Below are 82,412 nucleotides of genomic sequence, written 5' to 3' on the forward strand. Positions count from 1 at the left end.
TCCGCCAAATTTCTCGGCCAAAATGGTGGTCAGCGCTGCGGTCAGCGTGGTCTTACCATGGTCAACGTGACCAATGGTGCCAACGTTTACGTGCGGCTTGCTACGTTCGAATTTTTCCTTAGCCATGAGCTAATTCCTTTTCATATAAAAGATCGATTAAAAGAACAAAAGGCCACCTGAAAATCTTCAATCCAAACCTGAAATATTTTTCAGGTAGCCCATAAAGACTGCCCGTTTTAACGGACAGCCGAGGTGTAAAGTTAGCCTTTGCGGTCTGCTACTACTTTTTCTGCCACATGAGCCGGAGCTTCTGCGTATTTCTTGAACTCCATGGTGTAGGTGGCGCGGCCTTGAGTGGCGGAACGCAGGTCGGTTGAGTAACCGAACATCTCGGCCAGCGGCACTTCGGCGCGAACTTTCTTACCGCCGATGCCGTCGTCATCCATACCCAGCACGATGCCGCGGCGGCGGTTCAGGTCGCCCATCACGTCGCCCATGTACTCTTCCGGCGTTTCCACTTCTACAGCCATAATCGGCTCGAGCAGAACCGGAGAGGCCTTACGCATACCGTCTTTGAAAGCCATGGAAGCGGCCAATTCAAACGCGATTTGCGAAGAGTCCACATCGTGGTAAGAACCGAAGGTCAGGCGTACGCGCACATCCACCACCGGATAACCGGCCACGATACCGTTTTGCAGCGTATCGCGGATACCTTTATCCACAGACGGGATGAATTCGCGCGGAATCACGCCGCCTTTGATTTCGTCGATAAACTCGTAACCCGCACCGCCCGGCTCCATCGGCTCCATTTTGATCACAACGTGACCGTACTGGCCTTTACCGCCGGACTGTTTAACGTGCTTGGCTTCGGACTCGACTTCTTTGCGGATAGTTTCGCGGTAGGCCACCTGCGGCGCACCCACGTTGGCTTCCACGCCGAATTCGCGTTTCATGCGGTCCACGATAATTTCCAAGTGCAACTCGCCCATACCGGAAATAATGGTTTGGCCGGATTCTTCGTCGGTACGCACGCGGAAAGAGGGGTCTTCCTTAGCCAAACGGTTCAGGGCGATACCCATTTTCTCTTGGTCGGCCTTGGTTTTCGGCTCAACGGCAATGTGGATTACCGGCTCAGGGAATTCCATACGCTCCAAGATAATCGGGGCGTTTTCGGCACACAGGGTTTCACCGGTGGTTACGTCTTTCAAACCGATGGCGGCGGCGATGTCGCCAGCGCGCACCTCTTCGATTTCGGTACGGTCGGCGGCAGTCATCTGCACCAAACGGCCGATACGCTCACGAGTGCCTTTTACAGAGTTCAATACGGTATCACCGGATTTCACCACGCCGGAATAAACACGGATGAAGGTCAGCTGGCCAACGTATTTGTCGTTCAACATTTTGAACGCCAAAGCGGAGAATTTCTCGTCATCGCTGGCTTGGCGGCTGTCGGCCTCTTCGGTATCGGGATTCACGCCCTGCACCGGAGGAATATCGGTGGGCGCAGGCAGCAATTCCACCACCGCGTCCAGCATACGCTGAACACCTTTGTTTTTGAACGCAGAGCCGCACAGCATCGGCTGGATTTCGCCGGCCAAAGTACGCTGGCGCAAAGCACCGACGATTTCTTGTTCGGTCAGCTCTTCGCCGCCCAAGTATTTGTCCATCAGCTCTTCGTTAGCTTCGGCAGCAGCTTCAATCATGTTCTGACGCCACTCTTCGGCAGTAGCTACCAAATCGGCCGGAACATCGCCATATTCGAAAGTCACGCCTTTATCGGCTTCGTTCCAAATAATGGACTTCATCTTCAGCAGATCGACCACGCCTTCGAATTTATCCTCGGCACCCACCGGAATCACGATCGGCACAGGATTGGCGCGCAAGCGGTTTTTCATCTGCTCAACCACGCGGAAGAAGTTGGCGCCCTGGCGGTCCATTTTATTCACAAACGCCAAACGCGGCACTTGGTATTTGTTGGCCTGGCGCCATACGGTTTCAGACTGAGGCTGAACGCCGCCTACCGCGCAGTAAACCATTACCGCGCCGTCCAACACACGCATAGAACGCTCTACCTCTACGGTAAAGTCCACGTGTCCGGGGGTGTCAATGATGTTGAAGCGATGCTCGGGGAACTGCTTCGCCATACCGGACCAATAGGAAGTCACGGCAGCGGAGGTAATGGTAATACCGCGCTCCTGCTCTTGCTCCATGTAGTCGGTAGTGGCCGCACCATCATGCACCTCGCCCAGCTTGTGAGTCAGGCCGGTGTAGAACAGAATACGTTCGGTAGTGGTGGTTTTGCCCGCATCAATGTGGGCGGAAATACCGATATTACGGTACAGATTAATCGGGGTTTTACGAGCCATGTTGGTCGCCTTTCAAAATTAGAAGCGGAAATGAGAGAAGGCTTTGTTGGCTTCGGCCATGCGGTGAACTTCTTCACGTTTCTTCAACGCACCGCCGCGGCCTTCGGCTGCATCCATCAACTCACCGGCCAAACGCAAATCCATGGATTTTTCGCCACGTTTGCGGGCCGCATCGCGCACCCAGCGCATCGCCAGCGCCAAACGGCGGGAAGGACGAACCTCAACAGGAACCTGGTAGTTGGCACCACCAACACGGCGGCTTTTCACTTCCACGATCGGTTTGGCATTATCGATGGCTTCGTTGAACACTTCGATGGCTTCTTTGCCCTGTACTTTCTTGGCAATCTGCTCCAGCGCGCCGTATACGATGCGCTCGGCAACGGATTTCTTACCGTCCACCATCAGAACGTTCATGAATTTGGTCAGTTCAACGCTGCCGAACTTCGGATCCGGCAATACGTCGCGCTTGGGGACTTCTCTACGTCTTGGCATTTCAATTTCCTTTAATCTATTCAGCTGGGATTCATTCCCGCGAATGCCCATAGCAAGCATTCACTTACTCGGCCGTTATATCAACAAGAGCGGCCGACGTGCCTGTATTAAAAAATTATTTCGGGCGTTTGGCACCGTATTTGGAGCGAGCCTGTTTACGGTCTTTCACGCCGGCGGTATCCAGAGAACCGCGAACGGTGTGGTAGCGCACACCCGGCAAGTCTTTCACACGACCGCCGCGAATCAGCACCACGCTGTGCTCTTGCAGGTTGTGGCCTTCGCCGCCGATGTATGAAATCACCTCAAAGCCGTTGGTGAGGCGCACTTTGCATACTTTACGCAAAGCGGAATTCGGTTTTTTCGGAGTGGTGGTGTACACACGGGTGCATACGCCGCGTTTCTGCGGGCAGGCTTCCAGTGCGGGCACCTTGTTTACGTACTCGGGCTTTTTGCGGCCCTTGCGTACTAACTGGTTAATAGTTGGCATATTTTCTCGTCCTGTTGAGTTAAATATTTGCCGACACCATGCCGGCAAGAGCGGAATTATAGTTCTTTTGCAAGCGGTGGGTCAATGGTGGTGGCGGAATATACCTTAGCTTTTCGTGGTTTACGGGCGGCTCTGTTGTTTTCCGCACAACGCCGCGCTGCTTAGCGGGCATGGCGCACATGGCGTGCGGCAGGGCAACACAGCCTGCCGTATCCCGTATTCGCACGCGCTTGAGGCTACCTGAAAATATAGCGCGTTGCTGCGGAGTGGAATTTTTCAGGTAGCCTCTTGCAAACCATGAAGCGTGGCAACAAAGAGCAACAAAAGGAAAAGGCTACCTGAAATTGCCGGGCACGGTTTTTCAGGTAGCCTCTTGCAGCTATATATAAAGCATCGCTTTCAGGTAGCCGCTATTTGATTGCGTTGCGGATCACGCCCATGATGCTGCGGGTGATGGTGCGCGTGATTTGCTTGTTTACCTGGCTGCCGAGCGAATCGGCCAGGTCGTAGCCGAGGCCCTGGTTGGCGCGTTTGCGGCTGCCAAACAGGCCGCCGAGGAAGCCGTCCACCACGCCGCCCTGGCTGCGTTCAGCTTTTTGCGCGCTCGCGGCGGCGCTGCTTTGGGCTTTGGCTTCGGCGGCCGCTTGGGCGGCTGCGGCCTGCTCCTGCTCCAACTGTTGCAGGGCTTCATAGGCGGAGAAGTTGTCCACCGCGTCTTTGTAGTGGCGGTAGAGGATGTCGTTTTGGAAGCGGCTGTCGCGCTCGGCGGCGGCAAGCGGGGCGAGCTGGGATTGCGGCGGCAACACGAAGGCGCGTTCCACCACGCCGGGCATGCCTTTTTCATCAAGGAAAGACACCAGCGCTTCGCCCACGCCCAATTCGGTAATCACTTGCGCCACGTCGAGCGTGGGGTTGCTGCGGAAGGTTTCGGCAGCGGCGCGCACGGCTTTTTGGTCGCGCGGAGTGAAGGCGCGCAGGGCGTGCTGCACGCGGTTGCCAAGCTGGCCGAGCACGGTATCGGGCAGGTCGAGCGGGTTTTGGGTGACAAAATACACGCCCACGCCTTTGGAGCGGATGAGGCGCACCACTTGCTCAACTTGTTTGAGTAGGCTGTCGGCGGCGCTGTCGAACAGCAGGTGGGCTTCGTCGAAAAACATAACGAATTTGGGCTTATCCAAATCGCCGACTTCGGGCAGGGTTTCAAACAGTTCGGCCAGGAACCACAGCAAAAAGGCGCTGTAGAGGCGGGGCGATCGCATGAGCTTTTCGGCGTTGAGGATGTTGATCACGCCTTGGCCGCCTTCGGTTTGCAGCCAGTCTTGCAAGTTGAGCTCGGGCTCGCCGAAAAACACGTCGCCGCCTTCGCTTTCCAGCTGCAGCAGCTGGCGCTGGATGGCGCCGACGCTGGCGGCGGAAACGTTGCCGTATTGGGTGCGGTATTCTTTGGCGTGTTCGGCCACGTATTGCAGCATGCCGCGCAGGTCTTTCAAATCGATCAGGTGCCAGCCTTGGTCGTCGGCGGCTTTGAATACGAGGTTAAGCAGGCCTTCCTGGGTGTCGTTCAGGTTCATCAAGCGGGAGAGCAGCATGGGGCCCATTTCGGAAATGGTAACGCGCACGGGGATGCCGGTTTCGCCGTACACGTCCCAAAAGCGCACGGGAAAACCTTTCAGGTAGCCTTCCGCATCCAGCCCGAATTGGGCGATGCGCTCGCCCACTTTGCCTTGGCCGTCGCCGGGATTGGCGATGCCGGAGAGGTCGCCTTTCACGTCGCTCATGAATACGGGGATGCCGGCGGCGCTGAAGCTTTCGGCCATTTTGCGCAGGGTGACGGTTTTGCCCGTGCCGGTGGCGCCGGCAATCAGGCCGTGGCGGTTGGCCATTTGGCCGAGCAGGAATAACTCGCGGCTGTCGGCGATGCTGTGGGCGATGTGGAATTGCGCCATCGTGCTTCTCCAAGGGGATTGATAACGGGCGATATTGTAGCGGAATCGCGGGGTTTGACGGCAAATTTGTTGGGAGCAGCGCGCCGGGATGGTTTTCAGGTAGCCTTATCCTCGATGGTTGAAAGGCTACCTGAAAACCGTTGGCCTGATTGCAGGCTGCCTGCCTGGTAGCTCCAGCCAAAAGGCTACCTGAAAAACAGAAGCCGAGCCCCGCCAGCATTTTTCAGGTAGCCTCCACACCCCAAACAGCGCATAATACGCCCGTTTGCACCCGCCCGGAGACCACCATGCCCAACCCGCTTTACGGCCAGCACATCATTTCCATCCCCGACCTGAGCAACGAGCAGCTCGAATGCCTGCTGGATACCGCCCTGCGCCTGAAGCAGGCGCCGCGGCACGACTTGCTCGAAGGCCGCCTCATCGGCTCCTGCTTCTTCGAGCCCTCCACCCGCACCCGCCTCTCTTTTGAAACCGCCGTGCAGCGCCTCGGCGGCAAAGTAATCGGCTTTTCCGACGGCGCCAACACCAGCGCCAAAAAAGGCGAAACCCTGGCCGACACCGCCCGCATCATCTCCAGCTACACCGACGCTATCATCATCCGCCACCCCAAAGACGGCGCCGCCCGCGTGCTGGCCGAATTCTCCGCCGTGCCCGTAATCAACGCTGGCGACGGCACCAACCAGCACCCCAGCCAAACCCTGCTCGACCTCGTTACTATCCAAGAAACCCAAGGCAGCCTCGCCAACCTCACCATCGCCATGGTCGGCGACCTCAAATACGGCCGCACCGTCCACTCCCTCGCCCAAGCCATGAAACGCTGGAACGCCGAATTCATTTTCGTATCCCCGCCCAGCCTCGCCATGCCCGACTACATCACCGAAGAGCTCGATGCCGCCGGCTGCCGCTACCAAACCCTGCCCAGCCTCGAAGCCGCCATCGAGCGCGCCGACATCCTCTACATGACCCGCGTGCAACGCGAACGCTTCGACGAGCAAGAATTCGCCAAAATCCAAGGCAAATTCAACCTCGAAGCCGCCATGCTCCAGCATGCCAAACCCAACCTACGCGTGCTGCACCCCCTGCCCCGCGTAGACGAAATCCACCCCAACGTGGATGACACGGTTTATGCTTACTACTTCGAACAAGCCAAAAACGGCGTGTTCGCACGTATGGCCATGCTCTCATTGGTGCTCAACGAAACCGTATAAATATCCGGCACTTCAGGCTACCTGAAAAACACCCGGCCAAGCCAAAGCCGGGCTTCGGCAACGTAAACAATCCAGCCGAAACCCACAGCCTCATGCATGCACACGTCATTGGTTTATATCTATAAAACATATTGTTTAACAAAGGGATCAAACAATGCATGCAAAAACCATTTTGATGCTGATGTGCCTGGGCGCGCTGGCCGGCTGCGGCGGCAGCAGTAAAAACGGCGAAGGCCAAAACATCACTTCCATCAAATTCGGCAGCGGTAGCAATTATAGGCAATCTTCGACCATGTCCGTCCGTATGCGTGAACAGCCACAATCGCAGCCGCAAACCGACAACAATACGCCAAACCCCAATCCGTCGCCCAACCCCAACCCGACACCGAATCCGACCCCCACACTGGATCCGACTCCGGACCCCAATCCCGATCCAACCCCCAACCCGCCGCCCACGCCGGAGCCGCCTAAACCCACTCCGACCAACGGTTGCGAAAAAGCCACCGACGAATCCGGCCAGTGGAAAAGCTTGCGATGCTTTGAGTTTAAAGAATCTACCGTGCCGCAAGACTGGGAAGTCAAAAATATTCCCAACCACTTGGGCGGCCACCTCTCCTACCTCAGGGGCAATGTGGAGTTTGTGGAAAACGACTATGTGAAGATCACTACCCGCCGCCATTGTGTGCGGCAGCAGGGCGATTCCCTCACCACCACCAATGCCACTACCGGTCCATGTGCAGCAAACCAAGTTGCACAATACGCCAGCGGCCGTTTCGAATCCAAACCCATCGTGGATGCCAGCAAACCCTTCCGTGCGGAAATCCGCGCCCGTATCAACTGGAACGGATCCCAAGGCATGCGCACCGCCCTTTGGATGCGCAACAGCGAAAACCTGCAAAACTGCGCCCGTAACCCCGCCGCCAACGACCCCTACGGCGAGCTGGATATCGTTGAATGGTATTCCTCCGCCCGCGAGTATGCCTGGTCGTCCTCCCATGCCCTCTGCTATTACAGCCCTCAGAAAAATCTTGGGCCACCCGCCTCTTTGTGCACCGTTTGGAATACCGCCTCAACAAACAAGCCACCCCGATCGACGGCGCTTGGCATGTATGGGCTGTTGAATTTGACGGCCAGAAAGTACGCTACTTCCTGGACGGCAAGCTGATTCCCGTGGCCACCTACCGGGCGAACGACAACACCCGCGTCAGTGTGATCAATGAGCACGATACCGATGCAGACGGCGGCTATCCCTCTACCATGCCGGATGAAGACTATACGAAACTCAACATCACCAAAGAGATGCTGAGGCAGACATTCGTAGAGAAAGGCCCTTGGTATTTCATTATCAACGACTATGCCGAATGGGAAGAGCAGCTGAAGCCACCCAAACCCACCGACCCCTTCCCCATCCAAACCACCCTGATCGACTACGTGCGGCTGTATCAGAAAAACTAACCCCGCTCTTGCAGGCTACCTGAAATTTCAGGTAGCCTTTACTCCGTCTGAACCACCCGAAATCCGGAAACCCAAATGGACAACAAAAAACTCAGCGTCGAAGCCATCGAACACGGCACCGTTATCGACCACATCCCCGCCGGCCTCGGCCTCGCCATCCTGCGCCAGTTCAAACTGCTGCACCACGGCCACGCCGTTACCGTCGGCTTCAACCTCCCCAGCAAACGCCACGGCCGCAAAGACATCATCAAAATCACCGGCATTCAGCTCGACGAAGCCGCCGCCAACCGCCTCGCCCTCTTCGCCCCTGAAGCCACCGTCAACATCATCGCCAATTTCCGCGTCGAGCAGAAAATGCCCCTGAAGCTGCCCGACACCATTAGCGAAGTATTCCGCTGCCCCAACCCCAACTGCGCCAGCCACGGCGAGCCCGTGGCCAGCCGCTTCTACGTGCGCCGCCGCGGCAGCCAAACCCGCCTCAAATGCCACTACTGCGAAAAAACCTACGACCGCGACCTCGTGGCCGAAGCCTAACCCCATTATCCGCAGGCAAACAGGCTACCTGAAAACCGGAACACTCGTTTTCAGGTAGCCTTTACCCCATCCCACCACCACCCAAACCGCCATGCCCTACCAATACCGCCAAACCCTGCCCCGCACCCCCTTAGACATCATCGGCGACATCCACGGCGAATTCGCTGCCTTCCAAGCCCTGCTGCACCACCTCGGCTACCGCGACAACGGCCACCACCCGCAAGGCCGGCGGCTCGTCTTCGTTGGCGACCTGTGCGACCGCGGCCCCGACAGCCCCGCCATGCTCGACTGGTTCCAACAAGCCCACAGCCAAGGCTTCGCCCAAATGGTGCTGGGCAACCACGAACTCAACCTGCTCGCCAACGACCCCAAAGACGGCGCCGGCTGGTTTTTCCACTCCCGCGCCCAACAAGACGCCGCCAACTACGCCCCCTGGCAACACCAAGCCGAACACCGCAAAGCCGCCCTCACCGCCTGGCTATCCGAACAACCCCTGCTGCTCGAACGCCCCGACCTGCGCATCGTCCACGCCGCCTGGCTGCCCCAACACATCGAACGCCTCGAAGCCGCTAAAGGCGAAAGCCTGGTGGCGCAATACCACCGCTTCGATGCCGAACAAGACCACCGCATCCAAAGCGCCCCCTGGTATGCCGACTATTGCTACGAACAAGAACATTACGCCGCATTGGCTCACAACCCCCACCAAGTCCCGCCGCCCATGCCCGCCACCGCCCAATACGACCTCGAACGCAGCCGGCTCAACCCCATCCGCGCCCTCATCAGCGGCGTTGAACGCCTCGCCGACGCACCCTTTTTTGCCGGCGGGCGCTGGCGCGGCACCACCCGCTGCCCCTGGTGGGACGACTATCATGCCGACACCCCCGTTATCATCGGCCACTACTGGCGCAGCTGGCAGCCCTCCCCCGCCGCCCTTCCCGCCGAACACGGCCTGCTGCCGCCCCAATCCGACGCCTGGCACGGCGCGCGGCACAACGTATTCTGCGTCGACTTCTCCATCGGCGGCAGCTGGCGTGCCAGAAAATTCCCGCAGCAATATCAGCCGGAACAATTCCGCCTCACCGCCCTGCGCTGGCCGGAAAAAGAACTGGTCTTCAACAACGGCGAGCGCGCACCCACCCGCTAGCTGAACAAAAAAGGCTACCTGAAAATTTCAGCAAACTTTTTTTCAGCTAGCCTCCATCTATGCAAGAGGCTAGCTGAAAAGAAAATCTCCACACCGCAAAAAAGCAAGCACCCAAGCCCAGACGGTAATCAAGCCAAACAATCACCCAACAAAAAGGCTACCTGAACTTTTTCAGGTAGCCTTCATCAATCCGGCAGCTTATTCTTCGCTCATAAAGCCGCGCAGCTTTTGGATGGCTTTGGCTTCAATCTGGCGGATGCGCTCGGCGGATACGCCGTATTCGGCAGCCAGCTCGTGCAGGGTAAGCCCGCCGTCGTCTTGCAGCCAGCGGCTTTCCACAATGCGGCGGCTGCGGTCGTCGAGCTGCGCCAGTGCGTTTTGCAGGCCTTCGGTCTGCATGGCATAGCGGGCTTTCTGGGCGATTTGCTGGGTGGGCTCGTTGTGCGTATCGGCCAGCCAGTCGATGGGGGCGTAGCTGTCGTCTTCGCCGTCGCTGTTGTCGGCGAGGAGAGCGACGTCTTTGCCGGTCATGCGCTGTTCCATTTCCAGCACTTCGTCCATCTTCACGCCCAAGTCGTCGGCGATGCTCTGTGCTTCTTCGGGCGAGAGGGCGTTCATGCTTTTGCGCATGCTGCGCAGGTTGAAAAACAGTTTGCGCTGCGGCTTGGTGGTGGCCACGCGCACCATGCGCCAGTTGCGCAGGATGAATTCGTGAATTTCGGCCTTAATCCAGTGTACGGCAAAGGAAAACAGGCGGGCGCCGCGGTTGGGCTCGTAGCGCTTTACGGCTTTCATCAGGCCGATATTGCCTTCTTGGATGAGGTCGGCTTGGTTGAGGCCATAGCCGTCGTAGCCGCGGGCGATAGACACCACCACGCGCAGGTGCGACAAAATCAGTTTTTTAGCGGCTTCCAAGTCGCCTTGCAGCTGGCGCACGGCCAGATTGTGTTCTTCCTCGGGCGTGAGCAGCGGGATGCTGTTCACGGTGTGAATATATTGCTCCAAACTGCCGTGGCCGCTGGGAATGGGTAAGGCAAAAGCGGTATTCATTATTTCTTATTTCCTTTTTTAATTTGTTCTTTTTCTGCCGCCATCGGGCGGATTCTTTTTGCTCTATCTTTTCTCTGAAGATGCCATTAAACACCTTTTTGTGTGAGTTTGTTTTATCGATAGGTAAATTTTTGTATTTTCCTAAATTTGATTTATTTTCTATATTGCAGCATCTGGCAACAAGTTCGCACAAGCTCGCCTATTCTCCATCATCTGCCTGCTCAACTGCTTCGCCAGACGCTGCATTTTCTTCTGCCGTCACGGGCGCACGATGGGTTTGCGCCGCCGAAAAATAGCCGGCCAGCAGCATAATCACGGCCACGCACAGCAAACCGTATATCAGCGGCAGCGAGCCGCCCATCTTCATATACGGGGTTTCGCCGCGATAGCCTTCGATGCTGCCTTCAAGCACGGTGCGGGTGTCGGCCGGGGCAAGTTTCACGATTTGGCCTTGCGGGTTGATGATGGCGGTGGCGCCGGTGTTGGTGGCGCGCACCATGTAGCGGCCGAGCTCCAGCGCACGGGTTTGCGACTGCTGCAAGTGCTGATACATGGCGGTGGAGCGGCCATACCAGGCCATATTGCTCACATTAGCCAGCAGGCTGGCGCGTTTGGCTGAGGCAATCAGCTCGTCGCCGAAGCCATCTTCGTAGCACACGTTGAAGGCAACACGCTGGTTGGCGAGCAAGAGTGGGGCTTGAGCGCTGCCGCCTTGGCTGAAGCCGGCCAGCGGCATGTTCATCATGCGGTAGAGCGGCTCAGTGAGGGCGGGCAGTGGCTTGTATTCGCCGAAGGGGACGAGGTGGTTTTTGGCGTAAAACGGGATGTCGTCGGGCCAGTCGGGATGGAAGTTGCTCAGGTTGATGACGGCGTTCAGGTAGCCTGTGCCCTGCTGGTTGTATTGGGCGATGCCCATGGCCAGGGCGCTGCCGTTGCGCTGGGCTTCGTAGGCGAATTGGTCGAGGACGCCGGGGTGGTATTCCTGCAAATCCTGCCGCATGATGGGGAGGGAGGTTTCGGGCAGGATGGTGATGTCGGCCTGGCTGTTGGCCACCTGCTCGTAGTAATTTTGCATGATGGCGCCCAGCTGCTCGGGCTCCCATTTCAGGCTTTGTGCCACGTTGCCCTGCGCCAGCGCCACGGTGGCGCTGCTGCCGTCGGGCTCGGTGAAACGCGCTTGGCGCAGCTGCCAGCCACCGGCCAGCACACCTATCAACAGCAACACGGGCAGCACGCACCGCCGCCAGCCTTGATTGTGTACGGCCAGCACCAGCCATGCGCCGCAACAGGCACACAAGAGCGTGAGCAGGTGCAGCCCGCCCACCGGCGCATAACCGGCCAGCGGGGAATAGCCGGCCACCTGGCTGTAGCCCAGTGCGCCCCAGCCGAAGCCAGTAATCGCCCGCTCGCGCGCAAACTCGGTGAGCGTCCACAACACGGGCAGCAGCAGGCCGATACGCCAGCCGCGCGGCAGGCGTGCTTTTTCCAGCAGCCAGAAGCAGGCGGCGGGATAGAGCGCCAGATAGGCAGGAAGCAGCAGGGTGAGCGGCAGGGCGTAGAGATTGGGCAGGCCGGATACGTCGTGCAGCGCGGTGTGTATCCAATAAAACTGCGCGGTGTAGCCTGCCAGCCCGAAGCAGTAGGCGCTGGGCACGCCGTTTTGCGGGCGCAGCTCGGTGAGCCGGATCAGCGCGCCAAACAGCAGCGGCATCAGCCAGAAGTGGTAATACGGGGCAAACGCCAGCGGCGTGGCGGCGGCCAACAACAGCAGCGCGGGCCAATACACATAGCGCCGGCGGAAGAAAGCCTCAAATTTTGCAACCCAATTCATGTTTTCAGGTAGCCTCATAAAGACGCGGTATTATAGTGGATTCGGACGGCGGGATGAGAGAAAAATACGATGGGCACGATTGCTTCGGCGGCACGACCGGCGAAGCAATGCCGCGTTTGGCTGCTGGTTATTTTTCAGGTAGCCTCAAGCTGTCCAAAGGCTACCTGAAAAATATTTGGGCAAAGCAAGCCGGATTGCATGCAAAAATGTGCCGCCAAGCCGCCGGCACCTTGCACCGCCGCTGCCAACAGGGTACCCTTCGCCCGCTTCCGTTTCTCCCGCCGGCCAGCCGGCATTTCCCGATAGGACACACCATGCACCGCCCCCACCGCCGCGCCGTATACGCCGGCAGCTTCGACCCGCCCACCAACGGCCACCTGTGGATGATTCGCCGCGCACAGGCCATGTTCGACGAACTCGTCGTCGCTCTCGGCACCAACCCCGACAAACAGGCCACCTACACCCTGGAAGAGCGCACCGCCATGTTGCGCGCCATCACCGCCGAGTTCCCCAACGTGCGCGTTACCCATTTCCACAACCGCTTCCTGGTCGATTTCGCCGACAGCATCCAGGCCGACTTCGTGATACGCGGCATCCGCAGCGGCACCGACTACGAATACGAACGTGCCATGCGCTATATCAACGCCGATTTGCAGCCCAGCATCACCACCGTGATCCTGATGCCGCCGCGCGAATTTGCCGAAGTCTCATCCACCATGGTCAAAGGCATGGTCGGCCCGCAAAACTGGCAGAAAACCATCCGCCGCTACGTGCCCGAAGCCGTGTACCGCAAAATCCTCGCCGACCACGGCTGCGAGCCGGAAGATAATTAAACTTCCCCTGCCCGCCTAGGCTAGGCTACCTGAAAATATTGCCGAAGCAGCCCCTGTTTTTTCAGGTAGCCTTTTCAGGTAGCCCCAATCGAACTGGTTAATAAAACAATAAAGCACGATAAACTCGTGCTTTATTCGTTTGCTGCTTGGGCGGCGCTTAGTGTTTCTTATGCAAGCGCAGATAATCGAGCGTTTTCAGTTCGGCAATCGCCACTGCCAACGCAGCTTGGGCTTTAGCCAAGGCTTCATCGTCTTTGGCTTGAGCCACGCTGGCTTCGGCCGTTTTCCGCGCCTCTTCCGCCCGCGCCTGATCCAACTCGGCACTGCGCACGGCCACGTCGGCCAAAATCATGATCTTATCCGGCTGCACTTCCAAAATACCGCCGGAAATAGCCACCAGCACCTCGTCTTCCTGATCCGGCACCTGCAAACGCAGCGTGCCGGGACGCACCAAGCTCATAATCGGCTCGTGGCGCGGCAGAATACCGAGCTCGCCGTTCAGCGTCGGCACCACGGCAAACTTCACCTGGCCGGAATAAATATTCTGCTCGTTGCTGACCACATCAATCTGCATGACATCCATGCTGCGTTCCTCAATTCAAGGTTTTGGCTTTTTCCACGGCCTCTTCGATACCGCCCACCATGTAGAAAGCCTGTTCCGGCAGGTGGTCGTATTCGCCGCTCAAAATCGCCTTGAAGCCGGCCACGGTGTCGCGCAGCGGAACGTATTTGCCGGGCGAGCCGGTAAACACTTCGGCCACGTGGAAGGGCTGCGACAGGAAGCGCTGGATCTTACGGGCGCGCATTACGGTCATCTTGTCTTCATCAGACAATTCGTCCATACCCAAAATAGCAATGATGTCGCGCAACTCTTTGTATTTCTGCAAAGTGGATTGCACGCCGCGAGCCACGTCGTAATGCTCCTGACCCAACACCATCGGATCGAGCTGGCGGGAAGTGGAGTCCAGCGGATCCACGGCGGGGTAAATACCCAGCGAGGCAATATCGCGGCTCAATACCACGGTCGCATCCAAGTGGGCGAAGGTGGTGGCGGGAGACGGGTCGGTCAAGTCGTCCGCCGGCACATATACGGCTTGGATCGAGGTAATAGAACCGGTTTGAGTGGAAGTAATGCGCTCTTGCAGACGGCCCATTTCTTCGGCCAGCGTCGGCTGATAACCTACGGCAGACGGCATACGGCCGAGCAGTGCGGATACTTCAGTACCGGCCAAGGTATAACGGTAGATGTTGTCCACGAAGAACAATACGTCACGACCTTTGCCGGTTTCGTCTTTTTCATCACGGAAATATTCGGCCATAGACAAACCGGTCAGGGCTACGCGCAAACGGTTGCCGGGCGGCTCGTTCATTTGACCATACACCATCGCCACTTTATCCAACACGTTGGAATCTTTCATTTCGTGGTAGAAGTCGTTACCCTCACGGGTACGCTCACCCACGCCGGCAAACACGGACAAACCGCTGTGTGCCTTGGCAATGTTGTTGATCAGCTCCATCATGTTCACGGTTTTGCCAACACCGGCACCGCCGAACAAGCCCACTTTACCGCCTTTGGCAAAGGGGCAGAGCAAATCGATCACTTTAATACCGGTTTCCAACAACTCGGTCATACTAGACAGTTCGTCAAATTTAGGTGCGAATTGGTGGATGGCACGCGTTTGATCAGAACCGATCGGGCCTTGCTCGTCTACCGGATTGCCAAGCACATCCATGATGCGACCCAAAGTGGCCTTGCCCACAGGTACGGTAATCGGTGCGCCGGTATTGTTTACCGCCAACCCTCGCTTCAGGCCGTCGGTGCTGCCCATCGCAATAGTACGAACAACGCCATCGCCGAGCTGCTGCTGCACTTCCAGCGTTAAATCGGTATCGACCAGCTTCAATGCGTCATAAATGCGCGGGATAGCGGCACGGGGAAATTCCACGTCGACGACCGCACCAATGATTTGTACGATTTTGCCTTGATCCATTTATCTATATCCTAATTTTTCAAATCTGCCTGCTTACCTAAACAGCGGCTGCACCGGCTACAATCTCTGACAATTCCGTAGTAATTGCAGCCTGACGAGATTTGTTATAAATCAAGCGCAATTCTTTAATCGCATTACTTGCATTATCCGTAGCGGCCTTCATCGCCACCATACGGGCAGACTGCTCTGAAGCCATGTTTTCGCACAAAGCCTGATAAACCACCGATTCCAAATAACGACGCACCAAATATTCCAGCACAGCAATCGGAGAAGGCTCATATTTGTATTCGCGACCGTATTCTTCGTCTTCCGAGATTTCGTTCAGCACATTATGGCCAATCGGCAGCAACATCTCGACATTCGGTTCTTGGCGCATAGTGTTGATAAATCTTGAGTACACCAAATGCACCACATCCAAACCGCCATCAGCATAGCGCTGGAAAACCTCGGTAAGTGAGCCGAGCAGCACTTCCATCTTCGGAGTATCACCCAAATTTACCGCACTGGCCACTACATTGAGCCCCGCACGGTTACAGGTAGCCAACCCCTTGCTGCCAAAGCAGACCACTTCAACTTCAATGCCCTGCTGTTGGTATTCCTGAACCTTCAATAGGAATTTTTTCAGCAAATTGGCATTCAATCCACCGCATAAGCCCTTATCGGTTGTAATCAGAATAAACCCGGCTCGCCGGATATTCTCACGACTTTCCAAAATTGGCAGCTGCTTATGTTCGGTTTCAACCTGTGCCAAATGGCTCATCACTACCCGTACTTTTTCTGCATAAGGGCGTGCTAAACGCATTCTGTCCTGCGTTTTCCGCATTTTGGAAGTCGATACCATCTGCATGGCTTTGGTAATCTTCTGTGTGTTTTGCACACTACGGATTTTAGTGAGGATTTCTTTCCCTACTGCCATTTCAGATTTTCCCCTTACGAACTTTAGGCCGAATAATTACGAGATGCTTTGAACGTGTTAATTGCATCGGTCAAAACTTGCTCGTTTTCTTCACTCATCACGCCACTCTGGTTAATTTGATCCAGCACGTCGGCATGTTGGGTACGCACATAGCCCAAGAAATCAGCTTCAAACGCCAATGCCTTAGACACAGGAATATCTTCGTACGAGCCTTTATTGATTGCCCACAAAGTCAAAGCCATCTCAGCAATGCTCATAGTGCTGAATTGTTTTTGCTTCATCAATTCAGTAACCACTTCACCATGCTGCAGCTGCTTGCGGGTTGCCTCATCCAAGTCAGAGGCAAATTGGGAGAACGCTGCCAATTCGCGGTATTGAGCCAAAGCCAAACGGATACCACCACCCAGTTTCTTGATGACCTTAGTTTGAGCCGAACCACCTACGCGTGATACCGAAATACCGGCGTTAATCGCAGGGCGGATACCGGAGTTGAACAAGTCAGTTTCCAAGAAAATCTGGCCGTCAGTAATAGAAATCACGTTAGTCGGAACGAAGGCAGATACGTCACCTGCCTGAGTCTCAATAATCGGCAACGCAGTTAGTGAACCGGTTTTGCCTTTCACTTCACCATTAGTGAGTTTTTCCACCTCAGCCACATTGATGCGAGCCGCACGTTCCAGCAAACGGCTATGTAAATAGAACACGTCGCCAGGGTAGGCTTCACGACCAGGAGGACGGCGCAGCAACAAAGAAATTTGACGATATGCCACAGCCTGTTTAGATAAATCATCATACACAATCAGGGCGTCTTCACCACGATCGCGGAAGTATTCACCCATGGTGCAACCAGAGTACGGAGCAATAAATTGCAGTGCAGCAGCTTCTGAAGCTGTAGCAGCCACCACAATGGTATGCTCCATTGCACCGTGCTCTTCCAATTTACGCACTACGTTGGCGATAGAAGAAGCTTTTTGGCCTACGGCCACATAGATGCAGATAACGCCGGTACCTTTTTGATTGACGATCGCATCCAATGCTACAGCCGTCTTACCGGTTTGACGGTCGCCGATAATCAACTCACGCTGACCACGGCCAATCGGCACCATGGAATCCACAGACTTTAAGCCAGTCTGCATAGGCTGATCCACAGACTGGCGAGCAATCACGCCAGGAGCAATTTTCTCAATCGGTGCAGTTTCTTTTGCATTGATTGGTCCTTTACCGTCAATCGGCTGCCCTAACGCATTTACTACACGACCAACCAGTTCGCGACCAACCGGCACCTCAAGAATACGACCCGTACATTTGACTTGATCGCCTTCTTTGATGTGCTCATACTCACCCAGCACAATCGCGCCGACTGAATCTCGCTCCAAGTTCATGGCCAAGCCAAACGTATTACCAGGAAACTCCAGCATCTCCCCCTGCATCACATCTGACAGCCCATGCACACGCACAATACCGTCAGTCACAGAAATCACGCCACCATAAGTGTTCGCTTCCTGTTTTGTATTCAGGTTCTCAATTTTGGATTTCAACAACTCACTGATTTCAGCAGGATTAAGCTGCATGAAACTCTCCTAATTTATCATTGCCGCATACAGGCTTTTCAATTTCCCCTGCACGGACAAGTCTAAGACTTTATCTCCAACTTCGATCTTGATACCACCAATCAGCTCAGGAACAATTTCCAGCGTAGCATCTAGCTTATGGCCAAATTTCTGCTGGCAATCACTTACCACCTTAGCAAACTGACCTTCGCTCATTGGAAAAGCGCTATAAACAATAGCTTTTTGGATATGATCTTTCGACAGCAGAAACTCTTGATATTGGGCATAAATATCTGGCAAAACCATCAACCGCCCAGCTTCCGCCAACACATACAGAAAATTCTTAAATTCTGCATATTGCGGCGCATGAATGCCATCCAACAAACCAACCAGGGTATCCGCCTTAACCGAAGCAGCGACCCCTGCATCCTCAATAAACGTAGCAAGTTTAGGTTGGCTAACAGCCCAAGCCAGCTCTTTCAGCTTTTCCAGCCAAGCTTCAGCATAACCCTTTTCAATAGCCAATTCGAACAATGCTTTCGCATACGGCCTGGCAATAGTGGCAAGTTCAGCCATAGTCTCACAGCTCCTGCTTCAGCATACCCAAAAGCTGGGCATGTTTATCGGCATTAATCTCACTGCATAGAATCTGTTCGGCACCTTTAACAGCCAGCACGGCCACTTGCTCACGCAAAACCTCACGAGCCCGATTAAACTCCTGCTCCACATCAGCCTTAGACTGCGCAGCAATACGAGCAGCCTCAACGGCAGCCTGTTTTTTTGCCTCTTCAACAATTTGAGAAGCACGCTTTTCGGCATTGGCAATAATTTCTGCCACCTGCCCGCGGCCTTCAGACATAATTTCGGCTACTTTTTTCTCAGCCTGCTCGAAATCATGTTTTCCACGTTCAGCAGCAGCCAAGCCTTCAGCTATCTTGCTGGCTCGCTCATCCAAAGCCTTAGCGATGGGTGGCCACACAAATTTTACTGTGAACCACACCAGCAGGCAGAAGACAATAATCTGTATGATTAAAGCTGAATTAATATTCACTTTACTCAACCTTCACAGTTAGGGTTAAAACAAACGTAAAAAGTTTGTGTAATCTTAACCTGCAACTGCCGGAGCAAACGGATTCACGAACGCGAACAACAGGGCAACAGCCACACCGATCAGGAACGCCGCGTCAATCAAACCGGCAATCAGGAACAACTTGGTCTGCAACGGCTCGATCAGCTCAGGCTGACGAGAAGAAGCCTCCAGATATTTTGAACCTACGAATGCAATACTGGCCGCAGCAGCCACAGCACCAAAGGCAACAATCAGGCCGCAAGTGATGGCCAATACACTATTCAAATCCATTTGAAACTCCTTACAAGTGAAAGTTAAAAATACAACTACAAAAAACTACAAACTAGTGGGAACTATGCGCCTGCCCGATATACACAAAAGCCAACGCAACAAAAATAAACGCCTGCAACACAATAACCAGAATATGGAACACCGCCCATACGAACCCAGCCAAAATATGGAAGAACGCCAATACAGGATCCACCCAAGTAACCGCTTCGCCAGGCATTGCCCAAGCACCACCGAGCATCGCAATCAGCAAGAACACAAGCTCACCGGCGTACATATTACCGAAGAGTCGCATGCCGTGGGAAATGGTTTTAGAAGAAAACTCAACCAGATTCAAGACGAAGTTGAACGGAGCCAACCAGATGCCGAACGGCGCAGCAAACAGCTCATGAATCCAGCCACCCAAGCCTTTGAGCTTGATATTGAACATGAAACAGGTAAGCAACACGCCGATAGACATACCCAAAGTAATATTCAAATCAGCAGTCGGCACCACACGCAGCAGCGCATGATGATTGCCTGTAATATGCTGCCAAATCCACGGCAGCAAATCCACCGGCAGCAAGTCCATGGTATTCATCAGCACAATCCACACAAACAGCGCCAAACCCAGCGGCGCCACTGTCTTGCGAGATTGCTCGTTATGAATCATACCCTTGCAAAGATTATCGATAAACTCAAACAGAATTTCGATTGCAGCCTGAAAGCGCCCCGGCACACCAGGCGTTACCTTGCGGGCACCATACCACATCACCAGCGAGCCGATAACAGCCAAAACCGTTGCAATAAAAAGGGAATCTAAATTGACATAGGAAAAGTCGGCAATATTTTGCAGACCCTGCCCTTTGCTCACATCCGACAAACTGGTCAAGCTTTGCAAGTGGTGCTTGATGTAGTCGGCTGCACTCATGCTTTCACTGGCCATACTTTCTAGCTTTCCAAAATATCAGTAACACCGCATGACTCACCGCAATCAACCCGACAATAAACGGAACAAATACGATTCGTTGGCGATAAAAAACAAACACCAGCGTCATCAGAACGACCGCCAGTACTATTTTTAAGCCTTCTCCAATCCAAAACGCGCCATCCCGCCACTTGGGGAAGCGCCGAAGAAACCTTAAAACCAGTACCGCCAGCATGGTCGGCAGCAGATAGCTCAAGCAGCCCAACGCCGCAGACTTAGCCGCAGCCGCGCCGGAAAACGCCCAAAAAACAGCAGCCAACACCACCGTTACCGCCAATTGGAGATAAATTGCCGCTGCCATATGACCATCTTTATCAGCTAAACAATAGCCGCGCAAATATAAGCAAAAACAGGCTTAGTGTCAAGAAAAGTGTTAATCTTTGTCAAATGAGTTCAATTTAAACACACAGCCTGCCTGCCATACCTGCGCCAACGGCTTTTCGGCTTCAGGCTACCTGAAAGCGTGAGCTTCAACGAAGTGGACCGATGTCTTGGCGCAGCCAAGACTGAGTTTCTGCGAAGCTAAAACGTCAGCTTCCATGAAGCTAAAAATGATGCCTTATCAAGGCTTGCCGCAGAGCCAAACCAGCCTGCCCGCTCCCCCGTTTATTCAGGCAAATCCACATCCAGCTGCCGCATCAGGCGGGCGAAGGTTTCCGGGCTGTCAAAATGCAACACCACTTTGCCGCGCTTGCCGTTGCCGGTTTGCACTTCCGCGCGCACGCCCAGCTTTTCCGTGAGCGCTTCATTGAGATGAAGGATGTCGGGGCTGACGGTTTTCGGCTTTTTCTCCTGCTGCGCCTGTTGCGCCAGCTGGCTGCGCCGCTCCACTTCGCGCACCGACCAGCCGTTTTTCACCGCCTTTTGCGCCAGCGCCAGCTGCTCCATCACCGGCAACGGCAGTAGCGCGCGCGCGTGCCCCATTTCCAGCTGGCGCAGAAACAGCATTTCCTGCACCGGCTCGGGCAGAGCCAACAGGCGCAGGCTGTTCGATACCGCGCTGCGGCTGCGCCCCACGGCCTGAGCCACGGTTTCGTGCGTGAGGCCGAACTCGTCCACCAGCCGCCGCAAGCCCTGTGCCTCTTCAATCGGGTTGAGGTTTTCGCGCTGGATGTTTTCAATCAAGCCCATGGCCAGCGCGGCTTCGTCACCGATGCTTTTGATCACCACGGGGATTTCGGCCAAACCGGCCAGCTGGCTGGCACGCCAGCGGCGTTCGCCGGCAATCAGCTCGTATTGCGAGAGGCCGTGTTCGCGCACAATCACGGGCTGGATCACGCCCTGCGCCTTAATCGAATCGGCCAGCTCTTGCAGGCTTTCGTCGTCCATTTGCGAGCGCGGCTGGTAGCGGCCGGGCTTGATGTCGCGCACCGGCACGCTGGTGAGCCGGTCGCCGCTGCTGTCACCGATGGCGCCGGCCAGCAGTGAATCCAAGCCCCGACCGCCGAGGCCGCTTTTGGGTTTTGCCATATTGTTGTTTCCTAATCCGTTTTATTTTTCAGGTAGCCTCAAGCCAGGGGGAGGCTACCTGAAAACGTGCGCTTCAACGAAGCCAAAACAGCGTATTCAAATCGCGCCTATTCTAACACAGCGCCGCGCCGGCCCCCCGCCGCTAAAAATCGCCCCACAGCGCCTGCATTGCCGCCAGCGCCGCCAGCGCCGCCGTTTCCGTGCGCAACACGCGCGCGCCGAGCCGCACCGGCTGAAAGCCGTGCGAACGCGCCAGCGCTTCCTCCTCCGCAGTCAAACCGCCTTCCGGCCCAATCAGCAGCACCGCGTTTTGCACTTTCGGCAGGCTGCGCAGCGGCACGCCGTCGTGCGGGCTCAGCAGCAAGCGCGCGCCCGCTTCCACCGGCAAAGCCGCCAGCGCCTGCGCCAAATCGGCAATCGGCGCCACTTGCGGCACTTGGTTGCGCCCGCATTGTTCGCAGGCCGAAATGGCGATATCCTGCCAGCGCCGCACTTTTTTCTCCGCCCGCTCGCCCGGCAGGCGCACATTGGAACGCGCAGACAACACCGGCACAATCCGCCCCACGCCCAATTCCGTGCTCTTCTGCACGGCAAAATCCATCTTTTCCGAAGCCGACACCGCCTGCATCAGCACCACCTGAAGCGGCGATTCGCGCGATTCCGCCAGCAGCTTATCCACCCGCGCCAGCGCCTGCCTGCGCCCGATTTCCAGCAACACCGCCTGCACCGCCCCGCCCCGCCCGTCGAACAGCACCAACGGCGCGCCCGCCTGCAAACGCAGCACCTGGATATGCCGGCAGACATTTTCAGGTAGCCTCAGCACCCCGCCCTCGGCAAAAGTTTGCGCAACATAAAAACGCGGCATTTGTTGTTTACCCCGAAAAATGGTTAATATCCCGTTTCTATTTCTATCAGAAAACCCATTGGGAAGGAAAGATTTTGCTAACCCGTTTGACGGAACTGGTGCGCGAAGTAGCGCAAACCGCCGTGATGCCGCGCTTTCTCAACGCCGCCGTCAGCACCAAAAGCGACGGCAGCCGCCTCACCGAGGCCGACCTGCACGCCCAAGCCCTGTTTGCCGAACGCCTGCCGCAGCTCATCGCCTGCCCGATGCTCGGCGAAGAAATGAGCGCCGACGAGCAGCTCGCCATGTGGCGGCGGCATGCCCAGAGCGGGCTGTGGGTGGTCGACCCCATCGACGGCACCAACAATTTCATCAACGGCCTGCCGCATTTCGCCCTCTCCGTGGCCTATGTTCGGCACGGCCGCAGCCGGCTGGGCGCAATATTCCACCCCATGATGCGGGAAATGTTTGCCGCCGAACACGGGCGCGGCGCCAGCCTCAACGGCCAAAACCTGCCGCTGCGCCACGCGCCCAAGCGGCTGAAAGAAGCCATCGCCGGCGTAGAAGTGAAATACCTGCGCTCCGGCAAACTCGCCAGCCGCATGCAAACCCTCCACCCCTTCGGCTCGCAGCGCAGCATGGGCGCCAGCACGCTCGACTGGTGCTACCTGGCCGCCGGCCGCTACGACCTTTATCTCCACGGCGGGCAGAAACTGTGGGACTACGCCGCCGGCGCCCTGATTTACGAAGAAGCCGGCGGCCGACTCGCCACGCTGGAAGGCGACAGCTTCTGGAGCGGCGAGCACGTGTTCAAACGCTCCGTGATTGCCGGATTGCAGCCCGACCTGTTCGAGCGCTGGCTGGCTTGGATTCGCGCCAACCAGTAAGCATGGAGGCTACCTGGAAATAAAGGCTACCTGAAAAACCCGCCCATTTTTAGCTTCGCTGGCGCCGACACTTTAGCTTCGCAGAAATTCAGCCTTGGCTGCGCCAAGACATCGGCCCACTTCGTTGAAACTCACGCTTTCAGGTAGCCTCATCCGCCATCACGGCTGCTGCGCCGCATTCATCAGCTCCTGCCAGCGCATCATCATCTGCTCCATCTGCGCCGTGTCCACCACCCCCAGCGTCACAAACAACACCCACAGCAGCCCCGCCACCACAAACAGCACGCAGAAACTCAGCACATAGCCCAGCAACACCTGCCACACCCGCACCCCGCCCAGCCGAGCAAAGCCGATTATCGTGGCCACCGTGCCCCACATCGACCAAATATTGCCCAGCAGCGCCAAATGCGGCACATACACCACCAGCAGCAGCGGCACCGCCAGCACCTCCGACACCAGCACAAAGCCCCACAGCCACACCCGACGGCCCGACATCGCGCCCAACAGCTTGTCCATCACCGTGCTGAACACCGGCCACTTCACCAGCTGCAGGCAAAACATCAGCGCCATCAAGCCGTATTGCCCGCTCACCAGCGGCGTCATCATCGCCGTGTTCACTGCCGCCACCACCACCAGCGCGCCCAGCATATCGTGCAGCGGATACACATATTCATCGGCGGGGCGCAATTGCAGCCGCATCAGGTTGGCGGCGTCGGAAATCAATCGGTACATGACAGGCGGCTCGGAGCAACAAAAGGCCGCATTATAGCCAAAGCCCCGTGTTCTTCCTACGGCGCAGGCAGCGACCGGAGGCTACCTGAAATTTGGCAAGCTGCCGGAAATTCCGTGCCGGATAAGCAGGCAGCCCATCATCCCCATTTCCATCCGCGCACACTTTTTCAGGTAGCCTGTCCGCCGAGGCTACCTGAAAACCCCAGCGCCTCCCAAACAGCCAAACATTTTTATAGTAAACCAACTTTAACTTTCGCTACGGCGTTAGCTCGCCTTGCCGTAATCCTGTACTGCCTGCGGCTCGCTGCCTGGTATCGAAAGCCAATTTGGTTCGCTATAGCTTCGCAGAAACTCAGCCTTGGCTGCGCCAAGACATCGGTCTACTTCGTTGAAGCTCGCGCTTTCAGGTAGCCTCATCCGCCCCGCGCGAAAGCCCCGTTTGAGCAAGACGCAAGCCAAACAAGCATTCCCCCCGCCCCGCCCTTGCGGTAAACTGGCGCCCGTTTTATCCACAGGTATAGAAAAGCATGAACCTTCTCGGAGCCCTGGCCAGAATCGGCAGCATGACCATGCTCTCGCGCGTGCTCGGCTTTGTGCGCGATGCAGTGTTGGCGCGGATTTTCGGCGCGGGCATCGCCATGGACGCCTTCGTGGTGGCCTTCCGCCTGCCCAACCTGCTACGCCGCATTTTTGCCGAGGGCGCGTTTTCGCAGGCTTTCGTACCGATTTTGGCGGAATACCGGCAGAAGAAATCGCCCGCGGAAACGCAGCGTTTTGTGCAACACGTGGCCGGGATGCTGATGTTTGCGCTGCTCATCGTTACCGCCATTGGCGTGCTGGCAGCGCCAGCGGTGATTTGGGCCACGGCCAGCGGCTGGGGCGGCAAGCCGGAAAAGTTTGTGCTGGCTTCGCAGCTTCTGCGGATTATTTTCCCGTATATCCTGCTGATTTCGCTGTCGTCTTTGGTGGGCAGCATTTTGAACACCTACGGCAAGTTTTCCGTGCCGGCCTTCACGCCGGTGCTGCTCAATGTGTCGCTAATTGGCTTTGCGCTCTTGGGGGCGCCGCATTTCGAAGAGCCGGTGATGGCGCTGGGCTGGGGCGTGTTTTGCGGCGGGGTGCTGCAATTGGTGTTCCAGCTGCCGTGGCTGTTTAAGCTGGGCTTTTTCCAGCTGCCGAAGCTGCATTTCGGCGACCCGGCGGTAAACCGCGTGATCAGGCAGATGGCGCCGGCAATTTTGGGCACCTCGGTGGCGCAGGTGTCGTTGGTGATCAACACCAATATCGCGTCTTACCTGCAAAGCGGCAGCGTGTCGTGGATGTATTTTGCCGACCGGCTGATGGAGCTGCCCACGGGCGTGCTGGGTGTGGCGCTGGGCACGATCCTGCTACCGGGGCTTTCCAAACACGCGGCCACGGGCGATCAACGCGAGTTTTCGGCGCTGCTGGATTGGGGCCTGCGCTTGTGCCTGCTGCTCACGGCGCCGGCGGCGGTGGGCATGGCGGTACTGGCCTTCCCGCTGGTGGCCACGCTGTTTATGTATAACAAAATCGGCGTGCACGATGCGCTGATGACGCAGCAGGCGCTGATTGCTTATGCGGTGGGGCTCTTGGGGATGATTTTGATCAAGGTGCTGGCGCCGGGGTTCTACGCGCAGAAAAACATCAAAACGCCGGTGAAGGTGGCGATTGTGACCTTGATTTGCACGCAGCTGATGAACCTGATGTTTGTGTGGAAGCTGCATCATGCGGGGCTGGCGCTCTCCATCAGCCTGGGGGCGTGCATCAATGCGGCGTTTTTGTATACACTGCTGCGGGTGAAGGAGATGTATCAGCCCAAGGCGGGCTGGCGCAAGTTTTTGCTGAAGCTGGCGGTGGCGCTAGCGGTGATGGGCGGCGGGCTGCTGGCGGCGCAGCATTATGCGGCGCTGGAATGGGTGCAGGTGGGCGGACTGCGGCGCACGGTGCAGCTGTTTGCGCTAATCGGCTTCGGCATGGTGCTGTATTTTTCCACGTTGGGGCTGCTGGGCTTCCGGCCGCGCGATTTTAAGCGGCGGGAGGTGTAGCGCTTTGGTTTTCAGGTAGCCTCTTTAGCCTGGCAGCAGGCTACCTGAAAAATATCCACGATAAAAAAACCATCAGCCGGCAAGCCCGTTTGCTTGCCGGCTGATGGTTTGGCCTGAAGAATGCTTAATCTTCCTCGTCTTCTGCCAAGGCGGGCTGCGCTTCCTGGTTGCGGCCGATCAGCCACAACACGCCGCCCACCACCACAAAGGCAATCTTAATGCCCCAGGCGATGCCGTCGCCCCAATTAATGGTTGATGAAGCTGCGGGATTTTACACAAAGCATACATTTTTTCAAGCAATCGGCGGAAATGGTATGATTACGCCTTCCCGCAAACCCATCCCAAAGGAAACCCCATGCCCCTACTCGACAGCTTCACCGTAGACCACACCAAAATGCACGCCCCCGCCGTGCGCGTGGCCAAAAACATGCGCACCCCCAAAGGCGACGACATCACCGTGTTCGACCTGCGCTTCTGCGTGCCCAACCAAGAAATCCTGCCAGAAAAAGGCATCCACACGCTGGAACACCTATTTGCCGGCTTCATGCGCAATCATCTGAACGGCGCAAATGTGGAAATCATCGACATCTCCCCCATGGGCTGCCGCACCGGCTTCTACATGAGCGTGATCGGCACCCCCAGCGAAGAAGCCGTGGCCGCCGCCTGGCAGGCCGCCATGCAGGATATTTTAAACGTGCAAAGCCAGAGCCAAATCCCCGAGCTGAACGAATACCAATGCGGCACCTACCGCATGCACTCCCTCGAAGAAGCCCAAGACATCGCCCGCCATATCCTCTCCCGCAAAATCGGCATCAACAAAAACGCCGAGCTTGCCCTGAGCGAAGACATCCTCGGCAAACTCTAAGCCCCAAACCAAAAGGCTACCTGAAAACCATTTTTCAGGTAGCCTCTATCGCCCGCCACACCAAATATTTGACACGAGCTATGCAAACTTTCTCCCTCAACGGCCACGAACACATCGCCCTGTGCGACCTGCTCAAACTCACCGGCCTGGCCGATAGCGGCGGCCAAGCCAAAGCCTGGATCGCCGAAGGCCGCATCCGCCGCAACGGCACGCCCGAAACCCGCAAAACCGCCAAAATCCGCGCCGGCGAAATCATCGAGCTGGACGATGGCAGCGCGATTGAAGTACAGGAATAAAACCGCCGGATACCGCAGCAAATGAAAAGGCTACCTGAAATTCAGGTAGCCTTTATCGCAGGCAATCCGCTAATCAATCAAACGATTCCTGAGGATTGCAAGCCAATCATTCCCGCGAAGCCTCGTCTGCTGCCGGAGAATCCTCCGCATCCTCCGTTTCCGCCTCTTCCTGCGCGGCCTCTTCGGCTTCGATCAGCACGGAGGGCGGCGGGGTAGCAGCCGCTGCGGCGGCTTCGCGCGCCTGTTTGTAGGCCAGGGCGGCTTCGCGGTCGCGTTTGTTCACACGGCGCATCATCAGATAGTTGCCCACAATCACCAGCGTGCCGATGATGGCGATCAGCAGGGTGGCGAGCACGTTCATCTGCGGGTTCACGCCGCGTTTCACTTTGGCGAAAATCAGCTGCGGCAGGGTGGTGTATTCGGGGCCGCTGAGGAAGGAGGTGATCACCAAATCGTCCATGGAAAGGGTCATGGCCAGCAGGAAGCCGGAGGCGATGGCGGGGGCGATCAGCGGCAGGGTGATCACCCAGAAAACCTTCCACGGCTTGGCGCCCAAATCCTGCGCGGCTTCTTCCAGCGATTGGTCGAGCTCGTTTAAGCGGGTGCGGATCACCACGGTTACATAGGCCATGCACAGCGTGGCGTGGCCGAGCCAGATGGTGAACCAGCCGCGCTCGAATTGCAGCCAGCTGAAGCTGGAGCCGCGCAGCAGCGCCTGCACCTGCAAAATCAGCATCACCAGCGAAATACCGGTGATGATGTCGGGCATCACCATCGGGGCAGACACCATGCCGGTGAAGAGCGTGCTGCCGCGAAAGCGCTTGATGCGCGCCAGCGCGTAGGCGGCCATGGTGCCGAGCACCACGGCGGCGGCGGCGGAAATCAGGGCGATGCGGATGGAAAGCCAGGTGGCTTCCAGGATTTCGCTGTTGTTCAGCAGCGCGCCGTACCATTTGGTGGAGAAGCCACCCCACACGGTAACCAGCTCAGAGCGGTTGAAGGAGTACACCACCAACACCACGAGCGGAATATAGAGGAAGCCCAGGCCCAGCAGCAGGCAGCCGCGCAAAAACCAGGCAGACCATGAAGATTTTCTAGCCACGGCGTGCTCCTTCCAGTTGTTTGGTTTCGTGGCGGTGGAACAGGCCGATGGGCACCACCAAAAGCAACACCATCACCACGGCCATGGCCGAAGCCAGCGGCCAGTCGTTTTGCGTGAAGAAGGCCTGCCACAGGGCTTTGCCGATCATCAAATGCTCGGGCCCGCCCACCAAATCGGGAATCACGAATTCGCCCACCGCCGGAATAAACACCAGCATCGAGCCGGCGATGATGCCGCTTTTGGAGAGCGGCAGAGTGATGGAGAAAAACGATTTTACCGGCCCCGCGCCCAAATCGGCCGAGGCTTCGAGCAGGCGGCCGTCCAGCTTCAAGAGCTGGGTGTAGAGCGGCAGCACCATGAAGGGCAGGTAGGTATAGACCATCACGATATTGAGCGAAAAGCTGTTGTAAAACATATCCAGAGGCTCGTTAATCCAGCCCCAGCGCAGGAGCAGGTTGTTGATGATGCCGTTTTGCGACAGCAGCCCCATCCAGGCATACACGCGCAAGAGCAGCGAAGTCCAAAACGGCAGCATGATGGCCAAGAGCAGCGGGTTGCGCCATTTTTCACGGCTGCGCGAGATGGCGTAGGCGATGGGGTAGCCGGCCAAGAGACAGATCAGCGTGGTGGTGAGCGCGGTTTTGATGGAGAGCAGGTAGATGTGCACATACAGGTTGCTGCCGGATTTATCGGCAAAGGGGTTGAGCCCGAGCCACAGCGACGACCAGAAATTGTCGAAAATGCCGGTGTAGTTCAGGTAGCTCAGGGAAATGTTCACACGGCCGGCCGCCTCGTCCACGGTGTAGAGCGGGGTGTAGGGCGGAATCGACGTGGCCTGCTCGGCCAGGCTGATTTTCAGCACGAAGAAGAAGGGGATCAGAAACAAAACCAGCAGCCACAGGTAGGGAACGGCAATCACCCATCCCTGCCCCGGCCGCAGCCTGTCTTTCAACGCCTGCCATTTCATTTTTCAGGTAGCCTCTTTCATATTCGGCTGCCGGCAAATTTGCCTGCTGCAGCCATGCTTGTATTTTTCAGGTAGCCTTTAGCGGGTGAGCGGCACGGGCTGGTTGGCCGGCCAGCTCAGATACACGGTTTCGTCCCATGTGGGCGGCTCGAGGTTGGCCAGATACCAGTAAGACGACAACACTTGGCTTTTCACCATGCGCCCGCTGGGCAGCTGCACATGATAGATGCCGAAGCTGCCCAAATAGGCGATTTCCTTCACTGTACCGATGGTCCAGTTGTGCTCGCCCAGGTTGGCGGGCTTTTCTTTGTGCATATTGATGTCTTCGGGGCGGATGCTCACCCACATGGTTTGCTCTTCCGGCCCGGCCACGCTGTGGTCGATGAGGATATTCTGCGCCAGCTCAGGGCAGTCGATTTCGGCGTGGTCGGCTTCGTCGGCCACCAGCTGGCCTTCGAAAATGTTGGTTTCGCCGATAAATTCGGCGGTGAAGCGGCTGTTGGGGAAGTCGTACACTTCGCGCGGGGTGCCCACCTGTTGCAGATGCCCTTCCGACATGATGGCGATGCGGGTGGCCATGGTCATGGCTTCTTCCTGGTCGTGCGTTACCATGATGCAGGTTACGCCCACTTTCTCTAGCGTATTCACCAATTCGAGCTGGGTTTGCTGGCGCAGGTTTTTATCCAGCGCGCCCAAGGGCTCGTCTAGGAGCAGGAGTTTGGGCTGCTTGGCCAGGGCGCGCGCCAAAGCGATGCGCTGCTGCTGGCCGCCGGAGAGCTGGTGCGGCTTGCGCTTGGCGTATTTGCTCATCTGCACCAGGCGCAGCATTTCTTCCACGCGCTCGGCAATCTGGTCTTTGGGCATTTTGTCCTGCTTCAGGCCGAAGGCGATATTTTGCTCTACGGTCATGTGCGGAAACAGGGCGTAGCTTTGAAACATCATATTGATGGGGCGGTCGTACGGCGGCAGGCGGGTGATGTCTTGGCCGTCCAAAATAATCTTGCCCTGATCGGGGGTTTCCATGCCGGCGAGCATGCGCAGCAGGGTGGATTTGCCCGAGCCGGAGCTGCCCAAGAGGGCGAAGATTTCGTGGCGGTCGATATCCAAATCGATATGGTCCACCGCATAGTTTTCGCCGTAGGTTTTCACCACGTCTTTAATTTGCAGGTAGGGCTTGGTTTGGGGGGGCGTGTATTTTTCAGACATGGGCGAAAAGCTCCGCATCGGTGCCTGCCGTTTGGTGTGGCGGCGGGCAGGGTTCAAGTTTAAAGCCGGTTGGATTCAAACACGCGGCGCGGCGGCGACGCCATGCCTTTTCAATCAACCGGCTATACGACAATATTTTGTGAGGCGTGATTGTAGGATAGCAGGCAGGCGGGGGCAACGAAAAAAAACGTCAGGCCGCATTTTTACCTAGCATGAGACCTTGGCAAAACCTCAGATTTGAGCGCAGTTCAAAGCGATAGCATCGCGGAATGCACAGACATAACATATAGTTAGGCAAGCATTCGAGAAGCGCATCGCGAAGAAATGCGCCAAAGATGAGGATTTTGCCAATGTCTCAACTTAACAGATAAGTGTTGCCCGCAGGCAATTTTCTTGCCAGCACAAGAGGCTACCTGAAAACAGTTTGCCAGATTTTAGCTTTGCTGAAGCCGATGCTTTTCAGGTAGCCTCACACATAGCGCATCACATATTTCAACCAGCGTATCAGCGCCGCCACCAGCAGGCCGATCAGTGCACCGACCAAAGCCTGCCGCCAGCCGAAGCCGATCAACAGCGCGCACACCAGGCCGCCCACCGCGCCACAAAGGTATTGATCACGCCGCTTGAAACCGAAGACGGGCTCCGGGTCGGCCAAATCTTCTTCGATAAACCAAAGCGCCAGCAGCGTGCCGATGCCCAGACCGACGCCGATCACGGACGGCCAGGGCGCAGCGGTGCGGCCGAGCAGCTTGTCTAAAATCAAGCCGCCGGCATACAGCAACCCGCACAGCGCGGCAAACGCCAACACAAACACACGGCCGGCCGCCTCGCTGCCGCCGAACCAATCCCAAAAGCGGTGGCTGAATTTACCGAAGAATTTCATGCTGCTGCCCTCTGTTTGGATGCGGTGAAAGGCTACCTGAAAGCGTGAGCTTCAACGAAGTGGACCGATGTCTTGGCGCAGCCAAGGCTGAGTTTCTACAAAGTAAAACCGATACCTTGCGGAGCCAGGCGGAATTTTTGCGAAGCTAAAAACGAGGCGGGCTGCTTTTGGCCGGCTTCATCCGCCCGATATTTTTCAGGTAGCCTGCAACCGGCTTCGAGGCTACCTGAAAAATTTACCGCCATTCGGCCAATGCGGGCGGGCGTATCAACGCAGTTTCTGCAAAAACGGATTAAACGCGATTTCCCACAAAAAGCCGTCGGGGTCGGCGAGATAGCCGCTGTATCCGCCCCAAAACACTTTCTGTGGGGCTTTGATAATGTTCGCATTTTTGGCGGCAAACCCGGCAAACAGCGCGTCCACTTCGGCTTCGCTGGCCACATTGTGCGCCAAGGCAAAACGCGGGAAGCCGCTGCCCTGCGCCGGCACCTGCGCGTCTTGCGCCAAGGCTTCCCGGCCGAACAGGGCGAGCAGCAGCGCGCCGCCTGTTTGGAAAAACGCGATGTTTTCGTTGCTCTGTTCCGTTTCCTGCCAGCCGAACACGTCGCGGTAGAAGCGGCGCGATTCGGCCAGGTCGGCCACGCCGAGCGTGATGTAGTTGATGTGTTGCTGCATATCCATTTCCTTTAATTTGGAGGCTTTGAGGCTACCTGCAAACCTAAGCCGCAACAAAGGTATTTTGCCAACCTACAAAATGCAGGCTGCTTTTATATTTTCAGACGGCCTTTGGCGGCAGGTATTTCCCCGCTTCGCGCAGGCTCAGTTTGGCCATTTCGTGCCCGTGGCGGCCGATAAAGCCTTGCACCCATGCAGGGTTGGTTTTGCTGTAATCGCGCAATGCCCAGCCGATGGCTTTGTTGATGAAAAATTCTTTCTGCCCCAGATTGTTGCAGATGCTTTTTTCCAGCAGCGCGGTGTCGGTGTGTTGTTTGCGGAGCAGTTGGTGGTCGATGGCGACGCGGCGCAGCCAGATGTTGTCGTCCGTGCTCCATGCCAACAGAACGGCATTGACTTCGGGGTGGTGCAGGGCAATGCCGCCGACAATGCGGTCGAGTACGTCCGAGCTGTCCCACCATGATTTTTCGGTAATCAGCGTCTGCAAACGCGGGATGTCCTGCGGGGTCAGGTATTGCTGCATTTTTTTCAGGTATTCGAGCGCGGCGTATTGCAGTTCGCGGTGCGGGTCGTCCCAGCAGCGGCGCACGAAATCCCAATCGGGCGGCTGTTTGGCGGCCTCTTTGAAAAACGGGCGGCACAGGCGGGCAAGCTCGGGTTTGCCGATGCCCAAATAGGCAAAGCGGTGTTTCATGTAGGCCTGCATCGGCGTGGCGCGTTCGGGGTCGGCGTGTTGTTGCAGGACGGCAAGCAGGGCGGGGTAATCCATAGGATTTCCTTGTCTTGGGAACGGGCGGGGTTGGGGCGGTTTGAGGGGTTTTGATGTTGGATGCAGGCTGCTTTATAAGGTTTCAGACGGCCTTCCAGACGGCATTCAGGCTACCTGAAACCTCACCCCGCGCCGCCCTGTTTCGCCTCCAACGCTTCCCACCGTTCCAATTTCTCCAACAGCAGCATTTCAATCTCTTCCGCCCGCGCTTGCAGGCTGCCTGCCTTTTCATAATCCTTAAAGATTTCCGGGTCGGAAAGCTGCGCGTTCAAATCCGCCTGTTCGGCTTCCAGCGCGGCGATTTCGTCGGGCAGGGCGGCGAGTTCGCGCTGTTCTTTGTACGACAGTTTCACGCTGCGGTTGGCTTTGGTTTTTTCTTTTTCAGGCAGCCTTTCGGGCTTGGCGGCGGGGGCGGAGGCAGCCTGCACTTTCTCTTCGCGCGCCTTCGCGTCGATGTAGTCCTGATAGCCGCCGATGTATTCTTTCAGGCTGCCGTTTCCTTCAAATACAATGGATTGCGTAATCACATTGTCCAAAAACATACGGTCGTGGCTGACGAGGAACACCGTGCCGGCGTAATCGCGCAGCAGTTCTTCCAACAGCTCCTGCGTGTCGATGTCCAAATCGTTGGTCGGCTCGTCCAGCACCAGAATGTTGGCGGGGCGGGTGAACAGTTTGGCCAGCAGCAGACGGTTGCGCTCGCCGCCGGAGAGCGACGACACAGGGCTTTGCGCGCGGGCGGGGTGGAACAAAAAGTCTTCCAAATAGCCCATCACATGCCGCTTTTTGCCGCCGATTTCCACATAATCGTTGCCCTGTCCGAGCGTGTAGAACACCGTGTCGTTTTCGTTCAGCGCGCTGCGGAACTGGTCGAAATACGCCACTTCCTGCTTGCTGCCGAGGCGGATTTTGCCGCCGGTAGGCGCGAGTTCGCCCAAAATCAGCTTTAAAAACGTGGTTTTGCCGATGCCGTTCGCGCCGATGAGTCCAATCTTGTCGCCGCGCTGAATCACGGCGGAAAAATCGTTCATAATCATCTTGTTGCCATACGCAAACGAAGCGTGTTCCAGTTCGGCGACGATTTTGCCGCTTTTCTCGCCCGAATCCAGCTTAAACGATACCTGCCCCTGCCGTTCGCGCCGCGCCGCACGCTGTTTCCGCAATTCTTCCAAACGCTTAACCCGCCCTTCGTTGCGTGTGCGCCGCGCCTCGATGCCCTTGCGAATCCACGCCTCTTCCTGCGCGTGGAATTTGTCGAACAGGCGGTTGTGCTCGGCTTCCACGGCCAGTTCCTGCGCCTTTTTCTCGCTGTATTTGGCGAAACTGCCGTCATACGAACGCAGCACGCCCCTGTCCAATTCCACAATGCGGGTGGCGATATTGTCCAAAAAACGGCGGTCGTGGGTGATGACGATGAGGCTACCTGAAAAGTTTTTCAGCAGGTTTTCCAGCCACAAAATCGCGTCAATATCCAAATGGTTGGTCGGCTCGTCCAGCAGCAGGATGTCGGGCTTCTGCACCCACGCCTGCGCCAGCGCGACGCGTTTTTTCTGCCCGCCGGACAAATTGTCGATTTTCTCGTTTTCAGGCAGCCCCAGCTCGCTCACGGTTTGGCTGATGAGCGCGTCGAACTGCCAGCCGTCTTGTGCTTCGATTTGGTTTTGCAGCTCATTCAACTCTTTGATTAAATTATCGTCCTGCCCGTTTTCCAGCGCGCGGCCGATTTCGTGGTAACGCCGCAGCACGTCGCGCAGGCTGCCCAGCCCTTCGGACACAATATCGAACACACTGGCCGCGCCGTCAAAAAAGCTCTCCTGCGGCACATACACGGTTTTCAGCCCGTTTTGCAGGATGAGCTGGCCGTCATCAGGCTTCTGCACGCCCGCCAAAATTTTCAGCAGGCTGGATTTGCCCGCGCCGTTGCGCCCGATGAGCCCGACTTTTTCGCCGGCTGCAAGTTGGAAGGAGGCTTTGTCGAGCAGCGGCACATGGCCGACGGCGAAGGAAAGGTTTTCGGCTTGGAGGATGGTCATGGGATTCCTTGTGTTTGGTGGTTTCAGGCTACCTGAAAATATCTATGCCCATTCGGGGAAATGCCGTTGCAGCTGCTCGGGCGTTAGGCAGGGCGCGGTCAGGCTTTCGTCTTCATCGCAGACGACGGCAATAAAATCGGGCGGCACGATGTTTTGCCGCAGCAAATCATGCGTGGCGCGGCGGCAGGCGCGGGGGAAGCATCGGCAGAAGCGGCCGTATAAACCGTCCCAATCGGCTTCTTGGCGCACGCAGCCTGCACGCTTTGCGCTGCCGCATGGCCCGCCGCGCCGCCGTCAAACATGTATTCCGCCAAATCCGCGCCCGACCAGCGCAGCGACTGCTCCAATTCGGCACGGCTTTCGGCATAGCCGTATTCCTGCCGATATTGCTCCGCCACGCGCGCGAGCAGCTCTTCCGTGCCGACCGACAGCGAGGGGAAATAGAGGTTGGCGTTGTCGCAATAGAAATTGTGGAAAATGGCGGCGTACACGGTTTCGCGCGGGTGCTGCCTGCGGATGCTGTGCACGGTATCCATGATGATTTGATAAGCGGTGTTTTCGATATGCTGCCAATCGGGTTGCGGCATGGGGTGTCCTTTCAGGCTACCTGAAAAGCGGCAACCCGCTTCCGCGGCCACGATTCCGTGGCCCAAACGCGTTCCAATTCTTCGGCGAAACCGTGTTGCGCGGCGTGAGCACGCAGTTGTTGTAGCCAGGTTTGCGGGGCGGTGTCGGCGGCGGCGCGGGTGAAGTATGCCAGGTCTGGCCGCGTGTCGAAGACGTGGACGATGTGCTGGCTGACGGCGTTTAGGGCTTTCGGGTTGCCGCCGGTTTGGCGGGCGGTTTTTTCGTATTGCGACAGGGTGGCGGCCTGTATGCTTTCGCGTTCGGCGGCGGTTTCGCGACTGGGGCGGGCGGTGGCGGCCTGAATCACAATCAGCGGCGGCAGTTGCCCTTCGGCGAGGGCGGCGGCAAGGCGCAGGTGTCCGTCTAAAATCAGCCAGCGGTCGGACAGGGCGGTAATTTCGTATGCCAACACGGGCGGCAGTTGGTGCTGCCGTGCGCGTTTGCGCCAGTATTTTAACCTGCCATCTTCGGCATGGTGGGTTTTCAGGGCGATGAAGCGTTCGGATTCGGAGAAAAAATCGTTGTCCAACGCGTCGAAGCGGCTACCTGAAAACAGCCATTGGCGGTAGTTCTCGCTGGTTTCAGGCTGCCCTAGGGCGGTGTCGTGCCAGCATTCGCCCCATTGCGGCGGCAGGGTTTGGGCGGGGCGGTGGCGGAAGTGCCATTCGCCGATGCCGAGCAGCCCTGCATTGTGCTCGGCGAGTTGTGCGATGAAATATTTGCCCCACAACAGGCCTTGTTCTGCGGCACTTTGGCGGGCGATGTGTTCGTTGATGCGGCTGCATATGTGCCCTATGGGCTGGTATGCCTGCCAGCTTTCGGCGTAGCTGCGGACGAGGTAAACGTCGTATAAATCGTGGCTGTGGAACGACCAGAATACGGGCTCGCCGCGGCAGGTGAGGCTGAGGCTGATGCCGTCGGGGCTGTGGAGTTTCAGGCTGCCTTGCGGCTGCGCGGTGATGCTCAGGGCAAGGCCGTCGGGGTGGGGCTCGGAGCGGCCGCTGTATTGCGCCAATGCGGTGTCGAGCGATTGGTAGTGCATGAGGTTCCTTTTGCAACTGCGGTTGTTTTTTCAGGTAGCCTTCAACTGAAAGGCTACCTGAAAGTCAGGTTTTAATGCAGACCAAGCTGCAACTTTTCAGGCTACCTGAAAATTATCCAAGAATGCCACGTATTCCTCACGCAGGGGCAAATCGAAATTGCGCGTAATGATGCGGCGGGTGGTTTCTGTGGTTTCACCTGTTTGCGGGTTAAAACCCTGTTTGGCAACGGTTTGCCAATATATGCCGAAGCCGCGCTTCTGCCAGGCGGGCAGGTCGTTGAAGTTGATGCTGTGCTCAAACAAAAAATCGTGTTTCTGCTGGCGCGAGAGATGGGCGAGCTTTTCGGCAGCGGCATTGGGCGATATGCCGTGTTTGCGTTGCAGCCAGTAGCAATGGGCATTGAGGGCGTTGCGGTGCGCGTCTTCTTGGCGCCAGGCGAAGTAGTCCCGCACCAATCCCCAATTTGGCAACACGCAAACGCGTGCATCGAAGGTGGCACGGGAGCCTTGTGCGAGAGAAAAGTGCGCGCTGGCTTCGGCGGCGAGCGTGGTGATGATTTTGCGGACTTTACGCTTGAAAGTGTACTCGTCGTGTTGAAACAGCAGGGAGATTTCGTCGCTTTGAGAAAAGCCATACGCGATGTTGAATCCGCAATCGAGCAGGGCGGCAGTCGTGTCGGCCATACGGTCACGGAAGCGGATATCGAACAGGGCTTCAAACTGCCAGATTTCTTTGGTGAGGCGAGTGAAACCGCGCCCGTCGAGGCGGACAACGATGTGGTTTTGTTCGGGAATGCAGAAATCGTAGGCGGTTTCGTATTGGCGCATTCGGGCGTCTAAGTCGTCAAATCTCATGGTTTTCCTTTGGGATAAGTTGGCAGTTGAAGCCGCCGTTCGGGTTGATTTGAACCCGATAAATTTCGGCAAACCCTTCCTCGTATTGCGGCGATTGCAGTTTTTTGAAGGTGGCGCGTACGCCGACCTCGGGAATATTGGCTTTGCCTGTACGCTGTGCATTACGTGCGAGGGCAGCATTCAAATCGCTGTCGAAATAGTAGGCAACAATTTGAAAACGGGCGGCTTGGGCGGGAACAATATAGCGGGCTCTGTCTTCAACGGTGGGATTGGTATTATCAATAACAAGCTTTTGCTTGGCCTGCAAACAGGCATTGAACAGGATTTGCTCGCGATGCCGGGTTTGGAGCATGTCGAGATTCAAGCGGATATGGCTATCGGCAAAGTGTTGTTTGTAGAAAGTGGATTTGCCGGAGGCTTGTGCACCGATAAATAAGATGAGCTGCATATTTTAATGTTTCGTATGTTGTGGCTTGGCCGAATCTGCTTTTTATTTTTCAGGTAGCCTTCCGGCCTGATTTGCGGATTTTCAATTTATGCGGTTTGGCCGCTTTGGGCATCGGCGGCGGTGGAGGATAAAACAGGTGGTATGCGCCGCGCACGCACAAGAATAACAATGCTGCCGCCAGCAGCAGCCCCAGCGTGAGCGCCACGGGGTTGGGCCTGATGCGCCACCATACTACGGCGGCACTGATCCACAAGGCGGAAAACGGCAGATACCAGCAGACCAACACCAGCAGCTTCCACCATAGCGGGGTTTCATCGGGCACGGTTTCGCCGTTGTCCAACGCTTCCTGCCAATCGTCGAAGCGGCGGTGGAACCACATCAGCGGCAGGGCAAACAGCGGCACGGCGATGAGCGAGTCCAGCAGGGCGGCTTTGCGGCCGCGGGCAAAACCGGCGGACTGGTCGGCATAGCGGTAGATTTTCACGCCGTCCACTTCCATTTCATACAGGCGCGAGCCGCTGTATTTCACGCTGGCTTCTTTGCCTGCGTGGGCGTAGGCTCGGTCGCAGCCGTCTCTCAAATCGGCTGCGCAGCTCAGATGCAGCGTTTCGCTGCCGTTGGGGAAGGGGAGGTAATCAAAACTGCTGGTGTGGCGACAGGGGTCGTAGAAGCTTATGCGGTCGAGCAGGCTTTGCTCTTTGCCTGCCTGCGCGGCGCGGCATTCGCGCGATTCGTTGTAGGGCTCGGCGGGCACGATGCCGCGTGCTTCGCGCAATTCGTCGTATGAAGCCGCCGTGCCGCCATAAAAGGCAACGGCCATGCCCATCACCGCAATTATCAGATACATAATCTCCCATGCAAACACGCCGTTTTTGGCACAATCCCCTCCGCGTGAAAAGCGTTTTTCGCCGCGTGCCAGCGCGCGGATGCGCAGATACAGAATCAGCGCGAGCATCAGCAAGATGCTCCAGATTCCGACGTTCACCGGCAAAAACCAACCGATACCGAATGCGGCCACGATATAGAGAAACATCAGGCGGTAGAGCGCATGCGGGGTTTTGGGGATGGGAATAGGCAGGGCAATCACGATAAACCTTCCAATGGCGGACACAGGCTACCTGAAAACGCAGCGCAGCGAAGTTTCTGCGAAGCTAAAAACACTCCGGCACCATTCAAACCCTTCAAGCCGCTGTCCGCACACCATTTTGTGGTAAGATGGGCTGGCAATTTTAACACTTTAGGAGACCGTTATGCTGTGGATAATCATCCTATTGCCTGCCGCGCTCATTGTGGTGGGCGTGATGGTGTACAACCGGCTGGTGATCGCGCAAAACCAATACCGCAACGCCTTCTCCCAAATCGGCGTGCAGCTGCAACGGCGGCACGACTTGATTCCCAACTTGGTGGAAACCACCAAAGGCTACCTGAAACACGAAAGCGACACCTTCACCCAAGTAACCCAAGCGCGCAGCCAGGCCGCCGGCGCACTGGGTAGCGCCCGCCCCGAAAACGCCGAAGCCGTGCGCCAGCTTTCCGCCGCCGAAGCCCAGCTCACCCAAGCCATCCGCAGCCTGATGGTGCAGATAGAGGCCTATCCCGAATTGCAGGCCTCCGCCAATATGCAGCAGCTGGCCGAAGAGATCACCAGCACCGAAAACCGCATCGCCTTCTCCCGCCAGGCCTACAACGACGCCGCTATGCACTACAACACCCTGCGCCAACTCTTCCCGCACGGCCTGATTGCCGCCAACTTCGGCCACCGCCAGCCCGCACAGCTGCTGGAATTCCCCGACCGCGCCAAACACCAAGCGCCGCCCGCCGTGCGCTTCTGATGCGGCCAGGCAAAGCAAAAGGCTACCTGAAAATTTCAGGTAGCCTCATTTATGGCCGGGCAGGCAATCGGGTGATACTCAAAATCGCGCAGGCAATCGGCAGCTTCTTCCTCTAAGCCACAAAAGGCTACCTGAAAACGAACGCAGTGAATTTCGCCAAAACGCAGCGCAGCGAAGTTTCTGCGAAGCTAAAATTTTCAGGTAGCCTTTTGCTTTGCCGGCCTACTCCTGCCCTTGCAGCTTCTCCTGCTGCCGCTTGCGGTAAAGCAGCTGATAGAGCACCGCGCACGCCGCAAACCACAGCGGCATACACATCAGCCCCAGCCGCGTATCCTCATCGCGCGAAAACAACACCAGCACAAACGCCAAGAAAGCCAAACACACCCAAGCCATCGCCACTCCGCCGGGCAGCTTGTAGATGGAGCGCTCGTGCAGCTGCGGGCGCGTTTGGCGATATTTGATATAAGCCAGAAGGATGATCGCCCACACAAAAATAAAGCCGATGCTGGAAAGCGTGGTCACCACCGTAAACATATCCATGATGTTCCCCTCCTGATACAGCAGGAACACCCCTACCAGCAGGAAGGCGCAGGAGTACAGCAGCCCCACCGCCGGCACGCCGTTACGGTTGAGGTGGCCAAACAGGCTCGGCGCCACCTCCGCCTCCGCCAAGCCGTAGAGCATACGCCCAGTGGAAAACATCCCGCCGTTGGCCGAAGAGAGCGCCGAAGTGAGCACCACCAAATTCACCAGCCCGGCGGCAATCGGAATGCCGATTAGCGTAAACATGTTCACAAACGGGCTCTTGGCCGGATCCACCACATCCCACGGCGTCACCACCATAATCGCGCCCAGCGCCAGCACATAAAACACAATCACGCGCACCGGAATGCGGTTGATGGCCTTGGGCAGATTGGTTTCCGGGTCTTCCGCCTCCGCCGCCGCCGTGCCCACCAACTCAATGCCCACAAAGGCAAATACCGCAATCTGGAAAGCCGAGAAAAAGCCGCCGATGCCGTTGGGAAACCAGCCGCCGTGCCGCCACAAATGCGTGATCGAAGCCTGCTCGCCCGAAGTGGGGTCCACAAAGCCGCTTAGCGCCAAAAAGCCGCCCACGCAAATCAGCGCCACAATCGCCACAATCTTAATCAGCGCAAACCAAAACTCCATCTCGCCGAAGAGCTTCACCGTGAGCAGATTCATGCCCGCCATAAACACGATGCACAGCAGCCCCGGCAGCCACAGCGGCACATCCGGCCACCAAAACTGCGTGTAGCCCGTGATGGCGATGATGTCGGCCATGCCGATCACCACCCAGCAAAACCAATAAGTCCAGCCCACAAAAAAGCCGGCCGCCGGGCCCAGCAGATCATGCGTGAAATCGGTGAACGACTTGTATTCGAGATTAGAAAGCAGCAGTTCGCCCATGGCGCGCATGATGAAAAACAGAAAAGCGCCAATCACGATATAGGCCAACACCACCGAAGGCCCGGCCAGATGGATGGTTTTGCCCGAGCCCATAAACAGGCCGGTGCCGATGGCGCCGCCGATGGCGATGAGTTGCAGGTGGCGGTTTTTCAAGTTGCGCTGCAAGCCGTGCTGGTGGTCGTGATTCGTGCTCATGGATGCCTTTCGTGCTGCGGTTTGGCCGGGCGCTTTCCCGCTCCGGATCTTCAAATCAATCGGCCGCCGCACCCTGGCGGCAGACCCGGGACGCAATATAACCCAGCAAGAAGCATGCAGGCAACTGATTTTCATGGGAAATACCCAATCAGGCTACCTGAAAAATCTGCCAGAAGCGTTTTTTGGCAGCGATATTCCCTGTTAAAACGCAACCACGCAAAGAAAAGGCCGACCAGGCAGACTGGTCGGCAGAGATTTCCTATGCTGCAAAAATTACATCAATCTATGCGCTGGAGCAAATCCAGCAGAATGCGCCAGCATTCTTCCACGGTGCTGATTTCCACCTTTTCTTTCGGCGAATGCGCGCCCTTGATGGTGGGGCCGAAGGAAATCATCTCGGTGTGCGGCAGATGTTTCTGCATCAGGCCGCACTCCAGGCCGGCGTGCACCACTTCGATTTGCGGCTGCTCACCGCGCACGGCGGCAAAGGCTTCGGCGGTTTTCTTCAGCAGCACGGAAGACATATGCGGCTCCCAGCCGGTGTAGTCCTGCTCGGTGTGCAGCGCGGCGCCGGCCAGGCGGGCCAGCGAGCCCAGCAGGCGGCACACGTCGTCTTTCGGCCGCTCGCGCAGCGAACGCAGCAGCATGGAGGCGGTGAGCTTGCCGTTTGCCGTGTGCACCACGCTCAAGCAATTAGAAGTGTCCACCACGCCGTCAAACTCTTCGCTCCATTTGAGCACACCGTTGGGAATCACGGCCAGCAGGTCGGCGATGCGGCGGCTGTCGGCATGGCTGGCGGCCTGCCCGCCCTGCCCGGCTGGGGCTACCTGAATGGTGAGGCTGTCGGCAAACTGGCCGAGCTCGTTTTGCGTTTCGGCGCGCACGGTGTCGGCCAGCTGCACCAATTGGTCGGCAAAGGCCTGGGGCAGCACGATTTCGGCTTCGGCTTTGGAGGGGATGACGTTGCGCAATTCGCCGCTGTGGATGGCGGCCAAACGCCAGCCGCTCTCTTCGGGCAGGCGCGCCAGCAGGTCGGCCAGCACCTTGATGGCGTTGCCGTAGCCGCGGTGGATGTCGATGCCGGAGTGGCCACCGTGCATGCCGGCCACTTCAATGCGGAAACGCTGTCCGTCGGCGGCCTGGGTGGCGAAGGGCAGGCTCAAATCGGCATCGCGCCCGCCGGCGCAGCCCACATACACGCAGCCAGCTTCTTCGGTGTCTAAGTTGATGAGATAGCGGCCTTGCAGCCAGTCGCCGCGCATCTTGCGTGCGCCGTCCATGCCGATTTCTTCTTCCAGCGTGAGCAGCACTTCCAAGGGCGGGTGTTCGATATCGTCGGCAAAGGCCACGGCCAGGCCCATGGCGGCGCCGATGCCGTTATCCGCGCCGAGCGTGGTTTGCGTGGCGTGCACCCAGCCGTCGATGATTTGCGGGCGGATGGGGTCGGTGGCGAAATTGTGCGGCGAATCGGGGGTTTTCTGCGCCACCATGTCGATGTGTCCCTGCAAAATCACGCCGGGTTTACCGGCCATGCCTGCGCCCTGCGCCGGCTTGCGGATATAAACGTTGCCTTTTTCGTCTTGCCGCACATCCAGACCTTTCTCCTTGGCGCGGTTCACAATCATTTTGGCCAGCGCGGCTTCCTGATAGGTGGGGTGCGGGATGGCGCAAATATCGGCAAACCACTGCCAAACGGCCTGCGGCTGCAAAGCATGAAGCGGGTGCATACAAATCTCCTTTGATGAAATTGGAAACGGTGGGGCTACCTGAAAACGTGGCGGCCTGAAACCAACCAAACCCAAGCCGGCAGGGTGCGGACATCTGCCGCGCCGGCGTGAAAAAGCGCTTTGAGTTTACCCCCGCGCCCGCAGTGAGGCAAGCACGAAGCCCCGCCGTTTGCCCCGTGCTGCCAAAGCAAAATAGTGAATGACCTCTGATGCGCACCCCGCATACTGGCTACCTGAAAGCGCCAGCTTCAGCGAAGCTAAAACGTGAGCTTCAGCGAAACTAAACGCCGGCTTCAGCGCAATAGAAACGAAGCCTGCACGAAATGAAATCCACATTTCCACCCAGTCAAAACACAAGCCTCCATTTTTCAGGTAGCCTCTTCCCCGCATAAAGGCTACCTGAAAAACCAAGGCTGAGTTTCTGCGAAGCTAAAAATCACATTCCGCCTTCCACCCCTGCACCGCCGCCGCATTTCAGCCGCGCCAACGCCCGCCGTTGGCTTGCCCGCCCCGTTTTCCATTACAATACCGCCCAAGTCCCTTGCCCACAGCCCAGCCATGCGCACCCTCGCCTTCTTCCTCTTCCGCCGCCTCGCCGCCCTGCCCCTCTCCGTGCTGCACTGCCTCGCCAACTTCGCCGGCAGCCTGCTCTACCATTTCGCCCGCGCCGACCGCGAACGCATCCGCAACCACCTGCACACCGCCGGCCTGCCCGCCGATGCCGAGCACGTCCGCGCCGTGTTTCGCGAAACCGCCAAAGGCGCGCTCGAACTGCCACTCGCCTTCTTCCGCTCCCCCGAGCAAGTGGCCGCCCTATTCGCCGAAACCCACGGCTGGGAGCACATCCAAGCCGCCCTCGATGCCGGCGAAGGCCTGCTGCTCATCACCCCCCACATCGGCAACTACGACCTCGCCGGCCGCTACATCAGCCACCGCCTGCCCTTCCCCCTCACCGCCATGTATAAGCCGCCAAAAATCAAAATTTTAGACGACATCATGCAGGCCGGCCGCGTGCGCGACAAAGGCCGCACCGCCCCCACCTCCCTGCAAGGCGTGAAGCAAATCATCCAAGCCCTGCGCCAAGGCGAAGCCACCATCGTTTTGCCCGACCACGTGCCTGACGAACACGGCGACGGCGTATGGGCGCCCTTCTTTGGCCGCCCTGCCTACACCATGACCCTCGCCGGCCGCCTCGCCCAAGTGAAAAACGTGCGCCCCCTCTTCTTCGCCGGCATCAGGCTACCTGAAAACCGCGGCTTCGCCCTGCACATCGAGCCCGTGGCCGGCAGCTTCAACGGCAACAAAGCCCACGACGCCGAAATCATCAACCGCAACGTGGAAAGCTGGGTACGCCGCTTCCCCGATCAATACCTCTTCGCCTACAACCGCTACAAACACCCCGCCGGCGCCTCCCTGCCGCCGCAGGAGTAATTAAGCGGCATCACCTCTAGGCAAACCAAAGGCTACCTGAAAACCACCCATCCCGTTTTTCAGGTAGCCTTTATCCGCAGCCATGCCATTTAGAGGCTACCTGAAAATTTGGCTCCAAAGAACTCAATCTTTCTTTGCAAAACATTTTTTTAGCTCCGCAGAAACTCAGCTTGGGCTACGCCCAAACATCGTTTTAACTCCGTTGAAGCCGCACTTTCAGGTAGCCTTTCACTCCCCATCCCGCCGCCAACCAAACCATCGCTTTTTGCTATAATCACACCCTTTGTTTTCCCTCAGATTTTCTCCAGCGCCATGCCCCGTCCCGACTTCTCCCAAACCCTCTCCAAAGACCGCCACTTCCTGCAATCCGCCTTCAAAAACCCCAACAAATACGGCGGCTTGTCCAAAGTCGAAGAAAAATACCGAAAATCGTACGAAATCTTTTTGAAGCGTTTGGCAGCCCTGCCCAAACCCGAATTCGACAACACCCTGCCCGTTCACGAGAAGCTCGAAGAAATCAAAAAAGCCATTGCCGAGAATCAGGTAACGATTATTTGCGGCGAAACCGGTTCAGGCAAAACCACGCAGTTGCCCAAGATTTGTTTGGAACTCGGACGCGGGGCGGCGGGGCTAATCGGGCATACCCAGCCGCGCCGTTTGGCCGCGCGCTCGGTGGCAGAGCGGATTGCCGAAGAGCTGAAATCGGAAATCGGCAGCGCGGTCGGCTATAAAGTGCGCTTTACCGACCACACCTCGCGCGAAGCCAGCGTCAAGCTGATGACCGACGGCATCCTGCTGGCGGAAACCCAGACCGACCGCTACCTCGCCGCCTACGACACGATTATCATCGACGAAGCGCACGAACGCAGCCTGAACATCGACTTCCTCTTGGGCTACCTGAAACAGCTCCTGCCGCGCCGCCCCGACTTGAAAGTCATCATCACATCAGCCACCATAGACGCAGAACGCTTTTCCCAACACTTCAACGGCGCGCCCGTGCTGGAAGTGAGCGGGCGCACCTACCCCGTCGAAATCCTCTACCGCCCGCTGCACGAGAAAAACGAAGACGATGCCGAAATCGAACTGACCGACGCGATTGTCGATGCCGCCGACGAACTGGCGCGATACGGCGAGGGCGACATTCTCGTCTTCCTGCCCGGCGAACGCGAAATCCGCGAAGCCGCCGAAGCCCTGCGCAAATCCACACTGCGCCGCAACGACGAAATCCTGCCCCTGTTCGCCCGCCTGTCGCACGCCGAACAGCACAAAATCTTCCACCCCTCAGGCGCAAAACGCCGCATCGTCTTGGCAACCAACGTCGCCGAAACCTCGCTCACCGTCCCCGGCATCAAATACGTCATCGACACCGGTTTGGCACGCGTCAAACGCTATTCCGCCCGCGCCAAAGTCGAGCAGCTTCATGTAGAAAAAATCTCCCAAGCCGCCGCCCGCCAACGCTCCGGCCGCTGCGGACGCGTCTCTGCAGGCGTGTGTATCCGATTGTTTTCAGAAGAAGATTTCAACAGCCGCACCGAATTCACCGACCCCGAAATCATCCGCAGCAACCTCGCCGCCGTCATCCTGCGCATGGCAGCGTTGAAACTCGGCGACGTGGCGGCATTCCCGTTTTTGGAAATGCCCGATTCTCGGTATATCAATGATGGGTTTCAGGTGTTGTTGGAATTGGGGGCGGTTAACGAACACAACGGACTGACCCGCCTCGGCGAACAAATGGCGCGTCTGCCCATCGACCCGAAAATCGCGCGAATTTTGTTGGCGGCGAAGAAACACGACTGTATGTCGGAAATATTGGTGATTGCGTCCGCGCTGTCGATTCAAGACCCGCGCGAGCGGCCACTGGAAGCGCGCAATGCCGCCGCCAAGGCGCACGAGCGTTTTACCGACAAGCAGTCCGATTTCCTTGCCTATCTAAACATTTGGGACAGCTTCCAGCGCGAGCGCGACAAAGGCTTGTCCAACAAGCAGTTGGTGCAGTGGTGCCGCCAATATTTCCTGTCGCACCTACGGATGCGCGAATGGCGCGAGCTGCACCACCAGCTTGCCCAAACCGCGATTGAAATGGGTTTGACCACTAAGGAAGCCGCTTTCAGACGGCCTCCCGAAGTCAAACAACTGACGTCGTCTGAAAGCCAAGGCGACCAAGACCTGTCCGCCAAACTCAAACAAAAACAACTGGATAAGAAGCAACACCGCGCCCAAGTCCGCGCCGCCAAAGAAGCGGGCTACGAACAAATCCACCGCGCCCTGCTCACCGGTTTGATTGCCAACGTCGGCATGAAATCGCCCGACGGCAACGACTACACCGGCGCGCGCGGCAGCCGCTTCCACCTGTTCCCCGCCTCCACCCTGTTCAAGGCGAAGCCTAAATGGGTGATGGCGGCAGAACTCGTTGAAACGACAAAACTTTATGCCCGCGACGTGGCCGCCATTCAGCCCGAATGGATCGAGCAGGAAGCACCGCACCTCGTCCGCTACCATTATTTCGAGCCGCACTGGGAACAAAAACGCGGCGAAGTCGTCGCCAGCGAGCGGGTTACGCTCTACGGCCTGACCGTCCTGCCGCGCCGCCCCGTGTCCTACGGCAAAATCGCCCCCGAAGAAGCCCGCGAAATCTTTATCCGCAGCGCGCTGGTGGCGCAGGAATGCGATTTGAAAGCGGACTTTTTTGCCCACAACAAAAAACTGATTAAGGAAATTACCGAACTCGAACACAAATCGCGTCGGCAGGACGTATTGGTCGATGACGAAGCCCTGTTTGCGTTTTATAACGAACGGCTGCCCGATTTTTATACGGCGGACGCGGTTTCAGGCAGCCTGCACACCGAAAGCAGCCTGCGCTCAAAAAGGCTACCTGAAAATTCCCAGCAAACTACCCCCTCCCCCGCGGGGGCGGGCTGGGGAGAGGGCAAAACAATTGCCGCACAAACCAACTTTTCCGCAACCTCAGCAAGCCCTCTCCCTAACCCTCTCCCTCAGGAGAGGGAACAGAGTACCGCAGCCTCAACAGTTTCAGGCAGCCTGCACAATGTAGGGTATGTGGCACAAGCCACGCACGCGGATTCCAAAGATACGGACAACCGCGTGCGTGAACCGAGTTCACACACCCTACAAAATGTTTCAGACGACCCCAAACCCAAAAAGCAGCCTGCACCCCCAAAAGGCCGTCTGAAACCCCTCCCCCTCGCCGACATCCGCACCTTCCAAGCCTGGCTCAAAACCGCCGAGCGCGACAACCCGCGCCTGCTGTTCCTCAGCCGCGACGACCTCATGCAGCACGCCGCCGCGCACATTACCGAAGAACAATTCCCCAAACACTGGCAAACCGCAGACGGCAAATTCAAACTCAGCTACCGCTTCGAGCCGCACCACCCGCTCGACGGCGTTACCCTCACCCTGCCGCTCACCGTGCTCAACCGCATCAGCCCCGCCGCCCTCGAATGGCTCGTGCCCGGCATGATACGCGAAAAAATCCAGCTACAAATCAAAGCACTGCCCAAAAAAGTCCGCCGCATCTGCGTGCCCGTGCCCGAATTCATCACCCAATTTCTAAGCCAAAACCCCGACCGCAACGCCCCCATCCTGCCCCAGCTCGCCCAAGCCATCGCCAAAACCGCAGGCGACATCCGCATACTGGAGCAAATCAACCAAGACGAATGGGCCGCGTTCAGACTGCCCGAACACTGCTATTTCAACCTCCGCATCATCGACGACGGCGGGCAAGAATTAGCCATGGGGCGCGATTTAATCCAAATCCAACAACAACTTGGCAAAGCCGCCGCCACCACCTTCCGCGACAACACCCAAGAATTCGAGCGCAACAACGTTACCGCATGGGACATCGGCACCCTGCCCGAATCCATCAAATTCGCCCGCGGCGAACAACAGCTCACCGGCTACCTCGGCCTGCAAAAAGAAAAAGACGGCAGAATCGCCCTGCGCCTGTTCGACACGTCCGCCGCCGCCGAACAAGCCCACAGATTAGGCGTAATCGAACTCATGAAGCTACAACTGAAAGAACAAGTTAAAGACCTGAACAAAGGCATCCAAGGCTTCACCCAAGCCGCCATGCTGCTCAAACACATCAACGCCGACACCCTGCGCGACGACCTCACCCAAGCCGTCTGCGACCGCGCCTTTATCGGCGAAGACGAGCTGCCGCGCAATGAAAAAGCCTTCAAAGAACAAATCAAACGCGCCCGCAGCCGCCTGCCCGCCGTCAAAGAAGCCCTCAGCCGCTACCTGCAGGAAACCGCCGCCGCCTACGCCGAACTCAATGGCAAACTCGGCAAACACCCGCTGACGCACTTATTGCGCCAACGCCTGCAAACCCTGCTCGCCGCAGGCTTCGCCACCCGCACCCCGTGGGCACAATGGCCGCGCCTCCCCATCTACCTCAAAGCCATGACCCTGCGCCTCGAAAAATACAGCAGCAACCCCGCCCGCGACGCAGCCCGCGAAGCCGATATTCAGGAGCTGGAACAAATGTGGCAGGAAAAAACCGACGGCTTGGTGAAACAAGGACTACCCGTTTCAGACGACCTCGCCGCGTTTAAATGGATGATTGAAGAATTGAGGGTATCGCTGTTTGCGCAGGAATTGAAGACACCGTATCCGGTGTCGGTGAAAAGGTTGGGGAAGGTGTGGGAAGGGTTGAAATGAGTGAAGGCTACCTGAAATTTTTCAGGTAGCCTTCCAACTAAGCAATCTTCCTAATTAAATATCGGTTTCCAGATAGACGACTTGGGTTTGCAGGTATTCTTCCAAGCCGTGTTTGCCGTCTGCGCCGCCGATGCCGGATTTTTTCCAGCCGGCGTGGAAGCCTTGCATGGCTTCAAAGTTTTCGCGGTTGATGTAGGTTTCGCCGAATTGCAGGCGGCGGGTGATGTAGAAGGCTTCGTTGAGGTTGGTGGTGTAAACGGAGCTGGTCAGTCCGAATTCGCAGTCGTTTGCCAGGGCGACGGCTTGGTCGAGGGTGTCGAAGGTGGCGACGGGCAGGACGGGGCCGAAGGTTTCTTCTTTCATGATGTCCATGCTGTTGTCGGTGTCGGTCAGCAGGGTCGGTTCGAAGAAGTAGCCGCGTCCTTGGGCGCGTTTGCCGCCGCAGACGAGGGTTGCGCCTTGTTTGACGGCGCGTTCGACTTTTTCGGCTACGGCTTTGACGGCGCGTTCTTCAATCAGCGGGCCCATTTCCAGCGCGCCTGCTTCGGCTTCGGCGGGGTTGCCGTAGCGTACGCTTTTCATGGCGGCGGTCATTTTTTCGATAAATGTGTCTTTCAGGCTGCTGTGGACGTAAACGCGCTCGGCACAGTTGCAGATTTGTCCGGTGTTGCCGACGCGGGAGGTGAGGATGGATTTGACTGCCAAGTCCAAATCGGCGTCTTTCAGGACGATGGCGGGGGCTTTGCCGCCGAGTTCGAGCGAGACTTTGGTGATGTTGGCGGAGGCGGCTTCCATGACTTGCCGTCCTGCTTCGACGGAACCGGTGAGGCTGACCATATCGACTTGGGGATGGGCGGACAGGGCGTTGCCGATTTCCGCGCCGGGGCCGTTGACGACGTTGAACACGCCGGCGGGCAGTCCGACGCTCTCCACGATTTCGGCGAAGATGTGGCAGTTTATCGGGGTAACGCTGCTGGGTTTGACGACGATGGTGTTGCCCGTTACCAAGGCGGGGCCCATTTTGCGGGCGATGAGGAAGAAGGGGAAGTTCCACGGCAGGATGCCGGCGATGACGCCGAGCGGGCGTTTGAAGAGCAGGATATTTTCGCGCGGGCGGTCGCTTTGGATGATTTCGCCTTCGTAACGGCGCGCCCATTCGGCTTGGTAATCGAGATAGTCGGCGGTGAACATGACTTCTACGCGCGCGAGGTCTTTGGTTTTGCCGCCTTCGGCAACGATGGTGTCGGTCAACTCGTCGGCGCGTTCGCGTATGCCTTGGGCGATTTTGCGCAAGTATGCGCCGCGCTCGACGGCGGGCAGGCGTTCCCATGCGGGTTGCGCTTTGCGGGCGGCGGCGACGGCGCGGTCAACGTCTTCCCTGCTGCCTTTGGGTTCGCGGGCGATGACTTCTTCGGTGGACGGATTCAATACATCGCGCCATTCGCCTTGAAAACCGGTTTCAAAACGGCCGTCGATATACATGGATAATTGTTTCATTTTGCTCTCCTTTAATTTGTTTTTATGCCAAATGTCGGCAGGTTCAGTTTATGCCTGCGGGGGATGGACGGCAAGTATATTTTGCTATAGCGAACCAACTTAACTTTCGCTACGGCGTTAGCTCGCCTTGCCGTACTCCTGTACTGCCTGCGGCTCGCTGCCTGGCATCAAAAGCTAATTTGATTCGCTATATTATTTGCCGACTCGGCAAACGATTAAGGCTACCTGAAAATCTGCCGAAGATTTTTCAGGTAGCCTTTTGCACGCTTATCCAATCAGCCGTTCATGCCGTCATCAAAACGACCGCCCAAGCTGGATGAATACATTGCCTTTGCTGAAGGAGAACAGAGGGTTGTTGCTGTTGGTACGCTGCCATATCCCCACCAGTTGCGGCGTGATGCCGGCAAACTGGATTTTACGGTGCGACACCAGCACGCTGGCATTCAATTCGCGGTCTTGCCGAGGAGCCGAGCCGCCCCACCAGGGCGCATCATAATCGCGAAGCCCGCCGCCGAACGAGGCCGAAGTGGTCAAGCCCCAGCCCCACTGCTGCGTCCAGCCGGCGCGAATCCCCTTGCGGGTATACGATTCTGCCGGGCTTCGCTCTGCCAGCTTGCGCGACCAGTCCACGCCGAAGGTGAAATATTGGGTGGATTTGCGCACGTAGAGCCAGGTGCCGGAAGCGGCATAGCTGTCGCCGTCGAGCCGGTCTCGGATATCGTACTTCTGCCCGCCCAGCTCCAAGGCAGTCAATACTTTATGCCGCGGTGTGAGCCAATACTGCCATTCGGTGCGCACACCCGTTTCCCGCAAATACTTGCGCGTTTGATGCCGGGCATAATCGGTTCCCGCCCATTGGCGTTCGAAATAAGGCATAACGGAAACCTCGGCACGGGCGGTTTTGTAGGCCGGGCCGGCGGCAACACGGGCAACATGGAAATCATATTTGTGGTTGTCCCAGTAGTACCAGCCGTAATGATTGAAAGCGAGCCGCCAATAAAGGTTGCCGTGCAGATTCCAATCGCGCGAAGCACCGGCGCGGTAGGCGAGACCTTGCGCCGATTCGGGCGTGTCCACACGACTCCAGGCTGCGCCTTTGCGGTTGTTGGAGTTGTTCACATTGCTGTCGCGCACATAGTTCACCGAGCCGTAAAACGACCATCTGTCGCGCTTGTCCAGCGCTTGCAGATATTGGTCGCCGAGCTGCTTCAGCTCCGGCGCTAGGCCGGGCGTTTGCTGGAAGCGCTTGATTTCCTGCCGTGCGTCTTTATCCGCCATGTTTTCAAACAAGGCCTGCGCCAGCACCAGCCGCACGGGCGGCATATCAGGATGGGCATCCAGCGCGGCGCGGTAGAGGCTGATGGCGCGGTGGTAATCGCCTTCCGCACGCGCCACAATCGCCTGCGCCAGCGCCACCAGCAGCGCATCGTGCGGCTCGGGCGTTTCCAAATAAATCGGCAGCAGCAGCGCCACGCCTTCACTGTTGTTGGTGAGCACGGCATAGCTCAAGGCCTGTTGCAGCAGCTCGGGCTGGCGCAGCAGCTCCTCGCGGCTCATATTGAGCCGGCCGTCTTTCGGCGCAGCGGGCGCGGGCGGGCTCTCCGCCTTGGGCGCGGCCACCGGCGTGATGTCGAAGCCAGTATCCGGCTCGGCTTCCGGCGGCGCGGCTAGGGCTACCTGAAAAGGCAGCGCCAGCAAACACACGCCCCAGCCATACTTTCTTTTTATGCTCATCAAACAGCTTTCCTTGGCAACAAATCTTAAAACGGGCGGATTATAGCCGATTCCGCTCATACCAACCGCCTCCCGCCCAACCTGTTCTAACGTTTGTAAAATTAAGAAAAGAATCTATTTTAGACAAATCGTCGCTTGCTTTATGGGGTTTATTGTGAGCAATGCAGGCGAATTTTTACTGATTGTCCACAAACTTAGCCTTGCTGCCAGCAATTTTAATTTATATAAAATGCCAATTTTATTTGTATAAAATCACGAAATATTGCTTGCAAAAGCTAACATTTATTCTTTTATTCTTTACTAATCACAAAACTAGCAATTTGATATTCATCAGAATTCTTATTATTTCCACTGATATACTATAACTGTCTCAACAGCAGTCTTCTGCAAAGAACGAAAGGAACTTGTTATGAGAAAGCATCATGCCCTTTACATTGCACTGGCCGCCTTTACGCTCGGCGGCTGCGGCGCAGGTGGCGGGTTGGCTCTGGCGTTGACGGATCCGTTCACGCCCAAGCCTGGTGGCAAACGCAGCATCACCGTTACTAACGATGCCCGTAACGGCATCCTACATACCAACGGCCAAACGGCCGATACCATCGATATCAACGGGCACACTTATCGCAACGGCAGCAGCCTCGATATCGGCTACAACTTCCAAAATCGCCTCTCTGATTTCACCTATGTGCTGAAAACAGACAACGGCACCAGAGCCTTTGAGGATGGTCAGTTAGGCATATACAAGCGTGCCTACACCGCCGTAGTCGGCGCCAGCATTCAGCACCGCTATGACGACCACGGCAACCAACTACCCAACCAGCTCAACGAGTTCAGAATCCGAAGCATCCAAGGCGATGCCACGCCCGTTGCCCAACTGCCCACCAGCGGCATCATCAACTACCAAGGCCACGCCTTCTCCGGCCTAGATGACCGGCACGGCAACGGCGAGCCGCACGGCAGGCTGAACTACAACATCAATTTTGGCACCCAGAGAGGCTCCGGCTCCATCACCGGCCTGCGCGGCTTCGGCGACATCAATCTGCGCGAAGGCAATCTGAGCTCCGGCGTGGGCATTCGCGGCATAGCCGATTCCGCCAACAAAGGCTCCGGCCACTATGAGCTCAACATCTACGGCCCGAACGGCGCGGAAATCGCCGGCAAAGCCTACAATTTCACTGACGACCAAAAGCACGATATCGGTTTTGCCGGCAGCCGAACCAACTGATTTCCCAAGCCCCTAACGCTTAATCTATCTGGCATTATCTGGCAAAAGAAAGGCTACCTGAAAACGCAACGCAGTGAAGTTTCTGCGAAGCTAAAATTCAGGTAGCCTTTCTGCATCCAAACAGCGGTTTATTCTCCGCCAGCATTTTTCAGGTAGCCCCAAAGGCTACCTGAAAACTCACAGCTCAATCCCCTTCAGCTTCGCCACAGTATTGATGTCCTTATCGCCGCGCCCGGAGAGGTTCACCAAAATCACTTGGTCTTTTCCCATCTTCGGCGCGTTTTGCACCGCCCAAGCCATAGCGTGCGCGCTTTCCAGTGCGGGGATGACGCCTTCGTATTGACACAGCAAATCAAAGGCTTCCAGCGCAGCATCGTCGTTGGCGGCTTGGTATTCCACGCGGCCGATGTCGGCCAGATGGCTGTGTTCCGGGCCGATGCCGGGATAGTCCAGCCCTGCGGAGACGGAATGCGTGCCGAGCACCTGGCCGTCTTCGCTCTGCATCAGGTAGCTGCGGAAACCGTGCAGCACGCCAACAGGCGCGCGGCTGCTGATCGGCGCGGCGTGGCTCGGCGTGTCCACCCCCAAGCCGCCAGCTTCCACGCCGATGAGGCGCACGCCCGCTTCTTCGATATACGGGTGGAACAGGCCGATGGCGTTGCTGCCGCCGCCCACGCAGGCCACGGCCACATCGGGCTGGCGGCCGATGGCTTCCTGCATTTGCGCCTTGGCTTCGTTGCCGATCACGCATTGGAAATCGCGCACCATTTCGGGATACGGCGCGGGGCCTGCGGCGGTGCCGATGATGTAGAAGGTGTCATCCACGCGGGCGACCCATTCGCGCATGGCTTCGTTCATCGCGTCTTTCAGCGTGCGGCTGCCGCTGTCCACGCTGACCACGTTTGCGCCCAAGAGCTTCATTCTAAACACGTTCGGCGCTTGGCGGATGATGTCGTCCGCACCCATATAAACATGGCATTCCATGCCGAAGCGGGCGGCCACGGTGGCGGAAGCCACGCCGTGCTGACCCGCGCCGGTTTCGGCAATCACGCGCTTTTTGCCCATGCGGCGGGCAAGCAGGGCTTGGCCGATGGTGTTGTTTACCTTGTGCGCGCCGGTGTGGTTCAGGTCTTCGCGCTTCAACCAGATTTGCGCGCCGCCCAAATGCTCGGACAAACGCGCGGCGTGGTAAACGGGGCTGGGGCGGCCGACATAGTGCTGCAAATCGTTGTGGAATTCCGCCCAGAAGGCCGGGTCTTTCTTGGCTGCCTGGTAGGCGGCGGCCAGCTCTTGCAGGGCGGGAATCAGGGTTTCGGAAACATATACGCCGCCGTGCTCGCCGAAAAAGCCTTTTTCATCGGGCGCGTGGTAGTTTTGCATGGGGAGTCCTTTGTAAAATAATTTGGCTGATCAATGCCTTGAGGCTACCTGAAAACGGATTCGGCTTCCCTTGGAAACCTGCTTCAGCTTTTTTCAGGTAGCCTCACCGCCGGTAGGGAAGAGGTGCATTCTAACCCGCTATCTGCCCGAACCCAAGCCCGAAGCCCCAACTTGCCGTTTCGCCGCACCCCACTCCGAAGCCCCAATCCCCGCCGCCACCAGCAACAGCGCCGTCAGCACATAACCGCCCAGCCGCTCGTCCGGAAACACCGCCACCCCCACCAGCGCGCCGAACACCGGCAGCAGGTTCATCGTGAGCGCCGCCCTGCCCGCGCCAATCGCAATCACGCTCTCCATATAAAACAGCTTCGACAAAATCGCAATAAACACCGCCACATACAGCAACAGCAGCCAAGCCTGCCACGGCGGCAGCCGGAAGCCCTTCTCCAACCCCTCCCACACATAAAACGGCGCACTCACCGCCACCGCCGCCACACACATCGCCCACATCAGGCTCGCCCAATGCACCTTCGGCGCCGCCCGCAAGGCCAGCGAATAGCCCGCATAAATCAGCGAAGTCACCAGCGCCAGCGAATCCCCGCCCGACAACCCCGTTTCCAAAAGCGCCGCCGGATTGCTCCGCGCCACCACCCACACCACGCCCGCAAACGACAGCCCCACCCCCAGCCATTGCAGCCCGTGCGCCCGCGAGCGGAAAAACAGCACCTCCGCAAGCAGCACCATCACCGGAATCAGCGCCGTGATAATCGACACATTCACCACCGCCGCCCCCCGTGCAAACGCGCTATAAAGCACAATATTAAACAGCGCAAACCCGCTGCCGCCCACCAGCAAAAGCCACAACGCGCGCGCCTTGAGCAAAGGCAAATCCGCCCGAATCCGCCCCCGAAACAGCCAAGAAAGCAGCCCCGCCGCCAACACCCAGCGCCAAAACGTAAACTCATAAGGCGACAGCCAAGCCTTGCCCAGCTTGCCCGCCACATTGCTCGTCGCCCAAAACGCCGGTGCCAAAAACAACATCACATAAGGATGCGGCAAACCATTCGCCTGCCAAACACGGAAACGCATAACCAATCCTTTTCAAACAAAAATCCAAGCCGGAAGGCTACCTGAAACAAGATAGCCAACCACTATTCAATCCCTTTCAAACCAATACTTTCAGGTAGCCTCGCCAACCCCAAACTCCCAGATAGAGCATGTACCACAAATGTGCCGTGTTGTGCTGCCCCTGCTGGCGCAGCCGAACGGAGCGCGGTTTTTCGGGGAACAAGGGCTTGCATGTTCGAAGCGGCGCAGCCGCAAGTTGCGAGCCCGCCCGAAAAATTGCATGGAGTGAGGGAAGTTTGCGTAGCAAACCTGTGCCCGCAGTCGTCTTTCTTTTGCTTCCTTTTCTTTGGCGAAGCAAAGAAAAGGAAGTGCCCGCGCCGGCATGAGGCGCAAGGGTGAACAAAGTATAAATGGCGAAGGCTACCTGAAATTTGGATTCAGCCTGAAACTCCATCCTTCCCCCTGCGGGGAAGTAAGCAGCCGCAGCTGCAGCCTCGCCCAACACCAGGCGCAAAAAAAGCGCCCCATCCATCGGAGCGCCATCGCGTTGCCGCAGCAGAGCCATCCCTGCCGCCTGCGGCCGCCAATCCGGCCGGCCAAGCCAACCCAAGCAACCGCGAGTTCCCTACGCCGGCATTAACCGGTTCAGGTGCAACGGGTATGATCTCAGCCGCGCAAGGCAGCACCCCGACTCAAGGGAGCGGATTATATCCCCCTGCCGCCCGTTTTCAAACCGCATCTGCCCGGCAGCCCAAGCCCGAAGCGCCTGCCAATATTTTCAGGTAGCCATTCCGGTTTGGAGAAATAGCGTGTGCACAAAACGCACGCAGTCGGCAGGCCGGCTTCGCCCCAGGCGCACCCAAGCCATGCCTACCGCCCGGCAACTTTTCAGGTAGTCTCAAGCAGCTTTCAAAGGCTACCTGAAAACTACACCAGCCCCGCCATCTCGAAAAACGCCCGATACGCCGCCGCCTTTTTCTGCAAACTCAGCGGATAAGCCCGCGAAGTGGAGGGCAGGCGCGTGAGCGTCAAATCCCGGCCGGCAAAGGGAAAAGGCAGCGTTTCGCCCGTTTTCGGCAGCTTGGGCGGATCGGGCAGCAGCGAAAGCAACACTTCCGTGGCCTTGCCGCCGGTGGTGCACAAATGGCGGCAGCGCGGCAATTGGCCGAGCACAGCGGCCAAATCCACCTTTTCCACCACGCGCAAAAACTTATCCGAAGCATTATCCTGCCCGCGCACCGCCTTGAGCACGGTGGGGCAGGAAGCGATGCCGCGCCCGCGCAGGAAGGCCTTGATTTTCTCCGCGTCAAACGCTTTCTCTCCAAGCTTTTGAAAATGCGCGGCATCGTGGAAAAACACCAGCCCGTAGATGCGCCACATATCGTTTTGGAAATTGGGATAGTGAAACGCCATGGCGTGCTTCTCTGCCTTGGGCGGGAAGGTGCCCATCATCATTACGCGGGCATCGGGCGGCAGCAGCGCGGGGAAAGGGTGGCTTTCGATTTCGGGCATGGTGGCTCCTCGGCAAACGGGGCTTCATTATAAAGCGAACAAAGGCGGCGGGCGGTTCGATTTTTCGCGCCGGCTATGGTAGAGTTATACCTAACAGATTATTCGTTTATAGCGGAATCAATTATCTTCCGCCATGTCTCCAACCAACCCGATAGAAAGAGAGGGAAATCATGTTTCCGGAATATCGCGACCTAATCAGCCAGCTCAAACAAACCGACAAACGCTTCGCCCGCCTGTTCGACGAACACAACGAGCTGGACGAAAAAATCGCCAATATGGCGAAAAACCCGGTTACCGGTAATCTCGACGAAGTGGACGAGCTGAAAAAGCAAAAACTGCACCTGAAAGACCAGCTCTACCAAATCCTCAAGCAGCACGATAAATAAGCCGCCACCCAGGCATTGAAGGCTACCTGAAAACCCCGCGCCGCATTTTTGCTTTGCAGAAACCCCACAGCGCTACGGTTTTCAGGTAGCCTTTCTTAGCAAAGCTTGCCATTTCCATACAGATAAATACAAAAACTGGACATTTCCCCCACTATCGCCGAAAATGGCGGTCTGCTCCGCGCCCCGGCAAGCACCGTTTTCCCAACGGAATCCCGCCCGGCCGCGCCGCTTCATTTAATTTATCCACCCCGCAACCATCCAGCATGAAACCCCTCATCCTCGTGATGCACGGCCCCAACCTCAACCTTTTGGGGCAGCGCGAACCGGAAATCTACGGCCGCACCACCCTCGCCGACATCAACGCCGGCCTGGAAGCCCGCGCCCAAGCCGCCGGTTTCGCCTTCGAAGCCGTGCAGAGCAACGCCGAAGCCGTGCTGGTGGAACGCGCCCAAGCGGCCATGACCGACCGCACCGCCTTCATCATCATCAACCCGGCCGCCTTCACCCACACCAGCATCGCCCTGCGCGACGCCCTGGCCGCCGCCGGCAAACCCTTCATCGAAGTCCACCTCTCCAACGTGCACGCCCGCGAGCCCTTCCGCCGCCATTCCTACCTTTCCGACCTGGCGCAGGGCGTGGTGTGCGGGCTCGGCGCCTTCGGCTACCGCGCCGCGCTGGACTTCGCCATCGAATCTCTGCAACAACAACAAGCCGGTTAACATCCGGCTCCGCACCCTGAAAAGGACAACACTATGGATTTACGCAAACTCAAAAAACTCATCGACTTGGTGGAAGAATCCGGCATTGCCGAGATTGAAGTAACCGAAGGCGAAGAAAAAGTGCGCATCACCCGCTCGCTGGCCGCGCCGCAAGCCGTGTATGCCCCCGCGCCCGCCGTGGCCGCCGCCCCGGCTCCCGCTGCTGCCGCGCCTGCCGCAGCAGCCGCTCCCGCCGCCGCCCCGAGCCGCGACTTGAGCAAAGCGCAAACCTCGCCCATGGTGGGCACTTTCTACCGCGCCCCCGGTCCGAACGCGCCCGTATTTGTGGAAGTGGGCCAGAGCGTGAACGCCGGCGACACCCTGTGCATCATCGAAGCCATGAAGCTGATGAACGAAATCGAAGCCGAACGCAGCGGCGTGGTGAAAGAAATTCTGGTGGAAAACGGCCAGCCGGTGGAGTTTGGCGAGCCGCTGTTTATCATCGAATAATTTTTCAGGTAGCCCCTGGCCGCAGCGCAGAGGCTACCTGAAAACCATAAGGCAAAGATTATGCTGAAAAAAGTCCTCATCGCCAACCGTGGCGAAATCGCCCTGCGCGTATTGCGCGCCTGCCGCGAAATGGGCATCGCCACCGTGGCGGTACACTCCGAAGCCGACAACGACAGCCTGCACGTGAAGCTGGCTGACGAATCCGTGTGCATCGGCCCCGCCCCCTCCGCGCAGAGCTATCTGCACATCCCCTCCATCATTGCCGCCGCCGAAGTTACCGGCGCCGACGCCATCCACCCCGGCTACGGCTTCCTCGCCGAAAACGACCGCTTTGCCGAGCAAGTGGAAGAATCCGGCTTCATCTTCATCGGCCCGCGCGCCGACACCATCCGCCTGATGGGCGACAAAGTATCCGCCAAAAAAGCCATGCTCGAATCCGGCGTGCCCTGCGTGCCCGGCTCCGACGGTGCGCTTTCCGACGACCCCGACGAAATCCTCGCCACCGCCGAGCGCGTGGGCTACCCCGTGATCATCAAAGCCTCCGGCGGCGGCGGCGGGCGCGGCATGCGCGTAGTGGAGAAAAAAGAAGACCTGCTCAAAGCCGTGGAAATGACCAAGGCCGAAGCCGAAGCCGCCTTCGGCAACCCGATGGTGTATATGGAACGCTTCCTGCAACGCCCGCGCCATGTGGAAATGCAGGTGCTGGCCGACGAACACGGCAATGCCATCTACTTGGGCGAGCGCGACTGCTCCATGCAACGCCGCCACCAAAAAGTGATCGAAGAAGCCCCCGCCCCCGGCATCACCGCCAAAGAGCGCGAGAAAATCGGCAAAGCCTGCGTGGCCGCCTGCAAACGCATCGGCTACCGCGGCGCCGGCACCTTCGAATTTTTGTATGAAGACGGCGAATTCTTCTTCATCGAAATGAACACCCGCGTGCAGGTGGAACACCCCGTTACCGAGCTGGTAACCGGCATCGACATCGTGCAGGAACAGCTGCGTATTGCCGCCGGCCTCCCCTTGCAATATAAGCAGAAAGACGTGGTGATCCAAGGGCATGCCTTCGAGTGCCGCATCAATGCCGAAGACCCATACAGCTTCCTGCCCAGCCCCGGCTGCATCACCAGCTGCCACCTGCCCGGCGGCTTCGGCGTGCGCGTGGACAGCCACATCTACCAGGGCTACCGCATCCCGCCGAACTACGACAGCCTCATCGGCAAAATCTGCGTATACGGCAAAGACCGCGAGCAGGCCATGGCCAAAATGCGCGTGGCGCTGGCCGAGCTCACCGTGAGCGGCATCAAAACCAACACCCCGCTGCACGACGACCTGTTCCGCGATCCCGGCTTCGCCAAAGGCGGCGTGAGCATCCACTATCTCGAACACTGGCTGGAAGAGCGCAAATCCAGGCTGCAAGCCGAAAAGCAATAGCTTGATTGCAGGCAAGAAAAAGGCTACCTGAAAAGTGATTTCCGCTTTTCAGGTAGCCTTTTGGTGAACAGCCCCGCCGATAGATTGCCACCGTGCAAAGGCTGGCTGACAGCAAAAGCATCAACAAGTTCCAACCATGCACCGGCCTCATCCCGACCCGCACCCATCGGCAGAAACCGCCCCCGACGCCGCGTGTTACAATAGCCGCCCTTTCCCGCCGGCATCAGGCGCATACCGCCCTTCTTTTTCAGGTAGCCCCTCCGGCATTCCACCCACTTCAAGAAAGACAGCCCATGAAACCCATCATCCGCCGCAGCAGCGAGCCCGACAGCGGCAACTGGGAGCGCGACACCCTGGAAAAACTCCTGCTCGAAGCCTACCGCGAGCAGCGCCGCGCCCGCATTTGGAAGCTCATCTTCCGCCTGCTGCTCATCGCCTTCCTCGCCCTCTACCTCTTCGCCATCTTCGGCAAACTCGGCAGCCTCAACCCCGCCGCCGCCGAGCCGCACACCGCCGTCATCCGCCTCGAAGGTGCCATCACCGCCAGCGAAAACCAAGCCGGCAAACTGCGCCAAGGCCTCGAAGCCGCCTATAAAAACAAACATGTGCGCGGCATCATCATCCGCGCCAACAGCCCCGGCGGTTCGCCCGTGGTATCCAACGTGGCCTACCGCGAAATCCGCCGCCTGCGCGCCGAACACCCCAACATCCCCGTGTATGTGGTGGCCGAAGACATGTGTGCCTCCGGCTGCTACTACATCGCTGCCGCCGCCGACAAAATCTACGCCGACCCCTCCAGCATCGTGGGCAGCATCGGCGTAGTCGGCAGCAGCTTCGACCTCACCGGCCTCATGCACAACATGGGCATCCAGCGCCGCCAGCGCACCGCCGGCAGCAACAAAGGCATGGGCGACCCCTTCAGCCCCGAAACCCCCGAGCAAACCGCCATCTGGCAAGGCATGCTCGACGACATCCACCAGCAGTTCATCAAAGCCGTGCGCGACGGCCGCGGCAAACGCCTGCACGAAGCGGAAAACCCCGACCTCTTCAGCGGCCGCGTGTACACCGGCCACGAAGCGCTCAAAACCGGCCTCATCGACGGCCTGGGCGACATCTACAGCGTATCGCGCGACATCATCAAAGCCCCCGAGCTGGTGGACTACACCCCCGCCGACGACTTCAGCCGCCTGTTTGGCAAAGGCGTGGGCACCAGCGTGCGCCAAGGCCTGTATGAAGCCGCGCAGGAACAGCCCTGGTAGGCAAACCGCCTGGGTTTGAAGCCATGCTAAAAGGCTACCTGAAAACCAAAATCTGGTTTTCAGGTAGCCTTTTCATCAGCCCGCCCTAGCTGCGCGCGGCTTCGCGGTATGCTTCGCAGCCGAATTCCTTATCGGCATTGCCGAAGGCAGTGGTGCGGATGGAAACGATGGTGCCGTCGGGCTCGGTTACGGCAATACGGTAGCTGTGGCCAACGTGCTGCCGGTAGTTTTGGAAATATTGCACATTGCCGGACTGGCCCACATAGCCCTGCTTGATTTCATAGTGTTCAACGCGCCAGCCGTAGAGGTTGCGCACCCGATTATTTTTCACGCAATTGAGGCGGATGATGTCGGGCATGCGGCGGGCGCGCTTAACCATAAACTCGGTCACATCTTTGCCGCGCCAAACGATGGTGTCGTTCACCAGAACTTCGGTGGCGCAGCCGGCCAGCAGCAGGGCAGCGGCAAACAGGGGCGGCAGCCGTTTGAGGAAAGGGAAAGGGTGGGTCAAGATGCGTTCCTTGTGAATGTTCTCCTGCCGCCAAACCGCGTGGCGGGGCGCAATATTAACATAGCTAAAGCCAGCCTCCCAATTGCCATTAAAGGCTACCTGAAAATCTGTTTGCCCCATTAATTCACTTCCTTGAGGCCAATGTTTTCAGGTAGCCTTTTGCCGGCCGATATCGAAAAATCAACTTGCCCGCTATATAATCCCGCCATTCCCACACCCTTCAGGAGAACACCATGCCCGCCCTCCCCCGCCTGCTCGTCGCCGCCGTATCCGCCGCCCTGCTGCTCAACGGCTGCGCCAACAGCTCGGCCAACCAATACACCATCACCCAAGCGCAAAACGCCGCACGCGTTTACTACGGCGAAGTGCTGTCGGTTACCCCCACCACCATCAAAGGCGAAAGCAGCCCGCTGATCACCACCGCCGGCTCCCTGCTGGGCGGCATCGGCGGCAGCAACATCGGCAAAGGCCGCGGCGAAGCCGTGAGCGCCATTCTGGGCGCCATCATCGGCGGGCTCGGCGCCGAAGCCCTCACCCGCGGCATCGATTCCCAGCGCGGCTACGAAATCGTGGTGCAGATCGAAGGCACGCGCGACGCCGTTTCCGTGGTGCAGAAAGACGACATCGCCTTCCAGCCCGGCCAGCGCGTGCGCGTATTGCAGGGCGGCAACGGCGTCACCCGCGTGCTACCTTTAAATCAACCAGCGCGCTATTAAGCCCTGCTCCAGCAAACAAAAGGCTACCTGAAAACTTTCTAGGGTTTTCAGATAGCCTTTTCACTCTTATGATTGATACGATGATGGAAAAGCTCTCGCTCCAACTTGCCATAACTGCTCAGGCTGTCTATATAAATAATGCTGTCAGGCACGATTTCCTTCTTGATTATGTGCATAATAGCCCATATGCTCACACATACTTTCAGGTAGCCTCCTCCGCCCAAAAGGCTACCTGAAAACCACCTCCATCACAAACCAAACCCATGTCCCTCACCCACCCACGCCTTTTCCACTTCCTGCGCCAAGCCGCCGGCACGCTTGCCGCCTTCCTCATCATCAGCCTGCTGATGGATTGGTATCGCGCGCCCGCCGTGCCGCCGCAGGCCGCCGCGCTGCCGCTGCACACCCTCCAAGGCCGACACACCACGCTGGCCGAAGCCGGCGGCTCGCAAACCGCCGTGCTGTATTTCTGGGGCTCGTGGTGCGGCGTGTGCCGGCTCTCCTCGCCGGCGGTGGACAAACTGTCGCGCCGCGGCGTGCCCGTGGTGGGCGTGGCCTTGCAGTCGGGCAGCGATGCCGACGTACGCAGCTACCTGAAGCAGTTCGACACGGTAAACGACCCGCACGGCCAATGGGCGCAGCAATGGCAAGTGCGGGTTACGCCCACCATCGTGCTGGTGAAAAACGGCCGCGTGCGCCACAGCACCACCGGCGCCGCCAGCTACTGGGGTCTGCGCGCCCGCATTGCCCTGCTCGATTGGCTGGGCTGAGCGGCAGGCTACCTGAAACCAATCCGGCCGGTTTTCAGGTAGCCCAAGCTTGGCAAACCGCCGAAAAAGCACTATCCTTCGCCGCGCAACACCCCCTCTCCATCAACATCAAGAAAAGGATAGCAAAATGGCAAACATCACCTTCCGCGGCACCCCCGCCCACACCGTGGGCAGCCTGCCCGCCGCCGGCCAAGCCGCCCCCGCCTTCACCCTCACCGCCGCCGATTTGTCCGACCAAGCCTTGGCCGATTTCGCCGGCAAACGCAAAGTGCTCAACATTTTCCCCAGCATCGACACCGGCGTGTGCGCACAATCCGTGCGCACCTTCAACCAACGCGCCGCCGCGCTGCAAAACGCCGTGGTGCTGTGCATTTCTGCCGACTTGCCCTTCGCCCTCTCCCGCTTCTGCGGCGCCGAAGGCATCGAAAACGTGGTCACGCTCTCCAGCTTCCGCAGCAGCTTCGGCCAAGACTACGGCCTCACCCTGGCCGACACCCCGCTGCGCGGCCTCACCGCCCGCGCCGTGCTGGTGCTCGATGAAAACGATAAAGTGCTGCACGCCGAGCTCGTGCCCGAAATCGGCCAAGAGCCAAACTACGACGCCGCACTGGCCGCGCTCTAAGCCCACGCCCGCCGCACACCGAGCCACCTGCCTTCATGAATGCGCAGGCGGCCCGGCTTGAGCCGAAACACAGGCTACCTGAAACCCTCAAACCGTTTTCAGGTAGCCTTTCTTATTGGCCGGCGCCGCCCAACAAAAACCGCCCGATATTTCGGGCGGTTTTGATGATGGCACACGCAATTAGCGGCGGCGTTGCTGCGGGCGGGCGTTGCGGCTGCCGCGGGCGGGGGCGGCGGCTTGGCGGCTGACAGTGCAGTTTTGCAAAACTGAAGTCAGGTTTACCGGATTGCCGGCGTTGTCTACCGATTGCGCTTGCAGCAGCGCCACGGCGTTCACGCGGGTTACGTTGGCCGGGGTGGCTTTGCCGGTTACCCAGATCACGCCGTTGCCGTAGTAGCTGTTTTGCTGCTGGCCGTTGCTGTCGTTCAGCACGCGCCACAGGCCGGGGGAAACCTGGTTGTTGATTTTCAGCTGAGCCACCACAAGGGTATTGTCTTTGATGCCGTACATGGCATTAACCTGTTGCTGCTGACCGCCGGCGGCTTGGCAGGTGTAGCGGGCTTCCACGGTGCGGTCGATGCCGTCCACCTGGGCTACCTGAATATTGCCGATGGCGGCGGTGGATTCGCCGCCCTGCTGTGCCTGCTGGCCTTGCTGTTGGGTTTGCGGCTGGCCTCCTTCAGGGGCTTTGCTGCTGGAGCAGGCGCTCAGGGCGAGGATGGCCAGGGCGGCGGGGATAATCACTTTGCTGTTCATGGAAACTCCTTAGTTATTGGTTGGGAAACGCATTGTTGCAATGAAAACGGCCTAGGGCAGGCAGTCTGCCCGAAGCGATGCGAACGGGCGCATTGTAGCAAAAGCCTGCCCGGACTGCCCGCCTGTTCGTGTTAATAATCTTTAAAATCAGCGGTAGAAGCCGCTGAGGCTGCCTGAAATTTCCTGCTTTACTCAAACTGCTTGGGCTGCTTGGAGGCTACCTGAAAAATCTGTTGGCTGCTCAAATCGAGCGCGGTGAGCCGGTTGCCCCAGAGTGCGCCGGTGTCGATGCCGGCCACGTTCTCGCCCTGATAGAGGCCCAGCGCCGACCAATGGCCGAATATGGTTTGGCGGCTGAGGGTTTGCCGATTTGGCGCGCGAAACCAGGGCATGAGGTGGGCGGGCATATCGGGCAGGGTGCCTTTGTAGTCGAATTCCATTTGGCCGCTGCGGTATAGGGCACGCATGCGGGTGAACACGTTGGTGGCGAAGCGCAGGCGGTCGGTTTCGTTGTCGGCGCGGTCGGTGTCGGGCATATTGCCGTACATGTGGGCGAAAAACCAATCGGGGCGGCTTTGCAGGGCGGCGGCCACTTCGCTGGCGCGCTGCTGGGCTTGGCGCACGTCCCATTGCGGCCAGATGCCGGCGTGCACGAGGATGTGGCGTTCGGTGTGCAGCATCAGGGGCTGGCGCAGCAGCCAATCGAGCAGGGCTTGGCGGTCGGGGGCGGCAAGGATGTCGCCCACGGTGTCGCTGCGTTTGAGTTTGCCGTGGCCGTGGGCGATGGCGAGCAGGTGCAGGTCGTGGTTGCCGAGCACGGTTTGGATGCTGCCTTCGTGCTGCTTCACGTAGCGCAGGCAGGCGAGGGATTGGGGGCCGCGGTTGACCAGGTCGCCCACGAGCCAGAGGGTGTCGCGGCCGTGTTGGAAGCCGATGTGGGCGAGCAGCTCTTGAAATTCGTCGAAACAGCCTTGCAGGTCGCCGATTGCGTAGTGTGCCATATTGTAGATAATTGTTTAAAAATAGGTTCTGTAAATCAAAGGCTACCTGAAAATTGTAGCTTCGCAGAAACTGCGCTGCGCTTTCAGGTAGCCTTTATGCGGCTTAGGCGTTCAACACCACCACGCCTTCCACTTCCACCAGCACTCCTTTGGGCAGGGCTGATACTTGCACGGCGGCGCGGGCGGGGAAGGGCTCGCGGCAGTATTCGCCCATGATTTGGTTGAAGGTGGCGAAGTGGGAGAGGTCGGTGAGGTAGGCGTTGAGTTTCACCACGTCGTCGAAGCTGCCGCCGGCGGCTTCAATCACGGCTTTGAGGTTTTCAAACACTTGGCGGGTCTGCTCGGCAAAGCCGCCTTCCACCACCTGCATGGTGGCGGGCACAAGCGGAATCTGGCCGCTCAAATACACGGTGTTGCCGGCGCGCACGGCTTGGGAATAGGCGCCGATGGCGGCGGGGGCGTGGTCGGTGTGGATGATGGTTTTGGCCATGAGGAAACTCCTTTGTTTGCGGTTGTAGATGGAGCTGGGATTATATCGCTAAGGGGCGGGGCAACCCAAACGCAAACGCTCCGGCACAGGATAAAGGCTACCTGAAAACCCAAATTGTTTTTCAGGTAGCCTCTGCAGCCACACGCCTAGCGCCGCTTCAGCAACACTCCGCTCTCAATATGCGGCGTAAACGGGAATTGGTCGAACAGCGCCGCGCGCTCGATGCGGTGCGTTGGCGCGAGCACGCCCAAGTTGGCGTGCAGCGTTTCCGGGTTGCAGGAAACATAAATAATATTGTCGAACTCTTGCAGCAGGCGCAGTGTGCCGGCGTCCACCCCCGCGCGCGGCGGGTCTACAAACACGGTGGAAAAGGCATAATCCGCCAAATCAATGCCCTGCTCCTGCAAACGGCGGAAGGTGCGCACGCCGTGGAAGGCCTGGGTGAACTCCTCCGCCGAAAGCCGCGCCAGCCGGATATTGGCCGCGCCGTTGGCCTCGATATTCCACTGCGCCGCCTGCACCGAAGTTTTCGACAATTCCGTGGCCAACACCCGCCGGAAATAGCGCGCCAGCGGCAGCGTGAAATTGCCGTTGCCGCAATAAAGCTCCAGCAAATCCCCGCCCAAGCCCGCCGCCGCGCCGCAGGCCCAATCCAGCATCTTTTGGCACACATGGGCATTGGGCTGGCTGAAGCCGCCTTCGTATTGGCGGTATAGCCATTCGCGCCCGCCGGCCGCCAGCCGTTCGGTAACAAAATCCTGCGCCAGCACCAGCTTCTGCCCGCGGCTGCGCCCGATAATCATGATGCCCAGCTCGCGCTGCAAACGCTCCGCCGCCGCCTGCCAACGCCCATCCAGCCGTTTGTGGTAAATCATGCCCACCAGCATGTCGCCGCTCAAAGTGGACAAAAATTCGCACTGATACCAACGCTCGCGCAGCAGCGGATCGGCCTGCACCGCCGCGAGCAGCTTCGGCATCAGCGCATTGATGGCCGCCGAAGCCGCCGGCAGCCCCTCCAGCCGCCGCAGCGAAGCCGCGCCCGCCTTCTGCCCCGGCTCAAACATGGCATAGCTGATGCGCTCCCCATCGTGCCACACGCGGAACTCCGCGCGCATCCGGTAATGCCGCTCCGGCGAGGCAAACACCTGCCACTCGGGCGGCGCAAACTCGGCAAAACGCTGTTTCAGGTAGCCTGCCTTTTGTTGCAGCTGGGCGGCGTATTCGGGGCTGGGGGCAGAGTCGGTCATCGCGTTGGGCTCGGGAGGAAGAAAGTGCCGCATTATATCGCCCGGGCGCGGGCAGTCCAAATGAGGCTACCTGAAAGCGTGAGCTTCAACGAAGTTAAAACGATGTCTTGCGAAGCAAGGCTGAGTTTCTGCGCAGCTAAAACGTGAGCTGCAACGAAGTGAAAGCCTTGCGCCCGTTTCGAGCCCGCAAAAGGCTAGCTGAAAATTTGAGCCGCGCAGCAACTCAGCCTTGGCTAAGCCAAAACATCGTTTTAGCTGCACAGAAACTCCGCTTCCTTCGGAAACATCGTTTTCGTGAAATTCGCTCCATTTATTTTCAGGTAGCCTTTTTGCCGCTCTGCCAATCAGCCGGCTTGCGATTACGGCATTGTTATGCGAGATGCCCATAACAAAACCGCCCCAGCCTTTGCGGCTGCGGGCGGTTTGCTGGCAAGCGGTTTCGCAAAATCAGAATTTCACGCGCACGCCGGCGGAAACTTCGTGGGAATCCACTTTCACGCCGTCGAATTTGCCCCAGTAGTTGTAGCGGTAGCCTGCATCTAGGGCGATGCTTTGGGTGATGTCGTAGCCCACGCCGGCCAGGATGCCGACGCCGGCTTTGGTTTTGCGGGTTTCGTAGTGCTCGAAGCCGCCGGTGCCGCGTTCGGTGGTGTCGAAGGATACGCGGTTGAGGCCGAGGCGTGCGCCGGCATAGGGTTTCACCGGGGCGCCCAGGTCGAAATCGTAAATGGCGGAAACGCCGAGGCTTTGGAATTTGGCTTCGGCATCATAAGAGGTGGAGCTGCTGATGCGACCGCTTTCGCTGCGGGATTTGTAGTGGGTGTAGTCGGCGGCCACGCGGAAATCGCCGAAGTCGTAGCCGAAGGATACGCGCGGGCTGAAGCCTTTTGCGGTGGCGCTTTCGCCGTACACTTCGCCTTTTACGGAAGCATGGCCGAGGTCGCCTTGCACGTAGAAGCCGCGGTTGTCGTCGGCCAGGGAAGGCCGGAAAGGGAAAGGGCGATGAGTGCCGCCAGAGCTTTTTTCATGATGTTTTCCTTGCAAGATAAAAGGTTGTTTGAATAAGCGGCAGCTATGGAAACTGCCGGCCGGGCGAATTGTATGGCGTGGCGGCGGTTTGGGCAATCTTAAAAGACTTTAACGAAATTATGTGTTGGAATCTTGCCATGCAGGATGGGCAAGATGCTGCCGCCCAGCAAAAGGCTACCTGAAAAATATTTTTCAGGTAGCCTTTTTGGCTGTGCCGCCAATCAGTCGGCATTCATATTGATGTTGTCTTTAAACTGCGCGTTGGGCACTTGCACGATCAGCGGATCTACCGGGCCGATGGCTTTGAGGTCGCGGTCGGGGTAGTCGAGGGCGTGCAGGAAGAAGCGGATGCAGTTGAGGCGGGCACGTTTTTTGTCGTCGGATTTGATGATGGTCCAGGGCGCGTCGCCGGTATGGGTGTGGAAGAACATGGTGTTCTTGGCCTCGGTGTAGGCGTCCCAGCGGTCGAGCGATTCGATATCCACCGGGGAGAGTTTCCAGTGTTTCAAGGGGTCGTCGCGGCGGGAGATGAAGCGGCGCAGCTGCTCTTCGCGCGACACGGAAAACCAGAATTTAAACAAGTGCATGCCGCTGTTTACCAGCATGCGCTCCAGCTCGGGCGCCTGGCGCATGAATTGCAGGTATTCATGCGGCTCGCAAAAGCCCATCACGCGCTCCACGCCGGCGCGGTTATACCAAGAACGGTCGAAAAACACCATTTCGCCGGCGGTAGGCAAATGGTTGATATAACGTTGGAAATACCATTGTCCGCGCTCTCGGTCGCTGGGTTTTTCCAAGGCCACCACGCGGGCGCCGCGCGGGTTGAGGTGTTCCATATAGCGTTTGATGGTGCCGCCTTTGCCGGCGGCGTCGCGGCCTTCAAACAGGGCGGCGATGCGGCTGCCGCTGTCTTTCACCCAGCTCTGCACTTTCAGCAGCTCGATTTGCAGCTTTTTCTTTTCTTTTTCATACACATTGCGGCTAATGCGGGTGCGGTAGGGGTAGCTTTCGGGCAGCGGGGCGACGGAAGAGTTTTCGCTGCTGCGGTTGCCGCTGTATTGCAGCACTTTCTCTTCAAACACTTGCAGGCGGTCTTTGCGCTCCGATAAGTCGATTTCTTCAAACGGCTTGAGTTGGTGGTCGGTCATATTGTGCCCCTTATGGCGTGTTGTTGATGAAACTTTATCCTTTAAACTAATGGGGCAATTTTAACCTTGAAGAGGCTACCTGAAAAGATGAGAAACCATAAAAACGCGCTGTTCCGCGCCGGCCGGAGCAACGGTTTATTCAAGCCTTAACAAACAAGCCCGAACTGCGAGGAGTTCGGGCTTGCTGCTTGTGCCGCCGCGGCTTAGTGCACGTGCGTGGTGGCGGCAATTTTGCGGTTGATCAGCCATTGCTGCGCCATACTCAGCAGGTTGTTCACCACATAGTAGAGCACCAAGCCGGCCGGGAAGAAGAAGAACATGGCGGAGAACACCAGCGGCATAATCTTCATCATTTTGGCCTGCATCGGGTCGCTCGGCGGCGGGCTGAGCCTAGTTTGCAAGAACATGATTACCGCCATCAAAATCGGCAGAACATACAGCGGGTCGGGGCGGGCCAAGTCGGCCACCCAGCCCCAAGAAGCCTGGCGCAGCTCAACCGAAGCAAACAGCACCCAATACAGGCCGATAAACACCGGGAACTGCAACAGCATGGGCAGGCAGCCGCCCAGCGGGTTGATTTTCTCTTCTTTGTACATCTTCATCATGGCCTGCTGCAGCGCCATGCGGTCGTCGCCGTGCTGTTTTTTCAGCATTTCCAGCTTGGGCGCCACGGCGCGCATTTTGGCCATGGAGCGGTAGGAGGCATTGGTGAGCGGCAGGAGCAGGGTTTTCACGATGATGGTGAGCAGCACGATAGACCAGCCCCAGTTGCCGATCATGCCGTGCAGCCAGTTCAGAAGCTGGAACAGCGGCGCGGCGACGATGTGGGTGCGGCCGTAGTCTTTCACCAAGTCCAGGCGGTCGGCCACTTTGCTGATCACGGAATACTCTTGCGGGCCGGCATATAGCTCCACTGGCACACTCAGCTTCTGGCCGGCGGCAATCGCAGGCAGCGGCACGCGCACGCCGGCGGAATAGAGGTTGTCGCTGCGGCGTTTGATATCGAGAAGGCAGGCGCCGTTTTGGCAGATGCTGTTGCCGTCTTTGGGCTGCAAAATCCACACGGTGGTGAAATAGTGCTGGGTGAAGCCGATCCAGCCTGATTGGGCGGTGCGTTGGTAGTCGGCGGTATCGCGGCGGGAGGCGAAGTCGTCGTCCAAATCGCCAAACTGCACTTTTTGGAATTTGCCTTCCGGCGTGTACACCACGGGGCCGGCATAGGTTTGGTTGAAATAGCCGCTGCCTTCGGGCTTGCTGTTGTCGCGCAATACGCGGTACACGCCGTCGAGTTTCAGCGGCTCGGCAGTATTATTGGTGATGTCGAAGCGCACATCGATCACATAGCTGCCTTTGCTGAAGGTGTACACCTTATCCACCTGGATGCCGTTGGCTTCAGGCGCGCTCAGGCGCACCTCCAGCTTGTCGCCGGTGAGGGTGTAGCTGTTTTGCGCGGCCTTAAATTGGCTGTCTTGCAGCAGATAGTTGCCTTTGGCATCCATCAGCAGCGACTGCACCAAATATTTATGTTCGCGGCTGTCGGAAAGCAGGGTGAAGGTTTTGCTGGCATCGCTGGTGGCGTTGTGCTTGAGCAAATCGAGGCCGCGCAGATCGCCGCTGTTTTCGTCGATCACGGCTTTGAGCGTGTCGGTAGTAACGGTGATCGGCTTGGTCGGAGTGAGCTCGGCTCCGGCCGAGGGCGCAGCAGCAGCGGTTTGCTGCGCCGTTTCCTGGGCAGCCTGTTCGGGCTGCTGCGGCGGGCGGGGGCTGATAAACTCCCAAGCCAGCAGGATTATCACGGCCACGACAGCAAAAGCCATCATCCTTTTCAGATCGTTGTTGGATTCCATAAAATCGGGTTCCGTTTTTGGCAAGATAAACGGTAGTCTACCAGGGCAGGCAGGCTACCTGAAAACATGAACTTCGGCGAAGTGAACCAAAACTTCAATGCAGTTGCACAGCGCAACCGTTGCGCTAAGGCACCGGATCAAACCCGCTGCCGCCCCAAGGATGGCAGCGGCAAACGCGCTTGAGCGCCAACCAACCGCCTTTGAGCGCACCGTATTTGCGCACGGCTTCAAGGGCGTATTGCGAACAGGTGGGCTGATAGCGGCAGCGTGGCGGCAGCATCGGGCTGACAGCATATTGGTAAAACCGTATCAAGCCAAGCAGAATTTTGGCTAACATGTCTTCTTCGGCACAATCCGCTCCAGCTGCGCCCACACCTGTTGCAATTCAGACGAATCAAACGGCCGGCGGGCGCGGATAACCAAATCGCAACCGTCCAAGCGGTGCCGGTTGAGCCGGAACCACTCGCGCAGGGCGCGCTTCATATAGTTGCGGCGGTTGGCGCGGCGGGCAGTTTTCTTGGGCACCACCAAGCCCAGGCGGGGATGCCCCAAACCGTTCGGCTTGCTCCACAGCTGCAACGCCGGCTGCGATTTCATCCGGCGTAAAGCAAAAACGGATGAGAAATCATCCGTTTTCAGTAAGCGGTATGTTTTGCCGAAACAGTAGTTCACTGTTATACGGCCAAACGTTTACGGCCTTTGGCACGGCGTGCAGCCAATACAGCACGACCGCCGCGGGTTCTGGAACGAACCAAAAAGCCGTGGGTGCGTTTGCGGCGGATAACGGAAGGTTGATAAGTGCGTTTCATGATGTTTCCCGTGAAAATTAAGTCTAAAAGCTGAAAGCGGCGTATTACACCTGATTTTGCTGATATTGTCAAACTCGCAGCGCATCAGGCCGGCATTTTCCCGCCTTGGTAAGCCCCCTGAATTTTGGGTATAATCCGCCCGCATTCCGCCCCCTGCTAGGGCGCCGCCGTATTCCGTTTCCCTTCCGACTGCCCACCATGACGCTCGAACAATTCTGGCCGTACTGCCTGCATCATTTGCGCCACACTCTGCCCGCCAAACAGTATCAAAGCTGGATTGCGCCGCTGAGTGTGGACCAAGCGGCGGGCGGCGAATGGGTAGTGTATGCGCCCAGCCGTTTTGTGCTGAATATGCTGCGCACGCGCTATGCAAACGAAATCCGCAGCCTGTTGCAACAAAGGCTACCTGAAAATACGCCGGAGCTGATTTTCCAGCAAGGGCAGGGCAAACAATACGCTCCCGCCAACGAGCCTTGGCCGGACGCCGCCACCCAACAGCCTGTGCCGAAACCGGCCGCCGCACCCGCAAAAACATCGCCCGCAAAAGCAAAAAAAGCTGCCGACAAAGCCGTCCCTGCCGACAAACGCACTGCCCTGGAAATGGTACAGGCGCGCCTGGAAAGCCTGGGCATCGCCCCGCAGCCGGAACAGCCTGCCGCCGCGCCGCCCGTTGCCCCCAAACCCGCTGCCACCAAAACTGCGCCTGCCGACAAACGCAGTGAACAACAAAAACAGCGTTATGCGCAAACCAACCTGTCGCCGGAATATACTTTCGACACCCTGGTGGAAGGCAAAGGCAACCGCCTGGCCGTGGCCGCCGCCCGTTCCATTGCCGAAAACCCCGGCAAAAACTACAACCCGTTTTTCCTCTACGGCAGCACCGGCTTGGGCAAAACCCATCTGGCGCAGGCCGTGGGCAACGAACTGTTGCGGCTCAAGCCCGAAGCCAAGGTTTACTATATGCACGCCGAAGATTTCGTGCGCGGCATGATTCAGGCCTTCCGCAACCACGCCCACGACGCCTTCCGCCAACAATACAAACCCTACGATTTTCTGATTATCGACGACATCCAATTCATCAAAGGCAAAGACCGCAGCATGGAAGAGTTTTTCCACCTGTATAACCATTGCCACCACCACAAAAAACAGATTATCCTTACCTGCGACGTGTTGCCCACCAAAATCGACGACATGGACGACCGCCTGAAGTCGCGCTTTTCTTGGGGCCTAACGCTGGAATTGGAGCCGCCGGAGCTGGAGATGCGGGTGGAGATTTTGCAGAAGAAAGCCGAGTCCGTGGGTATCGAGCTCAAAGAAGAGGCCGCGTTTTTCATCGCCACCCACGTGCGCTCCAACGTGCGCGAACTGGAGGGGGCCTTCAAACGGGTGGAGGCACGCAGCCGTTTCGAGCACAAACCGATCGACGTCGAGCTCGCCACCGAAGCCCTGCAAGACATCGTGGCCGGCAATTTCAAGCCCATCAACCTGCCGTTGATTATGGACGCGGTGGCCAAATATTACGGCATCCGTACCGCCGACCTCATCGGCAAAAAGCGCGCCCAAGGCATCGTCCGCCCGCGCCATCTGGCCATCAAGCTTGCCCGCGAGCTGACCACCCACAGCTACGAAGACATCGGTAAAGCCTTCGGCGGGCGCGACCACAGCACCGTGCTCAACTCGGTAAAAAAAGCCGACGAGCTGCGCCAGAGCGATGCCGAAATCGCCCAAGATTACGAAAAACTGCTGATTATAATCAAAAATTAACCAAGGAAGCCTTTCATGCTGATTTTAGAAACCGAGCGCGACTCCCTGCTCAAACCGCTGCAAGCCGTAACCGGCATTGTGGAGCGCAAGCACACCCTGCCAATCCTCTCCAACGTGCTGATTGAGCGCAGCGGCGGCCAAATCAACATCTTGGCTACCGATTTGGAAATCCAAATCCACACCCACGGCCCGCACTCTGATGCCGACGATTTTCGCATCACCACCAACGCCAAAAAGCTGCAAGACATCCTGCGTGCCCTACCCGAAGGCGCCATCGTGGTGCTGGATTGGGCGCAAAACCGCCTTACTTTGAAAGCCGGCAAATCCCGTTTCGCCCTGCAAACCCTGCCGGCGGAAGATTTCCCGTTGATGAGCGTGGGCGAAGAAGTGGTGTCGGCCTTCACCCTGCCGCAGGAAACCCTGCGCAACATGCTCTCGCAGGTACAATACGCCATGGCGGTGCAGGATATCCGCTACTATCTCAACGGCCTCCTGATGCAGGTGGAGGGCAGCAACCTGCGCCTGGTGGCCACCGACGGCCACCGCCTGGCCTACTCCGCCGCCGTGATCGATGCCGACCTGCCCAAGGCCGAAGTCATCCTGCCGCGCAAAACCGTGCTCGAGCTGTTTAAGCTGCTCAACCGCCCGGAAGAGCCCGTAACCGTGGAGCTGCTGAACAACCAAGTACGCTTCCGCTGCAACGACACCGTGGTGGTGAGCAAAGTGGTAGACGGCAAATTCCCAGATTTCAACCGTGTGATTCCGCAAGACAACGACAAAATCTTCCTGCTCGGCCGCCTGCCGTTGTTGGGCGCCTTGGAGCGTGCCGCCATTTTGGCCAACGAGAAATTCCGCGGCGTGCGCCTGCAGCTGCGCCCCGGCCTGCTGAGCGTGTTGTGCAGCAACAGCGAGCAGGAAGAAGCGCGCGAAGAGCTGGAAATCGCCTATCAGGGCGCCGAGCTGGAAGTGGGCTTCAACATCAACTACCTGATGGACGTGCTGCGCAACGTGCACGCCGAAGACATCCAACTGGCCTTTGGCGATGCCAACCGCTCCACCCTGTTCACCATCCCCGACAACGCCGATTTCAAATACATCGTGATGCCGATGCGCATTTGATCGGGCATTGCCCCGCATGAAGCACAACAGGCTACCTGAAAACAAGCAAGGCGCGTTTGGCGAATACAAAGTTCCCGCAGAAAATGAATTTCTGCGCAGCCAAAAGCGCCAAGGTAAAAGTTTTCAGGTAGCCTGAAAAACATCTGGCAAGCCAAGCCCGATTGCGTTATATAGCGAATTAACTTAACTTTCGCTACGGCGTTGGCTCGCCTTGCTGTACTACTTGTACTATCTGCAGCTCGCCGCCTTGTATCGAAAGTTACAAAATCCGCTATAAACCATGCCTCCCGCAGTTTTCACTGCATTGAAGCACACGTTTTTAGCTTCGCAAAACATCGTTTTCAGGTAGCCTCTTTCCAACGGCTGCCAAACCATCCCAAGGAACCCCCATGCTCCCACGGCACCCCCGCCTCCGCGCCCTAGCCCTTGCCGCCGCCCTCCTGCTGCCGCTGGCCGCCCAAGCCCAGCCCGCCGCACCGCAGCCCACACCCAAACCGCTCTCCCACCGCGAAATCATCGAGCGCGCCAACAACTTAGTGGCCGCCTTCTCCTCCGAAATCGCCCTGCAGAAAGGTAACGGCACCGACGCGCTGGCCACCTACCTGAGCCTGTTCCGCCGCACCCGCGACCCCGTTGCGGCCGAGCGCGCCGTGGAAATCGCCCTCTCCAGCGACCAGCGCCTGGCCGAACAGGTGCTCAACACATGGCGCATCGCCGAGCCCAACCCCTCCCCCGAGCAGAAACGCATGCGCTGGACGGTAGCCGCCGCCAAAGGCGACGTGGCCGCCGTGCGCGCCGGCCTGCCCGAAGTGCTCGCCCAAACCGACCGCCACCGCATACGCAGCGTGTTCCTGCGCGTTTCCCAGCTCGCCCTCTACCACCCCGAAGCCGCCGATGCGCCCACCACCCGCCAGGTGCACCAGGCCGCCGCCCGCTTCCCCGGCCTGCCCGAAGCCGCCATCGCCGACGCCATTTATTCCGCCCATGCCGGCCGCACCGCCGATGCCAACGCCGCCCTGCGCCGCCTTGCCGGCCTCGACAGCGACATCCGCCCGCTCACCAGCATCACCCTGCGCCTGATTGCCCAGCGCCAGCCCGAAGTACTGCAATACTTCTTCTCCCACGCCGACAGCCGCCACCTCTCCCCCATGTGGCAAACCCTGCAAGTGGAATCCCTCATCAGCGCCAAACGCGAAGAAGAAGCCTACCGCCTGCTGCAATCCCTCCTCGCCAAAAATCCCGATTCCGACCTCTACATCCAGGCTGGCATCCTCTCCGTGCGCCGCAAAGAGCCCGTGACCGTATCCCTCAACTATTTCGACAAAGCCTATCTGCACGGCACCAGCCAGCAGAAAAGCCGCGCCGCCCTGCTCGCCGCCGCCCGCCTGTATGAAGACAAAAACACCGCCGACGCCCGCACCTGGCTCGAACGCGTAGAAGCCCCCGAAAGCCAATTCGACAAACAACTCCTCTTGGCCAAACTCGCCGAGCTCGACAAAAACTGGCCCGCCGCCCAAGACGCCCTGCTGCGCGCCGAAGCCGTAGTCGGCCGCGAAAACACCCTGTTCAACGCCGACGACCTGCTCATCACCCAGCTGCGCATCACCCGCGAGCAGCCCCCCGCCGAGGCCCTCGCCCAGCTGCGCACCCTCCACCGCCGCTACAGCGACAATTCCGCCCCGCCCGCCATGCTCGCCCTCATCCTCGAGCAGCGCGCCTTCCTCTATGCCGACCGCCTGCAACAGCCCGACAAAGCCGTGGCCGACCTCAAGCAGGCGCACGAGCTCGTGCCCAAAAACCCCGACATCCTCAACTCCCTCGGCTACACCATGATTGCCCAGCCCGGCGCCGACCTCAACCAAGCCCGCCGCTACATCGAGCAAGCCCTCGCCCGCCGGCCCGAAGCCCCCGAAATCCAAGACAGCATGGGCTGGGTGCTGTTCAAACAAGGCCAGCCGCAAGAGGCCCTGCCCTACCTGCAAAAAGCCCACCGCGAGCTGCCCGAAGCCGACGTGGCCGCCCACCTCGGCGAAGTATTGTGGACGCTCGGCCGCAAAGACGAAGCCATCGCCGTGTGGCAGGCCGCCCGAAGCAAAGACGACAGCAAACAAGTGTTGCAGGAAACCCTGCAACGCCTCAACGTATCCCTGCCGCCCCCGCCCGAGAAAAACAGCAGCGGCGCAAACGGCAACGGCAGCAGCAAATAAAGCACAGGCTACCTGAAACCCCATCCCGTTTTCGCAAAATTCGCCCACTCGTTTTCAGGTAGCCTTTCCCCCAACTTTACCCGCCGCCTACCCATCCTAACCCGCCGCGGCTTTATCATGCCCCAAAATTTTCAGGTAGCCCCAAGCAAACAAAAGGCTACCTGAAAAATAGCAACACCACACCGCAGGTCGGCATTCATGCCCGACAAGCCCCGCAAAGGCCGCCTGAAAACCAAGCCATCCTATTTTCAGGTAGCCCCACACCCCATCAGGCTACCTGAAACGCAAAACACCCAAACACCCCATGACCCGACACCTCCCCCCCTTCCTCGCCGCCCTCCTCCTCGCCGCCTGCACCACCACCGGCACCCAAATGCCCGCCGAAGGCTGGCGCGAAGACGCCCCCACCCCCCAATTCGAAGCCTCAGGCCGCATGGGCGTGAAAGAAAACGAACGCGGCAGCTACGCCAACTTCGACTGGCTGCGCACAGCCGCCCTCCAGCTGTTTGAAGTCAAAACCCCGCTCGGCAACAGCGTCGGCCGCCTCTGCCAAGACAGCCGCGGCGTAGAAGCCGTCGCCTCCAACGGCCAAGTGTACCGCGCCGCCAGCACCGCCGAGCTCAGCCAACAACTGCTCGGCTACGACCTCCCCGTCGCCTACCTCGACCGCTGGGCCAACGGCCTGCGCGTGCCCGGCGAACCCTACAGCATCCTGCCCGACGGTCGCCTCCAGCAAATGGGCTGGCGCATCCAGCGCAACCTGGATGAAAACGGCCAAGTCCGCCTGCTGCACATGGAACGCAGCGGCCTGAGCCTGCGCCTCATCTTCGACCGCTTCGGCCAGCCCGAACGCAGCCCCGCCAACTGCAACGACACCGAACAGGCCGTCTGATGAGCCCGCACCCCGCCGCCCGCGCCTTCCCCGCCCCCGCCAAGCTCAACCTCAGCCTGCGCATCACCGGCCGCCGCCCCGACGGCTACCACCTGCTCGAAAGCCTCTTCTGCCTCATCGACCTGTGCGACACCGTTTGGCTGCTGCCCCGCTCCGACGGCCAAATCATCCTGCACAACCCCGCCGGCGGCATCCCGCCCGAACAAGACCTCAGCTATCGCGCCGCCCGCGCCCTGCAACAATTTTCAGGTAGCCCCCAAGGCGTGGAAATCTGGCTAAACAAACGCATCCCCAGCGGCGGCGGCCTCGGCGGCGGCAGCTCCGACGCCGCTACCGTCCTGCTCGCCCTCAACCACTTGTGGCGCACCGCCGTGCCGCCCGAGCAGTTGCACACGCTCGGCCTCGCCCTCGGCGCCGACGTGCCCTTCTTCCTGTTCGGCCAAAACGCCTTCGCCCAAGGCATCGGCGAAATCCTGCGCCCGATGGCCGTGCCCGAGCAATGGTATGTCGTCGTGCACCCCCACACCCACGTCTCCACCCCCAAAATCTTCGCCCACCCCGACCTCACCCGCAACAGCCCGCCCTGCCCCAACCCCAGCTTCGAGCAACTGCAACCTTTCCGCAACGATATGCAGGCCGTGGTGCTGGCTGAATACCCGAGCGTGGCCGCCGCCTTCCGCCTGCTGCAAAACCACGGCCGCCCGCAAATGAGCGGCTCTGGCGCCTGCCTGTTTCTCGCCTGCGCCACACAAAGCGAAGCCGAACACATCCGCAGCAGGCTACCTGAAAACCTGGCCAGCTGGTGCGTGCGCGGCTTAAGCCGGCACCCCCTGTCCGCCATGCTGTGCCCCTAGCCAAACAGCGCGCCCCGCCCTTTACGCAGATTCGTCTTGACAACGCGCCGGAAAAAACGCATAATTCGCACCTTTAGTGAATCGCCTGTCTGAAACGGCAGGTCAACACTGGGGATTCGCCAAGCTGGTTAAGGCATCGGATTCTGAATCCGACATGCGTAGGTTCGAATCCTACATCCCCAGCCAGGTTCCAAAATATGATTTTGGGGATTCGCCAAGCTGGTTAAGGCACCGGATTTTGATTCCGGCATGCGTAGGTTCGAATCCTACATCCCCAGCCACCTTGCAAAAGCATGTACGCGTTACATGCTTTTCTTTTTGCTGCGGCGCAACACGGCAAAAGGCTACCTGAAAATCCTTTTTCGGCATTTCCTTGCCGAAAACCCCGCCTGCCGGATTTTAATTGCCTCAAACATACGGGAAACAAACCCCCCACCACACCTGCCGCCCGCCTCCGCCCCGGCACTGCGCAAACCTGCCCGCAGCCCGCGCAAACAGCGCTTTGGTTTTGCCCGCATCCGGCGTATAATCCGCCGTTTGCAAGCCAGCCAAAACCAACACGCGAGGAAGCGGCAATGTTTCCGACAGTCGGCGGCGAGACCGCAAACAACACAGGTAATGAAGATATGGCATACGAAAGTTTAATGGTATTTGCCGGCAATGCCAGCGTCGGCTTGGCCGAGAATGTGGTGAAACATCTCGGCATTTCATTGGGCCGCTCTTCCGTGGGCAAATTTTCCGACGGCGAAGTTGCCGTGGAGCTGCTGGAAAACGTGCGCGGCCGCGACGTGTTTATTTTGCAGTCCACCTGTGCGCCCACCAACGACAACCTGATGGAACTGCTCACCATGGCCGACGCGCTCAAACGCGCTTCTGCCGGCCGCATCACCGCCGCCATCCCCTATTTCGGCTATGCCCGCCAAGATCGCCGCCCGCGCTCCGTGCGTGTGCCGATTTCTGCCAAGCTGGTGGCCAATATGCTCGCCACCGCCGGCATCAACCGTGTGCTGACCGTGGATTTGCACGCCGACCAAATCCAGGGCTTCTTCGATATTCCGGTGGACAACATCTACGCCACCCCGATTCTGGTGCACGACATCCTGCAGCAGCGCATCGAAAACCTCACCGTGGTGAGCCCCGACATCGGCGGCGTGGTGCGTGCACGCGCCGTAGCCAAGGTGCTGAACACCGATTTGGCCATCATCGACAAACGCCGCCCCAAAGCCAATGTAGCCGAAGTGATGAACATCATCGGCGACGTGCAGGGCCGCACCTGCCTGATTGTGGACGACATGATTGACACCGCCAACACGCTGTGTAAAGCCGCTTCCGCCCTGAAAGAGCGCGGCGCCGAGCGCGTGCTGGCCTACGCCACCCATCCGGTGTTCTCCGGCGAAGCGGTGAGCCGCATCGCCTCTTCCGACATCGACCAAGTGGTAATTACCGACACCATCGCCCTCTCGGAAGCCGCCCGCAGCTGCGGCCGCATCCGCCAGGTAACGATTGCCGGCCTCTTGGCCGAAACCATGCGCCGCATCAGCAACGAAGAATCTGTCTCATACCTCTTCAACGAGGATGTGGCATCCCCGGGAGCATTGTTCCTCCCCTAAGCAGGTTTGCCGCTTCGGCAAGCCGTTTCCGTGCCGTCAGGGTTGGTCGCAGCCCGGCAGACGGTACTTTTTCACTTTAATGGAGTTTGACCCATGTCTTTTAAAATTGAAGCCCAAGTGCGCGAAGAGCAAGGTACTGGTGCGAGCCGCCGCCTGCGCCGCGAAGGCCGTGTGCCCGCCGTGGTGTACGGTGCCGGCGAAACCCCGGCCGCCGTCTCTGTCGATCACAAAACCGTATTCTTCGCCCTGCAGAAGGAAGCCTTCCACACCGCCATCATCAAGCTGGCGCTGAACGGCAAAGAACACGACGTGATCGTGCGCGATTTCCAGATGCACCCCTTCCGCCAGGAAGTGCGTCATATCGATTTCCAAATCGTTCAGGCCGGCAAGCCGATCAAGATCCGCCTGCCGCTGCATGTGGTGAATGCCGAGAAATCTCAGGCTGTTAAACTGCAAAACAGCCGCGTGGCGCTGCTGAACACCAGCGTAGAAGTGCTGCTGGATCCGAAACACATCCCGTCTGAGCTGCTGCTGGATTGCGAAAAAGTGGTGGCCGGCGATGTATTGCACTTGTCCGACATCCAATTCCCGGAAGGCGTGGAAAGCACCGCGCTGCGCCGCGGCGCCAACCTGGCCGTGGCCACGGTAACCGCCGCCGGCAAATAAGCCGATACGCTGCAAACCAAACCCCGCTGCGAAAGCGGGGTTTTTGTTTGCCTGGCTTTGGCGCGGAAAAAGGCTGGCTGGAAGCGTGAGCTTCAACGAAATGAGCGATGCCTCGCGAAGCAAAAAGAGGTTTCACGGTTTTCAGGTAGCCTTTTCACACGTTTTCCTCCCAACAGGCTACCTGAAAACAAAAGCATCCGCTCCAGCCTATTCAAATAAGGTTCAAACGAGCTTTCCAAAAGTACGCCGCTGCGGCGTGAACCTGCTGATATTTTCAGGTAGCCTCCACCCATAGCCTTGCCACACAACACACAAAAGATACCGTAATCGAAAGTCAAGAACTTTTTAAAAACGCAAGCAACAGTAAGGCGGCGATAGCCATCGGCTACCGCTTTTTTGCAACACTTTAGACTGCTGTTTTACGCTGGTTTGTGCCGATTCTCGTCAAACGGCTGGCCGGATTTGAT

At 58.2% G+C, this 82,412-nt stretch carries 82 protein-coding genes, 2 tRNA genes, 1 pseudogene and 1 riboswitch; of the genes and pseudogenes, 32 read left to right on the forward strand and 53 right to left on the reverse strand.

Features of this window, described 5'->3' with window-relative positions; translation table 11 throughout:
• The 5 genes from A7P95_RS06870 to A7P95_RS06890 form a co-directional block, all read right to left on the reverse strand.
• The coding region (locus A7P95_RS06870) for a GTP-binding protein (RefSeq protein WP_234395924.1) at positions 1-126 on the reverse strand (126 nt) is incomplete at its 3' end.
• Between the two features lie 134 nt (positions 127-260).
• Positions 261-2,366 (reverse strand): elongation factor G, encoded by a 2,106-nt coding sequence (gene fusA, locus A7P95_RS06875; protein WP_067593110.1) that lies wholly within the window; start codon positions 2,364-2,366, stop codon positions 261-263.
• An 18-nt stretch (positions 2,367-2,384) separates the two neighbouring features.
• On the reverse strand, positions 2,385-2,858 hold the full coding sequence (gene rpsG / locus A7P95_RS06880) for a 30S ribosomal protein S7 (RefSeq protein WP_067593114.1): 474 nt from the start codon (positions 2,856-2,858) through the stop codon (positions 2,385-2,387).
• A 115-nt stretch (positions 2,859-2,973) separates the two neighbouring features.
• Positions 2,974-3,345, reverse strand: coding sequence for a 30S ribosomal protein S12 (gene rpsL, locus A7P95_RS06885; protein ID WP_003824684.1), 372 nt, complete (start codon positions 3,343-3,345; stop codon positions 2,974-2,976).
• A 410-nt stretch (positions 3,346-3,755) separates the two neighbouring features.
• The gene (locus A7P95_RS06890) at positions 3,756-5,291 is read right to left on the reverse strand and encodes a helicase HerA-like domain-containing protein (protein WP_067593117.1); all 1,536 of its coding nucleotides are present in this window, start codon (positions 5,289-5,291) and stop codon (positions 3,756-3,758) included.
• 287 nt (positions 5,292-5,578) lie between these two features.
• Here A7P95_RS06890 and pyrB point away from each other — a divergent pair, with 287 nt between their 5' ends.
• From pyrB to A7P95_RS06910, 5 genes are all read left to right on the forward strand, one after another.
• Positions 5,579-6,499, forward strand: a complete 921-nt coding sequence (gene pyrB, locus A7P95_RS06895; RefSeq protein WP_067593120.1) for an aspartate carbamoyltransferase — start codon at positions 5,579-5,581, stop codon at positions 6,497-6,499.
• A 154-nt stretch (positions 6,500-6,653) separates the two neighbouring features.
• Complete coding sequence (locus tag A7P95_RS11670; protein WP_156503535.1) at positions 6,654-7,664, forward strand: LamG domain-containing protein; 1,011 nt, start codon at positions 6,654-6,656, stop codon at positions 7,662-7,664.
• Positions 7,665-7,669: 5 nt separating this feature from the next.
• A complete protein-coding gene (locus A7P95_RS06900; protein ID WP_156503536.1) occupies positions 7,670-7,954 on the forward strand; it encodes a hypothetical protein in 285 nt (94 codons plus the stop codon).
• Between the two features lie 75 nt (positions 7,955-8,029).
• Entirely contained in the window at positions 8,030-8,488 is a 459-nt protein-coding gene (gene pyrI / locus A7P95_RS06905; protein WP_067593127.1) for an aspartate carbamoyltransferase regulatory subunit, read from the forward strand.
• A gap of 91 nt (positions 8,489-8,579) precedes the next feature.
• Positions 8,580-9,632, forward strand: coding sequence for a metallophosphoesterase (locus A7P95_RS06910; protein ID WP_067593130.1), 1,053 nt, complete (start codon positions 8,580-8,582; stop codon positions 9,630-9,632).
• Positions 9,633-9,830: 198 nt separating this feature from the next.
• Here A7P95_RS06910 and rpoH read toward each other — a convergent pair whose 3' ends face one another.
• Together rpoH and lnt are read right to left on the reverse strand one after the other, a co-directional pair.
• Positions 9,831-10,682 carry an RNA polymerase sigma factor RpoH gene (gene rpoH, locus A7P95_RS06915; protein WP_067593133.1) on the reverse strand — a complete coding sequence of 284 codons (852 nt, stop codon included), beginning with the start codon at positions 10,680-10,682 and terminating at the stop codon, positions 9,831-9,833.
• 199 nt (positions 10,683-10,881) lie between these two features.
• A complete protein-coding gene (gene lnt, locus A7P95_RS06920; protein ID WP_082890765.1) occupies positions 10,882-12,513 on the reverse strand; it encodes an apolipoprotein N-acyltransferase in 1,632 nt (543 codons plus the stop codon).
• A 314-nt stretch (positions 12,514-12,827) separates the two neighbouring features.
• Here lnt and coaD point away from each other — a divergent pair, with 314 nt between their 5' ends.
• Complete coding sequence (coaD, locus tag A7P95_RS06925) at positions 12,828-13,346, forward strand: pantetheine-phosphate adenylyltransferase (RefSeq protein ID WP_067593319.1); 519 nt, start codon at positions 12,828-12,830, stop codon at positions 13,344-13,346.
• 157 nt (positions 13,347-13,503) lie between these two features.
• Here the strand turns inward: coaD and A7P95_RS06930 are convergent, their stop codons facing one another.
• From A7P95_RS06930 to A7P95_RS06980, 11 genes are all read right to left on the reverse strand, one after another.
• Positions 13,504-13,929 carry a F0F1 ATP synthase subunit epsilon gene (locus A7P95_RS06930; protein ID WP_067593136.1) on the reverse strand — a complete coding sequence of 142 codons (426 nt, stop codon included), beginning with the start codon at positions 13,927-13,929 and terminating at the stop codon, positions 13,504-13,506.
• A gap of 10 nt (positions 13,930-13,939) precedes the next feature.
• The gene (gene atpD / locus A7P95_RS06935) at positions 13,940-15,337 is read right to left on the reverse strand and encodes a F0F1 ATP synthase subunit beta (RefSeq protein ID WP_067593139.1); all 1,398 of its coding nucleotides are present in this window, start codon (positions 15,335-15,337) and stop codon (positions 13,940-13,942) included.
• 37 nt (positions 15,338-15,374) lie between these two features.
• Positions 15,375-16,253 (reverse strand): F0F1 ATP synthase subunit gamma, encoded by an 879-nt coding sequence (gene atpG, locus A7P95_RS06940; RefSeq protein WP_067593141.1) that lies wholly within the window; start codon positions 16,251-16,253, stop codon positions 15,375-15,377.
• Between the two features lie 23 nt (positions 16,254-16,276).
• Positions 16,277-17,824: a F0F1 ATP synthase subunit alpha gene (atpA, locus tag A7P95_RS06945; RefSeq protein WP_067593143.1), complete on the reverse strand. Its 1,548-nt coding sequence runs from the start codon at positions 17,822-17,824 to the stop codon at positions 16,277-16,279.
• 9 nt (positions 17,825-17,833) lie between these two features.
• Positions 17,834-18,379: a F0F1 ATP synthase subunit delta gene (locus A7P95_RS06950; RefSeq protein ID WP_067593145.1), complete on the reverse strand. Its 546-nt coding sequence runs from the start codon at positions 18,377-18,379 to the stop codon at positions 17,834-17,836.
• Between the two features lie 4 nt (positions 18,380-18,383).
• Positions 18,384-18,854: a F0F1 ATP synthase subunit B gene (locus A7P95_RS06955; RefSeq protein WP_067593147.1), complete on the reverse strand. Its 471-nt coding sequence runs from the start codon at positions 18,852-18,854 to the stop codon at positions 18,384-18,386.
• Between the two features lie 54 nt (positions 18,855-18,908).
• Positions 18,909-19,163, reverse strand: a complete 255-nt coding sequence (gene atpE / locus A7P95_RS06960; protein WP_067593149.1) for a F0F1 ATP synthase subunit C — start codon at positions 19,161-19,163, stop codon at positions 18,909-18,911.
• A gap of 52 nt (positions 19,164-19,215) precedes the next feature.
• Complete coding sequence (atpB, locus tag A7P95_RS06965; protein WP_067593151.1) at positions 19,216-20,085, reverse strand: F0F1 ATP synthase subunit A; 870 nt, start codon at positions 20,083-20,085, stop codon at positions 19,216-19,218.
• The gene (locus A7P95_RS06970) at positions 20,075-20,428 is read right to left on the reverse strand and encodes an ATP synthase subunit I (protein WP_067593153.1); all 354 of its coding nucleotides are present in this window, start codon (positions 20,426-20,428) and stop codon (positions 20,075-20,077) included. The genes atpB and A7P95_RS06970 overlap by 11 nt, the downstream gene beginning before the upstream one ends.
• 305 nt (positions 20,429-20,733) lie before the next feature.
• Positions 20,734-21,597 (reverse strand): ParB/RepB/Spo0J family partition protein, encoded by an 864-nt coding sequence (locus tag A7P95_RS06975; RefSeq protein ID WP_067593155.1) that lies wholly within the window; start codon positions 21,595-21,597, stop codon positions 20,734-20,736.
• 142 nt (positions 21,598-21,739) lie between these two features.
• On the reverse strand, positions 21,740-22,462 hold the full coding sequence (locus A7P95_RS06980) for a 16S rRNA (uracil(1498)-N(3))-methyltransferase (RefSeq protein WP_067593158.1): 723 nt from the start codon (positions 22,460-22,462) through the stop codon (positions 21,740-21,742).
• Positions 22,463-22,536: 74 nt separating this feature from the next.
• Here A7P95_RS06980 and A7P95_RS06985 point away from each other — a divergent pair, with 74 nt between their 5' ends.
• Positions 22,537-23,328 carry an inositol monophosphatase family protein gene (locus A7P95_RS06985; RefSeq protein ID WP_067593161.1) on the forward strand — a complete coding sequence of 264 codons (792 nt, stop codon included), beginning with the start codon at positions 22,537-22,539 and terminating at the stop codon, positions 23,326-23,328.
• Between the two features lie 159 nt (positions 23,329-23,487).
• Here the strand turns inward: A7P95_RS06985 and A7P95_RS06990 are convergent, their stop codons facing one another.
• Positions 23,488-24,060 carry a hypothetical protein gene (locus tag A7P95_RS06990; RefSeq protein ID WP_067593164.1) on the reverse strand — a complete coding sequence of 191 codons (573 nt, stop codon included), beginning with the start codon at positions 24,058-24,060 and terminating at the stop codon, positions 23,488-23,490.
• Between the two features lie 527 nt (positions 24,061-24,587).
• Here A7P95_RS06990 and murJ point away from each other — a divergent pair.
• From murJ to A7P95_RS07005, 3 genes are all read left to right on the forward strand, one after another.
• Positions 24,588-26,126 (forward strand): murein biosynthesis integral membrane protein MurJ, encoded by a 1,539-nt coding sequence (gene murJ / locus A7P95_RS06995; RefSeq protein ID WP_067593166.1) that lies wholly within the window; start codon positions 24,588-24,590, stop codon positions 26,124-26,126.
• A gap of 355 nt (positions 26,127-26,481) precedes the next feature.
• Entirely contained in the window at positions 26,482-26,991 is a 510-nt protein-coding gene (luxS, locus tag A7P95_RS07000) for an S-ribosylhomocysteine lyase (RefSeq protein ID WP_067593169.1), read from the forward strand.
• Between the two features lie 80 nt (positions 26,992-27,071).
• Complete coding sequence (locus A7P95_RS07005) at positions 27,072-27,287, forward strand: RNA-binding S4 domain-containing protein (protein WP_067593172.1); 216 nt, start codon at positions 27,072-27,074, stop codon at positions 27,285-27,287.
• Positions 27,288-27,393: 106 nt separating this feature from the next.
• Here the strand turns inward: A7P95_RS07005 and A7P95_RS07010 are convergent, their stop codons facing one another.
• From A7P95_RS07010 to A7P95_RS07065, 13 genes are all read right to left on the reverse strand, one after another.
• Positions 27,394-28,389: an ABC transporter permease gene (locus tag A7P95_RS07010; protein ID WP_067593175.1), complete on the reverse strand. Its 996-nt coding sequence runs from the start codon at positions 28,387-28,389 to the stop codon at positions 27,394-27,396.
• The gene (locus tag A7P95_RS07015; protein WP_067593177.1) at positions 28,382-29,356 is read right to left on the reverse strand and encodes an ABC transporter permease subunit; all 975 of its coding nucleotides are present in this window, start codon (positions 29,354-29,356) and stop codon (positions 28,382-28,384) included. The genes A7P95_RS07010 and A7P95_RS07015 overlap by 8 nt, the downstream gene beginning before the upstream one ends.
• 78 nt (positions 29,357-29,434) lie before the next feature.
• Positions 29,435-30,562 (reverse strand): ABC transporter ATP-binding protein, encoded by a 1,128-nt coding sequence (locus tag A7P95_RS07020; RefSeq protein WP_067593321.1) that lies wholly within the window; start codon positions 30,560-30,562, stop codon positions 29,435-29,437.
• A 469-nt stretch (positions 30,563-31,031) separates the two neighbouring features.
• Positions 31,032-31,445: a hypothetical protein gene (locus A7P95_RS07025; protein ID WP_067593179.1), complete on the reverse strand. Its 414-nt coding sequence runs from the start codon at positions 31,443-31,445 to the stop codon at positions 31,032-31,034.
• Between the two features lie 95 nt (positions 31,446-31,540).
• A complete protein-coding gene (locus tag A7P95_RS11675; protein WP_156503537.1) occupies positions 31,541-31,690 on the reverse strand; it encodes a hypothetical protein in 150 nt (49 codons plus the stop codon).
• Positions 31,691-31,712: 22 nt separating this feature from the next.
• Positions 31,713-32,120 carry a VOC family protein gene (locus A7P95_RS07030; protein WP_067593181.1) on the reverse strand — a complete coding sequence of 136 codons (408 nt, stop codon included), beginning with the start codon at positions 32,118-32,120 and terminating at the stop codon, positions 31,713-31,715.
• A gap of 100 nt (positions 32,121-32,220) precedes the next feature.
• Positions 32,221-32,889 carry a DNA alkylation repair protein gene (locus tag A7P95_RS07035; RefSeq protein WP_067593183.1) on the reverse strand — a complete coding sequence of 223 codons (669 nt, stop codon included), beginning with the start codon at positions 32,887-32,889 and terminating at the stop codon, positions 32,221-32,223.
• Between the two features lie 122 nt (positions 32,890-33,011).
• On the reverse strand, positions 33,012-34,922 hold the full coding sequence (locus A7P95_RS07040; RefSeq protein WP_067593186.1) for an ATP-binding cassette domain-containing protein: 1,911 nt from the start codon (positions 34,920-34,922) through the stop codon (positions 33,012-33,014).
• Between the two features lie 98 nt (positions 34,923-35,020).
• Positions 35,021-35,509 (reverse strand): DUF4303 domain-containing protein, encoded by a 489-nt coding sequence (locus tag A7P95_RS07045; RefSeq protein ID WP_245636587.1) that lies wholly within the window; start codon positions 35,507-35,509, stop codon positions 35,021-35,023.
• A gap of 11 nt (positions 35,510-35,520) precedes the next feature.
• On the reverse strand, positions 35,521-36,591 hold the full coding sequence (locus A7P95_RS07050; protein ID WP_067593189.1) for a hypothetical protein: 1,071 nt from the start codon (positions 36,589-36,591) through the stop codon (positions 35,521-35,523).
• A 96-nt stretch (positions 36,592-36,687) separates the two neighbouring features.
• A complete protein-coding gene (locus A7P95_RS07055; protein ID WP_067593192.1) occupies positions 36,688-37,446 on the reverse strand; it encodes a tRNA(His) guanylyltransferase Thg1 family protein in 759 nt (252 codons plus the stop codon).
• Entirely contained in the window at positions 37,436-37,894 is a 459-nt protein-coding gene (locus A7P95_RS07060) for an ATP-binding protein (RefSeq protein WP_067593203.1), read from the reverse strand. Before A7P95_RS07060 ends, A7P95_RS07055 begins: the two co-directional genes overlap by 11 nt.
• 49 nt (positions 37,895-37,943) lie before the next feature.
• Positions 37,944-38,981 carry a hypothetical protein gene (locus A7P95_RS07065; protein ID WP_067593206.1) on the reverse strand — a complete coding sequence of 346 codons (1,038 nt, stop codon included), beginning with the start codon at positions 38,979-38,981 and terminating at the stop codon, positions 37,944-37,946.
• Between the two features lie 163 nt (positions 38,982-39,144).
• Between A7P95_RS07065 and A7P95_RS07070 the strand changes: the two genes are divergently transcribed.
• A complete protein-coding gene (locus tag A7P95_RS07070) occupies positions 39,145-39,726 on the forward strand; it encodes a LemA family protein (protein ID WP_067593209.1) in 582 nt (193 codons plus the stop codon).
• Between the two features lie 222 nt (positions 39,727-39,948).
• On the opposite strand, the gene A7P95_RS07075 is transcribed toward A7P95_RS07070, so the two are convergent.
• On the reverse strand, positions 39,949-41,349 hold the full coding sequence (locus tag A7P95_RS07075; RefSeq protein ID WP_067593212.1) for an amino acid permease: 1,401 nt from the start codon (positions 41,347-41,349) through the stop codon (positions 39,949-39,951).
• On the opposite strand from A7P95_RS07075, the gene A7P95_RS11680 reads away from it, so the two are divergent.
• Complete coding sequence (locus tag A7P95_RS11680) at positions 41,348-41,554, forward strand: hypothetical protein (protein WP_156503538.1); 207 nt, start codon at positions 41,348-41,350, stop codon at positions 41,552-41,554. The genes A7P95_RS07075 and A7P95_RS11680 overlap by 2 nt on opposite strands.
• Positions 41,555-41,627: 73 nt before the next feature.
• Here the strand turns inward: A7P95_RS11680 and pepD are convergent, their stop codons facing one another.
• Both pepD and A7P95_RS07085 read right to left on the reverse strand, forming a co-directional pair.
• Positions 41,628-43,076 carry a beta-Ala-His dipeptidase gene (pepD, locus tag A7P95_RS07080; protein ID WP_067593214.1) on the reverse strand — a complete coding sequence of 483 codons (1,449 nt, stop codon included), beginning with the start codon at positions 43,074-43,076 and terminating at the stop codon, positions 41,628-41,630.
• Positions 43,077-43,202: 126 nt separating this feature from the next.
• Positions 43,203-43,487 carry a hypothetical protein gene (locus A7P95_RS07085; protein ID WP_156503539.1) on the reverse strand — a complete coding sequence of 95 codons (285 nt, stop codon included), beginning with the start codon at positions 43,485-43,487 and terminating at the stop codon, positions 43,203-43,205.
• 147 nt (positions 43,488-43,634) lie between these two features.
• Here A7P95_RS07085 and A7P95_RS07090 point away from each other — a divergent pair, with 147 nt between their 5' ends.
• A complete protein-coding gene (locus A7P95_RS07090; RefSeq protein WP_067593221.1) occupies positions 43,635-44,507 on the forward strand; it encodes a lysophospholipid acyltransferase family protein in 873 nt (290 codons plus the stop codon).
• 312 nt (positions 44,508-44,819) lie between these two features.
• A complete protein-coding gene (gene hrpA / locus A7P95_RS07095; RefSeq protein ID WP_082890766.1) occupies positions 44,820-49,187 on the forward strand; it encodes an ATP-dependent RNA helicase HrpA in 4,368 nt (1,455 codons plus the stop codon).
• Positions 49,188-49,241: 54 nt separating this feature from the next.
• Here hrpA and aldA read toward each other — a convergent pair whose 3' ends face one another.
• Both aldA and A7P95_RS07105 read right to left on the reverse strand, forming a co-directional pair.
• Positions 49,242-50,684: an aldehyde dehydrogenase gene (gene aldA, locus A7P95_RS07100; protein WP_067593224.1), complete on the reverse strand. Its 1,443-nt coding sequence runs from the start codon at positions 50,682-50,684 to the stop codon at positions 49,242-49,244.
• A gap of 294 nt (positions 50,685-50,978) precedes the next feature.
• The gene (locus A7P95_RS07105; protein ID WP_067593228.1) at positions 50,979-52,418 is read right to left on the reverse strand and encodes a surface lipoprotein assembly modifier; all 1,440 of its coding nucleotides are present in this window, start codon (positions 52,416-52,418) and stop codon (positions 50,979-50,981) included.
• A 409-nt stretch (positions 52,419-52,827) separates the two neighbouring features.
• Between A7P95_RS07105 and A7P95_RS07110 the strand changes: the two genes are divergently transcribed.
• A complete protein-coding gene (locus A7P95_RS07110; RefSeq protein ID WP_067593231.1) occupies positions 52,828-53,643 on the forward strand; it encodes a factor H binding protein domain-containing protein in 816 nt (271 codons plus the stop codon).
• Between the two features lie 177 nt (positions 53,644-53,820).
• Here A7P95_RS07110 and trpB read toward each other — a convergent pair whose 3' ends face one another.
• From trpB to A7P95_RS07130, 4 genes are all read right to left on the reverse strand, one after another.
• Positions 53,821-55,023: a tryptophan synthase subunit beta gene (gene trpB / locus A7P95_RS07115; protein WP_067593234.1), complete on the reverse strand. Its 1,203-nt coding sequence runs from the start codon at positions 55,021-55,023 to the stop codon at positions 53,821-53,823.
• A gap of 138 nt (positions 55,024-55,161) precedes the next feature.
• Positions 55,162-56,112: a DMT family transporter gene (locus A7P95_RS07120; RefSeq protein ID WP_067593237.1), complete on the reverse strand. Its 951-nt coding sequence runs from the start codon at positions 56,110-56,112 to the stop codon at positions 55,162-55,164.
• Positions 56,113-56,188: 76 nt separating this feature from the next.
• Positions 56,189-56,656: a hypothetical protein gene (locus A7P95_RS07125; protein WP_067593240.1), complete on the reverse strand. Its 468-nt coding sequence runs from the start codon at positions 56,654-56,656 to the stop codon at positions 56,189-56,191.
• A gap of 40 nt (positions 56,657-56,696) precedes the next feature.
• A riboswitch (TPP riboswitch) is annotated at positions 56,697-56,791 on the reverse strand.
• A gap of 227 nt (positions 56,792-57,018) precedes the next feature.
• Complete coding sequence (locus A7P95_RS07130; protein WP_067593243.1) at positions 57,019-57,603, reverse strand: DNA glycosylase; 585 nt, start codon at positions 57,601-57,603, stop codon at positions 57,019-57,021.
• Positions 57,604-57,773: 170 nt separating this feature from the next.
• Between A7P95_RS07130 and A7P95_RS07135 the strand changes: the two genes are divergently transcribed.
• From A7P95_RS07135 to A7P95_RS07155, 5 genes are all read left to right on the forward strand, one after another.
• Positions 57,774-57,989: an HP1242/YdcH family protein gene (locus A7P95_RS07135; RefSeq protein WP_067593246.1), complete on the forward strand. Its 216-nt coding sequence runs from the start codon at positions 57,774-57,776 to the stop codon at positions 57,987-57,989.
• A 263-nt stretch (positions 57,990-58,252) separates the two neighbouring features.
• Positions 58,253-58,708, forward strand: coding sequence for a type II 3-dehydroquinate dehydratase (gene aroQ, locus A7P95_RS07140; protein ID WP_067593249.1), 456 nt, complete (start codon positions 58,253-58,255; stop codon positions 58,706-58,708).
• Positions 58,709-58,741: 33 nt separating this feature from the next.
• On the forward strand, positions 58,742-59,197 hold the full coding sequence (gene accB / locus A7P95_RS07145; RefSeq protein WP_067593252.1) for an acetyl-CoA carboxylase biotin carboxyl carrier protein: 456 nt from the start codon (positions 58,742-58,744) through the stop codon (positions 59,195-59,197).
• 60 nt (positions 59,198-59,257) lie between these two features.
• Positions 59,258-60,628 (forward strand): acetyl-CoA carboxylase biotin carboxylase subunit, encoded by a 1,371-nt coding sequence (gene accC, locus A7P95_RS07150; RefSeq protein ID WP_067593255.1) that lies wholly within the window; start codon positions 59,258-59,260, stop codon positions 60,626-60,628.
• Between the two features lie 293 nt (positions 60,629-60,921).
• Entirely contained in the window at positions 60,922-61,887 is a 966-nt protein-coding gene (locus A7P95_RS07155; RefSeq protein ID WP_067593258.1) for a S49 family peptidase, read from the forward strand.
• Between the two features lie 85 nt (positions 61,888-61,972).
• On the opposite strand, the gene A7P95_RS07160 is transcribed toward A7P95_RS07155, so the two are convergent.
• Positions 61,973-62,398, reverse strand: coding sequence for a hypothetical protein (locus A7P95_RS07160; RefSeq protein WP_156503540.1), 426 nt, complete (start codon positions 62,396-62,398; stop codon positions 61,973-61,975).
• A gap of 233 nt (positions 62,399-62,631) precedes the next feature.
• Here A7P95_RS07160 and A7P95_RS07165 point away from each other — a divergent pair, with 233 nt between their 5' ends.
• The 3 genes from A7P95_RS07165 to tpx all read left to right on the forward strand — a co-directional run bounded on the left by A7P95_RS07165 (position 62,632) and on the right by tpx (position 64,506).
• Positions 62,632-63,114: an outer membrane lipoprotein gene (locus tag A7P95_RS07165; RefSeq protein ID WP_067593264.1), complete on the forward strand. Its 483-nt coding sequence runs from the start codon at positions 62,632-62,634 to the stop codon at positions 63,112-63,114.
• 263 nt (positions 63,115-63,377) lie between these two features.
• On the forward strand, positions 63,378-63,884 hold the full coding sequence (locus A7P95_RS07170; RefSeq protein WP_067593267.1) for a protein disulfide oxidoreductase: 507 nt from the start codon (positions 63,378-63,380) through the stop codon (positions 63,882-63,884).
• A 127-nt stretch (positions 63,885-64,011) separates the two neighbouring features.
• The gene (tpx, locus tag A7P95_RS07175) at positions 64,012-64,506 is read left to right on the forward strand and encodes a thiol peroxidase (RefSeq protein WP_067593270.1); all 495 of its coding nucleotides are present in this window, start codon (positions 64,012-64,014) and stop codon (positions 64,504-64,506) included.
• Positions 64,507-64,686: 180 nt separating this feature from the next.
• Here the strand turns inward: tpx and A7P95_RS07180 are convergent, their stop codons facing one another.
• The 11 genes and pseudogenes from A7P95_RS07180 to rpmH form a co-directional block, all read right to left on the reverse strand.
• Positions 64,687-65,262, reverse strand: a complete 576-nt coding sequence (locus A7P95_RS07180) for a hypothetical protein (RefSeq protein ID WP_067593273.1) — start codon at positions 65,260-65,262, stop codon at positions 64,687-64,689.
• Between the two features lie 188 nt (positions 65,263-65,450).
• Positions 65,451-66,263 (reverse strand): symmetrical bis(5'-nucleosyl)-tetraphosphatase, encoded by an 813-nt coding sequence (locus A7P95_RS07185; RefSeq protein ID WP_067593276.1) that lies wholly within the window; start codon positions 66,261-66,263, stop codon positions 65,451-65,453.
• 103 nt (positions 66,264-66,366) lie between these two features.
• On the reverse strand, positions 66,367-66,753 hold the full coding sequence (locus tag A7P95_RS07190) for a RidA family protein (RefSeq protein ID WP_067593279.1): 387 nt from the start codon (positions 66,751-66,753) through the stop codon (positions 66,367-66,369).
• 146 nt (positions 66,754-66,899) lie between these two features.
• Positions 66,900-68,033 carry a tRNA (uridine(54)-C5)-methyltransferase TrmA gene (gene trmA, locus A7P95_RS07195; RefSeq protein ID WP_225747725.1) on the reverse strand — a complete coding sequence of 378 codons (1,134 nt, stop codon included), beginning with the start codon at positions 68,031-68,033 and terminating at the stop codon, positions 66,900-66,902.
• Between the two features lie 414 nt (positions 68,034-68,447).
• Positions 68,448-69,028 (reverse strand): annotated as a pseudogene (locus A7P95_RS07200) (opacity family porin).
• A gap of 99 nt (positions 69,029-69,127) precedes the next feature.
• Positions 69,128-69,250 carry a hypothetical protein gene (locus tag A7P95_RS12350; RefSeq protein WP_255593059.1) on the reverse strand — a complete coding sequence of 41 codons (123 nt, stop codon included), beginning with the start codon at positions 69,248-69,250 and terminating at the stop codon, positions 69,128-69,130.
• Entirely contained in the window at positions 69,251-70,177 is a 927-nt protein-coding gene (gene ppk2 / locus A7P95_RS07205) for a polyphosphate kinase 2 (protein ID WP_067593286.1), read from the reverse strand.
• A gap of 203 nt (positions 70,178-70,380) precedes the next feature.
• Entirely contained in the window at positions 70,381-72,024 is a 1,644-nt protein-coding gene (gene yidC / locus A7P95_RS07210) for a membrane protein insertase YidC (protein WP_067593289.1), read from the reverse strand.
• A gap of 124 nt (positions 72,025-72,148) precedes the next feature.
• A complete protein-coding gene (gene yidD / locus A7P95_RS07215; protein ID WP_067593292.1) occupies positions 72,149-72,361 on the reverse strand; it encodes a membrane protein insertion efficiency factor YidD in 213 nt (70 codons plus the stop codon).
• Positions 72,355-72,696 carry a ribonuclease P protein component gene (gene rnpA / locus A7P95_RS07220; protein WP_082890767.1) on the reverse strand — a complete coding sequence of 114 codons (342 nt, stop codon included), beginning with the start codon at positions 72,694-72,696 and terminating at the stop codon, positions 72,355-72,357. The genes yidD and rnpA overlap by 7 nt, the downstream gene beginning before the upstream one ends.
• A gap of 2 nt (positions 72,697-72,698) precedes the next feature.
• Positions 72,699-72,833 carry a 50S ribosomal protein L34 gene (rpmH, locus tag A7P95_RS11200; RefSeq protein WP_082890768.1) on the reverse strand — a complete coding sequence of 45 codons (135 nt, stop codon included), beginning with the start codon at positions 72,831-72,833 and terminating at the stop codon, positions 72,699-72,701.
• 198 nt (positions 72,834-73,031) lie between these two features.
• Between rpmH and dnaA the strand changes: the two genes are divergently transcribed.
• The 9 genes from dnaA to A7P95_RS07265 all read left to right on the forward strand — a co-directional run bounded on the left by dnaA (position 73,032) and on the right by A7P95_RS07265 (position 81,945).
• Positions 73,032-74,597, forward strand: a complete 1,566-nt coding sequence (gene dnaA, locus A7P95_RS07225; protein ID WP_067593297.1) for a chromosomal replication initiator protein DnaA — start codon at positions 73,032-73,034, stop codon at positions 74,595-74,597.
• 15 nt (positions 74,598-74,612) lie between these two features.
• On the forward strand, positions 74,613-75,716 hold the full coding sequence (gene dnaN / locus A7P95_RS07230; RefSeq protein ID WP_067593300.1) for a DNA polymerase III subunit beta: 1,104 nt from the start codon (positions 74,613-74,615) through the stop codon (positions 75,714-75,716).
• Positions 75,717-76,105: 389 nt separating this feature from the next.
• On the forward strand, positions 76,106-77,923 hold the full coding sequence (locus A7P95_RS07235) for a tetratricopeptide repeat protein (protein ID WP_067593303.1): 1,818 nt from the start codon (positions 76,106-76,108) through the stop codon (positions 77,921-77,923).
• A 304-nt stretch (positions 77,924-78,227) separates the two neighbouring features.
• A complete protein-coding gene (locus A7P95_RS07240; protein WP_067593306.1) occupies positions 78,228-78,815 on the forward strand; it encodes an outer membrane lipoprotein LolB in 588 nt (195 codons plus the stop codon).
• Positions 78,815-79,669: a 4-(cytidine 5'-diphospho)-2-C-methyl-D-erythritol kinase gene (gene ispE / locus A7P95_RS07245; RefSeq protein ID WP_067593309.1), complete on the forward strand. Its 855-nt coding sequence runs from the start codon at positions 78,815-78,817 to the stop codon at positions 79,667-79,669. The genes A7P95_RS07240 and ispE overlap by 1 nt, the downstream gene beginning before the upstream one ends.
• A gap of 109 nt (positions 79,670-79,778) precedes the next feature.
• Positions 79,779-79,855: transfer RNA gene (locus tag A7P95_RS07250), tRNA-Gln, on the forward strand.
• 18 nt (positions 79,856-79,873) lie between these two features.
• Positions 79,874-79,950, forward strand: a tRNA-Gln gene (locus tag A7P95_RS07255).
• 345 nt (positions 79,951-80,295) lie between these two features.
• On the forward strand, positions 80,296-81,279 hold the full coding sequence (locus A7P95_RS07260; protein ID WP_156503541.1) for a ribose-phosphate pyrophosphokinase: 984 nt from the start codon (positions 80,296-80,298) through the stop codon (positions 81,277-81,279).
• 93 nt (positions 81,280-81,372) lie between these two features.
• Positions 81,373-81,945 carry a 50S ribosomal protein L25/general stress protein Ctc gene (locus A7P95_RS07265; protein ID WP_067593316.1) on the forward strand — a complete coding sequence of 191 codons (573 nt, stop codon included), beginning with the start codon at positions 81,373-81,375 and terminating at the stop codon, positions 81,943-81,945.
• The last annotated feature ends 467 nt before the right edge of the window (positions 81,946-82,412 follow it).

Source organism: Eikenella longinqua, assembly GCF_001648355.1.
GTDB lineage: Bacteria > Pseudomonadota > Gammaproteobacteria > Burkholderiales > Neisseriaceae > Eikenella > Eikenella longinqua.

Excerpts from the sequence above, each read along its gene's own strand:
- fusA (WP_067593110.1), bottom strand. The coding sequence starts at position 2,366 with ATGGCTCGTAAAACCCCGATTAATCTGTACCGTAATATCGGTATTTCC.
- rpsG (WP_067593114.1), bottom strand. The coding sequence starts at position 2,858 with ATGCCAAGACGTAGAGAAGTCCCCAAGCGCGACGTATTGCCGGATCCG.
- rpsL (WP_003824684.1), bottom strand. The coding sequence starts at position 3,345 with ATGCCAACTATTAACCAGTTAGTACGCAAGGGCCGCAAAAAGCCCGAG.
- A7P95_RS06890 (WP_067593117.1), bottom strand. The coding sequence starts at position 5,291 with ATGGCGCAATTCCACATCGCCCACAGCATCGCCGACAGCCGCGAGTTA.
- pyrB (WP_067593120.1), top strand. The coding sequence starts at position 5,579 with ATGCCCAACCCGCTTTACGGCCAGCACATCATTTCCATCCCCGACCTG.
- A7P95_RS11670 (WP_156503535.1), top strand. The coding sequence starts at position 6,654 with ATGCATGCAAAAACCATTTTGATGCTGATGTGCCTGGGCGCGCTGGCC.
- pyrI (WP_067593127.1), top strand. The coding sequence starts at position 8,030 with ATGGACAACAAAAAACTCAGCGTCGAAGCCATCGAACACGGCACCGTT.
- A7P95_RS06910 (WP_067593130.1), top strand. The coding sequence starts at position 8,580 with ATGCCCTACCAATACCGCCAAACCCTGCCCCGCACCCCCTTAGACATC.
- rpoH (WP_067593133.1), bottom strand. The coding sequence starts at position 10,682 with ATGAATACCGCTTTTGCCTTACCCATTCCCAGCGGCCACGGCAGTTTG.
- lnt (WP_082890765.1), bottom strand. The coding sequence starts at position 12,513 with ATGAATTGGGTTGCAAAATTTGAGGCTTTCTTCCGCCGGCGCTATGTG.
- coaD (WP_067593319.1), top strand. The coding sequence starts at position 12,828 with ATGCACCGCCCCCACCGCCGCGCCGTATACGCCGGCAGCTTCGACCCG.
- A7P95_RS06930 (WP_067593136.1), bottom strand. The coding sequence starts at position 13,929 with ATGGATGTCATGCAGATTGATGTGGTCAGCAACGAGCAGAATATTTAT.
- atpD (WP_067593139.1), bottom strand. The coding sequence starts at position 15,337 with ATGGATCAAGGCAAAATCGTACAAATCATTGGTGCGGTCGTCGACGTG.
- atpG (WP_067593141.1), bottom strand. The coding sequence starts at position 16,253 with ATGGCAGTAGGGAAAGAAATCCTCACTAAAATCCGTAGTGTGCAAAAC.
- atpA (WP_067593143.1), bottom strand. The coding sequence starts at position 17,824 with ATGCAGCTTAATCCTGCTGAAATCAGTGAGTTGTTGAAATCCAAAATT.
- A7P95_RS06950 (WP_067593145.1), bottom strand. The coding sequence starts at position 18,379 with ATGGCTGAACTTGCCACTATTGCCAGGCCGTATGCGAAAGCATTGTTC.
- atpE (WP_067593149.1), bottom strand. The coding sequence starts at position 19,163 with ATGGATTTGAATAGTGTATTGGCCATCACTTGCGGCCTGATTGTTGCC.
- atpB (WP_067593151.1), bottom strand. The coding sequence starts at position 20,085 with ATGGCCAGTGAAAGCATGAGTGCAGCCGACTACATCAAGCACCACTTG.
- A7P95_RS06970 (WP_067593153.1), bottom strand. The coding sequence starts at position 20,428 with ATGGCAGCGGCAATTTATCTCCAATTGGCGGTAACGGTGGTGTTGGCT.
- A7P95_RS06975 (WP_067593155.1), bottom strand. The coding sequence starts at position 21,597 with ATGGCAAAACCCAAAAGCGGCCTCGGCGGTCGGGGCTTGGATTCACTG.
- A7P95_RS06980 (WP_067593158.1), bottom strand. The coding sequence starts at position 22,462 with ATGCCGCGTTTTTATGTTGCGCAAACTTTTGCCGAGGGCGGGGTGCTG.
- A7P95_RS06990 (WP_067593164.1), bottom strand. The coding sequence starts at position 24,060 with ATGTACCGATTGATTTCCGACGCCGCCAACCTGATGCGGCTGCAATTG.
- murJ (WP_067593166.1), top strand. The coding sequence starts at position 24,588 with ATGAACCTTCTCGGAGCCCTGGCCAGAATCGGCAGCATGACCATGCTC.
- luxS (WP_067593169.1), top strand. The coding sequence starts at position 26,482 with ATGCCCCTACTCGACAGCTTCACCGTAGACCACACCAAAATGCACGCC.
- A7P95_RS07005 (WP_067593172.1), top strand. The coding sequence starts at position 27,072 with ATGCAAACTTTCTCCCTCAACGGCCACGAACACATCGCCCTGTGCGAC.
- A7P95_RS07015 (WP_067593177.1), bottom strand. The coding sequence starts at position 29,356 with ATGAAATGGCAGGCGTTGAAAGACAGGCTGCGGCCGGGGCAGGGATGG.
- A7P95_RS07020 (WP_067593321.1), bottom strand. The coding sequence starts at position 30,562 with ATGTCTGAAAAATACACGCCCCCCCAAACCAAGCCCTACCTGCAAATT.
- A7P95_RS07025 (WP_067593179.1), bottom strand. The coding sequence starts at position 31,445 with ATGAAATTCTTCGGTAAATTCAGCCACCGCTTTTGGGATTGGTTCGGC.
- A7P95_RS11675 (WP_156503537.1), bottom strand. The coding sequence starts at position 31,690 with ATGGCGGTAAATTTTTCAGGTAGCCTCGAAGCCGGTTGCAGGCTACCT.
- A7P95_RS07030 (WP_067593181.1), bottom strand. The coding sequence starts at position 32,120 with ATGCAGCAACACATCAACTACATCACGCTCGGCGTGGCCGACCTGGCC.
- A7P95_RS07035 (WP_067593183.1), bottom strand. The coding sequence starts at position 32,889 with ATGGATTACCCCGCCCTGCTTGCCGTCCTGCAACAACACGCCGACCCC.
- A7P95_RS07040 (WP_067593186.1), bottom strand. The coding sequence starts at position 34,922 with ATGACCATCCTCCAAGCCGAAAACCTTTCCTTCGCCGTCGGCCATGTG.
- A7P95_RS07045 (WP_245636587.1), bottom strand. The coding sequence starts at position 35,509 with ATGCCGCAACCCGATTGGCAGCATATCGAAAACACCGCTTATCAAATC.
- A7P95_RS07050 (WP_067593189.1), bottom strand. The coding sequence starts at position 36,591 with ATGCACTACCAATCGCTCGACACCGCATTGGCGCAATACAGCGGCCGC.
- A7P95_RS07055 (WP_067593192.1), bottom strand. The coding sequence starts at position 37,446 with ATGAGATTTGACGACTTAGACGCCCGAATGCGCCAATACGAAACCGCC.
- A7P95_RS07060 (WP_067593203.1), bottom strand. The coding sequence starts at position 37,894 with ATGCAGCTCATCTTATTTATCGGTGCACAAGCCTCCGGCAAATCCACT.
- A7P95_RS07070 (WP_067593209.1), top strand. The coding sequence starts at position 39,145 with ATGCTGTGGATAATCATCCTATTGCCTGCCGCGCTCATTGTGGTGGGC.
- A7P95_RS11680 (WP_156503538.1), top strand. The coding sequence starts at position 41,348 with ATGGATGCCTTTCGTGCTGCGGTTTGGCCGGGCGCTTTCCCGCTCCGG.
- A7P95_RS07075 (WP_067593212.1), bottom strand. The coding sequence starts at position 41,349 with ATGAGCACGAATCACGACCACCAGCACGGCTTGCAGCGCAACTTGAAA.
- pepD (WP_067593214.1), bottom strand. The coding sequence starts at position 43,076 with ATGCACCCGCTTCATGCTTTGCAGCCGCAGGCCGTTTGGCAGTGGTTT.
- A7P95_RS07090 (WP_067593221.1), top strand. The coding sequence starts at position 43,635 with ATGCGCACCCTCGCCTTCTTCCTCTTCCGCCGCCTCGCCGCCCTGCCC.
- hrpA (WP_082890766.1), top strand. The coding sequence starts at position 44,820 with ATGCCCCGTCCCGACTTCTCCCAAACCCTCTCCAAAGACCGCCACTTC.
- aldA (WP_067593224.1), bottom strand. The coding sequence starts at position 50,684 with ATGAAACAATTATCCATGTATATCGACGGCCGTTTTGAAACCGGTTTT.
- A7P95_RS07105 (WP_067593228.1), bottom strand. The coding sequence starts at position 52,418 with ATGAGCATAAAAAGAAAGTATGGCTGGGGCGTGTGTTTGCTGGCGCTG.
- A7P95_RS07110 (WP_067593231.1), top strand. The coding sequence starts at position 52,828 with ATGAGAAAGCATCATGCCCTTTACATTGCACTGGCCGCCTTTACGCTC.
- trpB (WP_067593234.1), bottom strand. The coding sequence starts at position 55,023 with ATGCAAAACTACCACGCGCCCGATGAAAAAGGCTTTTTCGGCGAGCAC.
- A7P95_RS07120 (WP_067593237.1), bottom strand. The coding sequence starts at position 56,112 with ATGCGTTTCCGTGTTTGGCAGGCGAATGGTTTGCCGCATCCTTATGTG.
- A7P95_RS07125 (WP_067593240.1), bottom strand. The coding sequence starts at position 56,656 with ATGGCTCTGCTGCGGCAACGCGATGGCGCTCCGATGGATGGGGCGCTT.
- A7P95_RS07130 (WP_067593243.1), bottom strand. The coding sequence starts at position 57,603 with ATGCCCGAAATCGAAAGCCACCCTTTCCCCGCGCTGCTGCCGCCCGAT.
- A7P95_RS07135 (WP_067593246.1), top strand. The coding sequence starts at position 57,774 with ATGTTTCCGGAATATCGCGACCTAATCAGCCAGCTCAAACAAACCGAC.
- aroQ (WP_067593249.1), top strand. The coding sequence starts at position 58,253 with ATGAAACCCCTCATCCTCGTGATGCACGGCCCCAACCTCAACCTTTTG.
- accB (WP_067593252.1), top strand. The coding sequence starts at position 58,742 with ATGGATTTACGCAAACTCAAAAAACTCATCGACTTGGTGGAAGAATCC.
- accC (WP_067593255.1), top strand. The coding sequence starts at position 59,258 with ATGCTGAAAAAAGTCCTCATCGCCAACCGTGGCGAAATCGCCCTGCGC.
- A7P95_RS07155 (WP_067593258.1), top strand. The coding sequence starts at position 60,922 with ATGAAACCCATCATCCGCCGCAGCAGCGAGCCCGACAGCGGCAACTGG.
- A7P95_RS07165 (WP_067593264.1), top strand. The coding sequence starts at position 62,632 with ATGCCCGCCCTCCCCCGCCTGCTCGTCGCCGCCGTATCCGCCGCCCTG.
- A7P95_RS07170 (WP_067593267.1), top strand. The coding sequence starts at position 63,378 with ATGTCCCTCACCCACCCACGCCTTTTCCACTTCCTGCGCCAAGCCGCC.
- tpx (WP_067593270.1), top strand. The coding sequence starts at position 64,012 with ATGGCAAACATCACCTTCCGCGGCACCCCCGCCCACACCGTGGGCAGC.
- A7P95_RS07180 (WP_067593273.1), bottom strand. The coding sequence starts at position 65,262 with ATGAACAGCAAAGTGATTATCCCCGCCGCCCTGGCCATCCTCGCCCTG.
- A7P95_RS07185 (WP_067593276.1), bottom strand. The coding sequence starts at position 66,263 with ATGGCACACTACGCAATCGGCGACCTGCAAGGCTGTTTCGACGAATTT.
- A7P95_RS07190 (WP_067593279.1), bottom strand. The coding sequence starts at position 66,753 with ATGGCCAAAACCATCATCCACACCGACCACGCCCCCGCCGCCATCGGC.
- trmA (WP_225747725.1), bottom strand. The coding sequence starts at position 68,033 with ATGCGGCACTTTCTTCCTCCCGAGCCCAACGCGATGACCGACTCTGCC.
- ppk2 (WP_067593286.1), bottom strand. The coding sequence starts at position 70,177 with ATGACCGACCACCAACTCAAGCCGTTTGAAGAAATCGACTTATCGGAG.
- yidC (WP_067593289.1), bottom strand. The coding sequence starts at position 72,024 with ATGGAATCCAACAACGATCTGAAAAGGATGATGGCTTTTGCTGTCGTG.
- yidD (WP_067593292.1), bottom strand. The coding sequence starts at position 72,361 with ATGTTAGCCAAAATTCTGCTTGGCTTGATACGGTTTTACCAATATGCT.
- rpmH (WP_082890768.1), bottom strand. The coding sequence starts at position 72,833 with ATGAAACGCACTTATCAACCTTCCGTTATCCGCCGCAAACGCACCCAC.
- dnaA (WP_067593297.1), top strand. The coding sequence starts at position 73,032 with ATGACGCTCGAACAATTCTGGCCGTACTGCCTGCATCATTTGCGCCAC.
- dnaN (WP_067593300.1), top strand. The coding sequence starts at position 74,613 with ATGCTGATTTTAGAAACCGAGCGCGACTCCCTGCTCAAACCGCTGCAA.
- A7P95_RS07235 (WP_067593303.1), top strand. The coding sequence starts at position 76,106 with ATGCTCCCACGGCACCCCCGCCTCCGCGCCCTAGCCCTTGCCGCCGCC.
- A7P95_RS07240 (WP_067593306.1), top strand. The coding sequence starts at position 78,228 with ATGACCCGACACCTCCCCCCCTTCCTCGCCGCCCTCCTCCTCGCCGCC.
- ispE (WP_067593309.1), top strand. The coding sequence starts at position 78,815 with ATGAGCCCGCACCCCGCCGCCCGCGCCTTCCCCGCCCCCGCCAAGCTC.
- A7P95_RS07260 (WP_156503541.1), top strand. The coding sequence starts at position 80,296 with ATGGCATACGAAAGTTTAATGGTATTTGCCGGCAATGCCAGCGTCGGC.
- A7P95_RS07265 (WP_067593316.1), top strand. The coding sequence starts at position 81,373 with ATGTCTTTTAAAATTGAAGCCCAAGTGCGCGAAGAGCAAGGTACTGGT.